This is a genomic window from Kribbella sp. NPDC055110 (assembly GCF_053607525.1).
Genome location: NZ_JBSGTS010000010.1, coordinates 168,767 through 279,978, shown reverse-complemented (window position 1 = coordinate 279,978; position 111,212 = coordinate 168,767). Strand labels below are relative to the sequence as shown.

Here is a 111,212-nt window from a genome sequence, read left to right as displayed (position 1 = left end):
GGTCGGTGTCGGCCTGGTCGAGAGCGTGCGCCAGTTCGGCGTCGCTCATCAACTCAGGCGGCCTGTCCATGCATAAGAGCCTAGACACCCCCACCGACAGTTTTCAAAGCCGGATCCCCTTATTTTCAAGGAGATTCGTTATCCACAACCCCAACGCTCTGTGGATATTGCCTAAGGCAACAAATCACAAACCGAGTAGGCGGGCGCCGTTCTCCCGGCAGACTGCGCGTAGCCAGGCGTCGCCCAGGTCGAGCGCATCCAGTGACGCGAGTTGGACGGCGTACTCGTAGGGGATGTTGGGGAAGTCGGAGCCCAGGACGATGCGGTCCTGGAGGTCGGCGAGGCGGGGGACGAGGTCGCGGGGGAAGGGCATCAGGGACTCGGTGAAGGGCGTCAGGGCCATCGTTGTGTCGAGGTGCACGTTCGGGTACGACGTGAGCGCGAGATGCTCGGCGTACTCCGGCATTCCGAGGTGGGCGATGACCGCAGTCAAACGGGGATGCCGTCGCAGGACCTCGCCCATCGGCCCGGGACCGGTGTGCCGGCCGGGGATCGGGCCGGAGCCGCAGTGGATGACGACCGGTACGGCGGCTTCGGCCAGTTGGCCCCACACGTCGTCGAGTTCGCCGGAGCGGGGGTCGTAGCCGCCGACCTGGAGGTGGACCTTGAAGATGCGGGTGCCCAACTCGAGCGCCGATCGCACGTAAGCAGCCGCGGCGGGCTCGGGAAAGAACGTCCCGCTGGAGACGCAGCCTGGTGTCACAGCCGCGAAGTCCCGCGCCCACGCGTTCAACGAGGCGGCCATGCCCGGCTTGTGTGGATAGACCAGCGCCGGAAACGCCCGCACCCCCAACGAATCCAGCGTTTTCAGCCGCTCCTCGACCGAGGTTCGGTAGGTGATCGGCCACTCGGTCCCGTAGTGGTCGGAGGCCTGGTCGAAGTACGCCCAGACCGCGTTCATCACCCGGTCCGGCAGGAAATGCACATGCACGTCCACCAGTCCGTCGAGCCCGAGTCGCCGCCACCAGGTCGGCACATCCGCATCACGCACGCCTCTAGCCTGCCTGATCGGCTACCCAGAGGTCGGTGAGGCCCTTGAAGTGGGCCATGAACTTGTCTTGTTCGTGCGGAGGGTACGTCGCGACTACGGTCTCCTGGAGTATGCGCGCGAAGTCGGGTCCGGCTACCCAGTCCCGAACTCGGAGGTCGAAATCGCCCAGGTGTGCGGCGCACCACTCGTGGTACTTCGTGGTTTCGAAGTGCTCGTCCGCGAGGGCCAGGTACGCGTTCAGCTTGGCGTCGTAGTCCAAGGACGGGTCGTCCGCGATCTCGAAGTACCGCTCCGTGTGCAGGTCCACGGACGATCGCCGGCCGGTGGCGAGGCAGAAGACCGACCACTTCACGAGCGCGCTCAGTGCCCACGGGAAGTAGTAGTGCAGTGAGGTGACCGCGACGTCCGGGCAGGCGTTGGCGTAGTCGATCGGGTGTACCGAGTCGCCCTTGACCAGCATCTCGCAGGAGTTGAACTCCCAGCCGAAGAACGCGTTCACGATCCGGCTGATCGCGACCGCCTCGTGGCCGGCGGCCGGGCTGAGGAAGTCGTGCGAGACGGCGTACCGGTTGTGCATCGGCTCGTCCGGACGGAAGTCCATCACCATGGTCTCCGCGCCGATCGACAGCGCCCGCGCGAACTTGTCGTACTCGATGGTGGCCTGCAGGTGCATCAGCATCTCGCCGGACTCGTCGTACGCGCGGTGCAGGTCGTCGGGGTTGTTGATCCGGGACACGCCCCGCCAGCCGCCACCGTCGAACGGCTTCATGTAGAGCGGGTACCCGAGGTCGTCGGCGATCGCGTCCAGATCGAACGGGCGGTTGTACGTCGCCGACGTGTACGCCCAGCGCACGTTGTCGACCGGGTTCTTGTACGGCACGAGCACGGTCCGGGGGATCTTCAGGCCGAGGCGGAGCATCGCGCAGTACGCCGAGTGCTTCTCCATGGACTGGAACGTGAACGGGGAGTTCAGCAGGTATGTGCCGTTCATCAGCGCGGCCTTCTTCAGCCACTCGCGCGGGTGGTAGTACCAGTACGCGAGCCGGTCGATCACGAGCCCGACGCGCACCGGGTCGTTCAGGTCGAACGGCTCGATGGTGAGCCGCCGGGACCCGAACTCGTGCTCGTGCCCGTCGATCGTCACCGGCCCGACCCGCTGCAGCAAGGCCTCGAACGCCTGCGGCCAGTCCTCCTCGGCACCCAGCAACAACCCGATCAGATGACGCGAACGATCAGCCACGAGTTCTCCTACAGATCGGTGGAAAGGGAAGGAAGGGAAGGAAGGAAAGAAGACGAGGTGGGTGTCCTCAGTAGAAGACGAGGTGGGTGTCCTCAGCGGAAGACGTGGTGGGTGTCATCAGCAGAAGCGGGGTAGGTGGTGGGCGATTTGTTGGCGCCACCAGGGCCAGTCGTGGGCTACGTCGTACCCCCAGAGGTCGAGTTCATGCGGGATCCCCTTCTTCTCCAGCAGGGCAGCGGTCGCGCGGGCCGAGGGCAGGGAGCCGGTCGGGTTCGTCTCCCAGTCACCCTGGCCGACCGTGAGCAGGATGAACAGCCTGCCGCGCAACCACTCGAGGTGGTCGCCGGACAGGTTCGGGAGATAGTCGGCAGGATTGTTGAAGTACGTCGCGTTACCGCGCTCGCCCCACGCGTGCCAGCTGGCCGCGTCGTAGTTGCCCGACTGGCAGATCGCGACCGGGAACAGGTCGGCCCGTTTGAATGCGAAGTTCAGCGCATGGAACGCGCCGAGGCTGCAGCCGGTCGTGATGATGTCGCTGACCCCCGGTGAGTCCGACCCGATCGTTGGCACCACCTGGTTCACGATCCAGGACTCATACAGCTCGTGCCGGCGCGCCCGGTCCTCCAACTGGATGCTCCGGTCCGACCAGCTGACGTGGTCGTAGGAGTCCACGCAGTACAACTTGACCCGGCCGGCCTCGATGAGCGAGGCGACCGCGTCGACCATGCCGTTGTTCTCGTAGTCCCAGGCGCGTCCCTGCTCGCTCGGAAAGACCAGCACCGGGCGGCCGAAATGACCGTACCGGATCAGCGTTCCGCGGCGGTCAAGCCCCGGCGCCTCCAACTCGACCTGCTCCCGTTCCATCAGCCCCACCCCAGGTCCGTCGCAGTAGCTCCGTCAGATCAGGATCCAGTACATCCCGCCAGGCTGTGAAGTTGTGCATGTCCGGAGTTTCGTCCAGAGCCACTTCCAGCCCGAGTTCGGTGAGCCGCGCGGCCATCACCCGGTTGTTGTGCACGTTTTCCTCGGTCGTCCCCGCGGTGATCCCGACCGGCGGCGTACTCGGTGCCGTGGTTGCCGCCAGCACCTGCGCCACGAACCCGGTCACCTCGGCGTAGAACTCGAACTTCGACTCCTGCGGGTCGGTCTCCGGCGTGAAGAACGACCCGGACTGCAGGAACAGCCCGGAAAACGTGTTCGGAAAGTTCCATTCCGCATGCAGCGCCGCGAGCGCGCCCAGGCTGGCCCCCATCATCACGGGCCGTCGGCTCCGGTACTGCGTCTGCACGGCCGGCACGACGTACTGCGTCAAGGACAGGGCGTACTGCGGGTTCGCGGCGTACCAGAGGTTCCGCGACGTCGGCCGGATCAGCGCCAACCGGAACGGGGGCAGCGAGCCGGAAGAGATCATCGCGCCGGCGTAGTGCGTCAGACCGGCGTACGAGGCGAACTCGGGACCGTCGTGGGACAGCAGCAACGGCAACTCGAAGCCCGGCGCGATCCCGTCCGGCGCCCACACCTGGACGTCGACCGGCCCGACGGGAGACTCGACGGCCACCGAGATGAGCGTCGACGGGATCGGCTGCACGGTGAGCCAGGCGGGCTCGACGTACCCCGGCAGCGGCAGCCAGGAATGGTGCCCGAATGCTCCGTCGACGGTCCGTGGGTTGGTCGGATCGGTCCGCGTGCCGAGGTCGGCAATGTCGAACAGGTACTCCATCCGGTGCACCGACGGTCGCGGAAGCCGCAGCTCCCAGCCGTAGTCGACCGGTTTGAACTCGAGCAGCTCCGCCGGGAGGCCCAGCTCCTGCCACAACCGGACGCCGTTGAACGCATGCGTGGCGTCACCGAGGCGGAACACCACCTCGGCTCCCTCGACCGCGCTCACGTTTTCAGGCATCCAACTACCGTAGCGACGTAAACACTGACAAAGGCTGTCAGTGATGGCGTTCTATCGTGGGAAGGTGGTCGATCTCACCGATATCCGCGAAATCACCGCGGACCTCCCGCGTAGCTACGAGGTACTGGTCCGGGACCGGATCAAGTTCCGCGTCGGCCAGATCGTCTATCTCGCGGTCGCGGCCGACGAGCAGACCATCGGCCTCGGCTTCCCGCGCGAGGAACGCGCCGCCGCGCTCGCCGCCGAGCCGGACAAGTTCCTCCCGCCGCGCCCGTCGGACGAACGCTTCCAGTGGATCGAGCTCAACCTGGCGGCCGTCGAGTACGACGAACTCCGCGAGCTGGTCCTCGACGCCTGGTCGATGTGCGTCCCGAAGAAGGTCCGCAGGGAGTACTTCGGCGACTGACGTAGGGGCCCGAGGCAACCGGGTCATCCTCAGGTAGTAGACCGGAACCATCCTGACGGCCGATGGGTGGCGACATTTCGCGAGCAACTCTTGAAACATGACTGGGGACTTCCTACCCCGGCGCCAGAAGGCGTCGGTGCTGAGCCAAGCCGTAACTGTCGTGATTCTGGTAGCCCTCGTGGCGGTCGGGATCGTGCTCTTTACCTAGGACTCCCAGCGCACATCGGCTTCGCCCGGTCGGACGACGCCGGCTTCGTAGGCGACCACGACGGCCTGGACGCGGCTGGACAGGCCGAGCTTCGACAGCACCGAGCTCACGTGGGTCTTGATCGTGGTCTCGCTGACGAACAGCTTGGTCGCGAGGTCCCGGTTCGACAGGCCGCGGGCCATCCAGACCAGGATCTCGCGCTCCCGTTCGCTCAGGTGCGACAGTAGCCCGGCCCACCGCGCATCCGGTTGCGCCGGCGCGCTGGTCGCCGTACCGCCGTCGACCTGACGCTCCAGCTCCATGCAGCGCTCGAGCAGTACGCGCGTCGAGACCGGGTCGACGAGCGAGTCGCCGCGGTGCACCGCGCGTACGGCGGAGACCAGGAGATCCGGATCGGTGTCCTTCAACAGGAACCCGGACGCTCCCGCGCGGACGGCGGCCAGCACGTACGCCTCGTCGTCGAACGTCGTCAGCACCAGTACGGCGGGACGTGCCCGGCCGGCCTCCCGGTTGGCGGTCGTGATCCGCTCGGTGGCGACCAGCCCGTCCATCACCGGCATCCGGATGTCCATCAGGACCACGTCCGGGTCGTGCAGCGCGATCAGCCGGAGCGCCTCCTCGCCGTTCTCGGCCTGGGCGACCGTGGTCAGGTCCGGCTCGTGGTCCAGGATCATCGCCAGCCCCATCCGGATCACCCCCTGGTCGTCGGCCACGAGGATCCGGATCGGGCCAGTGTCCACTCCGGTCAGTTCTGCGGGGGTAACCATGCTTGCACTCTCCATCCACCGAGGGGGCCGGCCGCGACGGCGAGGGTGCCGCCGACCGCTGTCGCCCGTTCCCGCATCCCGATCAGTCCGTTGCCGCGGCCGCTTTCCTTGCGGCGCGCGGTCTCCAGCACGTTCACCGGCGGCGGTCCGCCGTTCCCGTTGTCGTCGATGGTCAGCAGCTCGCCCTGCGGTCCACTCTGCCAGGTGACCCGCGCCGCGCTCGCCTTGGCGTGCACCATCACGTTTGTCAGCGCCTCCTGGATGATCCGCACCGCGGTGAGGTCGGTCGCCGAGGTGAGCTGGCGCTGCCGCGGCGGCAGTTCCATCGTCACGTCGATCCCGACCGCCTTCAGCCGCTCACCCATCCGCGCCACGTCGGCCAGGTCGGGCACCGGCGCGGTCCCGCCGCCGGATCCGGTGTCGCCGGCGATCTGCGGCGACGCGGTGTTCAATACGCGCACTGTCTCCCGCATCGCGGTCAGCGCTTCCTTGCCGCTGGCAATGATCCAGCGGATCGCCTCTCGCAGTACTTCGGGGCGCTGGTCGGCCACCCGGTCCGCCGCCTGCGCCCGGATCACGACCGCGCTCACGTGGTGCGAGATCACGTCGTGCAGGTCGCGGGCGATCCGGGTCCGCTCCGCCACCGCGGCCCGCTCCGCCTCGACCGCGCGGAGCCGGACCAGTTCGGCGTTGCGCTGCTCGAGCAGGGCCACCGACTTCCGGCGCCGGCGAGCGTCCGCGCCGAGCAGCACCATCCCGCAGATCAGTGCCTCCGCGAACACGAACAGCGACACGTCGATGTACGAGTACAGGCTCGGCACGTTCCGCGGCAGGCTCTGGTACCGATCGCCGCGCAGAATGTCGCGATTGACGTGGCTGAGGACGATCGCGACCACGGTCGGCAGCCCGATCATCAACCCGGCCAGGCTGCCCATCGTGAAGAACAGACACGTGAACCGTCGTACGCCGGCCGACGCCGCCAGGTACCCGACGACGAGCAGCGGGACCAGGTGGATCTCCGACTGCAGCGCCGCATCGCTGATCTCGGGCTGACCGAACATCGTGAGACCGAGTTGCGCCGCCAGGCCGGTGCCCGCCGCGGCGTACAGGAACGGGTACAGCACCGAGACGATCAGGAGCATCGTGCGCGGGATCCGGCGTACGAGGGCGACCGTGGCGACCAGGAAGACGCCCGTGACGACCGAGACGGCCGGGTTGTGCGGGCGCAGACCGGTGCCGTTGATGAGGTTCAGTACGACGAACCAGACCAGCCCGATGACCGCGGCGAGCAGCACGTCCTGCTGCCCCTGCGACAATCGGCGCCAGACACTCATCATGTCGCCCAGCGTAGTCAGGGTGTGTTTGCCAAAGCTTCATCTGCCCGGAGGGGCAGGCTCTCCAACTTTTGGAGGAGGCTCGGCGTCCGAACTGATACTCAGGGGCTACTGATGGGACGTGAGAACGGTCCCTGGGACCGATGCGCCGCCCACCCGGATCCGAGAGGCTGTACCCCATGAGTCACGAGCTGCCGCCGCGCCCCAGCAATACGGGGCGGACGCGGTTGCTGTCCGTGATCGGTGTGGTCGGGGTCGGTTCCGTCGTCGGAGCGCTGCTGCTGTGGCACGCGCAGGTCGGCGAGGTGCTCGGCCTCGGTGCGGACAAGGAGCCGGTGGTCTCGACCGTCGGCGCGCCTGCGATCGGCGCACCGCCCACCACGCTGCGGGTGACCCCGACGCCGTCCCGGCGTACGACGAAGACCCCGTCCACTCCTCCCGCGACCACGACGACTCCCTCCAAGAAGCCGACCCAGAAAGAGACCCAGCAGCCGGTGCCGGTCTCTCGTGAGGAGAGCATCGAGGGCCTGTCGCCGAAGCTGAAGTCACGGCTGGCGAAGGCGATCGCGGCCGCGAAGGCCGACGGTGTCACGATCAGCATCACGTCCGCCCGGCGCAGCGCGGCGAAGCAGCAGCGGCTGCTGAACGCGGCGATCAAGAAGTACGGGTCGTACAAGCTGGCGACGCGCTGGGTGCTGCCGCCGAAGTACTCCGCCCACGTGCAGGGCAAGGCCGTGGACATCGGTCCGGCGGCCGCCATGACGTGGCTGAACAAGAACGGCTGGCGGTACGGCGTGTGCCGCCGGTACGACAACGAACCCTGGCACTTCGAGGCGCTCACAACGCCCGGCACGAAGTGCCCGCCGCGGGAACCGCACGCGGTGGCCAAGGCAGATTGATACAAGGGGGAAACCGAGATGACCATGACCTACGCACAGCCCCTGACCCGGCGCTACACCCGCGCCCGGCTCGCCGTACCCGCCCTGTGGCGCCAGGTGATCCGGACCGGCGACAGGACCGAGCGCACCACCGCTGAGCCGGATCGGTCCGCACATACGCAGCTGGAGATCTACGACGGCGTACTGGCCGCGTTCGAGCGTCGCGACGAGGTAGCAGCGGTACTGCGGGCTTCCGCGGACCGTGCAACCGCCGTACGACGTCTGCGCGACGAGTTCGGCCTCAGCCACCTGCAGGCGACCGCGCTGATCGACCTGCCGCTCACCACCGAGTGCCGCGACCGCATCGCGCACCGCGCCGAAGAGCTCCGCACCGCCCTCGGGCGCTGACCCGGAAATCCCCGCGCGAGCCGCATCTCGGTGGTAGCGGCTCGCGTGGACCTGCGGAGTTTGCGTGCCGTGGGGAGGATGGAGGGGTGATCACGATGGAGCAGGCCGGACGACTGCGCAAGGCCGGGGTGCTGTGGGCACCGGCGGCCGGGGATCGTTTCGCCGTACCGGACCGGGACATGGACGACGACGTGTTCGTGGTGAGCGACATGACCGTCGAGGTGCACGACTACCAGGGCAGCAAGGTGATCGGCTTCAACGGCACCACCGAGTGGGCCCTGGACAGCATCGAGCAACGCGAAGTCATCTGGCTCCCGCGCGAGGAGCAGCTCCGCGCTCTCCTCGGCTCGCACTTCCAGTCCCTCGAAGCCACCCCGGACGGCTACCGGGTAACCCTCACCACCGGCACCCACACCTCCGCCGACGCCGAACAGGCGTACGCCGACGCCGTCATCCACCTACTGGGCGCCTAGCGCCACGAGCCCGGCCCCGCGGGACCCACCCCATCTCCTACCCGGTGGTGGGGCGCCAGTACTGCTTCTTTTCTTTGTCTTTTACCGTGTAGCCGAGGTTGATGACTTCGGAGCGGAGCTCGCGTAGGTCGGCCTTGCCCTTGTCGCCCTGGTCGAAGGCCTTGGAGCGGGCTCTGAGGAGCGCGTTGGCGGCCGGCGAGAGATCCGGGTCGCCCTCGACCCAGCGGCGGAACTCGGACTCGTGCGGGTCACCGGAATCCGACCACGGGTAGCCGTGGGCACGGAACGCCACCGGGATCTGCTTCGCCTCGGACTTCAGCTGGTCGTGCTTCTTCCGGGCCAGCTCGCGGGACGTCGCGTCCTGGAGGACGATCTCCTTCCCGTCCAGGAACGCCACCGCGACCTTCACCCGCGGCACGGTCACGGTCTTCTGGTTCTTACCGAACTCGACCGACTGGCTGGTGATCGTCACCTTCAACGTGTCGTCGAGCGCGATCCCGGCCAGCAGTACGCCGCCCACGAGCCCGACGGCCCCGCAGATCACCACGACCCACCAGCTGTCCCACGCGGCGATCAGCCTCAGCGGACCCTGGAACGGCACCCAGTCCCGCCCGGACGCCCAGTCGGCGATCCGCGGCAGGAAGAACCCGAGCACCAGCCCGGCCAGCGGCAACCCGCCGAACAGCACCGTCTTGTCGGCGGCCGAGTGGCCGATCACCGTGCGATCCGCAGTCGTAGACCCCATGCCCCAAAAGTAGGCGCGGACTGCTGTGACTTTGGTATCGACTGTGGGGACCTAAGAACAGGACGTACAGATCTACGTAGACGCCTCGTTCACGCTCACGAGGTCCACCCGATGGGCCCCGGAACGGGACACCTCCTGTCGGTAGGTACGGTCGTCACGTGATCTGGCTACGGTTTCTCAGCGGTCCGGACATCGACGGGTTGGGGCTGACCCGGCTGGAGATCGTGGATGCCGTGGAGGACGCGGTCCGCGAGCACGGCGAGGGCCGGACGAGCTTCGAGCCGCGGATGCACCTGATGCCGAACAACGGCGGGATCGGCCACTTCAACGTCCTCCGTGGGCACCTCGACGGCCTCGGTGAGCACGGGATCAGCGGCGTGAAGGTGGTCGGCGACTTCGTCCCGAACTACCAGAAGGGTCTGCCCAGCGAGCTCGCGATGGCGACCCTGTTCGACCCGACGACCGGCGTACCTCTCGCGGTCCTGGACGCGACGATGATCACCGCGGCACGTACCGGCGCGATGACGACGGTCGGCGCCCGCCACCTGGCCCGCCGTGACAGCAAGATCCTCGCGCACGCCGGCGCCCGCGGTACGGCGTGGTGGAACGTGACGATGCTCGACGATCTCCTCGACCTCGACGAGATCCGGGTGACGTCACGGCGGCCGGAGTCCCGGGAGAAGTTCGCCGCGGAGCTCTCCGCGGAACTGACCACGCCGGTCCGGGTGTGCGCGACCGCGGAGGAGGCGTTCGACGGCGCCGACGTACTCGTGGAGGCCACCCGTCTGACCGAGCCCGAGCCGCTGCTGCGGACGGCGGCGGTCCGGCCGGGCGCGTTCGTCGTACCGTACGGGACGGTCTCGGCGGTCGAGCTCGATCTGCTCGACGTGATCGACAAGGTGGTCGTGGACGACTGGCGCGAGGCGCAGTCCGGGCGGTTCGGGTCGCTGCGGCGGCACGTGGACAGCGGGCGGCTGTCGCCGGAGACGCTGTACGCCGAGATCGGCGAGATCGTCGCGGGCCGCCGACCCGGCCGCGAGAACGATGCCGAACGCAACCTCTTCTGGCACCGCGGCCTGTCTCTGCTGGACGTCGCGATCGCCCACCTGATCCTCCGCCGAGCCGAAGCCACCGACACCGGCACCATGCTCCGGTTCCATTGATGATCGTCAACGAACCCAGCGAGCTGGATCCGGCCAGCGCGGAGCCGATCGAGCTGGCACCTGCCCTCCTTGACCGCCTGGCCGCGACCCGCGCAGCTGCCCTCGACACCCTCCGCTCCGGCGCGCCTGTGTACGGCGTCAACACCGGCATGGGCAACCTGAGCAAGGTCCGCCTGACGGAGGACGAGCAGCGCGTCCACCAACGCAACCTCCTACTAGGCAGAGCCGTCGGCGGCCCGCCTTGGCTCCCACCTGCCGAAGTCCGCGCCGTCCTCATCGGCCGTCTGAAGACGTTCCTCACCGGCGACGCAGCCGTCTCGGTCGAACTGATCCACCAGTTGGTTGCCCTCATCAACAACGGCCCGCTCCCGAACATCCCCGCCGAAGGTGCCGGCTCCGCAGGCGAGATCATCCCGCTCGCACATGCCTTCGCCTCCCTGGATCCCGGCCCCAAGGAAGGCATCGCCTTGCTGGCCGGCATCCCCGGCGCCACCGGCCGAGCCGCCCTCCACGCAACCAGAGCGCACCGGCTAGCGGATCAGCTCAGCGTCATCGCAGCCGGGGTGATCGCAGTCGTCGGCGCCAACCGCGACCCGTACGAACCGCTCGCAGCACGTGGGGACGACGTACTAGGGGCTGAGTTCGCCAGGCTTCGCGAGTTGGCAGGTCCCGAGCCGGAGCCGCGGAGCTTGCAGGCCCCGGTCTCGTTCCGCGTCGCGGGGCACGTGAACGCGCACGTCCGGCGAACCTTGCAGCAGTTGGACGACGCGATCGACCGGGCGTTCACGGGCGTGACGGACTCCCCGGCGTACCTCGACGGCGAGTTCGTCGGCACCGCCGGCTTTCACGGGATCGACCTCGCCGCGTACTGCGATCACCTCACAACCGCGCTGGCGCATGCCGCCGAGGTGTCGGCGGCGCGGTTGCACCGCCTGCTGGACCCCAACGTCACAGGCCTCACCGCCCAACTCGCCCGCGAACCAGGCCCGCAGGCCGGTCTGGTCGCCGTCCACAAGCGGGCGGTCGCGACGACCCACCAGCTCCGCCGCCTGACGTTGCCCACAGCAATCAGTACGGCGGAGACGTCCAATGGTCAGGAGGATGTGCAGACGTTCTCCTGGGAAGCGGTCGGGAACCTCGGCGAAGCGATCCGCCTGACCCGCGAGACGAGCGCCTGCGAGCTGCTCGCCGTACGGCAGGCCTTCGCGCTCTCGACCCGCGAGATCCCACCAGGTCTTCACGACATCATGCAGGCGGTCGACGCCGTCGTACCTCCGATCGAGGCCGACCGCCCGTTCGGCGAGGACCTGACCAGACTCCTCACCCAGGTGGTTTAACCGGCTGTCCTGCTCGATGTGTGTGGGCGGGGTCGGGCCGCGGGTCTCGCGCGGGGGTTGATCGAAAAAGCGAGCCGACACGCAGGTCGTGGCGAAGCCGCAAGTAGCCTGCGTGGGGTCTGTGTCGTTGGCCTGGTGCGGGGGATCGGCGTCGGTGACTGGAGGAGTTCTCTTGAAGCGGTTCGTGGTGCCGCCGAGCTGGCCGTCTCCGCCGCGGCGCAGCTGGGTCCCGCCGAAGACCTGGCGCCCGGATCCGGCCTGGCCGCCGGCTCCGGAGGGCTGGCGGTTCTGGGTCGACGGCAGGGGCAAGCCGGTCCACGGCCCGATCGGTCAGTACGGCGCTCCGTCCCGCCGGGTCGTGTACGCCGCGGCCGCGGCGCTGATCGTGTTCGCCGGGGTCAACCTGTGGGCGTTGTCAACGATCGGCCTGTTCGGTGGCGGATCGGACGACTCGGTCGCGGTGAAGTTCGTCGAGGAGTCGCCGTCCCCGAGTCCCACGGCCGGCTCGACGAGTCCCGCCGTACCGCGGACGACGTCCACGCCGCCGCTCGTGCCGCAGACGATCGTGGCGCCGAGCAAAGGTCCGACACCCCGGCCGACCCAGCGACCGACCCGGAAGCCGACCGCGACCAGGACCACCGAGCGGACCACATCGACGCCCAAGCCGACGCGCACGACCACCAGCACGACCACGACGCCGTCGCGTCCGACCAGCCGGCCGTCGACGCGGGAAGAGATCCTCCGGCAGTACTGCATCGAGCGCGGCATCGACCCGGCCTGGTGTGATCCGTCCAGATGGCAGCAGACGCCTGGTTGACAGCGGAGTGATCCGCACCCATCCTTAACCATATGGTTCTGAAACCATTTGGTTATGAAGACAATTTGACCGGAGTCTTCGCGGCGCTCGCCGACCCGACCCGCCGGGCGATCCTCACCCAGCTCAAGCACGGGGACGCGACGGTCGCCGAGCTCGCGGCGCCGTACAGCATGTCGCAGCCGGCCGTCTCCAAACACCTCAAGGTGCTCGAGAACGCCGGGCTGATCAGCCGCTCGCAACGGGCGACGGCCCGGCTCAGCCATCTTGAGGCCGAACCGCTCCGGACCGCCGTCGGCTGGTTGATGGACTACCGCGCCTACTGGACGGAGAGCTTCGATCGTCTCGACGATCTGCTCGACGATCTGAAGGAGGAGTCGTGAAGATCATCGCGGAGCCGGGCGTGCCGCAGGTTGTGATCATCCGGGAGTTCCGGGCGCCGCGGGAGCTGCTGTTCCGCGCGTACACCGAGCCCGACCTGGTGAAGCGCTGGCTGGGACCGCCCGGGCTCGAGCTGGTGGTGAACCAGCTCGACCCTCAGCACGGCGGTCGCTGGCGGTGGACGCACTACGACGCCGACGGGAAGGGCTACGCGTTCCACGGGCTGTACCACGGGGAGCCGACGCCGGACCGGATCGTGCAGACGTACGAGTTCGACCATGCACCCGGGACCGTCTACCTGAATCTGATCACCTTCGACGAGGCCGACGGGATCACCACCCTGACGCAGAACACCGTGTTCTTCGCGGTCGAGGACCGCGACCAGTACGTCGACGGCGGCATGGAGCACGGTATCCGCGCCTCGATGCGACAACTCGACGCCCTCGTCACCGAACTGGCCAAGGAGGCCAACCCATGATGCTCAACGACAAGCAGGCGATCGTGTACGGCGCGGCCGGACCGATCGGCGCCGTGGTCGCGAAGGGGTTCGCCGCCGAGGGCGCGACCGTCCACCTGGCCGGCCGTACGGCGGAACGCCTCGAGCGGGTCGCGGACGACATCCGCGCCGCGGGCGGCAAGGCCGAGATCGCGGTCGTCGACGCACTCGACGAACGATCGGTCGACGACCACGCCGCCGCGGTCGGCCGGATCGACATCTCGTTCAACCTGATCGGCCACCCGCAGTACTTCGGTACGCCGCTGATCGACATGTCCCTCGCCGACGTCGAGGAGCCGGTGCACAACATGCTGCGCACCTTCTACCTCACGTCCCGCGCGGCCGCCCGGCGGATGGTCGAGCAGGGATCCGGCGTGATCCTGACCTTCGGCGGGTACGGCGACCCGGCGGCGAACCTCGGCGCGTTCCAGGTCGGGTTCGGTGCTGTCGAGGCGCTGCGGCGCAGCCTGGCGCGCGAGCTCGGCCCGCACGGCATCCGGGTGATCACGTTGCAGACCAACGGCGTACCGGAGTCGAACCCGGACACGTACCCGGAGGACTTCCGTCGCGAGATCGCCGAGCACACCGCCGCCCAGACGATGCTCAACCGCGCCGCGACCCTGGCCGACGTAGCCGCGATAGCCACCTTCGCCGCCTCCGACCGAGCCGCCTCCATCACCGGCACCGCCATCAACCTGACCGCCGGTGCCACCGTCAACTAGACGATGTTGAGCTCGGCCCGACGACTCGACGACTGGAACCGGCGTGCGTCCAACGGACTGACGTCGACGAACGGTTCCTGGCCGAGGTAGAGGTCGCGGATCACCTCGCCGACGGCTGGGCCTTGCAGGAATCCATGGCCCGAGAACCCTGTTGCATAAAGGAATCGCTCGATGCCGTCGGCCTCGCCGATCAGGGCGTTGTGGTCGGGGGTTACCTCGTACAGGCCGGCCCAGCCGCCGGTCAGCCCGACGTCAAGGAGCGAGGGTGCTCGTCGTGCCATCGCCTCGGTCAGGTGGGGGATCCACGTGTCCGTGCGGTTCAGGTGGAAGCCGGGCTCCTCGTCGGGATCGGACATGCCGACGAGAAGCCCGGGGCCTTCGCGGTGGAAGTAGAACGTCGTACCGAAGTCGATCGTCATCGGCAGGCCGTCGGGTAGTCCCGGGATCTCCTCGGTGACAACGATCTGCCGCCGCAACGGAACCACCGGAAGCTCGACCCCGGCCATCGCGCCGACCTGCGCGGACCAAGCACCTGCCGCACAAATCACCGTCCCGGTCCGAATCTCTCCGCGGTTCGTTCGCACCGTCGTCAGTTGGTTGCCCACCGCATCGATCCCGAGTACCTCGCAGCCGGTGATCAGTCGCGCCCCGAGTCGCCGGGCGGCCGATGCATACCCCAGTACGACGGACTCCGGCGTGCAATGTCCCGCGCTCGGCGAGAAGCACGCGCCGGCCAGCCCGTCCGCCGCAACGATCGGCGCCAGCGCGACCGCCTCGTCGACGGAGATCATCCGCGTCGGAAGGTCCGCGGTCTGCTGCAACCTGTTCTGCAGTGCGGTGCTCTCACGGAAATGCTCGACCTGCTCAGCATTTTCCAGCAGGAACAGATACCCGACCCGGTGCAGATCGATCTCCTGACCGGGCCGCTCCCCGAACCGCGCAAAAGCCTCCAGACTGCGCGCACCGAGTGCGATGTTCACCTCGTCCGAGAAGTTCGCCCGTACTCCACCCGCCGCCTTACAAGTCGAACCCGACCCGAGCGCATTCATCTCCAGCAACACCACATCCCGCACCCCGGCCTCAGCCAGATGAAAGGCGATGCTCACCCCCATCACCCCACCCCCGACAATCACCACACCCGCAACCTCAGCCACCATCAACCTCCTCCAGGTAGATCGTCCCCCGCCGGTTGGACCACTTTGAGCACCGGTCAACCAGAAACCAACCCCCAAACCGGTTGACCCGTGCCCAAAGTCGCGGGGGCCAGCCGGACGGGACCACTTTGTGCACGGGATCCGTCGCGGCGGACGGTCGACGTGCGGATCTGGTGCACAAAGTGCGCCAGATCGCGGCGCGGCCCCGCGCCTAGCCTGCGCCGCGGTCGCGGGCGTGTTGGTTAGGGGAGTTGGTAGGACAGATCGGCTTCGACTGGTTTGGTGTCCATTTGGGCCTTCTGGAGTTTGCCTGAGTAGTCCCAGTTCATGGATTGCCAGCGGGTGAACTGGTCGAGGACCCAGATGCCGCTCTGGCGGGAGCCGTTGCCGGACTTGCCGTTGCCGCCGAACGGCAGGTGCGCCTCCGCGCCGGAGGTCGAGTTGTTGACGCTCACCATCCCCGCCGAGATCCCCTGCGCGAAGCGGAACGCCTTGTTCGGGTCGGTCGTGTAGATCGAGCTGGACAGCCCGTATCCGGACTTGTTGCCCAGAGCAATCGCCTCGTCGAGCGTCGAGTACGGCGTGACGCCGACGACCGGCCCGAACGTCTCGTTCAGGAACAGTTCGTCGTCAGCGCGGACGTCGGCCACGATCGTCGGGTGGTAGAACAACCCGCCTGCCGGATCGCCGACGAACCCGGCCCGCGGGTTGTCCGCCGTGACCCGGCCGGTCCGGCCGATCACCCGGTGGTGCGTCGCGATCCACCCCAGCGACTTCTCGAACCCGGCCGCGAACTTCTCGTCCAGCAACGGCCCGAACAGCACGTCCTGCGTCGGATCACCCATCGCGGCCGCGCCGACAGCGGCCGCGAACCGGTCCAGGAACTCGTCGTACACGGACCGGTGCACGATCGCCGTACCCAAGGACGTGCACCGTTGTCCCGCCGTACCGAAGCCGGAGAACAACGCGCCCTCGACGGCCAGGTCCAGCTCCGCGTCCTCGGTGATCACCATCGGGTTCTTGCCGCCGAGTTCCAGGCACGGCGTCTGCAGGTGGCGACCGCACAACTCGCCGATCCGGGTGCCGACCGCGCTCGATCCGGTGAATCCGACCTTGTTGATCAGCCCGGCCTCCAACGCCTGCTCGAGACCGTCGAACGTGTCCGGCCCGTCGGCGTACACCACGTTGAAAACCCCGGCCGGTACGCCGGAATGCGCGAAGATCTCGTAGAACGCGTCCGAGACGACAGCGGAGTACTCCGCCGGCTTCCAGACGACCGTGTTGCCGCAGAGCAGCGCCGGGACGATGTACCAGGACGGGACCGCGACCGGGAAGTTCCCGGCGGTGATCACCGCGACGGTGCCGACCGGTCGGCGGAACGTGAACAGCTGCTTGTCCGGCATCTCCGACGGCACGGTCTGCCCGTACAGCCGGCGGCCCTCACCGAGGAAGAAGTCGCAGGTGTCGATGATCTCCTGCACCTCGCCGAGCGCCTCACCCAGAGGCTTCCCGATCTCCCGCGTGACGAGCGCAGCGAGCCGCTCCTTGTTGGCAGTCATCAGCCGGCCAACATTCGAGATCACCTGCCCGCGCTGCGGCGCCGGTGTCGCCGCCCACGCGGCCTGCGCCGACTGTGCACCTGAGGCGGCCCGGACGAACACCTCCGGCCCGGCGCTACCAACCGTCCCGACGACATCACTCAGCTGCGCCGGGTTGGTCGACGGAGTACGCCGTACCGCTTCCGCCACTCGTTCGCCACCGACAACGGACAGCACCTCACCGGCCATACGGCTACCTCCTCATAGTGAGCTTCCCTCATAGTGGGCCTCCCACACTATGAGGTCGGCGGCACCTTGTGGTCGGGGTAGAGGTCCGGGATCGGGATCGGCATGCGCCACAGGCGGGAGTCGGGGTGGATCATGCCGTGCCGGATCGCGACGTACCGGAGGAGGCGGAGTGGGCCGGCGATCAGGAGGACGGCCAGTGGCAGTTCGACCAGGAGCGCGCTGAGCAGGGCCTGGGTGAGGTCGCTGCCGCGGTGGCTGGTCATCACGTCGAACCAGGCGTCGCAGATCAGCAGGACGCCGGACGCGAACGCGGTCGGGAACACGAACTGCTTGCGCTTCCAGCCGGCCAGCGCGGTCAGGATCAGCATCGTGAGCAGCAGGATGTCGAACCCGACCCAGGTCGCGACCCAGTTCCGGGCGACGTAGTGGTTGGGCAGGGTGACGGCCAGGTACACGGTCCACGGGATCAGGGCGACCGCGCAGACCAGCATCAGGACCGTCCGCCACTTGCGGATCCGGTCGATCGTCCGCCGGGACGGCAGCCCGGCGGGACGCGGCGCGAGCCGCAGGATCAGCTCCCGCCGCTGCTGCGGGGTCATCGTCGCGATCTCTTCGTCGGTCAACTGCACCTCTTGAGGCTGCACCTCTCGAGTATGCCTTGTGATTCCATTCACAAGCCAGTATTCTGCTCGTACCGAACAGCTGTCGACGATGACAGGCGAGGTGTGGCCATGACCAAGCGCAGACCACCGGGTATGAGTAACCAGGAATGGGTCGAGTCGCAGATCAAGCTCGCGCAGAACCAGGGCGAGTTCGACGACCTGCCCGGAGCCGGCAAACCACTGAAGCTGGCGGAGCAGCACGACCCCGACTGGTGGGTGAAGGACTTCATCCGTCGCGAGGACGTCGAGACCGAGGCGTTGCTGCCACCGGCCGTCCTGCTGCGCAAGGAGAAGCAGCAGGTCCACGAGAAGGTTCGCGGGATGCGGCGCGAGTCCGAGGTCCGCGAGTACCTGGCCGACCTGAACAAGCGGATCCGGCTCAGCATCCGCGACACCACCGGACCGGTCGTGCCGACGGGACCGGTGGACGAGGACGTGGTGATCGCCCAGTGGCGGATGGAACGTCCGTCGCGCGGACCACGTCCAGTGCCCACCGAGGAGCACCGCCCGCGAAAGAAGTCCCTCTGGCAGCGCCTCTTCAGCTGAGCAGTTCGCGGGCCGCCTTCTCGATGGTCTGTTCGCTCAGCAGTACGTCGTGCGCGGCCGCGCCGAGCGGGACGTACGAGTCGTAGCTCGTCACCCGGGCCATTCGCCCGGCGTACCCGTGGTCGATCAGCGTGGCCAGGACGCCCTCGGACACCCCGCCGGACCGGCGGGTCTCGTCGGCGACCAGCACCCGTCCGGTGATGGTTGCCTCGCGCAACAGATCCTCGACGGGCAGCGGCGCCAGCCAGCGCAGGTCGAACACCCGGACCCCGGGGACGCGGGCCGCCACCCGCAGGCTCATCGGTACGCCGTTCCCGAACGTGACGATCGTCAGCTCGGTGCCGTCGCCGTACGTCCGGCCTCGCCCGATCGCCACCGGTTCGTCGGGGTACGGCGCCAGCCACTGCTCGTCGCCGTCCTCGTACAGGTCCCGCCGGTGGTAGAGCGCGATCGGCTCGAGGAACACGCTGACAGTGCCGGACGACCGAGCCGCCGCCGTACATGCGTGCAGCATCGCGGCCGCGTCGTCCGGACGCGACGGTGACGCGATCACGATCCCCGGAATATCCCGCAGTACGCCGATCGCGTCGTCGTTGTGGAAGTGGCCGCCGAAGCCCTTCTGGTACCCGTAGCCGGCGATCCGCAGCACCATCGGGTTCGCGTACTGCTCCTGCGAGAAGAACTTCAGCGACGCCGCCTCGCCGCGGAGCTGGTCCTCGGCGTTGTGCAGGTAGGCGAGGTACTGGATCTCGGGAATCGGCAACAGGCCCGAGACGCCGGCGCCGAGTGCGAGTCCGAGGATCGACTGCTCGTCGAGCAACGTGTCGAAGACCCGCGGCGGCCCGAACGCCTTCTGCAGTCCGCGCGTCACGCCGTACACGCCACCCTTCCGGCCGACGTCCTCACCGAAGACCATCGCCTCCGGGTAGGACGCCAGTACGTCGCTCAGCGCGCGGTTGATCGACTGGCTGAGCGTCAACGGCTCGATGGAGGGTGTGCGCTGCGGCAATGCCCCGGCGACGGCCTCCGGCGAAGGGAAACGCAAGGGCGCGGCGACGGCTTCGGGTGAGGTGAGTTGCGGGAGGCCCGCGACCTCGGCCGCGATCCGGAACGCCTCGGCGTGCTTCTCGTCGTACAGCTCGATGATCTCGTCGGCGGTGTAGCCGGCTCCGAGCAGGTAGCGCGCCGTACCGAGCAGCGGGTCGAGCTCCTCGTCCGCGGCCAGCTCCGCGGGCGACCGGTACGCCGCCTCGACGTCGGAGCCCGCGTGGCCGAGCAGGCGCACTGTGCGCAAGCGCAGGAACGCCGGGCGCCGGTTCCGGCGTACGAACGTGGCTGCCTCGGTCGCCATCGACAGCGCCGCGTCGAGGTCGGTGCCGTCCGCGTCGAAGTACCGCAGGCCGGGGCGCGAACCGTACGCCTGCCGGATCCAGCCGTCCGGCGTCCGCACGCTGATCCCGATCCCGTTGTCCTCGCAGACGAGCAGCAACGGCATCGGCAGGCCCTGGTACGACGCGTGCAGGGCGGCGTTGATCGCGCCGGTCGCGGTCGAGTGGTTCGCGGACGCGTCGCCGAAGCTGGTCACCACGATCGCGTCGGACGGCCACGGGGACGGTACGCCGAGCTTCGCCGACCGGTTCATCGAGAACGCCACGCCCATCGCCCGCGGCAGGTGCGAGGCGATCGTCGACGTCTGCGGGATCACCGACAGCTCGTGCCGGCCGAAGACCTTGTGCCGCCCGCCCGCGATCGGCTCGGTGGTCGCCGCCGCGACGCCGAGCAGGATGTCGCGCAGGCCCTCCTTCGAGCCGCACTGGGCGGCGCGGGTCAGGTAGAACGCACCGGACCGGTAGTGCAAGAGGGCCGGGTCGGTCGGCTGCAGGGCGGCGGCGACGGCCGCGTTGCCCTCGTGACCGGCCGAGCCGATCGTGTAGAAACCGGTGCCCTGGGACTGCATCCAGCGGGCCGCGAGGTCCGCGTGCCGGCTGCCGAGCTGAGCGTCGTACAGGCCGCGGAGCAGCTCTGCGTCGTGCTCCCACGGGGCCGGGGCGAGGCCGCGGACGCGTTCGGCGAAGGTCCTCATTTCATCCATGATCCGGGATCACCCCGCCGAGCACAGCTCCGCCCACGAGTTGAACAGGTCACTCCCCTGGTCAGGGGGAACCGCGCTTGGGGGTTGTTCGTTCTAGATAGGAAGGGGACTCTGTGGGGTGTGGTGACGGTGAGTGAGCCTTGGTGATGCAGCTTTCCTGGGTACGGCGGGTGGGGATCGCGGCCGGTCTCGGAGTCGGGACAGCGGGCGCGCTCGCCGGTGTCCTGCTGCTCGGTCCGCTCGCCGCGACGATCCTGCTGGTCGTGGTGTTCGTTCTGGTGTGGCCGCTGGCTACGGTGGTCCGGCACGTGACGGACGACGCGCCGTACGGGTCGGCGGCACTGGTCGCGGCTGCTGCGGCCGTCGCGGTGTTGTGCCTGCCGGGGCTGGTGCGGTTGCTCGCGTGGGGTGCACTGGGCGCGGTGACGGCCCTGATCCTGGCCGCATTGTTCGTGCTGATCGACCTCGTCGTACCCGATCGGGCCCCGCGTCTGCGGCCGTCGCGCAAGCAGCGCAGGCTGGTGCGCCTGAGCGAGACGCAGATCGCGGAGGACGAGCAGCTGATCGCGTCGCTGCAGTGCCCGCTGTCCATCGAGGAGCTCTGCGGGGTCTGGTCCGAGACCGCCACGCAGCTCACCCAGGGTGCCGACCTGCGCGACCGCCAGGCCGTCGCCGAGGTCCGCCGGATCTGCCTGGACGAATTCGAACGCCGCAATCCCGACGGCTTCCACCGCTGGCTCGACGCCGGCGCCCCCGCCAACCCCGGTCGCTACTTACTCCAGTAGCTACAGCCGGTTGTAGCGCTTCCGCGCCTCGCGGCTTTCCTTCTGGGCGTCGCGGGCGGCTCGGCGGGCCTCGTCGAGTTCGGCGCCGACGCTGTGCACCCGGGCCTGGGCCTCGGCGAGGGCTTCGCGGGCGTTGTCGAGCTGGGTGTCCAGGTCCTCGACCTTCGCCTCGGCTGCCTGGGCGGCCGCGACAGCCTCCTCGAACGCCTGCTTGGCCACGGCGCGCTCCGCCGCCTCGCGTTCGTCCTGCTCCGCCTGCTTGCGCTGGGCGGCGTCGCGCTCTTCCTCGGCGGTCGCAGTTTCGGCTCGCTGGGCGTTCCGGCGGTCGCGGGCCGCCTGGCGGCGCTCGTCGGTGAGCGGGGTGACGTTGGACGGCTCGCCGTTCTCGTCGACGACGCCGAAGCCGACGTGCCGCAGCGCGCTGCTCAACCGGCCCTCGCGTACGGCGTCGCCCGCAGCCGGATCCACCAGCGCTGCGTCCAGCGTCTCGCGCAGCTTCTGGCCGACGTCCGGGCTGACCTTCTGGCCTTCGTCGGCGGCCAGCCGTGCGGCTTCCTTGGACAGCTTGTCCAGGAGCCGGTGGCGCTTCGGCGTCAGGTCCCGCAGCCGCTCGCCGTCGAGGTCGGCGGTCGCCTCCCGGAACTCGTCGCCGAGCGCGAGCAGGTCGTCGAGCTCGTCGGGCAGCTTGCGGGCGACCAGGTTCGCGATCCAGGCCGCGACCGTCGGCTTGCGCAGCGCCTTCAGCCGGGTCGACCCCAGCGCGTCGCCACCCGCCTTCAGCTGCTTGGCCAGCTGGTTGCGAGTAGCAATGAAGTCGGCCGCCGGCGCCGCATAGACCGCATCGGCCGCCTCCTCGAAGTCCACGAAGGCGACGCTACCTGAATCAGCCGGTAGGGCCTCGTTGTTCGGCCAGGTCGGTGCGGAGGGTTTCGAGGATGCCGCGGAGCAGGCGGGAGACCTGCATCTGGCTGACGCCGAGCTCGGCGCCGATCTCCTCCTGCGTGAAGCCGTTGCCGAACCGGAGCTGGAGGATGCGCTTGTCCCGCTCGCCGAGGTTCGCGACCGCCGGCGTCAGGGTGTGCACGTTCTCGACCAGGTCGTAGCCGCCCTCGGCGTCGGCGACCGTTTCCATCAGGCTCGTCCCGCCGTCCGACGTACCGGGCGCGTCCAGCGACAGTGTGCTGAAACAGCCGCGCACCGATGTGGCCTCGGCGATCTCGGACGGATCGGTGCCGAGCGCCGCTGCGGTCTCCTCGTCGCTCGGCACGTGACCGAGCCGCTGGATCAGCTCGGGTTCCGCGGCGGCGATGCTGCCTTGCATCTCCTGGACCCGGCGCGGCGGCCGGATCGTCCAGGCGCAGTCCCGGAAGTACCGCTTCAGCTCACCGCGGATCGTCGGTACGGCGTACGACAGGAACGCCGTCGACGCCTCCAGGCGGTAGCCGTTGGCGGCCTTCACCAGGCCGAGGTACGCGACCTGCTCGAGGTCGTCGGCGTCGACGCCCTTGCTGCGGTACCGCGAGGCGATCGATCTCGCCACCGGTGCGTTCAGGAGTACGACTTCGTCGAGGCACGCCTGGTGCCGGGGGTCCGGGACGCCGTCCGCCTCGAGCAGCAGCTCGTGGGTGGCGTCCGCGATGGTCTGTTTGGTGCGTTCTGCAGTTGCGATCGTCACGGGAGATACCTCGTCGTGTCGTCGTACATGCTGGGTGGCAGGGGCTGAACCACTGGCTCCACCAGATCAAACTCGGACGGCGCTTGCAAGTACCCGACTGTTACGGGTGCTTGAAACGCATGTCGCCTGACAGTAACTGTCAGGTTTCGATGGTTTGCTCACACTCATGAACGAGTGTTGCGCCGTCGTCGACCTGCGCCAGTACACACTGCAGCCCGGACAACGAGACACCCTCATCTCGCTCTTCGACACGCATTTCGTCGAGGGGCAGGACGAGACCGGAATGCATGTCGCCGGTCAGTTCCGCGATCTGGACGATCCGGATCGGTTCGTCTGGATCCGCGGGTTCCGCGACCTGCCGTCGCGGGCGGACGCGCTGAACGCGTTCTACTACGGTCCGGTCTGGCGTGCGCACGCCGCGGCGGCGAACGCGACGATGATCGACTCGGACAACGCCTTGCTGCTGAAGCCGGTGCGCCTCGGGGCCGGCTACCCCGCCCTCGACGCGCCGCGGCCGGACGAAACGGCGAGTTCGGTGATCGGTGGTGCGGTCTACCACCGTGCGACCGAGGACGACGGGTTCGTCGAGTTCTTCACCGATCACGTCGTGCCCGTGCTCACCGCGACCGGTGCGGAGCCGGTCGCCGTACTCGAGAGCCTGGTTGCCGAGAACAACTTTCCGGGGTTGCCGTTGCGGGACGAAGTGGTGCTGGCCTGGTTCGCGCGGTTCGCCGACGACACGGCGTACGAGGACCATCTCCGGCGGCTCGCCGAGTCGCAGGTCTGGCTGCAGCGGGTGCTGCCCGAACTGGTCTGCCGCTCAGCGAAGCCGGCCCAGGATCTCCGCCTGCGGCCGACCGCGCGATCGCAGTTCCGGTAAATACGTTGCGAGGCCCGAATCGGGCGGGCATCCTGGGTTGACCGAGCGGCGGCGAACGCTGCCTGGACTAAGGAGGGCTGACGGATGGCCATCACTGTGCTGCGGCATGTCCGCGTCAGTTCACCTTCTTTGTTCAGGAGCACACCAGTTGTCTACCGAGTACGAATTCTCACCTGACTACTCAGATCTCGAACCGGATCCGGCCGATGCCTTCGTCTTCAAGTTCCACTCCGTCGACGAGCAACTGGGCCCGGATCAGCGATGGTCCACCTGGCTGGACGTCGAGCGCGGTTCTCGCGGCCCGGAACCACGCCCCTCGTGGGTTGTGACGGAACAGGCGGCGATCGACACCGAGCTCGGCGTCCTCAAAACCGGTAAGGAAGCCGACGTCTTCCTGGTCGAACGGGCCGTCGAAGCCATCGGCGACAACCCGGCGAAATCCTCCCTGCTGGCCGCGAAGCGGTACCGCACCGAGGAGCACCGGTCCTTCCACCGCAGTACGTCGTACGTCGAAGGTCGCCGTACCCGCAACAGCCGCGACAGCCGGGCGATGGCGAAGAAGACGGCGCACGGGCGCAGCGTCGCGGCCGGCGGCTGGGCCTACGCCGAGTGGGAGGCCCTCAACCGGCTGTGGAAAGCCGGCGTCCCGGTGCCGTATCCGGTGCAGATCGACGGCATCGAGTTGCTGATGGAGTTCATCGACGACGGTGCGGGCGGCGCCGCGCCGCGGCTGGCCCAGGTCCGGCCGTCGAAGGAGCTGCTCGGTCAGTACTTCGAGCAACTCCGCGACGGGATGCGTGAACTGGCCCGGGCCGGGCTGGCGCACGGCGACCTCTCGCCGTACAACGTCCTCGCCCAGGGGGAGCGGATCGTGATGATCGACCTGCCCCAGGTGGTCGACATCGTCGGCAACCCGAAGGGCATGGACTTCCTGCTGCGCGACTGCCACAACATGGCCGCGTGGTTCACGAACCGCGGGCTGGAGATCGACGAGCAGGAACTGTTCGCCGACCTCCTCACCATGGTGTTCTGATCGCCCGCTGCAACAGGGGGACGAGCGGGACCAGCTGGTCGGGGTAGGTGTCGACGAGGCCGTCGACATGATTACCTGCCTCGACCCGCTGGTACGTGTGCAGGCCGGTGTGCTTCGCCATCTCGGCGTACACATCTGAGTCCTGAGCGATCGGAAGCAGGCTGTCGTACGTGCCGTGGATCGTGATTAGTGGCTTACGGATGTTGCCGGTGAGGGCGATCCTTCTGATGGCCTTGCGGGCTTCCGGTCGTTGAGCGTAGTCGTAGTCGGCTTCGCTCCCGGTGTACGTCGGGTCCAGTTCGGCGGCGTAGATGCGCTGGGTCAGCTTCCAGTAGACCGTGTAGTGGTAGTCCCAGAGGAAGTCCGAGCGCGGGTCGAAACCCGCCGCGACGATCGCCGCCGGGTTGTGGTGCTCGTACCCTTTGATTGCCTGAGGCAAGTACGTGAAGAGGTTCGGCCCGTCGGCCGTCCACAGCGTGCCGTCCAGGTCCACGCCGCGGGTGAAGAGCTCCGGGTGGTTCTCGAGTTGCCAACGGACCAGGTAGCCGCCGTTGGAGATCCCCGCGGCGATCACCTCGCGCGTCGGGTGACCGTAGTACTGCGACACCGTGGCGCGAGCGGCTCGCGCGAGCTGCGTCGTACGCACTTGTCCGGGAAGTACCCGTCGATCTGGACCCCTGGTACGCCGGACTGCTGCGGCAGACCCGAGTGTGTGAGGCCTACGTAGTCGGCGGGATTGGTGTGACCCGACGCGACCGTGCCGGCCGTGGTCAGGTCGTCCAGATGGGCGACCTGTTGGTACTCGGCACCTGGTACGCGTACGGCACGGTGAGCTTCGGCCGGCACAGTTACACCTGCCCCTCAGGACACCGCCTTCGCGGCTGCGCGGCCCGCCGTACGGCCGGTGAAGAGGCAGCCGCCTACGAAGGTACCTTCCAGGGAGCGGTAGCCGTGGATGCCGCCGCCGCCGAATCCGGCGACCTCGCCGGCAGCGTAGACGCCGGGGAGTGGGGTGCCGTCGGTTCGCAGTACGCGGGACTCCAGGTCGGTCTGCAGGCCGCCCAGGGACTTGCGGGTCAGGATGTTCAGCCGTACGGCGATCAGCGGGCCGGCCTTCGGGTCGAGGATCCGGTGCGGGGACGCGACCCGGATCAACTTGTCGCCGCGATAGTTGCGGGCGCCGCGCAGTGCCGTGATCTGCAGGTCCTTGGTGAACGTGTTGGCCAGCTCGCGGTCCCGCGCGACGATCTGCCGCTCGAGGTCGTGGAGCTTGATCAGCTTGTCGCCGGTCAGGTCGTTCATCCCCCGGACCAGGTCCGGAAGGTTGCCGCGGACAACGAAGTCGGCGCCCTTGTCCATGAACGCCTGCACCGGCGCGGTCGCACCGCCGCGCGCCCGGCCGAGTACACCCTTGACGTCCTTGTTCGTCAGGTCCGGGTTCTGCTCCTGGCCCGACAGCGCGAACTCCTTCTCGATGATCTTCTGGGTCAGCACGAACCACGTGTAGTCGTACCCGGTCGTCATGATGTGCTCGAGCGTCCCGAGCGTGTCGAACCCGGGGAACAACGGCACCGGCAGCCGCTTCCCGGTCGCGTCGAACCACAGCGACGACGGCCCGGGCAGGATCCGGATGCCGTGCTGCGGCCAGATCGGGTCCCAGTTCTGGATGCCTTCGGTGTAGTGCCACATCCGGTCCCGGTTCACGTACCGGCCGCCGGCCTGTTCGGTGATCGCGAGCATCCGGCCGTCCACATGCGCCGGTACGCCGCTGATCATCCGCTTCGGCGGCTCGCCCATCCGCTGCGGCCACTGCGAGCGGACCAGGTCGTGGTTGCCGCCGATGCCACCCGAGGTGACGATCACGGCCTGCGCGTTGAGGCTGAAGTCGCCGACCTCCACGCGTGAACTCGAGACACCCCGCGGTGCGTCGCTGGGCTCGAGCACCTTGCCCGCGACGCCGTCGACCACACCGCCCGTCACCGTCAGCTCGTCCACCCGGTGCCGGAACCGGAACTCGACGAGCCCCTTCGCGACGGCCTCCCGCACACGACGCTCGAACGGGGCGACCAGGCCCGGCCCGGTGCCCCACGTGATGTGGAACCGAGGCACCGAGTTCCCGTGGCCGTCCGCGTTGTACCCGCCGCGCTCGGCCCATCCGACGACAGGGAAGAAGCGCACACCTTGCGCGTGGAGCCACGGACGCTTCTCGCCGGCCGCCCAGTCGACGTACGACTCCGCCCACTGCCGCGCCCACTTGTCCTCGTCGTCCAGCCGGTCGAACCCGGCCGAGCCGAGCCAGTCCTGCAGTGCGAGGTCGTGGGAGTCCTTGATCCCCATCCGGCGCTGCTCCGGGGAGTCCACGAACAGCAGTCCGCCGAACGACCAGAACGCCTGGCCGCCGAGCGACGCCTCGGGTTCCTGGTCGAGCAGCAGCACCTTCCGGCCCGCGTCGGCCAGTTCGGCGGTCGCGGCCAGCCCGGCCAGCCCCGCCCCGACGACGATCACGTCAGCGTCCATGGCGACATGTATAGCGCACTTGCGAAGATGTGGTCGTGACGATCCTTTCTGCGCAAAACCTCGTACTTCCCGCAGCTTCGCTCGGTCCGGAGAATCCGCTCGCGCCGCTCAGCACCCAGCGCGAGCCGCACCACGTCGAGAACATCGCCGAGCTCCCCGCCGACCTGCGGGAGAACATCGAGTACGGGCGCCTGCAGAGCCCGCTGCCGTGCCTGAACCAGGACGGCTACGACCGCACCCTGGTGGAGACGGCGCTGCCTGCGTTGGTGCTGGAGAACGACCACGTCCGTGCGACCGTGCTGCCAAGCCTCGGTGGGCGGTTGTACTCGCTCGTCCACAAGGGGACCGAGTTGCTCTACCGCAACCCGGTCTTCCAGCCCGCGAACCTCGCACTGCGCAACGCCTGGTTCGCCGGCGGCGTCGAGTGGAACGTCGGCAGCACCGGCCACTGGACCGGTACCTGCGCGCCGATGCACGCCGCCCGCGTCGCAGGCCCGGACGGTACGCCGGTCCTGCGGCTGTGGGAGCTCGAACGCACCCGCAACCTCGTCACCCAACTCGACTTCTGGCTCCCGGAGGACTCGGAGTTCCTGTACGTCGGCGTACGGCTGCAGAACCCTTCCGACGTCAAGGTCCCGGCGTACTGGTGGTCGAACATCGCCGTCCCGCAGTCGCCCGATCGTCGCGTTCTCGTGCCCGCGGACCAGGCCTGGCAGTTCGGGTACGGCAGCCGGTTGGACCTGGTCGACGTGGAAACCGATCTGACCTATCCGATGCGGCACCCGCAAGCGATCGACTACTTCTTCGAACCGCTGGCGGGTGAGCGCTCGTGGATCGCGTCGGTCGCCGGGGACGGCAACGGACTGGTGCAGGCGTCGACCTCGCGGCTGCAAGGGCGGAAGCTCTTCGTGTGGGGTCAGGGTGACGGCGGGCACCGGTGGCAGGAGTGGTTGTCCCCCGGGCTGGAGGACGATGGGTACGCCGAGATTCAGGCAGGCCTCGCTCGGACTCAGATGGAGCATCTGAAGCTTCCTGCTGCGACATCCTGGCACTGGTTGGAGGCGTACGGACCTGTCTCGATGGACGCCGGCGCTGCTCACTCCCAGGACTGGAAGACAGCGCGGGAAGCGGGGGCTGCGGCGTCGAGGGTCCTGCTTGACGGGTTGGCTGGGCGTGAGGCCGAGTGGTTGGGCGTTGTGGATGCGGCTCCGGCGGAACGGCTCGCGGTCGGGTCCGGATGGGGTGCGCTGGAGCTCAAGCGCACCGGCTGGAGCGTGTCGGACGGTACGCCGTTCAGCGACGACACGATGACGTCGCGGGAGCAGGCGTGGCTGCCGCTGCTCGACGGACAGTTGCCTGCGGTTGCCGACGTACCGGACGGGACTCTGGTGGCGTGGCGGGACCTGCTGGAGGCGGCTGAGGACAACTGGCTCGTCTGGTACCACCGGGGCGTCGCGCGGCACTACGACGGTGATGTCGACGGTGCGATCGAGGCGTGGCGGCAGTCCGGGGACAACGCCTGGGCGCTACGCAACCTCGGTGTAGTCACGGGAGAGCTGGAGTACTACGAGCGCGCTGTCGAGCTCCGGCCCGATCTGGTGCCGTTGGTCGCGGAGGCGGCCGCGGCCGCACTCGATGTCGACATCACACGGGCGGAACGGATGCTCGAGCATGCGCCCGACGACCCGCGGATCCAGTTGTTGCGCGTCCGGCTCCAGTTGGAGATCGGTGACCCGGGCACGGCGCACGACCTGCTGGCCGCCGGGATCGAGCTGGCCACGGTCCGGGAGGGTGCGAATCCGCTCGCCGACTACTGGCTGGCCGCCGAGGAGGCGCTGGGTACACAACGGCCGGTTCCGCCGCAATACCAGTTCGGGATGGGCGGAAACTGACAACTTCAGGTCAACTCTACCTCTAGAAACACCGCTCCACCGGACTCTACTATGTTCATGTAGAGAAGTTTTTGTACTTCATGGAACCAAGTGGAGTCCGGTGGCGTCTTACCGGATGAGCGGCAAACGCCGCGCAGGGCAGTTTCGACAAACGACCGCGTCGCTCGCGGGCGACGCGTCGGGGGTGAGTGCCATGTTGACGATCGTTGTACTCGGTGGGTTCGGCCTGGTGCTGGTGGTCGCAGCCTTCATCGTGACCGAGGTTCTGGCCGGTCTCCGGCCCAACGAACTCCCCAGCCGCACGGAGGAAAAGACCGCGGGACGAGTGATCCGGGTGCGTGGCCCGGTCCGCGGCCAACTGCAGAGCGGTGCCCCGGCGATCTACACCGAGGTCATCGTCGAGTACTACACCCGCCGGGGTGAGGGACCGTACGAGGTCGCTCGCAAGTTCCCGGTCGGGAGCCGTATTACTTACGCCAAGGGTGACCGGGTGATCGTCGCTTACGACGTCCGGACGCCCCGCCGGGCCCGCCTGGCCGGCCGGGTCAGCCACTGGCCGACCCTGGGCCCGTACTCCGCTACGGCAGCCTGACGGTTCACCTGCTTGAGCCTCCTCTCCGGCTCAAGCAGGAAGATGCGGGGCGAGCAGGTCGTACAGCACCGGCCGGCCCTGATCCAGAACGTACTCCGCCTCGTCCGCGGACAGCCGGTCCGCGAGATGCGCCAGCGCCTCGCCCATCGTGATGCCGATCGTCACGGCCAGGCGGAAGTCCCGTGAGTCCCGGGCGCCGAACCGCGCCGCCAGCAGTTCGGCGAACTCGCCGGCGTGCTGATCGTCGAACTCGCCCGGCTTCGCCTCGAGCTCCGGATCGCCGAGCCCGCTCAGTACGACGGCTTTGAAGCCCGGGTCGGTCCGGTGCATCTCCCGGAACGTCTCCAGCGTGACGTCGACCGCCCCGCGCCAGCTCGTCACATCGGCCAGCCGCTCGCGCACCGCGTCGGTGTAGCGCGCCTGGTTCCGGCGCTCGATCGCCTGGATCAGGCTGCGCTTGTCCGGGAAGTACCGGTACACGCTGCCGACCGCAATCTCGGCCCGCTTCGCGATCCCGCTCGTCGACGCCGCGTCGTACCCGCGCTCGACCACCTCGGCACAGGCCGCGTCCAGGATCCGCTCAACCTGCCGGCTCGCCCGATCCTGCGTCGGCGTCCGGCGCAGCGGATAGGCCCCCGATGTCACCATTCACTCATTGTCCACACTTCGGGGGACAGCGTTGCCACCTCTTTGTGACAGATTGCCGACAGTTGGTCATGAGGAGGGGAATCTCGTATGCGCATCAACAAAACCATGGTTGCCGGTGCCGCGTCGGTCGCGTTGGCCGCGTCAGGAGTGGCACTCACCCAGGACAATTCCGCGTCCGCGGAGAACGGTTCGGGGCTGCGGTTCAATCAGGTGCAGATGATCGGGTCGCACAACTCGTACCACCGCGAGCTCAGCCCGGCCGAGCAGAAGGTCCAGCAGGCGCAGAACCCGGGCTCGGTCGACCTCTGGTACTCGCACGCGCCGATCACGCAGCAGCTCGAGGACCAGAACGTCCGCACGCTCGAGCTCGACCTGCTTCCGGACCCGGCCGGCGGCCTGTACACGTACCCGCTGATCCGGAAGCTGACCGGGCAGGGGCCGCTGACCGATCCGGCGATGGCTCGTCCGGGGATCAAGGTGATGCACATCCCGGACTTCGACTACAACACCACCTGCGACACGTTCGTCCTGTGCCTGCAGCAGGTGAAGTCGTGGTCCGACCAGCACCCGAACCACGTGCCGATCACCATCAACCTGGAGCTCAAGCAGTCCGACCCGAACGTGGTCGCGGCCGGCGGTGTCCAGTCGCCGCCGTGGGACGCGGCGAATCTGGAGGGTGTCGACCAGGAGATCCGGTCGGTGTTCTCCGAGAAGGAACTGCTGACGCCGGACGACGTCCGCAAGCCCGGTCTGACGCTGGAGCAGTCGGTCCTGACGAAGGGCTGGCCGAAGCTGGACGACGCCCGCGGCCAGGTGCTGTTCTACTTCGACAACGGCGGCCCGGGCGCGATTCGCGACCTCTACCGGACCGGTCACCAGAACCTCGAGGGCCGGGCCGTCTTCACCCGTGGTCCCGAGGGTGAGCCGGACGCGGCGATCACCCAGGTGAACGACCCGCGGGGCGCGAACCAGGCGGAGATCCAGCGGCTGGTGGCGAAGGGGTACCTGATCCGGACCCGGTCCGACGAGCCGATGGCGACCATCCGCGACAAGGACTACAGCCGGCTCGGGATCGCCCTGGCCAGTGGTGCTCAGGTGGTGACGACGGACTGGCCGGTCGCGGGCATGGCCGCGCGGTACGACAGCGACTTCGTCGCCAAGCTGCCCGGGCACACCGCCGTACGATGCAACCCTGTGACGGCGCCGACCTGGTGCCGTGGAGATGTCGTCGGAAGGTGATCTGAGTATGTCGGAGCACGTGGTTGACGTGAGCTGGAGCCGTGGTGAGCACGAGTTCACCTACGACGCGTACGACCGCGACCACGAGTGGCGCTTCGACGGCGGCATCACGGTGCCGGGCTCGGCGAACCCGAAGTACCTGGGCAACCCGGGCCCGGTCGACCCGGAGGAAGCGTTCGTGGCGGCGCTGTCGTCCTGCCACATGCTCACGTTCCTGGCGATCGCGGCCCGGAAGCGGCTGGTGGTCGACGCGTACGACGACCATGCGGTCGGCGTGATGGCGAAGAACGCCGCCGGCCGGCTGGCGATCACCGAGGTGACGCTGAACCCGAAGATCGTCTGGAACGGCGCGGAGCCGGATGCCGAGACGATCGAGCGGATCCACCACCTCGCCCACCAGGAATGCTTCATCGCGAACTCGGTGACCACCGAGATCACCATCTCCGCCTGACCCGACTTTCCTCTTCTTTCCCTTTCTTTCCTTCCTTCAGGCAAAGAAAAACCACCCACCGACCGGCCTGAACCTCGCGCAAACGGTGTCAGGACGGTCGGCGGGTGGTCTGGTGCACCTCTGTGGCGGTGCACCGGTAACGGATCCGGGGGCGCCTCGCACTGGGGCGCCTCTGCGTTTGATGTGCGACTTCCGTGCGGTCTGGCTCGGTGGGCCAGACCGTCCGGGTGCGCCGCCCGGGTCCGTTCGTCCGGCTCGCGCCTTACTGCTCGGCGGCGGCGTCGGTCCGGTCGTCTGTGGTCTGGGTGCTGTCGACGGCCAACAGGTCCTCGAGCTGGCGGACCTGCTCGGCGGCCATCGTGGTCATCAGTCGGTGGATCGTCATGCCAGTGAGACGCCGGAGTCCGGAAGGTATGACGGGAATCCGCGCTGTGACCTGAGTCACTCAGTGTCCTGACGCTGGGGGCGGTCTACTTCTCGTCGAGCCCGTCCGGACGCAGCGGAACGAGTTTCCGGGCGTCGTCGTACGACGTGCCGGTCAGCTCGAGGAGGTCGATGATCGTGGAGCGGAGCTGACCGAGGACGACGACCGCGGACAGCCCGCTCGGCAGCGGCATCTCCGCCGTACGGCGGCCCAGCTCGCCGAGCACGCGGTGCGCGGCGACATCGGCGGCCGGTTCGAACAGGGATTCGCCGATCAGGCGGGTGCCGTCGGCGAGGCGTTCGAGCAGCATCGGGTACTCGTCGGGCATCCGCTCGTCGCGCCACACGGACACCGCGCACCGGCGTACCAGGACGCGGGTGTTCCGGATCGCCCGGTCCAGCGGTACGACGAGATCGGCGATCTCCTGCACCCGCCCGCGGTGCCGGCGGCGGAACGGGGACAGCCGGACGACCGCGACCCCTTCGTCGGCGGCGCTGCGCAGGTCGTCGAGCCGGGACTCGCTCGCGCGGGCGCGGCGGAGCGCGTCGGTGACAGCCTCCTCGTCGCGTTCGCGCAGGCCGTCGGCGGTCTCGACCAGGATCTCGGCCAGCTCGTTCAGGACGCCGGACGCTTGTTGCCTCGGGCGCCTGATCGCCGCGGCCGGTGCGATCGTGGCGGCGGCCAGCGCGACGAGCCCGCCGAGCGCGGCATCCTGCCAGCGGCTGAAGCCGGCACCGGGGTTGGGCAGCAGCGTGGTGACGATCGCGGCCTGGACACCCGCCTGGGTGGTCATCAGGTTGCCGGCGCCGAGCAGTACGGCGACGCTCATCGCGAGCGCGATCACGAAGACCAGCTGGACGATGCCGGTTCCGAAAGCCTTGACGAACAGGTCGCCGACGCCGACACCGACCGCGACGCCGACCATCACCTCGGCGACCCGGCGCAGACGCTGGCCGAAGCTGAAGCCGAGACAGACCATCGCGGCGACCGGCGCGAAGAACGGCTGCTTGTGACCGATGACGTAGTGCGCGACCGCCCACGCGACGCCGGCGGCGAGCGCGCACTGGGCGATGAAGAAGGCCCGGCTACGCCAGCGTTCGATCCGCCGGCGGATCGACGCACGGGACCGCCGCGCGGCCTGCGGCGCGATGTCGTCGCGCAGCTCCCGCAACTGGTCCAACGTCAGCCTGACCGGATCCACCCGCCCCATTCTGCGGGATAGGTGCGCCAGCTTGATTCATCGGCGCTCTGCGGTTCACTGTTGCCTCATGACCGAGAACAACCGTGAGGACTACGGCAGCTACTCCGTGGACGACGAGGATCAGCTGCAGCCGGGGGACACCCTCGACGACCGTGGCGTGGACGACCTGCTCGACGAGGGGGTCTCGCCGCCGGAGAAGTGGTCCGCGGGCGAAGGCTTCGGTACGACGGCCGACGAGGCGCTGCAGGGCGAGACGCTGGACCAGCGGATCGCGCAGGAGGTCCCGGACGTCGACCCGTACGCCGAGGACGGTGAGGACGTCGGCGGCCCGCAGGTCGGCACCGAACGCTCCGGTCGCCTGGTCGCCTCCGACGAGGGCGCGCGCGGCGACGACGACCGCGAGCTGTACGCCGAGGACGTCGGCATCGACGGCGCCGCGGCCGGCGCGGAGGAGGCCGCCGTACACGTCGTGGACGAGGAGTTCGAACTCGAGGACGACGACGAGCAGGACCTGGAGAACTACCGCGACGTCGACCTGGGAGACGTCGGCGACCTGGAGGACTGACCTACCGGCGGGGCGACGGTGATCTCGGCTCCGCTAGGCCCCACACCTCGCGCAGAAGAAGGGCTCTCCCGTCCGATGTATGGGTGAACTGCAGGACCGCATGACGCCTTCTGGTGGGCTCGCACACGACATTCCCTGTCCGCAGTACCCAGAGGGTGTCTCTTCTCCCGACAACCGGCCGACCGCCCTCACGGGTAGCCGCAGTCCGGCGGAAATGTGCATCTCGACAGGACGTATACGTCTACTACCTGCCACCCCGCACCGGTGCGGCAGTCCGGATCGCCGGACAGCCGACGTATACGTCCTGTCGACCTTGCACAAAGTCCGGACTGGGGACTCTGGCTGGTCACTTCAGGTGGGTAGCAGTCCCCAGTCCCCAGACCTGGCCGCCCTCGGCCCCACCGCGAGGGGATATTCGGCTGACCCACTGCGGGACCCCGCAGGCATCGCTTCCGTCGGCGGTTGAGCCAGCCGTCCCGGCTCCGGCTGCCCCGCCGGGTGGCCGAGGGGGGTGTGATGTGCAGGCTCGACAGGTAGTGCACCGGCGAGACGGTGTACGCACGCACACGTTCACGCTCAGGTGCACTACCCCGCCACCCGACACATCCTGTCGAGCTTGCACATCACACCAAGCCCGGCACCGCCCTGGAAGGCGTGGCTGGCCGGGCGTGCGGCTACCTGCGGGTGACGGTGATTTCGGCGCCGTGCCGGGGGACCAGGGTGACGTTCTTGGCCTGGGCCGGTTCGGGTTTGGGATGCGGGGCCTGGAAGTTGTAGGCGCTGAGCGCGGCGCGGAGGATCTCGGTGCCTTCCATCAGGGAGAAGCCCGCGCCGATGCACCGCCGGGCCCCGCCCCCGAACGGCATCCAGGTGCCCGGCGCGGGCGGATCGTCGGACAGGAAGCGTTGCGGGCGGAAGTCCTGTGGTTGGGGGAAGTGTTCCGCGTCCCGGTGCACCAGGCCGATCGCGGCCATGATCGTCGTACCGCGGGGAAGCCGGTAGCCGGCGATGTCGGTGGTCTCCGTGAGGCGCCGGCCGACCTGGTACACGACCGGATGCAGCCGCAGCGCTTCCTTGACGATCGCCTCGAGTTCGTCGTCGGATCCGGCGTCGGCAGCGTGCTGACCGAACTCCAGGTCAGACGGCCGCCGCGCCAGTTCGTGGAACGCCCATGCCAGGGCGGTCGCCGTCGTCTCGTGGCCGGCCAGCAGCAACGTCACCAGCTGATCCCGCAGCTCCACGTCCGTCCAGTTGCCCGCAGCAAGCAACCGCGACAGTACGTCGGTGCGCCCGGCGAACGTCTCACGTCGGGCGGCGATCTCGTCGTACAGGATCTCGTCGACCTGCTTCTGCGTGTCCAGGTACGTCTTCCACGGCCGCACCCGGAGCAGCGGCGGATAGAACCCACCGAGCATGATCACCGGCGACACCGACACGATCTTGTCCATCAACGGGCGCAGGGTGTTCAACCGGTCGACGTCGGTGACGCCGAAGATCACCTGCAGGATGATCTCGAGCGTCAGGTTCCGCATCCGCTCGTGCACCTTGAACGGCTGCCCGACGGGCCATTTCGCGACCTCGGCCTGGGCGAGTTCGAGCACCATCCCGGCGTACCCGCGCAGCGCCGCACCGGAGAACGCGGGCATCAGCTGCTTCCGCATCCGCACGTGGTCCTCGTCGTCGAGCAGCAGCAACGAGTGCGAACCCATGATCGGCTCCAGCACCGTGTTCCCCTCGCCGGCGTGCATCACTGCCGGCGGGCTGCCGAACACTTCCCGGATGTGGTCGGGGCGGCTCAGTACGACGCACACGCGGCTCGACGGCACCAGGCGGATCGTGAACACGTCGCCGTACTGCTCCAGCATCCGCGGGAAGAACGTCCTGCGGTGACTCGCGAACAGCACGGTCTGCGCGAGGGTCGGCAGCTTCGGTCCGGGCGGCAGCGTGCGGGCCGTCTGCCGGTCGAGCGTCCGGGAACCGAGCAAGGGTGTCGGAGCCATACCTTTCACGCTACGTCAGCCGGGTAAACGCCGGGCATCGAATGCGACAAGCGCCGCGACGATCCGCGGCAGCTGATCGTCGCGGACCGGATCGAGCCCGGTCAGACGGCCGACCTGACGCAGGCGGTAGTCCACCGTGTTCGCGTGAACGTGCAGGTCGGCCGCGGTCCGGCGCCGGTTGCGCGCGTTCCCGAGGTAGCACCGCAGCGTCGCCATCAGATCGTCGCGATCCGCCACCGGCGTCAGCATGCTCGCCAGCCGATCACGTGCTGGGCCAGGGCGGCTCAGTTGGTACTCGAGCAGCAGGTCGTCGAGTTCGTAGACACCTGGGGGACGACGGTGGATGCGTACGACGTCCAGGAGGTCTCGCACCAACGCAACGCCGGCGGGCACTTCCAGCGGTACGGTGTTCGCGACGGCGAGCGTGATGTCCACCCCGGCGACCCGGCTGAGCCTGTCCCGGAGCACTGAGAGCTCGACCGCGCTGGATCCAGGGAGTAACGCGATCTCGCCGTCCGGGGCGAGGCCGGACATGCTGCCGGGGACACGGTCCAACTCGACGCGGATCCTGCGGAGCTTGCGGCGGGCAACGATCTGCGCGTCGACACCGGGCCGGCTCTCGTCCGGATGCGGCGCGATCGTCAGGCCGAGTACGACGTACTCCATCGGCAACCGCACCCCGGCGCGCGCCGCCGACTCGTCGACCGGGCGGCCGTCGACGAGCGCCGCGAACACCGACTGTCGCGTGGCCTGGTCCTCGCCCGCGATCGACTGGCGCTCCTCGAAGTAGCTGGCCGACACGACGGCCGTCACGCGCTGGAGGAAGTCCAGGATCAGCCGGTTGAGTGCGATCGCGTCCTGCAGCTCGTCCGGCCGGAACGTCGCCGCGACATGATCCGCGCAGACCTTTCCACCCAGGTGGTACGCCGCCAGCAACGCCTCCAACGGCACCCCCTCCTCGGCGCGTCGGATCGCGGACTCCCGAAGCGGATCGAGCGCCTCGCCGGTCGGTACGACACCGGTCCGAAAGGTCTCGCTGAACGCGCGCAGCGTCCGCTCGGTGATCCGCCGGATGTCGCCCTGCAGCTCTTCCTCGGGCAGTTGCGCGTAGAGCGGGATGTCCGCGACCAGCCGCCGCAGTACGTCGTCCACCAGCGGAGCGAGGTCGGCGCGCAGGATCTCGTGCACGGGCACGCCGCCGGACCGCAGCTCCGTGTTGTGATCCGTCACAACGATCACCCCTCGAAGTCTGGGCGTGGCCCTAGCGACGGGCGGATGCTTTGGGGTCGAACATTACTACTCGAAGGTAGTGACCGGTCGGCGGCGAAGGGTGATGGTGATGAGACGAGGCGTTCTTCTCGCGGTAGGTGCGTTGGTGGCGGGGCTGGTGAGCAGTCCTGGGGTCGCGCAGGCGGACGGGGTGCTGGAGTACGTCGCGCTCGGGGACTCGTCGGCGGCCGGGCCGCTGATCCCGCCGCAGATCGACGTACCGTGCTTGCGGTCCGCGCTGAACTACCCGCACGTCGCGGCCGAGGAACTCGGTGCGCGACTGACCGACGTCACCTGTTCCGGGGCGGTGATCCCGGACTTCAGCGGCAAACAGTTCGGGTTCGAGCCCCCGCAGTACGACGCTCTGAAGCCGACGACCGACCTGGTGTCGGTCGCCATCGGTGGGAACGACACCGGGCTCGTGTCTGCGGCACTGAGCTGTATCAACCTGCTACCGCCACCCGCCGGCGCGTCGTGCAAGGAGCGGTTCACAGCGGGCGGCACCGACCAACTCGCAGCCCGGATCGACGCGACCGCCGCACCGTTCGGGCAGGCGCTCGACCGGATCCGGCAGCTCGCGCCGAACGCGCGCATTCTGGTGACCGGATACGGCACCTACATCCGCCCGAACGGCTGCTACCCGCAGATCCCGGTGTGGCCGGTCGACGCCAACTACCTGCAGGCCACGATCGACGGCCTGAATGCCATGCTCGCGGCACAGTCGGCCGCGCACGGAGCGCAGTACGTCGACCTCCGCACCCCGAGCATCGGCCACGACGCCTGCGCCCCGATCAGCCAGCGCTGGCTCGAAGGCCTCATCCCTACCTCAGCAGCCGCCCCGCTCCACCCGAGCGCCCGAGGCATGCACGCCTTCGGCGAGCTGGTCGCCGCAGCAGCCCACTAGCCCAAACACCCGCGCTCGGCTCCGCTTCGCGGCGCCGGGCGCGGGTGGGAGGCGGGAAGCCTCCGGGGTGGGGTGGGCCAAGCCTCCGGAGTGGGGGGAGGGTGGAGGCTAGGAACCCCGGTAGTGGGTCAGGAACGCTTGAAGCGCAGGGTCAGGATCTGGAACGGGCGGAGCTCGATCGAGACCCCGTTGCCGAACAGGAGCTGGTCGTCCAGGTGTCGCTCGAGCAGGTCGACCTCGGTCACCGAGGCCACCTCGCACAGCGGGGTGACGGTGGCGCGAGCGCGGCCGCCGCTGGATTCGTACAGCCGGACGATCACGTCACCGGACTGGTCGTCGGCCAGCTTGACGGCCTCGACGATCACATTGTCGTTGTCCACGGCAATGACTGGGCCGACGCCCTCGGCGCCGGTGACGACACGTTCGGGGAGGTTGATCCGGTAGCCCTCCTTGATTGCCTCCGGGATCCCCGCGCCGACCACCAGCGCGTGGTTCACGGTGTGCACGCCCTGGTCGGTCAACGGGTCGGGGAACCGCGGCGCGCGGATCAGCGAGGTGCGAATGGTGGTCGTCGTACCACCGTCCTCCCGCGCGGTCCGGTTGATGTCGTGGCCGTACGTCGAGTCGTTGACCACGGCAACGCCGTACCCCGGCTCGCCGACGTGCACCCAGCGGTGCGCCGCGATCTCGAACTTCGCCGCGTCCCACGAGGTGTTCTGGTGGGTCGGCCGGAAGATGTGCCCGAACTGCGTCTCGGACGCCGACCGGTCCGCGTGCACGTCGACCGGGTACGCCGCCTTGAGGAACTTCTCCGCCTCGTGCCAGTCCATCTCGGTCTCGATGTCGACCCGCTTGGCGCCCGGGCGGACCCGCAGCGTCTGGGTGACCGTGGACCGGTTGAAGGATCGCTTCACGACGACGGTCGCGACACCGTCGACAACCGAGAAGTCCACGTTGTCGACCTCGGTGACGTCCCGGACGTTGTTCTTGTAGAACGAGTCGACGTCCCACGCGTCCCAGTGGTTCGGGGTGTCCACGTGCAGTTGGAGAAGGTTGCCCACGGCACCCGGTGCGATGACCTCGCGCCGCGCCTCGACGTCGTACAGCGAGGTGATCAGGCCGCGCTCGTCGACGGTGACCTGGATCAGGCCGTTGTCCAGTACGCCGTTCTCGACCGTGACGGCCTGGCCCTCGACGGCCGCGACACCCGCGCCGAGACCGGCGACACCGTTGCGGCCGTGCGGGGCGCCGTTGAAGACGATCTGCTCTGAACCCTCACCGGCCAGCGCCTGCTGTGCGGTGGCGATGATCGCCTCGAGCTCCTCGGCCACCTTGGCGTACGTCGCCTCCGCCTCGCGGTGCACCCACGAGATCGAGGAGCCCGGCAGGATGTCGTGGAACTGGTGCAGCAGCGCGACCTTCCAGAGCCGGTCGAGGTCCTCGTACGGGTACGTGTCGAGCTTGCCGGCGATGACGGCCGCGGTGCTCCACAGCTCGGCCTCGCGGAGCAGGTGCTCACTGCGCCGGTTGCCCTGCTTCGTCTTGGCCTGCGAGGTGTACGTCGCCCGGTGGATCTCCAGGTAGAGCTCGCCGGACCAGACCGGCGCGTGCTCGCGGTACTCCTCCTCCGCGGCCGCGAAGAACTCGGTCGGCGACTCGATGGTCACGCGAGGCGAGGACTCCAGGTTGGCCACCCGGCGCGCGGTCGCGACGAACTCACGGGTCGGGCCGCCACCGCCGTCGCCGTACCCGAACGGAACCAGCGACCGGGTCGCGGCGCCGTTCTCCTGGAAGTTCCGCTGCGCGTGCGCGAGCTCGCGACCGGACAGGTCCGAGTTGTACGTGTCGATCGGCGGGAAGTGGGTGAACACCCGGGTCCCGTCGAGGCCCTCCCACCAGAAGGTGTGGTGCGGGAACTTGTTCTCCTTGTTCCAGGAGATCTTCTGGGTCAGGAACCACTTCGAGCCCGACAGCTTCACCAGCTGCGGCAGGGCGGCGGTGTAGCCGAACGAGTCCGGCAGCCAGACCTCCTGGGTGTCGATCCCGTACTCGTCCAGGAAGAACCGCTTGCCGTGTACGAACTGCCGCGCCAGCGCCTCGCTGCCGGGCAGGTTGGTGTCGGACTCGACCCACATGCCGCCGACCGGAACGATGGTGCCCTCGGCAACGGCCTTCTTCAGCCGCTCCCAGACCTCCGGGTAGTTGTCCTTCACCCAGGCGTGCTGCTGGGCCTGCGAGAACGCGAAGACCAGCTCCGGGTACTCCTCGGCCAGGGTGGCGACGTTGGACACGGTCCGGGCGACCTTGCGGCGGGTCTCCCGGAGCGGCCAGAGCCAGGCGGAGTCGATGTGCGCGTGCCCGACCGCGGACAGCTGGTGCGCGCTCGCGTGCGCCGGCCGGCTCAGTACGTCGGTCAGCTGGGCGCGGGCGTCGGCGGCGGTAGCGGCCACGTTCTCGTAGTCGAGCACGTCCAGCGAACGGCTGAGCGCCCGCAGGATCTCCTTGCGGCGCGGGTCCTGGAGGGACAGCTCGCGCTGCAGGCCGTCGAGCGCCTCGAGGTCCAGGATCAGGTCCCACACCTCGGCGTTGAACACGGCCAGGTCGGCGCGGGTGAGCTGGTAGATCGGGGTCTCACCGAGCTTGGCGCCGATGTCGACCTTCGCGGTGGCGTTGTCGAGCGGGATCTCCGGGTTCGCGGCGCCCTCGACGTAGAACTCGATCCGGTCGCCCGGCGAGGCCGCCGTACCGTCCGGGCCGAGGATCGACAGCGGCGCGTAGGTCTGCCGCGGGTGCAGACCCTTCAGCGGCCGGCCGGACGTGGTGTGCACCAGGCCCTCCGCGGAGAAGCCGGGGCCGCCGCTGAAGCCGAGGTCGATGACCGCCTCGATCTCGCTGCCGGCCCACTCGGCCGGCACCTGACCGCTGAACTTGAACCACGCGGTGCCCCAGGCGGGACCCCACGGCAGCCCGATCTCGGCCGGCTCGTAGGTCTGGGCGAGCGCCTCGGCGGGCGGCACCGGCTCACCGGGTGCGTGCCACACCTCGATGTCCAGCGGGACCGCCGCGCCGTAGATCGCGGGGCGGAGCCGCTCCCGCAGGGCGCGCTGCAGCCGCTCCTCGATGAGTTGACGGTCGTCGTGCACGAAATCAGCCTCCGGGAAAGGGTCCTCACGCGGCCGAAAGGGCCGCACGGCTGACAACGCTGTCACACCGACCCCGGATGCGTCCAGACGCAGTTTCACTCTCGCTGTGTGGATATCGGTGGGTAGCGGTTCGATTGCGGGCCGAGGACGCCGCTACCCCGAGGGCCCCATTGTTGTCTAGGTTGTGTGCATGGATCGCCCCCGCCTGCTGCCCCCTGCCCGGCCGACTGGGATGACACGGACTGAGATGACACGGACCGGGATGACGCGGCGCAGCGTGCTCGGCCTCGGCGCCGCCGCCGCGTCCGGACTGCTCTTGCCCGGCTGCTCACGCGGCCGCGCGGACGAGCCGGCGCCGTCGGAGGCCGGGGTGTTCGCGACCGGGAACCTGAACGGTGTCTACAACACGTTCGGTACGGCGCTCAGCGCACTGGTCAGCGAGGTCACCGGCATGGAGCTGAAGCCGATTGTCAGCGACGGGTCGGTGGACAACCTGATCAAGGTCGCCAGCAGCAAGGCCGACCTAGGATTCTGTACGTCGGACTCCGCGCTCGCGGCGTACGAGGGCACCGGCGCGTTCAGCACAGGCCCGATCCGGTTCTCGGCGCTCGCCCGCGTGTACGACAACTATGTGCACGTCGTCGTACCGATGGCCTCCAAGGCGACCAGCCTCGACGAGCTGAACCCGAACAAGGACGACCCGTCGGCACGGAAGATGGTCGTCGGGGTCGGCCCGAAGGGCTCCGGCACCGAGATCGTCGCGGACATGATCCTGGACGCGGCCAGGGTCGACGTGATCCGGCGGAACATGACGCTCGACCAGATGGTCGCCGCCGTCCAGCCGCAGGGCACCGCCACGCGGGGCGCACTCGACGCCTTCATCTGGAGCGGCGGCGTCCCGACCGACCCGATCGCCAACCTGCAGAAGACGATCGGGTTCCGGCTGCTGAACATCGGGAAGGTCGCGGAGGCGATCGCGCTGAGGGAGTTCGGCGGCTTCCTGGTGTCCGCGATCCCGCCGTCGCAGTACGGGCTGGCCAGCTCGGTGCCGACGCTGGCGGTCCCGAACCTCCTGATCGCGAAGCCGAACCTGTCGGACTCCTGGGCCTGGTGGACGGTGAACACCCTGTTCCGCCGGCAGAACGACCTGATCCCGAAGCACCCCGAAGCCGGTGCCCTGGACCCCCGCTCGGCGATCGCCACCATGCCGGTCCCGCTGCACCCGGCTGCGGAACGCTGGTACCGCCAGAATCACATCTGAGCGGTACTGCTCAGATGTCGTAGTCGTCGATCAGCGGGACGCGGACCTCGATGACGAGGCCGCCGCCGATCGGCGGCCGGGCGACCACGCGGCCGCCGACCCGGGCCGCCTCGGAGCGCACGATCGCCAGGCCGAGACCGGTACCCGGCATCTCCCGGTGGTGCGCGCTGCGCCAGAACCGCTCGCCGACCTTCTTCAGATCCCGGGAGCCGAGCCCCAGACCGTGGTCGCGCACCGACATCACGACCTCGGTGCCGTCCCGGGTGACCGAGACCTCCACCGGCGGCGCGCCGTACTTCGACGCGTTGTCGAGCAGTACGTCGAGGATGTCGTCGACCTCGAGCTCCGGCGCGACCCCGCCCGGAATCATCTCGCCGATGATCAGCTCCAGGTCGTCGGCGGAGTACACGGCCTTCCAGCCGACCAGCCGCTCCTTCACCGCCTGGGCCAGGTCCAGCGGCTCTTCGTTGCCCTCGGCATCGGCCGACGGACGGTCCGAGCCGGCCAGCCGGGACAGCCGCTGGACGATCCGGCCGAGCCGGTCGATGTCGCTGAGCGCGAACCGCGCGGTCGGCGACAGCCGGGACAGGCCCTCGATGTGGATCCGGGCCGACGTCAGCGGGGTCCGCAGCTGGTGCGACGCGTCCGCGACGAACTCGCGCTCACGCTGCCGTGCCTGGTGCAGGCTCAGCGCCATCGAGTTGAAGCTGTCACCCAGCCGACGGAGCTCGGGTGCACGACCGTCGGTTGAGACCCTGGTGTCGAGCGCGCCGCGGGTGATCTGGTGAGTGGCGTTGTCGAGGTCCTGCAGCGGGCGCAGCACCCAGCGGGTGATGGGCCGGACGATACCGATGATGATCGCGCCGATGCTGATCAGCAGGCCGCCCAGGAGCAGCAGGAGGCCGCGCTGCACCTGGTCGCGGGCCTTGTCCGTCGGCACCCGCAGTACGGCGGCACCGAGCACGCTGCCGTTGTTGACGACCGGGCGGGACACGATCATCTCGCCGGAGGCCCACGGCCACAGCGCCGGCGGCTCGGGTGGCAGGCGGCCGGCCAGCGTGCTGTGCAGGGCGGTCGAGATGTCCTCCTGCTTCACGTCCACACCGGACACCGACGTGGCGATGACCCGCGAGTCGACGTCGACGACGAAGACCGGGGTGTCGTAGAGCTCCTGGTACCGGACCGCGAGCTCACGCAGGTTCGCGATGTCGCCGGTCTGCAACGGGGACTCGGCCATCGCGGCGAACCAGTCCGCGTCGTTGCTGCGGGACAGGAAGAGCGTGCGCGACGTACTCGTGGCGATGAAGTTCGCCAGCGGGATGACGGCGACGATCGCCAGCGCGACGACCATCGGAACGAGGGACTGCAGCAGTCGACGGCGCAACGGTCAGTCCGAACCCAGGCGGTAGCCGACGCCGCGGATGGTCTGCACCAGTTCGGGCCGGCCGAGCTTGGCGCGCAGGCTGGCGACGTGCACGTCCATGGTGCGCGACGACGCCTCGAAGACGGACTGCCAGGCGTACAGCGCGACCTGTTCACGGGGGACCACCCGGCCGTGGTGAGCGGCCAGCACTGCGAGCACGTCGAACTCCTTGCGGGTCAGACTGATGGGCTTGTCCGCCACCTGAACCGTCCGGGCCTCGATGTCCACGGTCAGGTCGCCGACAGTCACCCTGGGGCGGGGCTGCAAGAGGCCGGTACGCCGTAGTACAGCATCGATGCGGGCCAGCAGCTCGGAAATCGCGAACGGTTTCACCACATAGTCGTCCGCGCCGCTGCGCAGGCCACGCACCCGGTCGGCCGCCTCGCCGCGCGCGGTGACCGCGATCACCGGCACGTCGGACACCGTGCGGATCTGCCGGCACACGTTGATGCCGTCCCCGTCCGGCAGCCCGAGGTCCAGCAGAACCAGGTCGCCAGGATCGGCCGCCAGGGCGTCCGCAGCCGTGCGGACGTGCGTCACCATCAGGCCGTACCGCCGCAACGCAGGTATCAGGGCATTGGCGATATCGAGATCGTCCTCGACCAGCAGAATCCGCACCGCGCCACTCATGCGGTGATCGTAGGCCAGGTCACGGCCGGATGTGTCAGATCTTGGTAAAGACGTAATCACGCGACTCCACGCAGTGTTCGGCAACATTAGCCTTCCGGACACAGGAGGGAACCAGTCGATGACTGTCGGTGCTGGCGGGGGTGGCGTAACCGTGCCCTCTGAGGAAGAACTGGCCGAGTACGAGCAGGAGCGCCCCGCTCGGCGGCTTCGGCCTGCCCTGGATCGGGCGATTTCGGTCTGGTGCGCAATCATCAGCGTCGGCGTCCTTGCACAGGTCTTCGTTCCACTACCACAGGGCACGCAGTTCTACTTGGTGATCTTTCTCGCAGCGGTTCTACCGATCACGTTGCTGTGTTACCGCGGTTTTCGCCTGCCCGGCCGGATTCGCGCGCATGACGATCCGACCGTCGTGGACTGGATTCTCGCGGTCGTCGCGTTGGCGGTCTGCCTGTACCCGCTCCTCGACTTCGACGCATTCCTGGAACGGCGGCAGGCCCCGTCCACGCTGGACGTGATCGCAGGCGCCCTGTTGCTGATCCTGTTGCTCGAAGCGTGTCGTCGTACCACCGGCTGGGTCTTGCCGGTGTTCAGCCTCGTCTTCATCGCCTACGCGTACTACGGCGGCTACCTGCCCTACACGTGGTCGCTCGCACACCAGGGCTTCAACTTCGACGCGATCATCGCCCAGTTCACGATGGGTACGGCGGGGTTCTACGGGACCCCGTTGAACGTCGCGGCGTCGTACATCGTGCTCTTCACCATCTACGGCGCGGTCCTCGACTACTCTGGTGCGGGCAAGTTCTTCATCGACCTGTCGTTCGCGGCCTTCAAACGCAGCCGGACAGCGCCCGGCCGCACGGTCACGCTGGCGGGCTTCCTGCTCGGCAGCGTGTCGGGTTCGGGTACGGCGACCGCGGTGTCGCTCGGCACCGTGTCGTGGCCGATCCTGCGCCGCGCCGGGTATCCGGCCGAACCGGCGGGCGGAATGCTCGCCGCGTCAGGCATCGGCGCGATCCTGTCCCCGCCCACCCTCGGCGCGGCCGCCTTCATCATCGCGGAGTTCCTGCAGGTCTCGTACCTGAAGGTGCTCGGGTTCGCGGTGATCCCGACGATCCTGTACTACCTGGGCATCCTGCTCGCGATCGAGATCGACGCCCGCAAGCACGGGACGACGTCGGCTTTCGTGTCCGAAGACTCCGCGTGGCGGTTGCTGCTGCGGTTCGGGTATCACTTTCTCTCGTTGTTCGTGATCATCGGGTTCATGGCGGTCGACGTACCGCCGTTCAAGGCCGTGGTCTACGCGGTGATCATCCAGTTCGGGTTGTCGTTCCTGGACCGCTCGCATCGGTTGACCGGCCGGCCGCTGTTCAAAGCGCTTGCCCAGGGCACCCGTTCGGTGCTGCCGGTGGCGGCCACCTGCGCGACTGCGGGCGTGATCGTCGCGGTCACCACCCAGACCGGTCTCGGGCTGAACCTTGCCGAGATCATCGTCAACGCCGCGCATGGCCTGACCTCGAACCCCACCGCCGTCCTGATCCTGACCGTGGTGCTGTCCGGATTCGCCGTGCTGATCCTCGGGCTCGCGGTGCCGGTGACCGCGTCGTTCATCATCGCGGCGGTGATCATCGCGCCGGCGCTGGTGAACCTCGGCGTGACACAGCCCGAGGCGTACATGTTCATCTTCTACTACGCCGTCCTGTCCGAGGTGTCGCCGCCGACCGCGCTGGCCGCGGTCGCGACCGCCGCGATCACCGGCGGCAAGGTGATGCCGACGATGTGGCAGGCGTGGAAGTACACGCTGCCGGCGTTCCTGGTGCCGTTCGCGTTCGTGCTCACCGACAACGGCGCGCACCTGCTCGGTCAGGGATCGTTCGTCGGGATGGTGTGGACCACGCTGGTGTCGATGCTGGCCGTGGCCGCGCTCGCCGTGGTCACCGGCGGCTGGGTGTTCGTCCGGGCGACCTGGCTCGAGCGGGCGGTCTGCGTACCGGCCGCCGCGCTGCTGCTCTACCTCGCGCCCGTAACCATCACCGTCGGAATCTGTTTGCTACTTGTTGCCGTCGTCATCAATCTGGTCCGGCGGCAACGCCTGGCCTCTTCCGCGGAAGGAACCGTATGAGACTTCGTCGCCTCCCCACCGCTGCGGTAGCCCTCGTTGCCCTCGTCTCGCTCGCTGCCTGTGGCGGCCAGCGGGAACCGTCCGGCTCCGGAACGCAGTCCGGCGGCCGGCTGACGATTGCCACCGGCAACACGACGGGCGTGTACTACCAGCTCGGCGGTGCTTTGGCCTCGGTGATCTCCTCCAAGATGTCTGGGTACCGCGCGACCGCCAGCGAGACCGGCGCCTCGGTGCAGAACATCCAGGGCCTGGTCGGTGGGAACTACGACATCGCGTTCTCACTCGGTGACTCCGCCGCGGACGCGGTGAACGGCGTGAACAGCTTCAAGACCAAGCAGGACGTCGTCGCGCTCACCCGGCTGTACAACAACTACACACAGGTCGCCGTACGGACGTCGGCAGGAATCAACTCGATCGCCGACCTGAAGGGCAAGCGGGTCTCCACCGGTTCGCCGAACTCCGGTACCGAGGTGATCGCCCGCCGGCTGATCGAGGCGGCAGGGCTCGACCCGGCCACCGACGTGACCGCGCAGCGGCTCGGCCTGCCGGAGTCGGTGGACGCGATGAAGTCCGGGTCGATCGACGCTCTGGTCTGGTCCGGTGGGTTGCCGACCGGCGGCATCACCGACCTGGTCACCAGCATGGGCAAGGGCGTCAAGCTCTTGCCGATCGCGGATCTGCTGCCCAAGATGCAGGAGAAGTACGGCTCGGTCTACTCGCAGGCACCGATCCCGGCAGCGATCTACAAGCAGCCGGCCGACGTCGCGACGATCGTCGTACCGAACGTGCTGCTGGTCCGCAAGGACATGAAGGACGAACTCGCGGAGCAGCTGACGAAGGTCGTCTACGACAACATGGATGCGCTGGTCGCGGTGAACGCGGCCGCCAAGGGCATCAAGCTGGAGAACGCCGACAAGACCGACCCGGTGCCGCTGCACCCCGGCGCGAGGAAGGCGATCGACGGTCTGAGATGACTACATGCTGGGTACCGGTAGCTGTTGCGGCGACCCAGCTCACAGACCGTCCTCCCCCGCACACCAGGCGCAGCGGGGGAGGACGCAGGGCCCCGGATCCGCACACCAGGCGCAGCGGCGACGGGACCCGCACGCCGGCTCCCACAACCAAGGCGCTGTGAGAGCCGGCAGACCGGGCCCGGTCTCGGCGGAGGCATCCGCCGGGGCCGGGTCTACTTGTTCTCCTCCTCATGCGGCATCGGTGTGCCGTACAGGTAGTGCGAGAGCGCGGAGTCACGCTTCGGGTGCGCGTGATACTTGGTCGGTACGACACGTCCCTCGGCGCTGTCCCAGGCGATGTCGGCCATCCGCCACATCCGGTGCGCCAGCCGCCCCGCCGTACCGGTGTGCGGGGAGAACGGGTGCGCCCTGGTCGGCGCAACCTCCTCCGCCTCCAGCAGGTCCTCGGTCAGTGTGTTCACGTCCGGGTCGTCGAGCTGCTCGGAGATCTGCCGGCTGTACGTCGCCTCGATCGTCTCGTGCTCGTCCAGCAGCCGGTCGATCTGCCGCCACAGGTCGTGATGGTCGAGATGCACGAACCGGCTGTCGCCGTACTGCCGTCCTTTCAGGAAGCGCAGCGAGCGCTCCAGTTCCTTCGCGTTGCCGACGTACCTGACGACCAGGTCCTCGCCGTCGGGGAGTCGGCGGACGTGCGGGAGGAGCACGTCCTCGGCCGCGGCCAGATGCTGGGACGCGATCGCGTAGAACCAATCCGTCTGATGCCGGTGCTCAGGGTGCGCAGCGTCCGGATGGTGAGCCGGCTCGGCCAGCTCCCGAATCCGTGCATGTTCGTAGGTCAGGGCCAATTCGAGCGTCGAAGCGGTCACGACAACCACCTCCAGGAGGTCTCCTCCCAGCGTGTGCCCATCCCCCCCAAACCGCAACCACCCCACCCCGCTCCGTAACCTCCCCATCCACAAAGCCCTCGCCCCGGTGTCGGGTGGCGGGTGGGGAACGGAACGTCTGCTGCGGGTGAGAACGGGAACGCCCGCCGCAGGTAGCTGCGGCGGGCGTTTGAGTGCGGGGTGCTGTTAGGCGTCCGAGCTCTTCTTCCAGAGGTTGATGCCGGCTTCGACGGCGTCGGCGTCGATCGCCTTTAGTTCTTCGGAGGTGAATCCGAGGTTGCGCACCGTGGCGAGGTTGTCCTCGAGCTGCGCAACGCTGGAGGCGCCGATCAGCGCGCTGGTGACGCGATCGTCGCGGAGCGTCCAGGCGAGCGCGAGCTGGGCGACCGACTGACCGCGCTCCTTCGCGATCTCGCTCAGTGCGCGAACGTGCTTGAGCGTGTCATCGGTCAGCGAGTCCGGGTTCAGCGACTTGCCCTGCGCCGCGCGCGAGTCGGACGGGATGCCGCCGAGGTACCGGTCCGTGAGCACACCCTGCGCCAGCGGCGAGAACGCGATCACACCGACCCCGAGCTCACCCACCGCATCCAGCAGGTCCTCCTCGATCCACCGGTTCAGCATCGAGTACGACGGCTGGTGGATGAGTAGCGGCGTACCGAGCTCCTGCAGGATCCGCGCCGCCTCCCGGGTCCGGTCCGCCGAGTACGACGAGATACCGGCATACAGCGCCTTGCCCGAGCGGACCGCCGCGTCGAGCGCACCCATCGTCTCCTCGAGCGGCGTGTCCGGGTCGAACCGGTGCGAGTAGAAGATGTCGACGTAGTCCAGACCCATCCGGCTCAGCGACTGGTCGAGCGAGGCGAGCAGGTACTTCCGCGAGCCGCCGCCCTGACCGTACGGCCCCGGCCACATGTCGTACCCGGCCTTGGTCGAGATGATCAGCTCGTCGCGGTACCGCTTGAAGTCCCGCGCGAAGTGCGTCCCGAAGTTCGTCTCGGCCGACCCGTACGGCGGACCGTAGTTGTTCGCCAGGTCGAAGTGCGTGACGCCGAGGTCGAACGCCCGCCGCAGGATGTCCCGCTGCGTCGCGAACGGCTTGTCGTCGCCGAAGTTGTGCCACAGCCCGAGCGAGATCGCCGGGAGTTGCAGTCCACTCCGGCCCGTCCGCCGGTAGGTCATCTGGTCGTCGTACCGGCCCGCAGCCGCCTCGTAGTCAGTCACGGAACCCCAGTCTGCCTCATGTCACAACAAGTGCAAACCCCCTTGTTTTCAAGCAGAAACCACATCACTGACATCAAGAACCTCGCTTTCTTGATGGCTGGGGTCTTCAGGTGAGTCCGGACCAGGGCGCCGGGGGAGTGGTGGTGAAGAAGTGCAGGATGTTGAGCAAGCGGCTGGTGGTGGGAGCGGTCCAGTGCCGTTGGCCCGGCCAAGGGGCTGCGGGCAGTTTGGCCAGCCCCCAGGACAGGTGGAACCAGAGGACGGCCGCGGCCAGCTCCTCCTCGGACTCCGGTGACTGTGAGTGCCGGAGATAGTCCGGAAGCAGTTCGGCGACCTGGGTCAGCGGGAGCTTGGCGAAGTCCATGGCCCGTGGCGCCCAGGCCGCGTCACCCCAGTCGATGAGCGCGCGGAGCTCCCCGTCCGGTCCGGCGAGAAGGTTGTGAGCGGCAACGTCTCCGTGGATCAGCACCCTCGGCCCGCTCCCGTCGATACGCTCCGCAAGCCGCGTGAACCACCCGGTCAACCAACTCGCCGTCCCCGGATCGACATACCCCCGATCGGCCAGCTCCTCGATCGTCCGCCACGGATCACCCCACCCATCCTCAGGCACCTCAACGAGCTTCAGCTCGAGTTGGTGGAGGCGGGCGAGTTGCTCGGCGAGCTCGGTGGGGAGTTCGGTGGGCTCGGTGCCGTGGACGCGCTCCATCACCGCGTACGGCGCTGCGATCAGTTGGCCGCTGGCGTCGTACTCCACGATCGCCGGTGTCAGCACCCCGACGGACCGTGCGGCCGGCACGACGTACGTCTCCTTCAGCAGGTCGGCCTCGTACCCAGGCCAGCTGACCCGCAAGAACAGTTCGTCCCCGAGCACGAAGCCCCGGTTGGCCACCCCGCCGGCGACCTCCTTCACCTCGCCGGGGTCGACGCCGTGCCGCCGCGCCACAGCGACCACCTGGTCCAGGAAGTCGAGCTCAGCAGTCAATCCACATCTCCGTCCTCCGCGCGAACCGCCGCCCGGACTCGCGAGGCGGATTACGGCGGCATCCACCGAGTTTGATGTACTGCGGACGTGCGTGTCGATGTGAATCCGGAGACCGTCGGTCGACGGGAGTTCTATGCGCTGCTGAACTCCGTGGTCGTGCCGCGCCCGATCGCGTGGGTGTCGAGCCGATCGGCCGACGGCGTGCTGAACCTGGCGCCGCACTCGTTCTTCACCGTCTCGTCCGTGCAGCCGCCGATGGTGCAGTTCACCTCGGTGGGGCGCAAGGACAGCCTGAACAACGTCGAGGCGACCGGCGAGTTCGTGGTGAACTTCGCCGCCGAGCAGCTCTACGAACAGGTCAACGCGTCCGGCACGAACTTCCCGCCCGAGGTCTCCGAGTTCGAGGCAATCGGCGTGACGACGGAGCCCTCCCTTACGGTCGCCGTACCGCGTGTCGCGGAATCGCCGGTGGCGATCGAGTGCACGCTGCACACCACCCTCGAACTCGGCGACTGCACCCTCGTCATCGGTCAGGTCCGGCACCTCGCGATCGACGCCGCAGTACTGGACGGCGATCACCCCGACATCCGACGCCTCCGCCCGCTCGCCCGGCTCGGCAAGGACGAGTGGTCCACGATCGGCGAAGTCCGCTCGATCAGGCGGATCCGCTACTCCGACTGGCCTGGGCATTTCACACCTCCTGGTGACTAGGTCCTGTCTGGCCGGTCCTGCTTGCTGATAGCTGACGGTTGTTGCCGCACCGGCGACGGCACGGCGCGTTTCGACCGGGGTGGTGCGTTCGTGGCGGTGGTTGCTCCGGGCATCTTTCATCGACGGGGCTCAGCTGTCGCCCTCCCGGGTCGCGAGGAGCTTGGTGAGGGTTTCGAGCTCGGGGGACAACCGCAGCGGTGTGTGGTCGGGTAGGGCAGTCGTGGCGGCGTGCCAGGTGAAGTCGGGCGTCACCAGGTAGACCTCCGGCGACAGCGGGCCGGGATCGCGGGCGTGGCAGCGGGCGGCGACGTTCAGCAGGACGCCGAGCGCCGGGATGACGGTCAGGTTCTCGATCACGTGGAGCAGCAACGTGTCCCGAGCCGGCACCGCGGCGAGCACCCCATACGGTGCGTGCTCGATGTGTAAGGACTCACGAAGCACGGTGTCGAGGACGAGCGCGCGGGAGGCCGCGAACGCGGTCCCGGACACGAAGGCGATCCGGAGGTCGTCGTGATCGACGTACTCGACGTCGTCCTTGAGCCGGCGGAGGTTGGCGAGGCCGAAGCGTTCGGCGTCCGACCAGGTGAGGCCCAGGTCGGCCGGCTCCAAGTACATGTTCACGATGCCGTCGGCCTCCGTGGACGGTACGGAGATCAGGCCGGGAAGGAAATCGGGGCGGTCCGCGGTCCAGTCCGGCGGCAGCGCGTCGCGAGGGACGATCCGCTGGATGAGCTCACGCTCGGGGTCGTCCGGTGGTTGCGGTGGTCCTTGGCGGAGCTGCTCCAGGAGTTGGCGGAAGTGTTCCTCGATGAGCAGCGGCCAGCGATCCTCGTCGAAGTGGGCGAGGATCCGCGCGAGATTGCTGAGCCCGAGCACCGGGCTCTCGGCGGACCGGTCGGTGGGCACGAGCGCCGCACCGCCCTGGTAGCCGACGGCGAGACCGAGATCGGCCGCCGTGCGTAACGCGAGATGCACGAGCCGATCGGCCTGCCGCCGGGACAGCGGCGGCAGCACCTGGTCGGGACGGCTGGAGTGAGGGGAGTTGTTGCCGTGGGCATGTTCGGTGGTGTCGATGGGCATCGTCGGTCCTCCTTGTCGGCAGAGAAAGTACGAGGATCGGGCCGTGTCCGAACACGCCAATCCAGACCTGTGGACAAGGGGGAGTCTCGGCCCACACCGCCGGCAAGAAGACGGGTTATCCGGGTCTCCTGTCCGATGTGCGGGTCAACTGCACGCCCGTGAGACAGGTTCTGGTGGGCTGGAACCTGGTATTCCCTGTCCGCAGCCCCCAGAAGGTGTCTGTTCCCCTCGGCAACCGACCACCCGTGCTCGCCGGCCGCCGGTGCTCACCGTGCAGGCGTAGTCCGCCTGAAAGCGTTGTCACAACCACTACAAGAGGGGTTATCCCCTCGCGTTGGGGGTTCTCCCCTGGTGTACGAGCAGAGAACCCACAACACGAGGGGATGACCCTTCTTGTTGGTCGGGATGTGGCTGGGTGCCCGCGTTGGGCTCGCTGCGCCTTGTCGGCCTGACCATCGCCAAGCGAAGCAACACCTAGCCGAGCGGCACCAGCCCGAGTAGCACCAACTCGCGCAGCACCAACTCGCGCAGCAGCTAGATTCGGGGCCACCCGGTCAGGAGATCGGCGGCTGCTCGTGCCGCGACTTCCGGTGCCGAGGTCATTGCCGCGACGCGGTAGCTGACCAGCGCACCCTCATGGAGCAGCAGCAGCCGATCGGCCAGCTCACCCGCGTCCGCGAGTCCCGCCGCCTTCGCCTGGGCCTCGAACTCGGATCGCATCCATCGCTTCTGGCCGACGATCACCGGCATCGCGGGATGGTCCGGCGCGGCCAGTTCCACGCTCGCGTTGATGAATCCACACCCGTTGCGCGATCCGGCCAGCCAATCCGTCAACGCAGCGAACAGCGTCAGGATCACCTCCTCGGGCGTCACCGGATTCCGCGCGGCCAGCTGTTCGTCGAGGAACAGATGCCAGGTCCGGTCCCGCTCCTCCAGGTATGCCGCGATCAGCCGATCCTTCGACCCGAACCGGTCGTACAGCGTCTTCTTCGTCACGTCCGCCGCCGCGGCGATCGCATCGACGCCGACGGTCCGGATCCCCTGCTCGTAGAACAGCGTCGACGCGGCGGCCAGGATGCGTTCGCCGGCGGGCGTCAGCCGGGGCGCCGTACGGACCTCGCGGTCCACGATCAGTCTCACCTGGTGGTCGAGCATACTGACAGTATACCGACCGGTATGGTTACCGTCCTTCCATGATCACGCACAGGGCGCTCACGCTGGCTGCCGGGACCGGGTTCGTCGTGTTCTGGAGCTGCGGCTTCATCGGTGCGCGCTGGGGAACGCAGTACACGAACGCGTTCGACCTGCTCGCCTGGCGGTTCCTCGTCGCGGGCGCGATCGCCGCCGTCGTGCTGGCGATCCGCCGGCCGCGAATCTTCCGCCGGGACCTCGTGAGCCAGGTGTGGATGGCGGTGCTCACCCAGTTCGTGTACCTGGGCCTGATCTTCACCGGTATCGACCACGGCATCACGGCCGGCGTCACCGCCCTCATCGGATCCCTCCAGCCGATCCTCATCGCGACAGTCGCCGGGCCGCTGCTCGGCGAACGGGTCAGCCGCCGCCAGTGGCTCGGACTACTCCTCGGGATGGTCGGCGTCGGTCTGGTCGTGGCTGATGACCTCGGGGCCGGTCACGGTTCGCCGCTCCTCTTCCTGCTCCCGATCGGTGGTCTCCTCGGCCTCGTGGTGGGGACGTGTCTTGATCGCCATCGAAAGCCGACGACGGCCTCTCTGGACGCGCTTGCACTACAGAGCCTCGTGTCGGCAGTCCTCTTCACCGCGTTGGCCGCGACGACGCATCGACTGACCGTGCCCGAGCAGCCGGGCTTCTACGGTGCAGTGCTCTGGCTGGTGCTGCTGGCAACAGGCGGCGGGTGGGGCTTGTACCTGGTCAACCTCAGGCTCTCCGGCGCAACGCGCATCAGTTCGCTGCTCTATCTGGTGCCGCCGACCACGATGGTGTTCGCGTTCCTGATGTTCGACGAGACGGTCGGCGCGCTCGCCGTCGTCGGCATGCTGGTGTGTGCTGCCGCCGTACTGCTGATCCGGATCGGTGAACAAGTACGCTGCGGGGATGGGCGAACCCAGGTGGCTGAACCAGACAGAGGCGCAGGCCTGGCGTGCGTACATCGCGGCGCAGCGCGTAGTGAGCACCCGGATCGAGCAGCAGCTGCAACGCGACGCCGGAATTCCGCACACGTACTACGAGATTCTCGTCCGGCTGTCCGAGGCGCAAGCCAACCGGCTGCGGATGAGTGAACTCGCTGTCGCCACGCAGGGCTCCCGCAGCCGGCTGTCGCACGCGGTCAATCGCCTCGAGCAGAACGGCTGGGTACGGCGCGAGGGCATCGAGTCGGACCGTCGCGGCCAGGTCGCGATCCTGACCGAACTCGGCCGGCAGAAGCTGGTCGACACCGCACCCGGTCATGTCGAGGAGGTCCGCAAGTCGATCTTCGACGCACTCAGCCCTGAGCAGGTCGAGCACCTGTACGACGTCTGCGCGACATTGGCCCGGCATTCCGGAGACACCGTCGACCGTGCGGCGTGGGAGCGAAGCTGAGATGAGGCGTCCGGTCGCGCTGATCGCGCTGACTGCCCTCGCCGTGACCGGTTGTGGTGACAGCGGCTCCCCGACCGCGGGACCGAACACCGTGCCGTCCTCGTCGATCCCGACCACTGAAAACCCGAGTGCCCCGGCCACGACGCCCACTGACACACCAACCGAAACACCCACAAGCACGCCGAGCGCGACTCCCACCTCGACGCCGCCGACCAGCGCGTCGGGCTGCGTCGACCAGAAGCTGCAGGCCCTGACCCTGCGGGAGCGGGCCGCGCAGCTCATCATGACCGGGATCAGTTCGAGCGGTATGACGTCCGCCCAGCGTGCCGTCGTACAGCAGCAGAAGTCCGGCAGCGTGTTCCTGATCGGCAACGGCGGCAGCCTCGCGCACACCCGTACGGCGATGGCCGCGGTGAACACGGCCGCGACGGTGAAGGGCATTCGTCCGTTGATCGCGGCGGATCAGGAGGGTGGCCAGATCCAGCGCCTCAAGGGCTCCGGGTTCGACCGCATCCCCGCGGCCACGGTGCAGGGGACCTGGTCGAGTTCCAAGCTCACGGCACAGGCCGAGCAGTGGGGCAGCCAGCTCAAACAGGCCGGCGTCAACGTCGACCTCGCGCCGGTCGCGGACGTCGTACCCAGTTCGCTCAAGTCGCAGAACGCACCGATCGGCCAGTTGAATCGTGAGTACGGCGACACGCCCGAGGAAGCCGGTCAGGGCGTAAGTGCTTTTGTCCAAGGCATGCGCAACGCCGGAGTCGCGACGTCGGTGAAGCACTTCCCGGGACTCGGGCGCGTGCGCGGCAACACCGACTTCTCCTCCGGGGTCGTCGACACCGTCACGGCCCGCAGCGACGCCGACCTGCAGCCGTTCGCGGACGGGATCAAGGCCGGTACGTCGATGGTGATGATCTCGACCGTGACGTACACGAGGATCGATCCGAAGAACCGCGCGGTGTTCTCGCCGACCGTGATCCAGGGCATGGTGCGCGGCGACCTCGGCTGGCGTGGCGTCGTGATCACCGACGACGTCGGCGCCGCGGCGGAGGTCGCCGCGGTCCCGGCCGGCGACCGCGCGACCCGGTTCGTCGCGGCCGGCGGCGACATCGTCATCAACGCCAAGGCCGGGCTGACCGCGCAGATGGTGGCGGCGCTGGTCGCCAAGGCCGAGCAGGACAAGTTCTTCGACGCGCAGCTGACGAGTAGCGTGCGCCGTGTGCTGACACTCAAACAGGACCACGGCCTGGTGAGCTGCGGATGACGGAGGAGGAGCCCGACTACCGCTTCACCCTGGCGAACGAACGCACCTACTTGGCCTACCTGCGGACCTCCCTCGCCTGTTACGCCGGCGGGCTGTCCGCGGTCCAGTTCCTCGATCTCGGGCCGGACCGCTGGCCCGCCCGGGTGATCGGCATCATCCTGGTCGTTGCCGGGATCGCCACGACGGCCGGCGCGTTCCGGCGCTGGCAGCTCAACCTGACCGCGATCCGCCGCGGCGGCGCGCTGCCGGTGACCAGGCTGCCGCTGATGCTCGGAGCAACCATCGCCGTGGTCGGGTTGATCGGTCTGCTGTTCTCACTGTGGCAATGAGCACACCGGATCCAGGCCGTCAGCCGGAGCGGACCCTGCTGGCGTGGCGGCGTACGGCGCTCGGGCTGGTTGCGAACGGCGTCCTGTTGCTTGTCTCCGGCCACGGATCGTCAGAGGTCCGGACCGGTCTCGGAATCGTCGTTCTCGTGCTGTCACTGGGCTGCTGGGCGGCGGTGAGCGCCGTGTACCGCCGTACCAGGGGTGGTGCGATCCATGCCCTCGGCCACGAGAGCGTCCTCCGGGTCGCGGCCGGTCTGGTGCTCGTGGTGGGGCTCTTCGACCTGTACGCCGCGGTAACACGCTGAAACCGATCGGTTACCAACTGTATATCGCTCCTCGGGCGAGTTCATCGCGACGCGATACCTTGACCAGGCGGATGTCACGTCAGCGGTCCGTTCCACCTAGCATGTTCACGGTTTGTCCCTCGTTCATCCGGAGCTTGAAGTGCCGTTACGTCTGCGTCCGAACGACCCGACGTTCTACGACCTTTTCACCGAGTCCGCCAACCACCTCGTGGACGGAGCGCGGATCCTGGCCGAGCTGCTCGGCAGTACGGCGGGAACCGGGCTGTCCGCGAGCCATTCGATCGCCGCCCAGATGAAGGACGCGGAACACGCGGCCGACGAGACCACCCACTCGATCATCCGCCGGGTGAACTCGACCTTCGTCACCCCGTTCGACCGCGAGGACATCTACCGGCTGGCCTCCGATCTCGATGACGTCATGGACTTCATGGAGGAGGCGGTGGACACCATCCACCTCTTCAACCTGGAGAAGCTGCCGGAGGAGATCGCCGAGCAGATCGAGGTACTCCAGCGAGCCGCGCAGCTGACCGCCGAGACGATGCCGCGGCTGCGGACCATGAAGGACCTGGCCGAGTACTGGATCGAGATCAACCGGCTGGAGAACACCGGTGACGCGGTGCACCGGCGGCTGGTCGCGAAGCTGTTCAGCGGTGAGTACGAGGCGCTGACGGTGATGAAGCTGAAGACCGTGGTCGACCTGCTGGAGGCCGCGATCGACGCGTTCGAGCACGTCGCCAACACGGTCGAACAGATCGCCGTCAAGGAGAGCTGAGCGTGGAGTTCACGCTCGTCATCGCCGTCGTCGTGATCGCGCTGGCCTTCGACTACACCAACGGCTTCCACGACGCCGCCAACGCGATCGCGACCTCGGTGTCGACCCGCGCGCTGACGCCGCGGGTGGCGCTGGCGATGGCGGCGGTGTTCAACTTCCTCGGCGCACTGGCCGGCACCGAGGTGGCCGAGACCGTCGGCAAGGGCATCATCAGTACGCCGGCCGGGCAGCACGGTCTGGTGGTCGTGATCGCGGCTCTCGTCGGCGCCATCACCTGGAACCTGATCACCTGGTACTTCGGCCTGCCCAGTTCCTCGTCGCACGCGCTGATCGGCGGCCTGGTCGGCGCCGGCCTCGCCTCCAGCAGCACCGTGCTGTGGTCCGGCATCGTCGACAAGGTCGTCATCCCGATGGTGCTGTCGCCGGCGGTCGGCTTCGTCGGCGCGTTCCTGCTGATGACCGCGATCCTGTGGCTGTTCCGCAACAGCAACCCCGGGAAGACCACCCGTGGTTTCCGGATGGCGCAGTCGGTGTCGGCGGCCGGGATGGCGCTCGGCCACGGCCTCCAGGACGCGCAGAAGACGATGGGCGTGATCTTCCTCGCTCTGCTCACCACCGGCCACGCCAACGCCCACGACGGCATCCCGATCTGGGTGAAGCTGTCCGCCGCGACCGCGATCTCCCTCGGCACGTACTCGGGCGGCTGGCGGATCATGCGGACGCTCGGCCGCCGGATCATCCACCTGGACCCGGCCCGCGGGTTCGCCTCCGAGGCAGTCGCCGCCACCGTGCTGTACGTGATGGCGATCGGCCTGCACGCCCCGGTCTCCACCACCCACACGATCACCTCCGCGGTGATGGGCGCAGGCGCCACCAAGCGCCTGTCCGCCGTCCGCTGGGGTGTCGCCAAGGGCATCGTCACCGCGTGGATCCTGACCATCCCGGCGGCCGGCATCGTCGCGGCCGGCGTCTACGGCCTCGCGCACCTGATCCTCGAGTAGGAGCCCGAACCGGTTCATTTCAAGTTCACTCACCCGGCCTACGGTCGATCGACGCAGCCGATCGTCCGCCTAAGGGGTAGTGGTCGCTATGGACCTTTCGTTCCTCGTCGTCGTGGTGATCATCACCGCGCTGGTGTTCGACTTCACCAACGGGTTCCACGACACCGCCAACGCGATGGCGACCTCGATCGCCACCGGCGCCCTGAAGCCGAAGGTCGCGGTTGCATTGTCCGCGGTCCTGAACCTGGTCGGTGCGTTCATCTCGACCGAGGTGGCGAAGACGATCTCCAGCGGCATCGTGGACGACGCCAAGGTGACCGTGCCAGTGATCTTCGGCGGGCTCGTCGGAGCGATCCTCTGGAACCTGATGACCTGGTACGTCGGTCTGCCGAGCTCCTCGTCGCACGCGCTGTTCGGCGGCCTGATCGGAGCCACCTGGATCGCGTCCGGGAGCAGCGCCGTACATTTCGCCACCGTCGTCCAGAAGATCATCATCCCGGCGATCGCGGCGCCGATCGTGGCCGGTGTGGTCGCGCTGCTCGGGACGTTCCTGGCGTACAAGATCACCGCGCGGGCGCGGAAGAAGTCGGTCGACGACGGGTTCCGGGCCGGGCAGATCGCGTCCGCGTCGCTGGTCTCACTCGCGCACGGCACCGGTGACGCGCAGAAGACGATGGGCGTCATCACGCTGGTGCTGATCACCTCCGGAAGCCTCGCCTCCGGCTCCCGGCCGCCGCTGTGGGTGATCCTGGCGGCCGGCCTGGCGATCGCGGCCGGCACCTACCTGGGCGGCTGGCGGATCATCCGCACGATGGGCAAGGGCCTGGCCGAGATCGAGTCGCCGCAGGGCTTCTCCGCGGAGACGAGCTCGACCGCCGTACTGCTGGCCTCGTCGCACCTGGGCTTCCCACTGTCCACCACTCAGGTCTGCTCCGGCAGCATCCTCGGTGCCGGCCTCGGCAAGCGGCTGGCGGAGGTGCGCTGGACGGTCGCCGGACGGATGGCCGTGGCCTGGCTGCTCACGCTGCCGGCCGCTGCGATCGTCGGTGCGCTGGCCGGCCGGGTCGCCGACTCCGGCAACCTCGGTGTCGTCGTCATCGCGATCCTCGCGGTCGCAGCCGGCGGTGGGATCTACGCCGCGTCCCGGCGCCGCCCGGTGACGTCGGAGAACGTCAACGAGTACCCGAGCACCACCCCGTCCCCCACCGCCGCGGCGGCCTGAGAGGAGTACGGCGATGCACATCAACTGGAGTGCCCTCGGTGAGGTCGCACTGGTCAGCCTGATCTTCGGCGTCGGCCTGGCGGTGCTGTTCGCGTTCGGTGTGACCGCTATGTCGCGGCGGGCCGTAGCGATCGACGAGAAGCGGCAGCCGTCCTTCGTGGACACAGGTGTGGCTGCACTCAGTTTCGCGGCGTGCCTCGCGGCAGTGCTCTACGGGCTGTACCTGATCATCCCGCAGTTCCACTGAGCCGTACGACGGGCGGTCTGGCGGCTGCCCGTCGTACAGCGGTCTCCAGTGGGTCCTAGCGGTTCCAGCGGCGTACGGACTTGGCTACGTCCTTGGCGCGGATGGAGCCGAGGTTGTACTCCCACGCGGCCAGGAGGCGGTCGCCGAGGACCTCTGCGTCCAGGTACGTGCGTGGGCGGACAGCGACGGCCCAGGTGGCTGCTGCCGCGTGGCCCTGCTGGTGGAGCAGGTGGTCGACGGTCGCCTCGATGCGGGTCGCCTGCTCGCCGCCCAGGCCGTCAGTGGCCCACTCCTGCAGGATCCGCGCGTCGTCGGCCGTCATCCGGGCCAGGTAGGTCAGCGGGCCACGCCAGAAGCCCTTGCGGCCGATGCTGTCCAGCGACTCGAGCGGGAACCAGCCGTTCTGGTTGCGCCGGCCGTTCACCGCGGACTCGATCTCCCGGGCGCGGTCGGCGGACAGGCCCTGGATCGCCCAGTCGACGAAGAACGCCCCGGCGTCCGGAATGTGCTCGGCCACGTGCGGGGCAGGCGTCAGCGCCCCCGGGTCGAACAGATGCAGTTCTTCCGGTGAATCGAACAAAACCATCCCCGCCCGCTCTTGTACGCGAGCCACCGCAGCCGCTCGCCGCACAGGGACCCCCCAGGTTCCTGTTCTGTCAACGAAAGACTTCGTACCCTCGGACCGGGCCGAGGGTCAAGGTCTGGTCCGGCTACTGACGCTTGGCAGCCCGCCGCGCGAGCTCCTCGAGGTCCAGCCGCTGGGCCTCTTCGGGAGTCGGCGCGCTACCGCCGTACGCGGCCGGCAACCACCAGGCACCGGCCGGTTGCTCGGGGTAGGCGCGGATCGTCTCGTCCAGCATCCCGGCCATCGTGGACCGCAGGTGCGCGGTCGCCTCGGTCGGATCGTCGTCGCGAGTCACCGTGATCGGTGCGCCGATGCTGATCGAGATCGGCCGGTGCCGGGTGAAGTCCCGCGGGCGGTCCTTCGTGAACATCCGCTGCGTGCCCCACAGGATCATCGGCAGCACCGGTACGCCGGCCTCCGCCGCCATCCGCACCGTGCCGGACTTGCACTCCTTGAGCTCGAACGACCGGCTGATCGTCGCCTCCGGGAACACCCCGACCAGCTCGCCGCCGGCCAGGTACTCCAGGGCCTGCTGGTACGACGCGGCGCCCGCGTCCCGGTCCACCGGGATGTGGTGCATCCCGCGCATCAACGGGCCCGAGTACCGGTTGCGGAACAGCACCTCCTTCGCCATGAACCGGACGAGCCGCTTGGCCGGCAGAGCGCCGTACCCGCCGAGGATGAAGTCGACGTAGCTGATGTGGTTGATCGCGATCAGCGCCCCGCCGGTGCGCGGCACGTGCTCGATCCCGGTACGCCGGATCTTCAGGTCCAGCACCGTGAACGCGGTCTTCGCGAAAGCGACGACAGGCGGATAGACGAGGTCTCGCATCTCTAGAACGTACAACGTTCGTCTAGGGTGGCCGTCACAACTGGAAATCGCGGGAGCTCGCACCGTAGTGGGCTGAGAGGGCGGCTGGACCAGGTATCGAACACTGGGCCCGGCGCCGCCGACCGCCGAACCTGTCCGGGTAATTCCGGCGTAGGGAGCAGCAACATGGTGAATGTCAGCATGATCCGCCCCGCCGTCACCACCGGTCCGATCTCGGGCTCGGAGAAGATCTATCGCGGAGAGCTCGGGGTACCGGCGCGCCGCGTGAATCTCACCAACGGCGAACACTTCGACCTGTACGACACGTCCGGTTCGTACACCGACGCGTCGGCGCAGATCGACGTCCAGACCGGTCTGCCCGCGCTGCGGCGCGAGTGGATCGCCGGGCGCGAGCCGCGGACCCAGCTCGGGCACGCGCGGGCCGGGGAGATCACCGAGGAGATGCGGTACGTCGCCGTACGGGAAGGACTCGATCCGGAGTTCGTCCGGGCCGAGGTGGCGCGCGGGCGTGCCGTGATCCCGGCGAACCGGCGGCACCCGGAGAGCGAGCCGATGATCATCGGGAAGAAGTTCCTGGTGAAGGTGAATGCGAACATCGGCAACTCCGCCGTCAGCAGCTCGGTCGAGGAAGAGGTGGAGAAACTCGTCTGGGCGACCCGCTGGGGCGCGGACACCGTGATGGACCTGTCCACCGGGAAGAACATCCACGAGACGCGGGAGTGGATCCTGCGGAACTCGCCGGTGCCGATCGGGACGGTGCCGTTGTACCAGGCGCTGGAGAAGGTGAAGGGTGATCCGGCGGCGCTGTCGTGGGAGGTGTACCGCGACACCGTGATCGAGCAGTGCGAGCAGGGTGTGGACTACATGACCGTGCACGCCGGCGTACTGCTGCGGTACGTGCCGCTGACCGCGCGGCGGATCACCGGCATCGTGTCGCGCGGCGGGTCGATCATGGCCGCCTGGTGCCTGGCGCACCACCAGGAGTCCTTCCTCTACACGCATTTCGCCGAGCTGTGCGAGATTCTGCGTGCCTACGACGTGACGTTCTCGTTGGGCGACGGGCTGCGGCCGGGCTGTATCGCGGACGCGAACGACGAGGCGCAGTTCGCCGAGCTCCGGACCCTCGGAGAGCTGACGCGGATCGCCTGGGAGCACGACGTACAGGTGATGATCGAAGGCCCCGGACACGTGCCGATGCACAAGATCGCGGAGAACGTCCGGCTCGAGGAGGAGCTCTGCGGGGAGGCGCCGTTCTACACCTTGGGGCCGTTGGCAACCGATGTGGCGCCGGCCTACGACCACATCACATCGGCGATCGGCGCGGCCCAGATCGGCTGGCTGGGTACGGCGATGCTCTGCTACGTCACGCCCAAGGAGCACCTCGGCCTGCCCGATCGTGACGACGTGAAGACCGGCGTGATCACGTACAAGATCGCCGCCCACGCGGCCGATCTGGCCAAGGGACATCCGGGCGCGCAGGACTGGGACGACACGTTGTCCAAGGCAAGGTTCGAGTTCCGCTGGGAGGACCAGTTCAACCTCTCGCTGGATCCGGACACCGCCCGGTCCTTCCACGACGAGACGCTGCCGGCCGAGCCCGCGAAGACCGCGCACTTCTGCTCGATGTGCGGGCCGAAGTTCTGCTCGATGCGGATCACCGCCGACATCCGCGCGTACGCCGAGGAACACGGCCTGACCTCCGCGGACGCCATCGAGGCCGGCTTCGCCGAGATGTCGGAGACATTCAAGGCCGCCGACCAGAAGCTCTACCTGCCGATCACGGACTGAATCGGTACCCGTCCGGCCCGGCGTGCGACGTACTCCGGGCCGGACACGGGGAGTAACTGGCTGAACCGATTCAGGTTTTGGCCTTCACTCTACGTGAATAAGACTGTAGCCTTAACCTCGTTCGGAAGGAGGTGCAGGGCAATGGTCTTCGTTCTCACGGTAGATCAGCGCGGCAGCCGAAGCACGAGCGATCTCGTACCTGAGCTACTCAACTCCCTGAACCGCCGGCCGCGGCGGGCCGGACTGCTGCGAAGGTTCGAGCGGACCGCCGGCGACGAGGTGCAGGGCGTGCTGTCCGAGGCCCGGCCGACCGTCGACGTGATCGTCGAACTGCTTCGGTCGGACAACTGGTACGTCGGACTCGGCGTCGGTGAGGTCACCGAGCCGCTGCCACGCAGTACCCGGGCCGGAAGCGGTGACGCGTACGTGTTCGCGCGGGAGGCGGTGACGCGGGCGAAGTCCAGTCCGCACCACGTGAACGTGGTCGGGGCGGACCCGCGCAGAGCAGAGCAGGTGGAGACGGTGCTGTGGCTGATGGCGTCCGTGCTGCGGCGGCGCAGTGACCGTGGCTGGGCAGTGGCGGACCTGTTGGGCGAAGGACTCACGAGGCGGGAGATCGGCGTGAAACTCGGCATCAGCCAGTCGGCGGTGACGCAACGCGCGCAGGCCGCGGGCTTCGCCGAGGAGCAGCGCGGACGGGTGCTGGCCGCAGACCTCCTCGAGGCCGGGGCGGCTGCGTGACGGCACTGGTCCTGTCGCTGACCGGTGCCGCGCTGGTCCTCGCCGTACTGGCGTGGGTGCCCAAGTCGTCCGGTTCCACCCTCGAGATCGTCATCAGTGCAGTCATGCTGGCCTGTCTGACCGCTGTCGGCGTGCTGCTGCTCGCGGGCCATGGAGTGTCCGGCTGGGCCGAGCGCTGGTGGAACGTACTGCTCCTGCTGGCCGGAGCGTTGGCAGTGACAGGTGGCGGGCCGCTGACGACCTCTGTGATGGCCCTGGCCGACCGGAGGAGTACGCGCGCCCAGTCGACGCAGAAGGCCGGTGAGGTACTGCGTGGCGGCGCTCTGATCGGTGCGCTCGAGCGAATGGCCATCTACGCGTCACTGGTCGCCGGCTGGCCGGAAGGCATCGCTGTGGTGCTGGCGATCAAGGGACTGGCCAGGTACCCCGAGCTCCGCAGCCCCGACCAGCCCGCCTCGGTCACACCACAAGCCGTTGCCGAACGCTTCATCATCGGCACCTTCAGCAGTGTGCTGTGGGCAGTAGCCTGCGCCGGCCTCCTACGCTCCCACTGAGGTCAGGTGCGCACCACGTAGGTGTTCACGACCTTGTCGTGCCACGTCTGCTTCTGCTCGTCCCACAAGGGCCACAGGAGGTTCAGGAAGCAGGCGTTGTTGAAGAGGCCGCTGAGGAAGTCGCGGAGGAAGGACCGGCCGGCGCCGATCGGCTCTCCGGTCACGGCGTCGATCAGCTTGATGTGCAAGGCGCTCTTGCCAACGCTCTGGCCGGTCCGCCCCTGCCGGAAGACCCGGTTCCACAGGCCGAGCACGATGCTGGCGATGATGCCCACGAAGAAGAGGATGATCGACCACCACTGCGGATTGTCGTCCGGGGGAGGGTTGCCGTCGCGTGCGGCGACGTTCGCGAACAGAGCGCCGATCCCGATCGCGAGCGGCACCAGCGAGATCAGACTGTCGATCAGCGACGCCGCGACCCGAGGCCCCCAGTCGGCCAGGGGAAGCACCGGAGCGCCGTACCCGTAGCCATAGGCACCGTACGGTTGCTGGCCGTAGCCCCCGCCGTACGGCTGCCCGTAGCCCTGCCCGTACGGCGCCTGCTGCGGGTGCTGGTGCTCTGGGCCGTATCCGTACCCCGGCTGCCCGTACCCGTACGGCTGGTCCTGCGGACGGTTGTCGTCCTGTGGCCGGTTGTCGTCGGGTGGCGTCGGTGTGCTCATCGGAATCCGTCTCCCAGTCGATCGATCCCAACAGTATGGGGGTTACCGTTGGTGGGTGACCTTCGCGGTGATGCCTCGTCCACAGGGACCGGTGAAGCCTGTCGATCGGCGCGTCTGGGGGCTGGCCGGAGTGGGGATCGGCGGCTTCGCGCTGGCCGGGGTCTACCGGCTGTCCGGTCTCGGCATCCCGTGTCCGCTGCACACGCTGACGGGTCTCGACTGCCCGTTCTGCGGCGCGACCCGAATGGCCGCTGCACTTCTCGACGGCGACCTGAACGCCGCTTGGCACTTCAACGCGGCGGTACTGATCCTCGGCCCACTCATTGGTGTTGCCATCGGCTACGAGGTGATCGCTTGGGCGCTGTCCCGCGCCGGCTGGATCAGCCTGCCGCGACCGCGCCTCAGCGCACGCGCGGTGGCAATCCTCACGAAGGTTGCTCTGGGCGCCTTGCTGCTGTTCGGCGTACTACGGAACTTCTGAACGCCGGTCAGATAATGCCGGTCACCTGATGAGGCCGGCGCGCTGCCACGCAGCCTGCACGAACGGCGGCACGACGAGATCGATCCGCCGGTTGAACGCGACGTGATTCAACATGACGTCGAACCACACCGGCCGCGGCACCCGCAGCTTGTACTGAGTGTCCCCGTAAGCGAGAACAGTCCCGTCATGCTCGGTCCACATACGGGTCACGGCAGCCAGGCCGAAATCCTGCTGGCCGTAGCGGTTGAGCAGCAGCACGCGGTGCCGCGTGAGGACCGCCGTACCGTTGTCGATGGTGCGCCACTGCGCTGCCGCCGCGTAGCCGTCGGAGTTCCCGATGGCGAGCCGGACACCGTCGAACCGTTGCACCTCGCAAGGTTCGACCGCGTGGGCGGTCTCGCCGGGCGCCAGCGGCACCGGCGGCGGGAGAGGCTGCAGCTGAACACCCTGGCCCAATGCGCTCCACAGATTCCACGCATCCCACCAGTCCTGCTCAAATGGATTCAGCACAGCCCCTCCCAATCCCCAGCCGACTAGCGAAGCCCGATCACCAGCGTGTTCGCAGCCTTGTCATGCCAGCCCTGCAGACGCCCTGAGCTGTCGAACAGCGGCGACAGGTACACCAGAAGCGCGCCGATACCGCAGAGAGCCGCACCGATGAGCGGAAGCAGCCAGCGCATGAAGGCCGGACCGATGCCTGGCACTTGTCCGTCGGCGGACTTGACGACCTTGATGCCCATGATCATCTTTCCGACTGTTTGCCCCTTGAAGGCGGTCATGAGGAGCTCGTAGCCGATCGTGAGCAGGCCTGTGAGCCACCACACGGTGAACAGCGCTCCGATGAATCCGCCGAGTGCGGCCCCAGACTCCTCGGGTGAGCTGTCAGCGAGTCCCTTGCTCGCGCCCCCGACGATCAAGGTAGCGAGGATGAAGACGACGATGCCGAGAATCACCGAGTCGATGATGCGGGCGAGCGCCCGGGATCCGAGGGTCGCGACCTTGACCGTCCCGAGGCCGGGGATCTGCACGAGGCCGCTCTGGGCCTGTGCCACCTGGCCGTAGTCAGGTCCCTGCGGGTAGCCGCCGGGCTGACCGTAGCCGGGCTGGCCTGGCTGCTGGCCGTACTGGGGCTGGCCGTAACCGGGCTGGCCCGGCTGCTGACCGTACTGCGGCTGGCCGTAGCCAGGCTGTCCGCCCGGACCGGGCTGCTGGCCATAACCCGGCTGGCCAGGCTGTCCGCCCGGCTGGCCCGGCTGCTGGCCGTACTGCCCCGGAGCGCCGTAGCCCGGCTGACCCGGCTGGCCGGGCTGACCCGGGGGTGTCGCACCGGGGTTGCCGTACGGGTTCTGTCCGGGGCCTTGGGCGCCCTGTCCATAGGACGGCTGCCCACCGGGCGCGCCCGGTCCCTGGTTCCGGCCGTCCTCCGGTCCGGTGCCCGGGGGTACGTTCTGGTCGCTCACGATGGTCCTTTCGTCACAGTTCACCCGCGTTTACTGGGCAAAGGCTAGCGGTCGGAGGGCCAACGTGGTGGTCAGAGCAGACGCGAAACGCCCGATCTGTGGACAGTTGCACCAATTGACATCAAACACAGCTGCGGACCGGCGAATCGCCGGCCCGCAGCTGTGGATAACTCGTACGACGGACTACCCGAAGCGACCCGTGATGTAGTCCTCGGTGGCCTTCTCGGCCGGGTTGGAGAAGATCTGCTTGGTCGGAGCCATCTCGATCAGCCGGCCGGGCTTGCCGGTGGCGGCCAGGTTGAAGAAGGCCGTCTGGTCCGAGACCCGCGCCGCCTGCTGCATGTTGTGGGTGACGATGACGACGGTGAACTGGTCCTTCAGCTTCTCGATCAGGTCCTCGATCGCCAGCGTGGAGATCGGGTCCAGGGCCGAGCAGGGCTCGTCCATCAGGATCACCTCGGGCTCGACCGCGATCGCCCGGGCGATGCACAGTCGTTGCTGCTGGCCACCGGACAGACCGGCGCCCGGCTTGTCCAGGCGGTCTTTGACCTCGTTCCACAGGTTGGCCCCGTGCAACGACTTTTCGACCACCTCGGTGAGCCTCTTCTTGTCCTTGACGCCGTTCAGCTTCAGCCCGGACGCGACGTTGTCGAAGATCGACATCGTCGGGAACGGGTTCGGCCGCTGGAACACCATGCCGACGACGCGTCGTACCGCGACCGGGTCGACGCCGGTGCCGTACAGGTCCTGCTGGTCCAGCAGGACCTTGCCCTCGACGCGGGCGCCGGGGATCACCTCGTGCATCCGGTTCAACGTGCGCAGAAAGGTGGACTTGCCGCAGCCGGACGGGCCGATGAACGCGGTGACCGAGCGGGGCTCGACCGTCATCGACACGTCCTCCACCGCCTTGAAGTCGCCGTAGTAGACGTTGAGGCCGCTGACCTCGATGCGCTTAGCCATATCGACTCAGAACCTCTCGTGACTATTTCGACTTGATGGTGCTGAACCGGGCGATCAGCCGGGCCAACAGGTTGAGGACAAGAACCAGCAGGATCAGCGTGAGTGCCGCCGCCCAGACCCGGTCCGCGGCATTCGGCAACGCCAGCTCGGTACGGTCCTGGTTGATCATCGTCGGCAGCGCGCCCATGAAGCCGTTGAACGGGTTCAGGTTGATGTTCTTCGAGTAGCCGACCAGGATCAGCAGCGGCGCGGTCTCACCCATCACCCGGGCCAGACCGAGCATCACGCCGGTGATGATGCCGCCGAACGCCGTCGGTACGACGACCTTCAGGATCGTCTTCCACTTCGGTACGCCGAGCGCGTACGACGCCTCGCGCAGCTCGTCCGGGACGAGTTTCAGCATCTCCTCGGTGGACCGCAGTACGACGGGGAGCATCAGCAGCACCAGCGACAGCGACACCGCGAAACCGACGCGGTTGAAGCCGAACACGGTGATCCAGACCGCGTAGATGAACAGTGCGGCGACGATCGACGGGACACCGGTGAGGATGTCGATCATGAAGCTGACGACCTTGGCGGCCCGGGTGCCCTTGCCGTACTCGACCAGGTAGACCGCGCCGAGGATCGCGATCGGGACCGCGATCACCGCGGTGATCAGGGCCATGATCAACGTGCCCATGATCGCGTGGTACGCGCCGCCGCCGGCCCGCCGGACCGTGATGCCACGCTGCGACTGGCTCCACCAGTCCGCACTCAGCAGCAGGTGGTAGCCCTTGCTGATCACGGTCCACAGGATCCACAGCAGCGGGATCAGGGCGATGGCGAAGGCCAGCACGATCAGCACGGTGGCCAGCGTGTTCCGGAACGCCCGGGCGCCCGACTTCCCGGTCAGGTCGAGAACCTTCCCGTCGTACGCCGGCTTGTTCTCAGCCACTGCGGTCATGCGGATGCTCCTTCGGCTGCCTTCGCGCGGCGGTTCCGGCGGGGACGCTTGTTGCCGGGGCCGCTGCGGTCGACGATGATCCGGGCCGCGGAGTTGACCAGGAACGTGACCACGAACAGCACCAGGCCGGCCGCGATGTACGCGCCGGTCTTCTCCGGCGAGTCGAACTCGGCGGCGTTGTTGGCGATCTTCGACGCGAACGTCTCGCCGCCGGCGAAGATCGAGGAGTTCCAGGGGTCGTTGCCGTTCGGTACGGTCAGGATGATCATCACGGCGACCGTCTCACCGAGCGCGCGGCCGAGGCCGAGCATCGACGCGCTCACCACACCGGAGCGCCCGTACGGCAGGACGGCCATCCGGACCATCTCCCACTTGGTCGCGCCGAGCGCCAGCGCGCCCTCCCGGTGCGCGATCGGCGTCTGGGCGAAGATCTCCCGGCTGATCGCGGTGACCACCGGCAGGATCATGATCGCCAGCACCACCGACACCGTGAAGACCACACCGACGTTGTCGCCGATCGGCTTCTTGAACAGCGGGATCCAGCCCAGTGCGTCGGACAGGCCGTTGATCACCGGCAGCAGGATCGGCGCGAAGAACAGCGCGCCCCACAGGCCGTAGACGATCGACGGTACGGCGGCCAGCAGGTCGACCGCGTGCGCGACCGGCGCGGCCAGCCGCTTCGGGGCGTAGTACGTGACGAACAGCGCGACTCCGATCGCGATCGGGACCGCGATGAGCATCGCGATGATCGAGCTGATCACGGTGGTGTAGAAGAGCGCCGCGATACCGAACCGCGGCTGGTCGCCGCCCGGTTCCCAGATCCGCGAGAACAAGAAGTTGCTCTTGTCATCGATCAGCGCCGGGATCGCCAGCGCCAGCAGGAAGATACCGACGAACGCGACGATCAGCACCACCAGGCCGCCGGAGCCGCGGGCCAGCCCGCCGAACAGCCGGTCGCCGAGGTGCCCGACCGGGCCGAGCTCGAGCTTGCCGTCCGTGGTGCTCTTCGGGCCCTCGGCCTCGACGCCGGACTCGGTCATCACCTCGGCGGCCGGGTGCGCCGCCTCGTAGTCGGCATGTTCGGCGTGTTCGGAGGCCAGGCTGCCGAACTTCGGGGCCGGGCCGGTGTCCTCGTGAACCAGATCCTCGATCGTCGGTTCTGCTTCTTCGGCGGCTGTGCCGTCCGGCCGGTCGGGCGGTGCCGTGCCGTCTGGACTACTCATTTCGATGCTGCTCCAAGCGCCTGAGTCGTGATGTCACGTCTGGGTCTGACGAGGCGAGCCCCGGCCGCCTCCGATGACTCGGACCGGCCGGGGCTCGCATCAGTGCTGCTTCGCGATCAGCTGATGGCCTGGATCGCGGCCTCGACCTTGGTCTGGGTCTCGGCCGGGAGCGGCGCGTAGTTCAGATCGGTCAGCGACGCCTGGCCGTCCTTGCTGACGAAGTAGCTCAGGAAGCTCTTCACCAGCGCGGTCTTCTCGGCCGGAAGGCCCTTGGTGCAGGCGATCTCGTAGGTGACCAGGATGATCGGGTACGCACCCGGGGCCTTGGTCGCGTAGTCCAGCTTCAGGGCCAGGTCCTTGCCGGTCGCGTCGGCGGGCTTGGCCGCGGCCAGCGCCTTGCCGGCGGAGTCGGCGGACAGCTCGACCGGGGTGCCCGAGCCGGTCTCGATCTGCGCGACGCCGAGCTTGTTGTCGACGGCGTACGACCACTCGACGTACGTGATCGCGTTCTTGGTGCTCTTCACGCCCTCGGCGACACCGGCCGACTTCTCCTTGCCGGCACCGGTGCCGGTCCACTTCTTGGCCGGCTCACCGGTCCAGGCGCCGCCACCGGCCGCCTTCAGGTACTTGGTGAAGTTCTCGGTGGTGCCGGACTCGTCGGAGCGGAAGAACACCGAGATCGGTGCCGACGGCAACGTGACGCCCGCGTTCAGCTTGGCGATCGCCGGGTCGTTCCAGGTCTTGATGGAGCCCTGGAAGATCTTCGCGGCGGTCGGGCCGTCGAGGACCAGCTTGGTGACGCCGTCGAGGTTGTAGGCGATCGCGACCGGGCCGATGACCATCGGCAGGTTGACGGCCGGGTTGCCCCCGCAGCGCGTGGTGGCCGCGGTCTGCTCGGCAGGCTTGAGCGCCGAGTCGGAGCCGGCGAAGTCGACCTGGTTCGCGTTGAACTGCTTGATACCCGCGCCGGAACCGGTCGGGTTGTAGTTCACCGTGACGTCGGCGCACTTCTCGTTGTACTTGCTGATGACTTCCTCGATGGCGTTCTTCTGCGCCGAGGAACCCTCGGCGTTCAGCGTGCCCTTCGGGCACTCGGCGCCGGCGGACGACTCCGAGGAACTGGGGCTCGAGGAGCCGGAGGGCTCGGGGTCACTGCCACAGGCGCTCAGGGCGAGGACGCCGAGGGAGGCCACGGCGACGGAGCCGACGCGGAGCAGGCGATTGACGGACACGAGAGTGTTGCCCTTCTGCGGGAATCAGACTTCTGAACTTCCACAGACGGTAGGGAGATCAGGTGACCGACCGGTCCGTCGCCGGTGAACGAGCGGTGAACGGTTCCGGTAGCGTGCGCTACGTCCGGCATGCCGACAGGCAGCCATTAGGTGAACTGAGTTAGGAGCCGTCACTCTCCGTTGATGTAAACGGCTGTTTGCTCACGTTTCGGTAACGGCCTGCGCACCTGTGATGTGAACGGTAGTACGTCGTCGTGCCATCCGGGACGTCAGCTGGAGAAGTCCTCCGGCGCGACGCCGTCGAGGAACTGCCGGAAGCGTTCCAGTTCGGCCTGTTCCTCCTCGGGGGTCGCGACGCCGGCCTCCCGGAGTACGTCTTCGGTGCAGCGGATCGGCGTACCGAGACGGACGGCGAGCGCCACCGAGTCGCTCGGGCGCGCGGAGACCCGGGCGCCGTTGGCCAGCACGAGTTCGGCGTAGAAGACGGCGTCGCGCAGCTCGACGATCTCGACAGCTTCGATGTGCACGCCGAACGCCTCGATCAGGTCGCGCATCAGGTCATGGGTGAGCGGCCGCGACGGACGCAGGCCCTGTTCCTCGTAGGCGATCGCGGTCGCCTCGACCGAGCCGATCGAGATCGGCAGGTAGCGGTAGCCCTCGGTCTCGCGCAGCATCATCACCGGGGCCCGGTTGGGCGATTCCATCCGGATCCCGATCAGTGTCAGTTCTCGCATCATCGTCATGGTGCGCCCGAACCTCTCCTCAGACCCGCACCCGGTGGGGCGCCGGTTCCTCGGGTAGGAACATACCCGTCACCTCCAGTGTCACCCGGCCACACCATCGGCTGTGCCTGGATCGTCACCGAGCCGTGTCGCGGCGGCTACGGTGCAGTGAATCGCTCCTGCATCAGGCGGCCGTCGGCCAGCCGATGTGCGACCAGAAACGCGCCTGTGGAGAACTTGCCGACCTTCAGTCCCAGCTCCCGCGCCAGCGCCGGCAGGACCGGCCGGTGCGAGCAGACGACCGTCACCTTGCCCGGTCTCCACACCCGCTCGGCCAGACCGCGCAGTCCGTCCGGGTCGGCGTCGTACCCACGTTCGGAGATCTCCGGCCACAGGTGGACGTGCCGGTCGAGAGAGGCGGCGTACGGCGTGACTGTCGCAACACACCGCTCCGCGTCGCTGCTGATGATCCGGTTGGCGCCTAGGGCGGCCAGTACGTCGGCAAGTCGCTGCGCAACCGCCGTACCGTTGCTGGTGAGTGGACGGACCATGTCCTTGCCGTCCCAGTCCTTCCGCTTCACAGCCTCCGCATGGCGCACTACGACCACGGTGGCGACGACCGGCACCTCACGCTCCAGTGCGTCCAGGATGTCCACGTCACGCGGGTAACTGAGCTTGCCGCGGGCCTTGTCGACGGGGAGCCAGCTGACCTGGTCCACCTCGTCGTTCGGCTCGAAGTCGCTGCCGTTGACCGGTACGGCGGACCAGTAGTGCACCAGCTTCTCGGTGGTCCCGCCGTTCTTGCGGATCGGGTACCGCTGTACGCCGAGTGAGGGGCCGAGGACGACCTGCAGTCCGGTCTCCTCCTCGATCTCCCGTCGCGCACCGAGCAGCACGTGCTCATGCGCGTTGAGCTTGCCCTTCGGGAGGGACCAGTCGTCGTACCGGGGACGGTGCACCAGCAGCACCTGCCGGGTGCCGCGGCGCTCTCGCCACACGACACCACCCGCGGCGATGACCGTCGCCGGGTTGCTCATGGATTCACCCTAAGACGTGACTAACTGATCGGTTCGGACGCCCGCCGTCGGCCGCGGGTTGCGATCAGCCGTTCCTGCATGTCCCGCAGCGGCTCACCGTCCGGCCCAGTGAGCCTGGCCTGCCACGTGTCGTCCGCCTGCAACCACCAGGAGCCGGTGGCCGGGTCCATCGCCAGGTCGAACATCTCACCGAGCTCGACGACGTGGTCCGGCTGCTTCAGCTGCACCAGCACCTCCACCCGGCGATCCAGGTTGCGGTGCATCAGGTCGGCCGAGCCGATCCACACCTCCGGCTCACCGCCGTTCTCGAACAGGAACACCCGGCTGTGCTCGAGGAACCGGCCCAGGATGCTGCGGACCTGGATGTTGTCCGACAGACCGGGTACGCCGGGCCGGATCGTGCAGATGCCACGGATCCACAGGTCAACGGGTACGCCGACCTGTGACGCCCGGTAGAGCGCGTCGCTCAAAGCCTCGTCGACCAGGCTGTTCACCTTGATCCGGATCCGTGCCGGGCGGCCGGCGAGATGGTGCTGCACCTCGCGGTCGATCCGCTCGACGAGCCCCCGCCGTACCGACTGGGGAGCGACCAGGATCCGCCGGTAGCCCCCGCTGCGACCGAAGCCGGACAGGTGGTTGAAGAGCAGCGCGACGTCCTCGGTGACCACCTTGTCGCTGGTCAGCAGGCCCAGGTCCTCGTAGAGGCGGGCGGTCTTCGGGTGGTAGTTACCGGTGCCGATGTGCGCGTAGCGGCGCAGGCCGTCCGGCTCGTCACGGACAACCAGCGACAGCTTGCAGTGCGTCTTGAGGCCGATCACGCCGTACACGACGTGGCAGCCGGCATGCTCGAGCTGACGGGCCCACTTGATGTTCGCCTGCTCGTCGAAGCGCGCCTGGATCTCCACCAGGACCAGCACCTGCTTGCCGGCCTCGGCTGCGTCGATGAGCGCGTCGACGATGGGGGAGTCACCACTGGTCCGGTACAGCGTTTGCTTGATCGCCAGCACGTGCGGATCCGCGGCAGCCTGCTCGATGAAGCGCTGGACGCTGGTGGAGAACGAGTCGTACGGGTGGTGGACGAGCACGTCGCGCTGCTTGAGCGCGTGGAACATGTCGGCCGGGTTGGAGGTCTCCACCTCGGCCAGGTGCGGGTGCGTCGACGGCACGAACGCGGGGTACTTCAGCTCGGCCCGGTCTAGGCTCGCGATGGTGAACAGACCACGCAGGTCCAACGGGCCCGGGAGCTCGAACACCTCCGCCTCGGTGACGCCCAGCTCCGACAGCAGCAGCGCCTTCACCTGCGGGTCGATCGACTCCTCCACCTCGAGCCGGACCGGCGGACCGAACCGGCGGCGCAGCAGCTCCTTCTCGAGCGCGGCCAGCAGGTTCTCGGCGTCGTCCTCCTCGACCTCGAGGTCCTCGTTGCGGGTCACCCGGAACGTGTGGTGCTGGGTGACCTCCATCCCCGGGAACAGCTGGCCCAGGTGGGTAGCGATCACGTCCTCGAGCGGCACGAACCGGCCCTCGGCGACCCTCACGAACCGCGGCAGCAGCGGCGGCACCTTTACCCGGGCGAAGTGCTCACCGCCGGTGTCCGGGTTGCGGACGACGACCGCGAGATTCAGGCTCAGACCGGAGATGTACGGGAACGGGTGCGACGGGTCGACCGCCAGCGGCGTCAGGACCGGGAACACACGGTCCCGGAAGAACCGGGTCATGTCCTCGCGCTCGCTGTGCTCCAGCTCGTCCCAGCGCAGGATGTCGATGCCCTGCTCGGTCAGCGCCGGCTGCACCGACTTCCGCCAGGTCTCCGCCTGCCGGTCCATCAATTCCCGGCTCCGCGCCAGGCTGCGGTCGAGAACCTCGCGGGGGAGCAGGCCGCTGGCCGCCTTCACCGCGACCCCGGCCGCGATCCGGCGCTTCAGACCCGCGATCCGGACCATATAGAACTCGTCCAGGTTGCTGGCGAAGATGGCGAGGAACTTGGCCCGCTCGAGCAGCGGGATCCGGTCGCTCTCGGCGAGCTCCAGGACCCGCTGGTTGAACGCGAGCCAGCTCAGTTCCCGGTCGGAGAACCGGTCCGCGGGGAGGTCACCGGCCGCACTGATGTCGTACGGCGGCTCAACGTCGTACTCCCTGTTGTGCGATGCCAGCAAGTCTCCAGCCACACCGCTCAGCATCCCATCCTTTGGTGAACATCGGGTAGCGGTCCGCGCGTTGCCCGATGTGACGTTTTCGTTCCCTGTCGACGCATTCCCTCGACCGTCGTTGCCTGCTGCTTGCTAGCGTCACCTCTTGTGAACCTACGACTGGACTCGGTACTGCGTGACGCGGTGACCGCCGTACAAGCGAACGCCCTCAACCCGCTGTACGCACTGCCCGCCGCAGTCCGCCGCCGGCTGGCCGGGGCCCCGATCCAGATCGACGGCAACACTCTCGACCCCGACCTGCAACTGCTCTTGCGGGTCGAGAACCTGTTGCCACACACAACCAAAACCGACGCCGCGACCGCTCGGACGCACTTCCGCAACCTCTGCAAACTGATCAACGGCACCCCCGCGGACCTACTCCGAGTAACCGACCTGACCGTCCGTGGCGCCGTCGGCCAACTGGGCGCCCGCCTGTACATCCCCCGCGCGGACTCGACTACCCCCGAGCCCTCCGCGTCGGCTTCCGGCGGCCTGCTGGTGTTCTTCCACGGTGGCGGCTGGGTGGTCGGCGACCTCGGCACCCACGACGCGCTCTGCCGCGCGATCGCCGCCGACGCCGGCATCCGGGTCCTGTCCGTCGACTACCGCCTCGCCCCCGAAGCCCCCGCCCCGACCGCCGCCGAGGACGCCATCGCCGCCTTCACCTGGGCCGTCGAGCACGCCGAGGACCTGGGCGCGGACCCCGCCCTGGTAGCCGTCGGCGGCGACAGCGCAGGCGGAAATCTCGCCGCCGTCGTCGCCCAGCAAACGGTCCGCCGCGGCCTCCCGCAACCAGCCCTCCAGGTACTCCTCTACCCAGCCGTGGACCTGGTCGCCCGCCGCCCCAGCCGAGACCTGTTCTCCGAAGGCTTCATCCTCACCGAGGCCGACATCATCTGGTACCGCGACCTCTACACCCCCGACCCCACCCTCCGCCCCGACCCGATCGTCTCCCCCCTCCGCGCCGAAGACCTCACCGGCCTCCCACCCACCTACCTCACCACCGCCGGCTTCGACCCCCTCCGAGACGAAGGCCTCGAATACGCCGCAGCCCTGACCAAGGCCGGCAACCACCTGACCCACACCCACCACAAGTCCCTACCCCACGGCCACGCCAACCTCCTAACAATCCCCGGCACCACCCGAGCAGCCCTCACCCACCTAACCAACCACCTACGAACAACCCTCCACTAACCAACCCCCCGCCGAGCTCCAGCGCCACCTTGGGGAGGCCCACCTACCCAAACCAGCCAAAAACCCTCCCCAACCGCCTGTCCTGGTGAGACCGAGATCAGCGGCCGGGATCCACAAGAACAGGAACGGCTTCGCGCACCTGCAGCGCGGTGGTTGGGCCGGTCACCGGAATCGTGCCGGCGACGTACTGCCAACCGGTGCCGGCGACGTTGAAACGCGCGGCGTAGCTGGTCGTCAAGGTGAGCCCTACGGCGCCCCGTTTCATGTACTTGTGGGTGATCTCCTTCGACGGGTACGGCTTGCCGGGAGTGCTGGTCGTGAGCCCAGGACTGCCATCCCCGAAGTCCCACGTGTAACTGATCGGCGTCGCCTGGACGACCACGGGGAATCCGAGCAGGGTGACAGTCGCCGTCGAGACCTTGTTCTCGTCTGTGTAAACGATGGTGTCCAGGTTCACTAGCGTCCGCCCCTCGGGCTGCACCTTCACAGACAGGCCGGGGAAGACCACCTCCTTCGTCTCCGACTGAACCTCCTCCCATCTGACATCCTCTGGCCGCGGCCGTACTACCTGGCGCGGCAACGTCCGTCTCGTCGTTTTCGTGTTGTCCGGTGGCTTGTCCGGAGTGCAGACGTTAGGCCCCTCGACTCTTCCTTGCATTTCCAAGGGTTTGCACATGCCGAGGTTCATTCGGAGGTCGCGTCGCGCCTCCGGGCGGATTCGGCCTTCCCTTGGGGGCTTATGACTAGTTGACGTCGTCTTTTGCTTCGGGCGTGAAGGCACTCCGGGAAAACCTTCGTTCATCCGAGATCGTTGGGTTTTGGTCTTTCCAGTGATGCGCAGTCTGTCCCGCGCAGTTGACGTGCTGGTTTTCGGTGCCGGCCTCGGCTTGGGGGCGTTCGGGCCAGCGAGCTTCGGAACCGACACACCAATCCCGAACCCAGCGAGCTGACTGGGTGCAGCCTCGGCTGTGCCCCCGAAGATGAGCAGGAGTGGGCCAGCCAAGGCGCCGATGAGGGTTAGTCCTTTGGCGTTCATCATCAGCGCTCGGCTAGCTCGATCTCGAACATGACCCAGTTGCCCTTGCTCGGAGATAGCACGACCTGCTCCGTGTACTTCGCAGCCTTGCTGGTGGTCGGCTTGGTCGACGGCGAGTCCTTCGTCGTATATACCCCGACAGTGACGGCCGCAGAACCGCGCAGACGACCGCTGCTTCCGCGGATCAGTTCGCTCACTTCGGCCACGCGTTCCAGATAATCCCCGCTGAGGCCACCATTCGAGGCGTTGATCTTTGCGGTGAAGTCGGCGTACTGCTTGCAGCCCTCGCAGCCGCCGTCGCTTGCGGCCAGCAAAGGCCTGCCGTCACCGGTTTGAGAGGCGTAATTCATCAGGTCGACATAGTGACGAACAAATGCTTCCGCAGCCGCCAGTGAGAGTCCGTTGGCGGTCGCGGGCCGGAGAGGCGGACCTGACGGTGTCCCGTTCGGCTGGGTGCTCGTGGTCGGCGAGGGTACGGCCGTCGAAGAATCCACGGTCACTGGCAGTCGAGCCGTGTTCGGTCGGCCGGCGTCCGGGCTTCCCTTGCTGCAGGAAGCGAGTATTCCGGTGGCGCATAGGCAGGCTAGCAGCGCGAGTGTTGGCCTGTTGCGGTGAGTCACGTGTGTCAGCCCTCCGTAGTTGACACGATCGTAACGGCGGGGTGGGGCGGGGTTCGATGTCAAAAGGTGCAGTTGTGGATAACGGGGTTGGGGGCCAGGAGCCGCCCGGCTGGGGGGTTAGAGGCTCGGGCGGCTCCTGGTTGATGGTGGGACGGGGCGGGGCGGGGTTTATGACGTGGAGTGAGCGGGTGGCTTCGTTGTGATGTCGTTCACAGCGGTGCGGTGGCTGGCTGAGGTGCCAGGCGTGGTGGCTGGAGGGCGGCGGGGCGCCGGGTGGTGCGGTTCTGGGGGCGTGGGGCGGGTTGTGGTGGGTGGGGACCTGGTATTTCAGGTGTCGCCGCACCAGTTCCTGTCTCACGGCCCCGGCTGTCCCGCGCCTGCCGGCTGTCCCGCGCCTGCCGCTGTCCCGCGCCTGCCCCCTTTCCCGCGCCTGCCCTTTCCCGCGTCTGCCCGAAGAGCGGTCGACCGGATGTGGGTCAGGCGGGGGTGTATTGGACGTCTAGGGCGGCGGTGGTGAAGTTCAGGGAGGTGTAGAGGGCTCGGGCTGGGGTGTTGGTGCCGTCTACGTAGAGGACTACTTCGTCGAGGTTTCGGGTGGTTTGTAGGTGGTGGAGGCCTTGGAGGGTTAGGGCCTTGCCTAGGCCTAGGCCCTGGTGGGTGGGGGAGACGGCTACCACGTACACCTCGCCTACGCCGTCTTCGACCTTGGTCCAGTGGAAGCCGGCGATGGCTCCGGTGGTGTCGACGGCGAGGAAGAAGCCGTTGGGGTCGAACCACGGTTGCTGGAGGCGTTCGGCCAGGTCGGCGGCGGTCCAGCTGCCTTGTTCGGGGTGGTCGGCGAAGGCGGCTGCGTTGACCTTCAGCCAGGCGGCGTTGTCTTGTCCGGGGACGAAGGTGCGTACGGCGATGCCGTCGGGCCACACCGGGTCAGGCAACGGGGCCCTGGTACGGCGGAGGAAGTAGAGCTCCCGCGTTACTTCGAGGTTGAGGCGGTGGGCCAGTTCGTCGGAGCCGGGCAGGCGGCCGTGGGCCCAGACGTGGGTACGGGTGCCGCCGTGGTCGAGGATGATGCGGAGGAGCGCCGTACCGAAGCCTTGGCGGCGAAAAGGTGGGGCAACGAACAGTTCGGCGGAGCCGTCGGGGGACAGGGCGCCGTACCCGACCAGGTTGCGGGCGCTCTGTAGGCCGCTGACCTCGATCGTGCCCGGATCGCCTTCGTAGGCGAGGACGTGGACGTCGCCGGGGTGTTCGCCGTCGAGGTGCAGGAGGGTGCGTTCGGAGAGCGGGTTGACGCCGTCGCTGTGTGCTGCGGCGCGGGCGAGTTCCGTGACGGCGGCGGCAGTGGCCGAGGGCAACGGTGAGGGAACGGCTTCGAGGGTCACGTGAATACCGTAAAAGGTCCGGTTCAGTTCACGCTCAGGTCCTGGCGAGGGCGCGTCGTCACCGGTAGCTTTCCCGGAACCGCGGAGGATTTCGCGGCACCGCAACAGCGGTGACCGAGACGACGGAGAAGAGATGGCCATCACAGGACGGGGCAAGGCGCGGTTGGGGGGACGGCGGGCAGTGGGGCTGCTCGCCGCCGGGACGGCCGTGGCGCTCGCGTTGGCCGCGGGGGGAGCCGTGAGCCAGGCCGGAGCTGCGACCCAGGACGCAGCGCAGGACGCAGCGACTCAGGCGACTGCGACAGAGGCGAAGAAGCCGAAGCCGACGCACAGCCAGATCCAGGTGCTTGCGATCAACGACTTCCACGGCAACCTGGAGCCCGCGACCGGGTCCGGCGGCAACATCAACGGCATCCCGGCGGGCGGCGCGGCGTACCTCGCCACTCATCTGAAGGAGATGCGGGCCGCTGCGAAGGCCAAGGGGCAGGACTCGGTCACCGTTGCCGCGGGTGACCTGATCGGCGCCTCGCCGCTGCTGTCGGCCGCGTTCCACGACGAGCCGACGATCGAAGCGCTGAACGGGATGGGACTCGAGGCTGCGTCGGTGGGCAACCACGAGTTCGACGAGGGCTGGCACGAGCTGCTCCGGATGCAGACCGGCGGCTGCCTGCCGGACGGCGACGGGGCGAACAACCAGAACTCCTGCCCGGACGCGGCGCACCCGTTCGAGGGCGCGAGGTTCAAGTACCTGTCCGCGAACGTGTTCTTCGAGAACACCCGCAAGACCCTGTTCGCGCCGTACACGATCAAGACCTTCAAGGACGGCAAGAAGGTCGGCTTCATCGGTATGACGCTGGAGAACACGCCGAACATCGTGACCAAGTCCGGTGTCGAGGGGCTGACCTTCAAGGACGAGGTCGACACCGCGAACGCGCTGGTCCCGGTGCTGAAGAAGAAGGGCGTGGAGTCGATCGTCGTGCTGCTGCACGAGGGCGGTTTCCCGGCCGACCCGAAGGCGTACAACAGCTGCCCGGGAATCTCCGGCCCGATCGTCGACATCAACGCCGGTCTGGACCCGGAGATCGACGCGATCATCTCCGGCCACACCCACCAGGGGTACAACTGCTCCCTGCTGGACAGCGCCAAGCAGCCGCGGCTCGTCACCAGCGCCTCGTCGTTCGGCCGCCTGGTCACCGAGGTCCGGCTGAGCATCGACAACGCGACCGGCGACGTCGACCGGGTGAACACGCTGGCGAACAACCAGATCATCACCCAGGACGTCGTCCAGGACCCGAAGACGGCGGCCCTGATCGCGAAGTACAAGCAGCTCGTCGCCCCGATCGAGAACAAGGTGATCGGTCACATCACCACGCCGTCGGTGGTGCGGACGAACGACGATTCGCTCGAGTCGCCGCTGGGCAACCTGATCGCGGACGCGCAACTCGCCGACGCGAGTGTCGTGACCGCTGGGAAGACGCCGGTCGCAGCCTTCATGAACCCGGGCGGCATCCGCGCGGACCTGGCGTCGAACGCCGGTGAGGTGACCTTCGGGAAGGCGTTCACCGTGCAGCCGTTCAACAACTTCCTGGTCTCGATGGACATGACCGGGACGCAGATCAAGGCCCTGCTGGAGCAGCAGTTCTCCGGGCTGAACGGTCCGGACGCGCCGAAGTTCAAGGTGCTCCAGGTCGCGGGCATCACCTACACCTGGAACCCGGCCGCCGCGGCGGGCTCGAAGGTGGTGGCCGGCTCGATCAAGATCGGCGGGCAGCCGCTGGTCGACGGTACGTCGTACCGCATCGTCACGAACAACTTCCTGTCCGACGGCGGTGACGGCTTCCCGGCCTTCACCACCGCGACGAACAAGTTCTTCGGCGGGCTGGACATCGATGCGTTCGCCACCTACCTGACCGCGCACGACCCGTACACGCCGGTCGCGACCGACCGCATCTCCATCGGTTCCTGATCCAGGACTGTGATCCAAGGCTGTGCCCCGGCGTACGTCGGTACACCGGGGCACAGCCGCTTCAGAACGCCAGCCGATCGCGTCGGCGGCGGACGACGTGGGTCACGCCGACGCCGGCCGCGCTCGCGGCCAGGCCGCCGAGGACGCCGATTCCGATCGACGTCGCGTCGGGACCGTCCCAGGGCGTAACCGTCGGCTCCGTCGGCGCCGTGGACGGCTCCGGGTACGTCGGGTACACGGGCGGTCCCGGGAAAATCGACTCCGGCACCCTCTCGGCCGGCGGCTCGTAGGCGAGCGCCGGGCCGGCCAGCGCCGTCATCGACATGCACACCCCCGCGGCGGCCGCCGCGAGGAACGCCAACTTCTTGGCGGGGTCTGCAGGCATCGCTGCCACCTCCTCGTTCCACTCGCCGGCGGGGCCACCACAGCCGATGGTCCAGGTGCGCCTCACGGGTGGTGATCCTGTTCTCGCAGTCGGCGGTATCGCCGCGGCGAAGCCCGGTATCAGCGCGGTATCGGGGCTGTTGACGGTCCCGGGTCCGCGCGTGACCCTCGATGTGTGGGTATCGCCGTACTCGGCCCGCTCACGATCGAGGGGGATCACAAGGTTCTCGCGCGTCGCGACCGGGTCGTGCTCGCCGCTCTCGCCGTACGTCCTGGAGAGGTCGTCGGTGCCGAGCAGCTGGCCGATGCGATGTGGCCGGGAACGCCGCCCGCCTCCTGGCCGAAGGTCGTCCAGGGCTGCGTCATGCGGCTCCGGAAGGTTCTCGGGATGCACGCGATCGAGACGCTGCCCACCGGGTACCGGCTCGCGGTGCCGCTCGACGAGATCGACGCGCAGCGGTTCGAGCATGCACTGGTCCGGGCCCGGCGGCTGCTGGCGGCCGACGACCCGGAGCGGTCCGGTGTCGTCCTGGCGGATGTGCTGACCTTGTGGCGCGGCCCGCCGTTCGTCGAACTGGAGACCTGGGATCCGGCCCGGATCGAGGCCGCGCGACTGACCGAGCTGCGGTACACCGCCGACGAGTTGTACGTCGAGTCCGCGCTGCGCTCCGGTCAGCACGACCTGATCCTGGCCAAGGCGAAGGCCCTGGTGATCGAGTCGCCGCTCCGCGAGCGCCGCTGGCTGCTGCTGGCCACTGCGCAGTACAAGGCCGGTCAGCAAGGTGACGCACTCCGGACGATCCGCCGGCTGCGGGCCACCCTGGATCGGGAGCTCGGCCTGGACCCCAGCCCGGACGTGGACGCCTTGGAACAGGCGATCCTCCGCCAGGACGGCTCCCTGGTGGCCGAGAGTGCCTTGCCCGAGCCGAGTCCGGACTGCCCGTACCAGGGCCTCAAGGTGTACGACGTCGACGACGCCGAGGCCTTCTTCGGTCGGGACGCCGACGTCGCGGCCGGCTTGCGCAAACTCGCCGAGACGTCCGTGCTGTCCGTGGTCGGACCCTCGGGGTCCGGGAAGTCCTCGTTGATCCGCGCCGGCGTGGGTGCAGCGCTCGCCCGCGCCGGGGCCCATGTCGTCGTGATGACCCCCGGCGCGCACCCGATGGCGGCGCTCGCGGCCGCGTTGCCCGCCGCCGGGCCGTCCGCCGTACTGCTGGTGGATCAGTGCGAGGAAGCGTTCTCCCTGTGTCGCGATCCGGCCGAGCGCAGCAAGTTCCTCACCGCTGTCTGTACTCTTCCGGCCGGCACGCGCCTGATCCTGTCGTTCCGCGCCGACCGGATCGCCGACATCTCCGCGCACCCGGCGTTCGCACGCACCGTCGAACGCGGCCTGTACCTGCTCTCCAGCATGAGCGACGCCGATCTACGGCTGGCGATCGAGCAGCCCGCGCGCCTGGCGCTCCTCCAGGTCGAGCCCGGTCTGGTCGACCTGCTCGTCGCCGAGGTGGCCGATCAGCCGGGCGCGCTGCCGTTGCTGTCCCATGCGCTGGCCGAGACCTGGAAACGTCGCGAGGGTCGCACGTTGACGGTGGCCGGGTACCACGATTCCGGTGGCATCCGTGGCGCAGTGGGACAGTCGGCCGAACGCGCGTACGAGCGGATCCCGGCCGGCGAGCGATCCGTCCTCCGCGACCTGCTCCTGCGTCTCGTCACGCCGGGCCCGGACGGCGAACCCGTGCGTAGCCGGCTCCCTCGCCGGCTGGTGGTGACCGGTGCCGCCGACGACGCGATGATCGATCTCCTGGTCGAGGCACGTCTGGTGACCAGCGACACCGAGGTGGTCGAGCTCGCCCACGAGGCGCTCGCGCGCGCCTGGCCCCGGCTGCAGCAGTGGCTGGACGACGACCGTGAGGGCCAGCTCGTCCTGCACCATCTGGCCCTGGCGGCCGACTCCTGGAACGGCTTGGGCCGCCCGGACAGCGAGCTCTATCGCGGGGTGCGGCTGGCCAAAGCGTTGGACTGGCAGTCCCGGACGGCTCCCGCCCTGACCGAGACCGAGCAGGACTTCATTGCCGCGAGCAAGCGATTGTCCGAGTCCGAGCTACGCGCCGCCGAGGCGCGGGCCCATCAGCAGGTTCGCATCAACCGGCGGCTGCGCGCAGCCTTCGTCACCGCGGCGCTGCTGCTGGTCGGAGCGCTGGTGGCCGGCGTGGCCGCGGTCCGTCAGGGCGACCGAGCCGAGCAGGCGGCGACGAGTGAACTGGCGCGGCGCGTCGGTGCCCGTTCGTCCCTGACCGAGGACATCAGCCAGTCGGTTCTGCTGGCGGCACAGGGCGTCCGGCTCGACGACACCGCGGAAACCCGGGCGAATCTCGTCTCCGCGATCAACCGGCATCCGCTCTTGATCCGATCCTTCACGGCCCCACGCGGGCGGACGGAGAATCTCGCGGTCTCGCCGGACGGACGGCGGATCGTGTCCGGCGACCGCAACGCGACGTTCCATGTGTACGACGCGGCGAGTGGCAAGATCCTCGCCTCGGCGGACCTCGGGCCGGCGCCAGCGGGTAAGCAGATCTTCACCAGGCCGCAGTTCAGCCCGGACGGCCGGCTGATCGCGGTCATCGCGGGTGACGAGTTGGGCGCGCCGGTCGATCCTGGCCGGCCACTGCGCCTGCTCCGTTCCGGCACGCTGGCACCGGTCGATCCGCAGCCGGCGATTCCGCAGCCGAACCTGCGGTTCAACAGCCTGGCGTTCAGCGCGAACGGCCGGTACCTGGCGGCCGGCGTCCAACTCTCGCAGACGATCTCCGGGGCGTTCTGGAACGACGGCATGGCCCTGGTCTGGGATCTGCGGCACGTCGATCGGCCGCCGCGCACGGTGACCCTGCCGCCCGGGCCGCAGCGCGTCGCGCTCAGCCCCGACGGCCGGATCCTCTACTGCCATGCACCGATGACCGCGTACGACGTGGACACCGGCAAGCGGATCTGGCTGCGCAACGACATCTGGGGCTTCAGCGACCTCGCGATCACCCCGGCCGGTGATCGGCTGGGCGTTCAGTACTGGCCGGACGAGGACGGGTTCGACAGCGCGACGGCAGCCGTCGTGGACGCCCGTACCGGCAAGATCCTGAAGGTCCTGCGTTCGCCGTCCGACCCGCCGCGCGCCGGTGCGTTCGCGGCCGGAGGCACGCTGTTCGCGACCGGTGAGTCCGGAGGCGAAGTCATCATCTGGGACGTCGCGACGGGCAAGGCGGTCCGGCGGATCGCGTCAGCCGAGGTGTCCTGGGCCGTCGGGTTCAGCCCGGACGGCCGGACGCTCTACACCGGTGGCAGCGGCGGACTGATCCGGGTCTACGACCTGTCCGGGCAGCGGCAGTACCTGCACAGCACGCGGGTCGCGCCGGCGCGCAAGTACCTGATGGTTCTCGCCTCGGACGACGGGACGAAGACCGCCTACCTGTGGCGGGAGCGCGGCGATGCGTGGGTGAGCATCGCGGACGCGGCCACCGGGGTGATGACGGCACCGGTCGCGCTCGGCCTCAACGTCCAGTCGCAGCCGCTCTCGTCGGCCACCTGGCATCCCGACGGCACCCAGTTGGCCGTCCACGACCTGTCCGGGGTCGCGATCGTCGACGCGCGCAGCGGCAAGATCGTCAAGCGGCGCTGGGGCCTCGACATCCGGGCGATCACGTACGTCGAGAACGGCCGGCGGATCCTGGTGGGCGGGGACAACGGCGTCGTCTACCTCGACTCCGGTCTGTGGCCTGGGAGCTCCGACGTGGGCTGGCCGGCGAACTGCTGCCCGTCGGGATCGCCGACCGAGCAGACTGCGGTGATCTTCGGCGCCTCGCCGGACTACTCGTGGCAGCACTGGCGCGTGATCAGCACGGTGACGGGGAAGCTGTTCGCCGAGGGTGACCTTCCGCTGAGCATCGACTACGCGACCTACTCGCCCGACGGTCGCCTGATCGCCGGCACCGGAGCGAACGGCGAGGTGCTGACCCTCGACCCGCGGTCGGGTCAGGTCGAACGGACGCCGGCGACGGGACACCGGCAGCACGGCCTGCTGGTCCGCTTCGCATCGGACGGCCGGCGGCTCGTGTCCGGTGCCGCGGACGGGACCGTCAGTCTCTGGGACGCCCAGACGCTCGAGCTCCTCGGCACTGTCACGGTCCCCAGCGCCCCGACCCCGGTGTCGCCGGTGTTCTCGGACGACGGGATCGTGACGATTGCGGCGTACGACGGTACGACGTACCGCTGGGACACCCGGCTCGACCAGACGATCGCGTTCGCCTGCGGGATGGCGGGGCGCGATCTGACCGCGGCCGAATGGGCGCAGGCCTTCGGTGCCCGCCGCTACCAGCGGACCTGCCAGTGACGGTTTTTCTCTGCCGTGAGGGTCCTGGTACCTTGCGTACTCAGGCACTTACGGAAGGTGAGCGATGTCGCACGTTGCTCCGACCTCGAACCGGCGGGCTCCCAGAGCTTCGCATCGCGGGCATCGCAGCGCGGACGGTCCGGTGCAGATCACTACCTGGCTCGGGCTGACGTTCGCGTTCGTCGTGGGGCTGATACTCACGGCGCAGTCGCACGTCGGCGTTCACGCGGCCGGGGTCACCCTGCTGGTGATGCTGGTGCCGGTCACCGTCGGGGTGTTCGTGGCGGCGTTCCGGCAGGGCGTCGGGTCCTGGAAGGCGGCCCTCGTGACGGCGGCCGCGCTGGCCTTCACCCTGCTGAAGTTCTTCTTCTAGGACGTGGCCTCGACAGGCTCGCGAGTGCTGGGCGTCGGCGGGACCACGAAGCGGTAGCCGACGTTCCGGACGGTGCCGATCAGGGCCTCGTGCTCGGGGCCGAGCTTCGCGCGCAGGCGCCGTACGTGCACGTCGACCGTCCGCGTACCGCCGAAGTAGTCGTAGCCCCAGACCTCCTGGAGCAGCTGTTCGCGCGTGAATACCCGGCCCGGGTGCTGCGCGAGGAACTTGAAGAGCTCGAACTCCTTGTAGGTCAGGTCGAGCGCCCGGCCGTTGAGCTTCGCCGTGTACGACGCCTCGTCGATCACGACGTCGCCGCTGCGGATCAGCGTGGACTCGGGCTCGTCGTTGCGGGTCGCGGCGAGGCGGCCGATGACGAGTCGCAGCCGGGCCTCGATCTCGGCCGGGCCGGCGGTGTCGAGCAGTACGTCGTCCGCGCCCCAGTCGGCGTTGATCGCGGTCAGGCCGCCCTCGGTGACGACCAGGATCAGCGGTACGTCGATACCGGTCGTGCGGATCAGCCGGGAGGCGCTCCGGACGGCGACCAGGTCGCGGCGGGCGTCCAGCAGCACGGCGTCGGAGTCCGGCGCGTCGACGAGCGCGGAGACCTCCGCCGGCAGGATGCGGATCTGGTGCGGGAGCAGGGCGAGCGACGGCAGGACCTCGGTGGAGGCCTGCAAGGCGTTCGTCAGCAGAAGCAACGTACTCACGCCGTCTCCTTGTGCTGATCATCGAATCCGGTGGCCGCGATCCGGTCCTCGTGCACGTCAGGCCCCGACGGCGTCGTTGCCGGGGGCCTGGGACACACTGGGTCTAACAGCAAGCTGACATAATAGCCGAGACTTAACCGATTAGTGAGGCGCGGACCAGATGCCGGAAGTGACCATCAGGTACTTCGCCGCCGCACGCTCGGCTGCCGGGGAGTCGTCGGCGACCGCGGAGGCGGGCTCGATCCGCGACCTGGTCACCACGGTTTCGACCGATCGGCCGGAGCTGGCGCGGGTCCTGTCGATCTGCACGTTCCTCCTGGACGGCGAGCGCGCCGAGCCGGGCACACCGCTCACCCAGGGCGCCCTCGTCGACGCTCTCCCGCCTTTCGCGGGTGGCTGACTAGGCCTCCTCGGCAGGTACATTCGTCGCCGTGGCGATGGAGTCGGGGACGCTGCTCACTACGGTGGGTCGCGCGGGGGTCCTGTTCGGGAAGGCGTGGCCGCGCCTTCTGGCGGTGTTTCTGGTCGCCCAACTGGCGCACCGGGGCCTGCAGTGGGTAGCGGTCCAGGCAGGCGCCAAGGCTGAGGCTGCCGGCATCGCCGTACTGGCGTTGCTCGTGGTGGTCTCGCTGGCGATGTACGTGACCATGTTCCTGGTCCTCCGCGGCGAGCTGCCGTTCCACCGCAGGGCTGTCGCCGAGGGCACGCTTGCCCCGGACGGTGTGGAGCCCGGCCGCGAACACCCGCCGCTGGACGCGCTCGCTGCGGCGCTCCTCCCGTTCCTGGCGTTCTACGCCGCCTACAAGTTCCTGCAGAACGAGGCGCTCGACTACGAGTACCAACTGGCCGTCCACAAGGTCAACGAGACGGCCGCGACGGTCCTGACCGGAGGCACAGTCGCGCCGCAGTCCACGGGATTGCAGTCGCTGTCCACCTGGTTGTTCATCGGGCTCGGCGTCACGGCGTACCTGCTGCGGTTCGTGTTCAAGAAGTGGAAGAAGGAAAGCGAAGGCGCGGTCCGCAAGCTGTTCGTCACTTACCTGGAGGCGCTGTGGATCTTCGTGGTCATCTATCAGGCGTCTTCGTACATCCCGTCGCCGAAGACGTGGCTGAAGGAGCGCCAGGTCTGGCAGTGGCTGCACGACGGGTACACCTGGGTGCTCGACCACGTGCTGGGCGTCGACCAGGTCCGTGAGGTGTGGGACGCGGTCACCGGGTTCCTCGCCGCGGGTATCGGGGACCTCTGGAACGCTGCGGTGCTCCCGCTGATGTGGATCACCATGACCGCGATCATCTACGGCCGCGTCGTGCAGAAGCTCGACAAGCCGCGCTGGCGGTTCGACCGCCTCACGCACCGCTGGCAGCAGACGCCGCGGATCGTCCGCGTCGCCGGGAACTCGGTTGTCGCCGACTGGAAGGACCGCTGGACCCCTGTCCTGGAAGCGTTCCGCCTGGTGGTCCGCTCCGGTCTGCGGCCGATGCTCGGGTACTTCCTGGCCTGGGCGGTCGTCACGTTCGCCGCGAGCGCAGTGTGGATCGCCCTGAAGCTGTGGGTTCTCGGACCGCACACGCTGCAGTTCTGGCAGGTCATCGACGAGCCGCTGAACCTGATCACAGACGGCCTGAAGATCATGCTGCAGGTCAGCCTGCTCGCCGCCGCGTACGACCGGATGATCGGCGGCCTGGCCGGCTACCTGACCCCGCGCACCCGTGCGGTGCACGAGCAGTCGGCCGGCGACCATGGTGTCACCGACCTGAGCGCCGCTACCTCGGGAATGCCAGGTACTGAGGGAGCTTCGTAGCCCACGTGATCGTCGGCTGCACGCTGCCGGCGACGGATGACGGTACGACGAACACGGCGACTGTCTCGAACGGCTTCCCGGCCACCGGCTTCAGGTAGTACGGCGCCGCGGCCCCACGCCAGCTCGACGGCTTGTCGTCGGAGCCGCCGCTGCAACCGGTCGGACGGTCCTGGTAGTCGTCCGCGATGACGGTCTCGTCCCAGATCCGGCCGTCCGGCGCCCGGAGATGCACCTGGCACCCGCCGAGCCCGTCGAGCGCGGAGAGGTTGTCCACCTGCAGCCGGAAGTACACCCGGATCCGCGTGGTCCCCTCGGGTAGCGCGTCCTGGTCGAGACCCTTCTCGAACGGCTGCGGGTTCTCCTCGACGCTGGCGGCGTACCAGGTGGCGCCGTTGTACGACGTACCGCCCGCCGACACCGTGACGGGATCGCGAGGCTCAGTGTCGTACCAGGACTTGTAGTCGCTGCGCGTGGTCCACCACCCGGCGAGGGGGATCGCCACCACGAGCGTCGCGAGCGCGACCGTGTTCTTCCGGAACCAGCCGCGGCGGGCCCGGCGCGCGCCGCTCACGTGTCGCTCGCAGCGGTCAGCGTCACGACGTCTTCCAGCTTCGGAGTGTCTGAGCCGAGCGGCACGGTGACCTGTGGCTCGAGGTCGTTCAGGATCGACTTCTCCATCACCAGCAACGTTGCCCCGGGCACCTTGTCGGCCGGCATCTCGACCACGAACGAGCCGCGGACCGGGATGTCCGGCGCGAACTCGGCCCCGGTCAGGTCGACCTGGTCGAGACCGCTGCGGTTCGAGCCGAGGTACGTGATGCCGTCGCCGGAGCGGATCCGGACGTCGAAGATGTGCATCGGCTCGCGTTTGGCGGTGACGCTCGCGTCGACGACCACGAAGGCGGTCAGCGAGTCGCGGTCCGGCGTGGAGTGCGGGATCCGGAGCTTCTTCCCGACCCGTACGTTGTCGACGGTCAGGTCGAACCGCGGCGTCTGCACCGCGCGCCCGACGATGCCCTTCGCCGCGGTCGGTTCCTGGATGTCCTTCTGCGTCGGCGTGAGCCGGTACAGGCCGACGATTGCGACCAGTACAGCGAGCGTGAGGCCGACGTTCAGCAGCTTTCGGCGCGTCATTTGGCCTTCACTGGGACCGTGCTCTCTGCGGCGATCTTGTCCGGCATCCACTTGTCGTGGTGGTCCAGGACAGATTCTTGGAAGTCATACGCCTGCACGGTTAGCTTGACCTCGGTGGGGAACTGACTCGCCTTCGGGAGCTTCCAGACGTACGCGACGTCCTCGGCGGCGTCCGGGGTGAGCACCGGGTTCATCGTCGCGTCGCGGAGGTTCGTGGTGCCGAGCGGCGGGTCGGTGTCCTTCAAGCCGGGTACGCCGATCAGCCGGATCAGGTCCGAGGGCGGTGTCGTGCCGGTGTCGTCGGTGACCTTCAGCTTGGTCACGACCGCGATCAGCACCCCGCCGTCGTCCGGGGTGAACAGCGGCTTCAGGTCCTTCACGGTGACGACCCGCTGGACGGTCACCTCGAACTGGCCGGCGTCGATCGCGGTGCCGGCGTCCACCTGCGGAGTCTCGTCGCCGGCCTTCTTCAGCCCGCCGAAGGCCGCCGAGACCACCAGCAGTACGGCGCCGGCGCTGATCGCCCACGTCCGGACCGAGCGGCCCCGCACCTTGAGATCCTGGAACTCCGGGAGTTCCTCCGGCTCCGTCCCCCCGCTCCCCGTTTCCTGCACGCAGGCAAGCGTATCCAGCTAGAGGGCCGCCTCAGTCGTCCGGCCGGCCGCGGAGTCGCTTGGTCTGGCCGCGGCGCTTCTTGTCGTCCAGCCGGCGCCGTACGGACCCCTTGCTCGGCTTGGTCGGCCGCCGCTTCCGGGGCGGCGGAGCGATCGCCTCCCGGATCAGCACGGCCAGCCGTTCCCGCGCGGCCTCCCGGTTGCGCCACTGCGACTTGTACTCCGAGGCGGCGATCGTCACCACCCCGTCGACCAGCCGCGACTCGAGCCGCTCCAGCGCGCGCGTCTTCAGTACGTCGCTCAACGCCGACGTACCCGCGACGTCGAAGCTCAGCTCGACCCGGCTGTCCGTGGTGTTCACGGACTGCCCGCCCGGTCCGCTCGACCGCGAGAACCGCCACATCAGCTCCGCCTCGGGAATCACCACCCCTGACCGCACGGTCACTCCACTCTCCACAGGTCTATTAGACCGGAGCACAATCACCAGATGGATGCCTGTGTCTTCTGCGGCCTGATCTCCGCCGACTCGGCCCGCTGGATCGCGAAGGAGGACGCGGCGGTCGCGTTCCTCCCGCTGCCCAGTGAGGAGATCGCTCCGGGGCACACGCTGGTGATACCGCGACATCACAACACCGCAGGTCTCCTGGACGCTCGGCCGGACGACCTGACCCAGGTGATGGACCTGGCGCAGCGCATCGCGCAGAAGATGGTGGCGAGGCTCGGGGCGACCGGTGTCTGCCTGCTGAACGCCAGTGGGCCTGGCTCCGGCCGCAGTGTCGACCACCTCCACCTGCACGTGGTCCCGCGGTACCCCGGGGACGGCGACGACAGCCTGCCCTGGCCGACCGGGCGCTCGCGCCACCGCCTCGCTGTGGATCCGCAGGTCCTTCTCAGCACGTGAAACGGCCGGTTGAATTGTGAACGGGGCGTCGTACCGTGGGTAACTGTGAGCCTTGGGCTGTGGGTACTCGTCGCGGCGGTAGTAGCCGGCGTGGGTCTCAGCGTGCTCAAGGCGTGGGTCGACGGGCGGTTTCGCGGGAAGAGCGAGGACGACGTGGAGCGGGTGACGGCCGCCGAGTTGGGTGGGGAGCTGGGCGAGCGGGCGACGCTCCTGCAGTTCTCGTCGGCGTTCTGTGCGCCGTGCCGGGTCACGCGGCGGACGCTGGCCGAGGTCGAGGGCATGGTCGACGGCGTGCGCCACGTGGAGCTGGACGCCGAGTCGCACCTCGAGCTGGTACGCCGGCTCGACATCCTGCGTACGCCGACCACACTGGTGCTCGACAGCACCGGAGCCGTGGTGAAGCGCGCCAGTGGAGCGCCGCGGAAGCCGGACGTGATCGCCGCGCTGGCCGTCGCGATCGACCGCCAACCGAGCTGAGAGCGTCCGGTACGCGCTACCGGATGGCCAATGAACCGGGCCGTAGGCAAGACTCTCCCGGTGAGCTCCCAAGTAGCAGGTTGGTACGACGACCCCGAGGACCCGACCCAGCAGCGGTACTGGGACGGCAGCGCCTGGACGGATCAGCGCCGCCCGCAGGAGGGCCCACCCCCGTTCCAGGGGCAGTTCGGCCAGTCGAGGACGCCCGACGTCCCGACGTACGGGCAGACCGCGGAGCACGGACAGGTGTACGGCGGTGGCGGGCCGGCTCAGCCGACGACACAGTTCGGCCAGCAGGCCCCGCAACAGGGCGGCTACCCGGCGTACCCGTCGTACCCGCAGAGCGGCCAGGGCTTCGCCTACCAGGGGCAGAGTTCCGGCACCACCCCGGACGGCCAGCTGCTCTCCGGCTGGTGGCGGCGCTGCTTCGCGCGCATCATCGACGGGATCATCGGCTGGTTCCTCGCGTTGCCGCTGACCGGGTACTTCTACTACCAGTCCAGCAAGGTGATGAACTCCTGGGTGCAGGACGTCATGGACGCCGCCCGGGCCGGCAGTTCGACCCCGGTCTCGATCCCGCCAGAGGTGTTCAAGTGGGCCATCCCGGCGTCCCTGCTGGGGGCGCTGGTCATGTTCGTGTACGAGTACCTGTTCCTGGTCACGAAGGGCCGCACCCCCGGCAAGATGGCGACCGGGATCGCGGTCCGGCTGCGGGAGGCGCCGGGCAACCCGCCTCGCGGCGCCGCGGCGAAGCGAGCCGGCCTCATCCTGGTCCTGAACCTGGGAGGCTCGATCCCGGTCATCGGCTTCGTCGCCTCGCTCGCGGTGCTGCTCGACTACCTCTGGCCGCTCTGGGACACCAAGAAGCAGGCACTGCACGACAAGGTCGCCGCGACCAACGTGGTGCGCGTCTGAATCACCACTGGCTGTCCACAATTTGATCAGTTGTCTCACGTCATGGGACCACGGGTGGCGTGCCCGCCCAGGTTCCGTAGTCTCATGACGTGGTTTACACGACATGGCTGACGAAGCGACGGGCAGTGGACAACTGCCGCGTCCGCTCTTCGCTGTGTCGACGCCGCTGACCAGGCGGCGTCCAGAGCGCTGCGGAACCGGTCGCTGAGCACGGTTCCGCGCACGTCGTCTCCCGCAGACCCGGGCGGGTTCCGGCTCGACATCCTCCTTCACCGGGAGTCGTCATGTCCGAACCACAGGCGGCACAACAGGCGGTACAGCGGGTCGATCCGCGCGGTCTCCGGTTCGCGGCCGGCGTGACCACGGTCGTCCTGGCGCTGACGCTCGTACTGAACAACCCGTGGCCGCTCGCGGTGCAAGCCGTGGTGTTCGCGATCTCGGTCGCGTTCGGCGTCGGCGCGTCGCCGTACGGGCTGCTGTTCAAGCGGCTGGTCCGGCCCCGGCTGGGCCCGCCGAAGGAGCTGGAGGACGCGGCCCCGCCGCGGTTCGCCCAGCTGGTCGGCCTCGTCTTCGCGGTCATCGGTCTGGTCGGGTACCTGACCGGCGCGACCGTCCTGGGAGTGGTCGCCACCGGATTCGCCCTGGTCGCCGCGTTCGTGAACGCGGCCGTCGGGCTCTGCCTCGGCTGCGAGGCCTATCTGCTGATCCAACGCATTCGTACGCCATCCACCGCTACCAACTGAGAGGCAGCACCACATGAGCAGGGAATCCGCGCTCGTCTCGGCCGACTGGGTCGAGGAGCACAAGAACGACGCCGGTGTCGTCCTGATCGAGGTCGACGAGGACGTCTCGGCGTACGACGCCGGTCACATCGCCGGCGCGATCAAGCTGGACTGGAAGGACGACCTGCAGGACCCGGTCCGGCGGGACTTCGTCAACAAGGACCAGTTCCAGGCGCTGCTGTCCGACCGCGGCGTCAAGAACGACGACACGGTCGTGCTGTACGGCGGCAACAACAACTGGTTCGCGGCGTACGCGTACTGGTACTTCAAGCTCTACGGCCACGGTGACGTGAAGCTGCTCGACGGCGGCCGCAAGCGCTGGGAGCTGGACAGCCGCGAGCTGACCGACGAGGTCGTGAAGCGCGACGCGACCGAGTACGCCGCCAAGGACCCGGACCTGAACATCCGCGCCTTCCGCGACGAGGTCGGCGAGGCCATCGGCGTGAAGAACCTGGTCGACGTGCGGAGCCCCGACGAGTACGCCGGCCGGCTGCTCGCGCCGGCGCACCTCCCGCAGGAGCAGGCGCAGCGCGCGGGCCACATCCCGACCGCGGCGAACATCCCGTGGAGCAAGGCGGCCAACGACGACGGCACGTTCCGCGCCGACGACGAGCTGACGCAGCTGTACGCCGACGCCGGCGTGGACTTCGGCAAGGACACCATCGCGTACTGCCGGATCGGCGAGCGCTCGGCGCACACCTGGTTCGTGCTGCACGAGATCCTCGGCCAGCAGAACGTGAAGAACTACGACGGTTCCTGGACCGAGTGGGGTTCGCTGGTCGGCGTACCTGTTGCCCTCGGCGACGAGCCCGGGAAGGCCTGACATGTGCGGAGCCAAGCAGGGCGGCCTCGACCTCAAGGGCGTGGACGTCGACAAGGAGGCCGTGATCCAGGGCCAGGTGCTGCGCGGCGAGGAGCCGGTCGGCGGCGCGTACGTGCGGCTGCTGGACTCCACCGGTGAGTTCACGGCCGAGGTCCCGACCTCGGCGACCGGGCACTTCCGGTTCTTCGCGGCGCCGGGCAACTGGACGCTGCGCACGCTGGCCCCGAAGGCCGAGCCGGTCGACCGTCAGGTGGTCGCGCAGTACGGCGCGGTCGCGGAAGTGGCCGTCACCGTCTGAGCAGTCGTTCGTTACTGAAGGTGCCACCTCCACCCGACGGTGGCCCACCCTGAAGTGAGCACCGAGGGGCCCGGACCTTGCGCGTCCGGGCCCTTCGGCATGCCCGGGACCGCTTACCGGGCAGGGTTTTCGGGTCATCGCAGCCGGGTTACGGGTGGGCCGGGGAAATCTCGTGGACCGAGCGGCAATGTAACGGTTCGGTCTCGGAGCGCGGTCGGCTCGTTACCTACCGCAATCGGCTGAGTTGTGTCTGTGTCCTGACCCGCACTTCGGGTCACGTCATCACTCAGGGAGGAGGGGTCAATGCGACCCCGCATCGGATACAAGAAGCTCGCCGCCGTCGGAGTTGCGGCGGTAGTCGGCGTGGCTTCTACGATTGCGCTGACGTCGGGTTCCGCGTCCGCCTCGCCGGTTTTCGGCTACAGCGGATACTCGTACGGGACCGATGTCGAATCCGGGCTGGCGAACAGTGGCCCGCAGGTGATCAGCAAGTTCGGTTGCACCACGGACGCCAACAAGGCTGACAAGAACGACATCGCCGCGGCGAACGTGAACGGGCAGGCGATCGCGCGCTCGGTGAAGACCGACACGCACGGCTTCAACAACGCCAGTGGTACCGGCGTCACGAGCACTGCGGTGGCCGCCGACGTCCGCGTCGGCACGCTGCTCACGCTGACCGGCGTGAAGACCACCACCACGTCGAAGTACTCGAAGGGTCAGCTGTCCTACACCGGCAGCACCACCTTCGCGGGCGTGCGGATCGGCGCGATCACGGTGCCGTCGCTGCTGAACCCGAAGCCGAACACCAAGGTCGCCGTACCGGGCCTGGGCTACATCGTGCTGAACCGTGTCGGCGGCGTGAAGACCGCGTCCGGCATCTACTCGTACGCGCAGGCGGTCGTGCTGCACGCGACGGTGAAGAACCAGTACATCCCGCAGGGCGTCGACGTCGCGGTGCTGAAGACCCGCGCGGAGATCTCCAAGCCGGCGACCGCGCTGGTCATCGGTGACGCCTACGGCACCAAGGCCACGGCCGACAAGCTGGTCGTCTCCGACGCCACGTCGCTTCAGACCACCTGCCAGGGCACTGAGGGCAAGACGGTCCGGGTCGCGGTCGGCGAGCTGAACATCCCGAAGGTCGCCTACGTCGGCGGTGTCTACACCACCAAGAACGGCGCCATCGGCGAGGGCAAGTCCTACATCAACTTCACCTCGCACGTCGCGGGTGTGAAGGTCGGCACGCTGTCCGTCGGCGCCATCGAGTCCTCGGCCTCCGCGTGGAAGACCAAGGACGGCAAGGGCGGCGTCAGCTCGTCCTCGACGATCGCCTCCATCAAGGTCGGCGGCAAGTCCTACGCCGTCCCGACCGGCGAGAACAAGACCCTGGACATCCCGGGTGTTGCTCGCCTGACCTTCAACCAGGTCCTGCGGCAGAAGCGCTACATCTCGGTGAACGCGCTGGTCGTCGACGTCTACAGCCTGAACACCAAGGTTGTCGTCGGCCACTCGGCCGCCGGCGTCGTCAGCTGATCGCAGCAGACACCCTCTGAGTCGAACCTCACCGACCCAGAACCCCCGGCCCCCGGATCCCGCACGGATCCGGGGGCCGGTCTGTTCCCCCAACTTTGAGAAGCCACCGACCATTTCCGCAGCGGATTTTTGGTTGGTGGCTTCTCAAAGTTGAGCTCAGGCGTCGAGGATGAGGGTTACGGGGCCGTCGTTGGTGAGGGTGACGTCCATGTGGGCTCCGAACGTGCCTCGTTCTACTTTGGCGCCTAGGGATTCCAGGGCGGTGCAGAAGGAGTTGTAGAGGGGTTCGGAGATGGGGCCCGGGGCGGCGGCGTTCCAGGACGGGCGGCGGCCCTTGCGAGTGTCGGCGTACAGGGTGAACTGGCTGATGGCGAGGATCGGGGCCTGTAGGTCGGCGGCGGAGCGTTCGTCGTGGAGGATGCGCAGCGTCCAGATCTTCGCGGCCAGTGCGGCGGCTTTCTCGGGGGTGTCGTCGTGGGTGACGCCGAGCAGGACCAGCAGGCCCGGCCCGTCGATCGCCCCCACCACCTCGCCGTCCACGGTGACCGACGCCTGACTGACTCGCTGTACTACGGCTCTCATGAGAAACATCTTCTCGCGCGGGAGATCGTCCGGTGATCGGATCCTCCGGCAGGCAAATATCCGTTTCGAAGCGCGATCTGGCAGGATTCGTCCATGGCGTCGACACTGATCACTGTTGCTCCCACCGGTGCCGAGACCGCGAAGGCGGACTGTCCGGCGTTGCCGACCACGCTCGACGAGCTGGTCGAGACGGCGAAGCGCTGCGAGGCCGCGGGAGCGGCGATGATCCACATCCACATCCGCGACGGCGAGCACAAGCCGACGCTGGACCTCGGCCGGCTGACCGAGACCGTCGCCGCGGTCCGGGAGAACACCGCGCTGATCGTGCAGCTCTCGACGGGCGGTGCCGTCACCGATCCGTACGAGGATCGCCTCCGCGTGCTCGACGCCGTACCCGACTCCTGCTCGCTGACCATGGGCACGGTCAACTTCGGCGACGACGTGTTCATGAACCCGTGGCCGTTCGTCACGCAGCTCTTCCAGCTCACCCAGGAGCGCGAGATCGTTCCGGAGTTCGAGCTGTTCGACCTGGGTCATGTCGCCGCGCTGCACCGGTTGCTCGACAAGTACGGCCTGCCGTACGGCGGACGCGTGCACTGCGACCTGGTGATGGGCGTCCCCGGAGGCATGCCCGGTACGGCGGATGCGCTCGTCGCCGCCGTCAACGCGCTCCCCGACGCCGTCACGTCCTGGTCCGCCACGGGCATCGGCCGTACGTCGTTGACGGTCGCGCTGGCCGCACTGTCGAAGGGCGGCAACCTCCGCGTCGGCATGGAGGACACGCTGACGCTGGCGAAGGGCCACCCGGTCACGCACAACGCCGAGCTCGTCGAACGCGCCGCCGCGCTGGCGACCCTCGCTCAGCGGCCGCCGATGTCTCCTGACGAGGCCCGCGACCTTCTCCAGGTGAAGAAGTAGCCGGCGACCCCGACCAGGATGATCGTTGCCTCCAGCAATAACCAGTCGCGGAGGTAGTCACGGGGCAGGACGGTCGGGTTCACGCCCTTGCCCTGGCGCAGTAGTAGCGGCACCGCGATCAGGCTGGTGATCCCGACGTACAGCAAGGTCGTCCGCACGACAGCGACCGTGCGGTGACGGCCGGGGCCGATCGACCAGCGAGCGACGAGCCAACCGACGCCGACGGTCAGCGGCACCAGGAAGAAGTCGTCCACCACCACGGCCCCACCCAGCCAAATCGGCAGCCGCACCAGGGCTGGGATGTCGACGGTCCGCACCAACTCCCAAACACCCCACAGGGCCATCATCACGCCGGCGACCAGTAACCCGATTCGCAACCTCATGTGATGACCTCCAACCGGTGGACCCACTTGGTCTGCAACACCCCGGGACGGTTGGGCGCGATGATCCGCGCCGGAAACCCATGGTCCAAAGCCAACTCACCACCGTTCAAGCGGAGCGCCAGCAACGTCAGCGGATCCGCGGCGAAGTCCGGTGGCAGCTCGCTCGTCGCGTAGAAGCCGCCCTTCTCCATCGAGACGACCCGAACCCGTGAGTGCGTCGGCGCGCCGGACAGCGCGAGCAGATCGCGGATCCGGATGCCTTCCCACCGGGCGCCTTGACTCCAGCCCTCGACGCAGGCGATCGGCAGCTCGGAGCGGCTCTGCGGCAGCGCCCGGAGTTCGTCGAGGGTGTAGGCGAGTTGCTGCGGTCCCACGATCATGAAGCGCCAGTTCGCGTCGATCCCGGTGACGCCGGCGGCTTCCGCCGTACGGTTCACCGGCAGGCCTTGCGGTCCGATGTTCGGCTTCCGTGGCGCAAGTACAGCGACGGGACCGAACGCGGGTGCCGACTGCCCGACGGACGTGATGCCGACGAGCGTCGCGGCGCCCGCCACGGTCCGGAACAGGCCGCGCCGGGTGAGCCCGGTGATTGCCGGCGGCAATGAGTCCGGCACCTGCTCGGCTGTACGCCGCCAGTGCGCGCGGATCAACGGGAGCTTGACGGCGAGATGGACCAGGAGGGCACCGATGATGATCCACGCCAGCGCGTAGTGCGTCTGCCGGAACGGGAACGGCCAGGGGTACCACTGCAGCGTGTTGAGGAACCCGGTGAACAGTTCGAGCGCCATCGCGGAGACCAGCACCAGGATCGACGCCCGCTCGAGCATCGTCGCGAGCGCCTGCCGGCTCGGAGGCCACGGCGGCTTCGCGAACAGCTTCGGGTAGACCGTCCACAACTTCGCCAGCAGCAACGGGACCGCGACGGTCCCGCTCAGCACGTGCAGCCCCTGAGTCACGCGGTACAGCGAGGCCGGACGGCTGGGGATCGGCAACCAGCTCGGGGTGTCCTGGATGAAGTGGCTGTAGAGGCCGGTCAGGAAGCAGATCGTCACGGCGGCCGCGAGCCAGCGGCCGATCACCGTCGCCACCCGCGGGTGATGCAACGGCGACGGGAACGACTTCTCCGTCGGAGGGGCCGGGAGCTTCATGTTTCTACTAGAACGCAACCGGAGACCTGTGTACGGCGTACGTCGGTTACTGCTCGCGAACGGCGTACCCGGAACCAGTTATCCACAGGTCTGCGTCTGTACCCGAGTTGGTGGCACCGGTCGGGGCATACTCTGGGCAAACTTGACGGAAGGAGTGTGGCGGAGTGAAGACGCAGGAGCGGTCGTTCGACGATGACGAGCGGGCGATGGCCGATCTGGCCGAGGTCGTCGACTGGCGGCCGATCTGGGGGCCGCCGGCCACCGGCATGGACGCGATCCGTGCCCTGGTCAACCGCGTCACCGACGCCACCGGCTGGCTTCCCTGGGCCCCGGGCACCATCGATCCCGATCGGTATACCTGGGGTCTGGTCACCCAGCGCGAGACGGTGATGCTCGTGCTGCCCGACGCCGTGCTGCCGGAGTCGCCCCGCAGCGGCTGGTCGGCGTACGAGATCGGTGCGTCGGACCTGCCACAGGCCGAGGAAGGCCTCGACGCGCACTGGCCGAGCCACCTCGAGCTCGCACGCCACTACTGGGGTCCGCCGATCTACGTCGGGCCGGGCGACGACCTGCGCATCCCGCCGGAATGGCGCGGCCGCCGGCGGCACTTGGCGGTCTGGCTCCGGCCGGGCGGCGAGTTCCACCTGTACGCGTCCCAGCCAGGGCCGGACGACACCGCGGCCGGCTTCGGATACTCCGTCTATGCCAGCGAGGTGGCCTGATGGCAGAAGATCAACTGGAAGCCGAAGACCTCCTCAAGATCATCGTCCGCGAGTTCAGGCGCTTCAAGGCTTACGGGCAGGATCTGTGGAGACTCCTGACCTCGCAGCAGAAGCGCCGCGTCGGGATCGAGCGGGGAGTCATCGAGGACCGCTGGGGCCCTGACCCCGACCGGAACGAGGACGTGCGCGATCGCACCGCCCGGTACGAGCGCGAAGCCGCGCAGGCTCAGCAGCAGGTTGATGCTCTCGAGTCGCAGAACCAGGACCTGCGCACCGAGCTCGACAGGGAGCGGCAGGATCAGGACCGGGACCTGAACAACGACCGCGACCGGGACGGCATCGACGATCGGGTCGAGAACCGGACCGATCTCGATCGGGACCACCGCGACGACGCGACCGAGCGCCGGGACGATGTCGACCAGCAGAACGACAACGCCAACGACCGCGACGGCGACGGCGTGGACGACGCGGTCGAGCGGCGCGAGGACGACCGGGCCCGGGAGGACGAGGAGAAGCGTAAGCAGGAGCAGGACCGCCAGCAGGATCGCGAGGACGGCATCGACCCGGTCACCGCCGGGGCGGCGGCCGGCGCCGCGGCCGAGGCGGCGGAGCTCGCCGACGAACAGGACGAACCGAACGCCGACGACCGGCAGGAGGACCTCGAGGCGGAGAACGAGTCGAAGGTCGACGCGGACAACGCGCTCGACGACCCGTCGGCCGAGGCGGACAACGAGCGCCAGACGGAGCCTGCCGCGGAGCAGGAGGGCGTCAACCCGTACGTGGCCGAGGAGGGCGCGCTCGACGCGAACGACCGGCTGAACGAGAACAACCTCGACCAGGACGGTCAGCAGACAGACTCCACCCTCGACGCTGACAACGCGCTGGACGACCGGTCTGTCGACGCGGATAACGCTCTGGCTGATCCGTCGGTCGACGCGGATAACGCGTTGGACGAGCCGTCGGCGGAGGCGGACAACGTGCGGCAGACCGAGGCTGGTGCGGAGCAGGAGGGGGTCAGCCCGTACGTCTCGGACGGTGACAACCTGCAGCAGGACGGGACGGACCTCGGCCAGGACGGCGCGCAGCAGGAACCGTCGCTCGACGGCAACGACCCGCAGCAGACCGACGTCGATCAGTCAGCCGAGCAGAGCTCGCCCGGAGCGGCCAACGAGCGTGTGGTCGAGTGGGACACCGAGCGGGACGGTTCACACATCGAGCTGAACTCCAGCGAGGAGTCGGACGGGACCTCCTACCGGATCGGCGAGAACGGCGCGAGTCTGACCGTCCACGGCGGGGAGCAGGGGCAGGAGCAGTCCGCCCCGGATGCGGAAGGCCAGGAGCAGGGCGGGACCCAGTCGGCGGAGGCGGTCAACCTCGACCGGATCGACGGGCGGGCCTTCACCGTCGGACAGAACGGGGTCCAGTTCGCGGACCAGAACGAAGCGTCGGCCGGCGCCGAGAGCCCTTCGACCAGCCAAGCGCAGGGCACGCAGAGGCGTCCGCCGGAGAAGGCGGCCGAGGACCCGGCGATCGCCGAGGCACGAGCGACCCAGGGGAACAAGCAGCGCAGCGGTCCGGCCCAGGAGCTCCCGCCCGACGAGAAGGCGCAGTTCGAGCACACTCGGGGAGACCAGGAGCCGCTCAGCAAGGTCAAGGTCGACAGCGCGAGCGTCGCAACCAATGACCGCCCCGGCACCCCGGCCGCTCAGCGCGACCAGGACCGCGACCGCGGCGGTCGCGGCAACGACGGCCGAGGCGGCGACGGCGGCCGCGGCCGCGACGGACGCTGACCCCACGCACCACCGTCGACCAGCGCCCGCCACCCGCGGGCGCCGGTTCGCGTTCAACACCCCGCAGCCGTCTACTACTGGCAACACGGTTTGCTAGTAGACGATTGCTTGGGTGTCGTCGGTGAGGATTTCTTCGGTGAAGGCGGGGGCGCCGGCTATGCGGGTGCCGGGGCGGAGGTCGGATTCGGTGAGGTCGCGGCGCTTGGCGCACTGGGTGCAGACGGTGAGCCGGCCGCCTTCGAGGACCGCGGTGAGCAGGTCGGCAAGCGGCGCCGCGTGCGGGAGTTCGAAGGTTTCGGCGCGCCCGGGTACGGCGAACCAGACGGCCTCACCGGTCAGCCACAGGGAGACCGTGGCGCCGACCGCGACGGCGGTGGCGGCGACGGTGAAGGCCTGGTTGGCGCGCTCGGGTTCCTCGGCGCCTGCGGTCAGTTTGATCACCAGCGTGCGGGACATCACGCCACGGTAGCCGAAACCGCCGTACCCATCCTCTAGACTGACCAGCGTGCTGCACGTCGCCTTCACCACGCTGCTGGTCCTGGTCTGTCTTTTCATGGGCTGGTTCTCGGCGTTCGTCGTCTACCGGCTGTATCGCGGCCGTAGTGCGAACTGAGTGACCTGATGGCGTTCGAGATCCCGCAGGACCTGCACCCGGACCTGATGCCGCTCGCGTGGCTGATCGGTCGCTGGGAGGGCCGCGGGCACGGCGACTACCCGACCATCGAGAAGTTCGAGTTCGGGCAGCAGATCGACTTCACCCACAACGGCAAGCCGTACCTGCACTACGTCAGCCAGACGTTCGTGGTCGGCGAGGACGGCACCCGGCAGCGTCCGCTCGCCGTCGAGACCGGGTTCTGGCGCCCGCAGCCGGACAAGAAGGTCGAGGTCATCCTCGCGCACCCGACCGGCATCGCCGAGATCTGGTACGGCGACATCGACGGCGCGAAGATCGAGCTGCAGACGGATGTGGTGGCGCGCACCGTCACGGCCAAGGAAGTCACCGCCGGCCACCGCCTCTACGGCCTCGTCAACGGCGAGCTGCTGTGGGCCTTTGACATGGCCGCCGAGGGCCAGACCCTGCAGCCGCACCTCTGGGCGACCCTCGTCCGCGCCTGATCCGTCAGCTCTCGGACACCCAGGAATACTCGACTTTCGGGCGGCCGCTGCGCCCGTCGTAGCGCTGGGTCCGCAACGCCTGCCCCTGGTCGGCGAGGTGTTCCAAGTACCGGCGGGCCGTGATCCGCGAGGTGCCGAGCGACGTCGCGATCTCCTCCGCGGTCCAGCCCTCGCGGTCCGCGAGCAGCTGTACGACGCGGTCGAGCACACCCCCGGCGAGACCCTTCGGCACCGACGAGACCGTTGCCGGATGCAACAGCCGGTCAACCTCGTCCTGATCCGCGACGACCTGCCCGGCTTCGGCGGCGCGGCGCTGGCGGGCGTACGCCGACAACCGGTCGCGCAAGGTCTCGAACGCGAAGGGCTTCAGCACGTACTGAACGACCCCGATCCGCGCGGCCGCCTGCACCGCGACGACCTCGCGCGCCGACGTCACCGCGACCACATCCGTTTGGTTGCCGATGGCCCGCATTCGGCGGACGACGTCCAGCCCGTGACCGTCCGGCAGGTGCATGTCGAGCAGTACGACGTCGATGTTGCCGCGCGCAAGCAACTGCAGCGCGCGCCCCGCCGTACCGGCGATTCCGACGCAGGTGAAGCCGGCCAGGCGTTCGACGTACGTGCGATGTGCTTCCGCCGCGACGGGATCGTCCTCGACGACGAGGACGCGTAGGTCAGGCACTCGCGCCCACCGCCCGCGGCAACCGCACTCGCACGGTCAGCGCCGGTACTTCGTCCAGCTCGGAATCGGGATCGACCATCAGCGAACCCTGCCACCGCTCGACCGTGCTCCGCACCAGTACAAGGCCCAGCCCGTGCCCCGGCTCGGCCTTCGTCGTCCACCCGCGCTCGAACATGTGCGCCAACTCCACCGATCCCAACTCGGCACCCGTGTTCGTCACGATCAGATCCACCGCATCGGCCGTCGTCGCCGCCCGGAACTCGACCTTCCGCGGTGCCGGACCGCCGCGCGCGGCCTCGATCGCGTTGTCCAGCAGGTTCCCGACCACGGTCACCACGTCCTGCGCCGACAGGCGCGTGTTCAGCGCCTCGTGCCCGAGATCGAGGGTCAGTACGACGCCACGCTCCTGGGCCTGCGACAACTTCGCCAGCAGCAGCGACGCCAGCACCGGATCGCCGACCGTGCCGACGACCCGATCCGTCATCGCCTGTGCGAACTGCAGCTCCGACACCGCGAACTCCCGCGCCCGTTCCGGCTTCCCGATCTCGATCAGGCTGACCACGGTGTGCAGCCGATTCGACGCCTCATGATTCTGTGCCTGCAGCGATTCCGCCAGACTTCGTACGGCGTCCAGCTCGCCGAGCAGCCGTTGCAGCTGGGTGTGGTCCCGCAGCGTGACGATCCGCCCGCGTCCGGACGGCTGCTGGTTCACGACCAGGACTCCGCGCGCGCCGAGGTGCAGCTCGTCGTACGCCGTACGCCCGGTCGCGAGCAACTCGGCCAGGGGCGCGCCGAGGTGGAGCTCCTCAAGCGGCGTACCGGGAACAACGGAACGCACCCCGAGCAGGGTCAGCGCCTCGTCGTTCGCGAGCTGCACCCGGCCGTCGAGGTCGAGCAGGATCAGCCCTTCGCGCGCCGCGTGCAGGACGCCTTCGTAGAAGTCGAGCATCCGGGCCAGCGACTGCGTTCCGACGCCGCGCGTGGCCCGACGTACCCGCCAGGTGACGAGAGCGTTGCCGGCGATCGCGACCCCGAGCATCAGACTGGCGATACCGAGCATCGAGCGCAGGTCCAGCCGGACCAGCTCCCACCAGCCGGGCGCGGCGATCCCGCTCGCCGCCTCGTCCCGCACCGCCTGCGCGCGGGAGCGGCTGACCATCACGATCCACACCATCGCGATGAGTACTGTGACCGTGACGGTCTGCAGCCAGAGAACCTGGCGGCGCAACTCCCACGGTCGGCGCAACATGTCGAACAGTTTGCACTGCGAACGATATGAACGAAATGCGCGCTTCTCCTGTGCGTCACGTCACAGTTACTCACCAAGCACCAACCACCCCTCCGCCAGGCCGATAGGGAGTCCCGCCAATGTCGAGCCCGACTGATCCCCGACCCACGCCGGTCCGCAACGACCGGACCCATTTCCTCTACATCGCCGTCATCGTCGCCGTCGCACTCGGCATCGGTGTCGGTCTGCTGTTCCCGGACTTCGCCATCGAGCTGAAATGGCTCGGCACCGGATTCATCAACCTGATCAAGATGATGATCAGCCCGATCATCTTCTGCACGCTGGTGCTCGGCATCGGCTCGGTCCGGCAGGCCGCCAGCGTCGGCAGGGTCGGCGGTCTCGCGCTCGTCTACTTCCTGGTGATGTCGACGGTCGCGCTCGCTATCGGCCTGCTGGTCGGCAACCTGGTGCAGCCGGGCTCCGGCCTGAACCTGACCGACAAGCTCCGCGAGGCCGGCCAGAAGCAGGCCGCGGGGGCGTCGCACCAAGGGGCGACGGACTTCATCGTCGGCATCATCCCGAAGACGCTGGTGTCGTCGCTGACCGAGGGCCAGGTCCTGCAGACCGTGCTGGTCGCGCTGCTCGTCGGCTTCGCGCTGCAGGCGATGGGTTCCAAGGGCCAGCCGATCCTGGTCGGCATCGGTCACATCCAGCGCCTGGTGTTCAAGGTCCTCGCGATGATCATGTGGGTCGCCCCGATCGGTGCGTTCGGTGCGATGGCGGCGGTCGTCGGTGCGGCCGGCTCCACCGCGCTGGTCAGCCTGCTGAAGATCATGGTCGCCTTCTACATCACGTGCCTGCTGTTCGTGCTCGTCGTCCTCGGGACACTGCTCCGGGCGGTCACCGGTGTCTCGATCTTCCAGCTGCTGCGCTATCTGGGCCGCGAATTCCTGCTGATCGTGTCGACCTCGTCCTCGGAGACCGCCCTGCCCCGGCTGATCGGCAAGATGGAACACCTCGGCGTCGACAAGTCCGTGGTCGGTATCACCGTCCCGACCGGCTACTCGTTCAACCTCGACGGTACGGCGATCTACCTGACGATGGCGTCGTTGTTCATCGCGGAGGCGATGAATCAGCCGTTCTCGCTGGGACAGCAGGTTTCGCTGCTGCTGTTCATGATCCTCGCCTCGAAGGGTGCCGCCGGCGTCACCGGTGCGGGCCTGGCGACCTTGGCCGGCGGTCTGCAGTCGCACCGGCCGGAGTTGGTCGACGGCGTCGGTCTGATCGTCGGCATCGACCGGTTCATGTCCGAGGCGCGAGCGCTGACGAACTTCGCCGGCAACGCGGTCGCGACCGTCCTGGTCGGCCACTGGGTCGGCGAGTTCGACAAGAACCAGGCCGAGCAGGTGTTCGCGGGTAACGACCCGTTCGACGAGGTCGCCTTCGCCGCCGGTGACACCCACGCCGGCGACGCCCCGGCCGCGGTGGAGTCCCGCCCCGCCGGCGACGCACCGGCCGCCGTCGAAGCTCGCCGGTCCGACAGCTAGATCATCCTCACCCCTCCCACACGCTGCCCGGCCGGGCCACAGACCGGCGGGCAGCGCTGTGCTTACGGATCCCCAGGCCATCACAATCGCCCCGGCCACAGGCGTTCCCCGCGGTGCTCTCCGAGCGGGCGTCAATTGTGATGGCCTGGGGATCCGCCTAACTACTTCCCGTCGAGTAGTTCGATGACGGGGGCGAAGTCCTCGAGGTAGCCGGAGTTGACGCTGATGTAGCTGGCGCCGATCTGGTCGCGGCGGCGCAGCAGTTCGTCGGCCATCTCCTGCGGCGTACCGCGGAGCAGCATCAGCGAGTCCATCGCCTCGAGCTCGTCGGGGTCGACGCCCGAGGCGCGCTTGGTCCAGGGCGGCAGCGGGCGGGTGCCGGCGGCGAGCAGGTTCATCGCGAGCTCGATGTCGTCGGCGCGGGCTCCGGCCAGGTCCCGCAGCTCACGAGCCACCGCCGCGACCTCCTCGCGCGGAGTGGTCGCGTCCTTGGCCAGCGAGACGATGTCGGCCCGCTCGGCCGCGAGCGCCAGTGCCTTCGGTCCGCCGGCGGCCAGCATGATCGGCGTACGGCGTTCGCCGTCGAGCTCACGCAGCAGGTCGAGGGTCTCGATGACCTGCTCGCGCCGCTCCCGGGCCGTTCCCCACCGCAGGCCGACCTCGGCCGTCTGCTGTTCCGCGACCGGACGCCCGGTGCCGATGCCGAACTCGAACCGCCCATCGGTGAGCACGGTCAGCGTGTGCGCCTCCCAGGCAGCCTGACGCGGCGTCCGCAGCGGCGCGGCCGCGACGAAGGTGCCGACCCGGATGTCGGCGACCGCAGCCGCCATCGCCAGCGAGGAGAACGGCGCGGGGAGCTGCAGCCCGTCCGGCATCAGCACGGTCTGGAACCCGAGATCCGCAGCCTGCCGGACCGTCTTCACCCACTCCTCACCGGTGGTCGGACTTCCCGCCACACCGAACCGGAACTGCCTCGCGTTCATCGCCCTGCTCCGTCCGTCGTTTGATGACTCCAGACTCGCGGTAGAGCGGGTCTGTCCACATCCCACGACGGGAGGCGTTCGCCGTACGCCGCCCGACGTACTCTGGTGACATGTCACGCAAGCGCAGCCCCCTGCTGGACCGGCCCGGCGCAGTCGAGGCCGACGGACTCGACGCCGGTGTCGCCGCGCATTACGGCTCTGATCTGCGCGAGCAGCGGGCCATGATCGCGGGTGAGGCGTTCGTCGATCTGTCGCACCGCGACGTGGTCACGATCACCGGCCCGGACCGGCTGACCTGGCTGCACGCGCTGACCACGCAGTACTTCGAAGGCCTCAAACCCGGTACGTCGACGACTGCGCTGCTGCTGTCTCCGACCGGGCATGTCGAGCACGCGATGTACGGCGTCGACGACGGCGAGACGTTCTGGCTGCACACCGAGCCGGGCGCGGCCGCCGCGTTGGTGGAGTGGCTGCAGAAGATGGTGTTCATGTCCCGCGTCGAGATCGCGGACGTGACCGACGACTACGCGATCATCTGGCGTCCCGGTCGTGCGGCGGGCGAGCACCTGACCCGCACCGGTGAGGACTCGTTGGGCGGGCACGAGGTCTTCCTGCCGCGGGCCGAGCTGGCGGGGCTGGAGGGTGCCGTGGCCGGGATCTGGGCGTACGAGGCGCTCCGGATCGAGGCGGGTGCGCCGCGGTTCGGGCTCGACACCGACGAGCGGGCGATCCCGAACGAGCTCGGTTGGCTCGGTGTCGGCGTACATCTCGACAAGGGTTGCTACCGCGGCCAGGAGACAGTCGCCCGGGTACACAACCTCGGCCGTCCGCCGCGCCGCCTGGTCCGCCTCCTGCTCGACGGTTCCGTCGATCACCTGCCGGCGCATGGGTACGTCGTTCGCGCGGGGGAGAAGCAGGTCGGCGTGATCGGCTCGGCTGCCCGTCACCACGAGCTCGGCCCGATCGCGCTCGCCCTGATCAAGCGCAACGTCGACCCCGACGCCGTACTGGAGATCGTGGCCGAGGATCAGCCTACCGTGACCGCGACCCAGGACCTCCTGGTCGACCCCGAGGTCGGCCTGCACGTGCGCTCCCGGTTGTGAGCGGAATCATTGGCAACACGGCGTTTTGCATCTGTACAGTTCAGCCGTGACCGAACCTGTGATCCTGGCCGACGTGGTCCGTAGCGGCTTCGTCGAAGGCCATCACCGCGGCTCCGTCGTGGTGACGAACCCCGACGGCACTGTCGAGTGGTCCGTCGGCATCGTGGACCAGCCGATGTTCCCGCGCTCGTCGAACAAGCCCATGCAGGCCCTCGGCATGGTCCGCAGCGGACTCCCGCTGACCGACAACCTCCTCGCACTCGCGGGCGCGTCGCACTCGGGCGAGCAGTTCCACGTGGACGGCGTACGCGAGATCCTCGCGGGCGTCGGGCTCGACGAGACGGCCTTGCGTACGCCGACGTCGTACCCGCTGGACGACCAGAGCCGTGACGAGTGGGTGCGCGCAGGTCACGTGCCGGAACGCATCACGATGAACTGCTCCGGCAAGCACGCCGCGATGATCGCGACCTGCGTACAGAACGGCTGGCCGATCCACGATCCGGCGCGCGAGCAGAGCCCGGACGCCGTATGGGGGCGTGACGACTACCGCTCGCCGGACCACCCGTTGCAGCAGGCGATTCGCGTCGCGATCGAGGACGCCGCCGGCGAGAAGGTCGCGTACGTCGCGGTCGACGGCTGTGGTGCGCCGCTGCTCGCGATCAGCCTCGCCGGGCTCGCGCGTTCGTTCGGTCTGTTCGCGTCGGCGGCCGCTGACACGTTCGAGGGACGGATCGCGGCGGCGTTTCGGGAGTACCCCGAGTACGCCAGCGGGAGTAGGCGCGACGAGGCTGCCCTGATACGCGCGGTGCCGGGGTTGTTCGGCAAGGCCGGTGCCGAGAGCGTGTACGCGGTCGGACTGGCGGATGGTCGCGGCGTCGCGGTGAAGATCGAGGACGGCGGCGTACGCGCCCGCCCGGTGGTGATGGCGGCCGTACTGCGGAAGCTCGGTCTCGATCATGAGGTGATCGAGCAGCAGTCCAGCGCCCCGCTCTACGGCGGCGGCATCCAGGTTGGGGAAGTTCGCCCCAGCCCGGCGGTCTTCGCCTAGCTTTCCGGAACATTTTCGCCACCTGGCGCCAGTTTCTTTCCGGAAAGGTCTCGTGCGCCGCCCGGGTCACTTGGCGCGCAGGCGGTCGACCGTGGGTGACACGATCGGGAGCGGCGTCGTCGGCGCCGGCAGGTTGTAGCCGGCGTACAGGCGGGTGCGGATCGCTTCCAGGGGGAAGGTCTCGCGGTAGATCGCGAGTTTGACGGTCACGCCCTCCAAGGTTGCTCGGAGCAACATCTCCTCGACGGCCGGATCGGCGGCGCCGCGGGCCGCGAACACCTCGCGGATCGCGTCCTCGACCAGTGACAGGCGGTCGGACTTGGCCTGCTCGACGCGGGCGAACACGTCGTGGGTCGTGGGCTGCATCATCAGCGTGATCGCCAGCCGCTGGATCGGGAGCGTGGTCGCGGCCGCCATCAGAGCGCCGTCGA

Annotated in this window: 114 protein-coding genes (1 of these 114 cut by a window edge); 57 read left to right on the top strand and 57 right to left on the bottom strand. The window is 68.4% G+C overall.

Features of this window, described 5'->3' with window-relative positions:
- Positions 1-184 precede the first annotated feature (184 nt).
- From ACWF0M_RS18900 to ACWF0M_RS18885, 4 genes are all read right to left on the bottom strand, one after another.
- Positions 185-1,051, bottom strand: coding sequence for an amidohydrolase family protein (locus tag ACWF0M_RS18900; protein ID WP_452236958.1), 867 nt, complete (start codon positions 1,049-1,051; stop codon positions 185-187).
- Positions 1,052-1,055: 4 nt separating this feature from the next.
- Positions 1,056-2,291: an ATP-grasp domain-containing protein gene (locus ACWF0M_RS18895; protein ID WP_452236957.1), complete on the bottom strand. Its 1,236-nt coding sequence runs from the start codon at positions 2,289-2,291 to the stop codon at positions 1,056-1,058.
- Positions 2,292-2,408: 117 nt separating this feature from the next.
- Positions 2,409-3,155, bottom strand: a complete 747-nt coding sequence (locus ACWF0M_RS18890; protein ID WP_452236956.1) for an esterase family protein — start codon at positions 3,153-3,155, stop codon at positions 2,409-2,411.
- Positions 3,115-4,191, bottom strand: a complete 1,077-nt coding sequence (locus tag ACWF0M_RS18885; RefSeq protein WP_452236955.1) for an alpha/beta hydrolase — start codon at positions 4,189-4,191, stop codon at positions 3,115-3,117. Before ACWF0M_RS18885 ends, ACWF0M_RS18890 begins: the two co-directional genes overlap by 41 nt.
- Before the next feature lie 43 nt (positions 4,192-4,234).
- On the opposite strand from ACWF0M_RS18885, the gene ACWF0M_RS18880 reads away from it, so the two are divergent.
- Positions 4,235-4,597 carry an MmcQ/YjbR family DNA-binding protein gene (locus tag ACWF0M_RS18880; protein WP_452236954.1) on the top strand — a complete coding sequence of 121 codons (363 nt, stop codon included), beginning with the start codon at positions 4,235-4,237 and terminating at the stop codon, positions 4,595-4,597.
- 204 nt (positions 4,598-4,801) lie between these two features.
- Here the strand turns inward: ACWF0M_RS18880 and ACWF0M_RS18875 are convergent, their stop codons facing one another.
- Both ACWF0M_RS18875 and ACWF0M_RS18870 read right to left on the bottom strand, forming a co-directional pair.
- Complete coding sequence (locus ACWF0M_RS18875; RefSeq protein ID WP_452236953.1) at positions 4,802-5,572, bottom strand: response regulator; 771 nt, start codon at positions 5,570-5,572, stop codon at positions 4,802-4,804.
- Positions 5,551-6,909, bottom strand: coding sequence for a sensor histidine kinase (locus ACWF0M_RS18870; protein WP_452236952.1), 1,359 nt, complete (start codon positions 6,907-6,909; stop codon positions 5,551-5,553). Before ACWF0M_RS18870 ends, ACWF0M_RS18875 begins: the two co-directional genes overlap by 22 nt.
- Positions 6,910-7,085: 176 nt before the next feature.
- On the opposite strand from ACWF0M_RS18870, the gene ACWF0M_RS18865 reads away from it, so the two are divergent.
- The 3 genes from ACWF0M_RS18865 to ACWF0M_RS18855 all read left to right on the top strand — a co-directional run bounded on the left by ACWF0M_RS18865 (position 7,086) and on the right by ACWF0M_RS18855 (position 8,665).
- Entirely contained in the window at positions 7,086-7,805 is a 720-nt protein-coding gene (locus ACWF0M_RS18865; RefSeq protein WP_452236951.1) for a M15 family metallopeptidase, read from the top strand.
- Between the two features lie 18 nt (positions 7,806-7,823).
- Positions 7,824-8,192, top strand: coding sequence for a hypothetical protein (locus tag ACWF0M_RS18860; RefSeq protein WP_452236950.1), 369 nt, complete (start codon positions 7,824-7,826; stop codon positions 8,190-8,192).
- A 95-nt stretch (positions 8,193-8,287) separates the two neighbouring features.
- Positions 8,288-8,665 carry a pilus assembly protein CpaE gene (locus ACWF0M_RS18855; protein WP_452236967.1) on the top strand — a complete coding sequence of 126 codons (378 nt, stop codon included), beginning with the start codon at positions 8,288-8,290 and terminating at the stop codon, positions 8,663-8,665.
- 37 nt (positions 8,666-8,702) lie between these two features.
- On the opposite strand, the gene ACWF0M_RS18850 is transcribed toward ACWF0M_RS18855, so the two are convergent.
- Complete coding sequence (locus ACWF0M_RS18850) at positions 8,703-9,410, bottom strand: YqeB family protein (protein WP_452236949.1); 708 nt, start codon at positions 9,408-9,410, stop codon at positions 8,703-8,705.
- 158 nt (positions 9,411-9,568) lie between these two features.
- Here ACWF0M_RS18850 and ACWF0M_RS18845 point away from each other — a divergent pair, with 158 nt between their 5' ends.
- The 6 genes from ACWF0M_RS18845 to ACWF0M_RS18820 all read left to right on the top strand — a co-directional run bounded on the left by ACWF0M_RS18845 (position 9,569) and on the right by ACWF0M_RS18820 (position 14,323).
- Entirely contained in the window at positions 9,569-10,573 is a 1,005-nt protein-coding gene (locus ACWF0M_RS18845) for an ornithine cyclodeaminase family protein (RefSeq protein ID WP_452236948.1), read from the top strand.
- Positions 10,573-11,910 carry an aromatic amino acid lyase gene (locus ACWF0M_RS18840; RefSeq protein ID WP_452236947.1) on the top strand — a complete coding sequence of 446 codons (1,338 nt, stop codon included), beginning with the start codon at positions 10,573-10,575 and terminating at the stop codon, positions 11,908-11,910. The genes ACWF0M_RS18845 and ACWF0M_RS18840 overlap by 1 nt, the downstream gene beginning before the upstream one ends.
- Before the next feature lie 172 nt (positions 11,911-12,082).
- Positions 12,083-12,727: a hypothetical protein gene (locus ACWF0M_RS18835; RefSeq protein ID WP_452236946.1), complete on the top strand. Its 645-nt coding sequence runs from the start codon at positions 12,083-12,085 to the stop codon at positions 12,725-12,727.
- Between the two features lie 65 nt (positions 12,728-12,792).
- A complete protein-coding gene (locus ACWF0M_RS18830) occupies positions 12,793-13,107 on the top strand; it encodes an ArsR/SmtB family transcription factor (protein WP_452236945.1) in 315 nt (104 codons plus the stop codon).
- Positions 13,104-13,583, top strand: coding sequence for an SRPBCC family protein (locus ACWF0M_RS18825; protein WP_452236944.1), 480 nt, complete (start codon positions 13,104-13,106; stop codon positions 13,581-13,583). The genes ACWF0M_RS18830 and ACWF0M_RS18825 overlap by 4 nt, the downstream gene beginning before the upstream one ends.
- The gene (locus ACWF0M_RS18820) at positions 13,580-14,323 is read left to right on the top strand and encodes an SDR family NAD(P)-dependent oxidoreductase (RefSeq protein WP_452236943.1); all 744 of its coding nucleotides are present in this window, start codon (positions 13,580-13,582) and stop codon (positions 14,321-14,323) included. Before ACWF0M_RS18825 ends, ACWF0M_RS18820 begins: the two co-directional genes overlap by 4 nt.
- Here the strand turns inward: ACWF0M_RS18820 and ACWF0M_RS18815 are convergent.
- The 3 genes from ACWF0M_RS18815 to ACWF0M_RS18805 form a co-directional block, all read right to left on the bottom strand.
- Positions 14,320-15,480 (bottom strand): NAD(P)/FAD-dependent oxidoreductase, encoded by a 1,161-nt coding sequence (locus tag ACWF0M_RS18815; protein ID WP_452236942.1) that lies wholly within the window; start codon positions 15,478-15,480, stop codon positions 14,320-14,322. The two genes, ACWF0M_RS18820 and ACWF0M_RS18815, sit on opposite strands and share 4 nt — an antisense overlap.
- Before the next feature lie 239 nt (positions 15,481-15,719).
- Positions 15,720-17,264 carry an aldehyde dehydrogenase family protein gene (locus tag ACWF0M_RS18810; RefSeq protein ID WP_452236941.1) on the bottom strand — a complete coding sequence of 515 codons (1,545 nt, stop codon included), beginning with the start codon at positions 17,262-17,264 and terminating at the stop codon, positions 15,720-15,722.
- 47 nt (positions 17,265-17,311) lie between these two features.
- The gene (locus tag ACWF0M_RS18805) at positions 17,312-17,908 is read right to left on the bottom strand and encodes a hypothetical protein (RefSeq protein ID WP_452236940.1); all 597 of its coding nucleotides are present in this window, start codon (positions 17,906-17,908) and stop codon (positions 17,312-17,314) included.
- 87 nt (positions 17,909-17,995) lie between these two features.
- Between ACWF0M_RS18805 and ACWF0M_RS18800 the strand changes: the two genes are divergently transcribed.
- A complete protein-coding gene (locus ACWF0M_RS18800) occupies positions 17,996-18,472 on the top strand; it encodes a DnaJ family domain-containing protein (RefSeq protein ID WP_452236939.1) in 477 nt (158 codons plus the stop codon).
- Here the strand turns inward: ACWF0M_RS18800 and ACWF0M_RS18795 are convergent.
- On the bottom strand, positions 18,465-20,555 hold the full coding sequence (locus ACWF0M_RS18795) for a thiamine pyrophosphate-dependent enzyme (RefSeq protein WP_452236938.1): 2,091 nt from the start codon (positions 20,553-20,555) through the stop codon (positions 18,465-18,467). The two genes, ACWF0M_RS18800 and ACWF0M_RS18795, sit on opposite strands and share 8 nt — an antisense overlap.
- Positions 20,556-20,710: 155 nt before the next feature.
- Between ACWF0M_RS18795 and ACWF0M_RS18790 the strand changes: the two genes are divergently transcribed.
- Positions 20,711-21,349, top strand: coding sequence for a hypothetical protein (locus ACWF0M_RS18790; RefSeq protein WP_452236937.1), 639 nt, complete (start codon positions 20,711-20,713; stop codon positions 21,347-21,349).
- Here ACWF0M_RS18790 and ACWF0M_RS18785 read toward each other — a convergent pair whose 3' ends face one another.
- Together ACWF0M_RS18785 and ACWF0M_RS18780 are read right to left on the bottom strand one after the other, a co-directional pair.
- Complete coding sequence (locus ACWF0M_RS18785; protein WP_452236936.1) at positions 21,350-22,213, bottom strand: hypothetical protein; 864 nt, start codon at positions 22,211-22,213, stop codon at positions 21,350-21,352.
- 19 nt (positions 22,214-22,232) lie between these two features.
- On the bottom strand, positions 22,233-23,024 hold the full coding sequence (locus ACWF0M_RS18780; RefSeq protein WP_452236935.1) for a sigma-70 family RNA polymerase sigma factor: 792 nt from the start codon (positions 23,022-23,024) through the stop codon (positions 22,233-22,235).
- 166 nt (positions 23,025-23,190) lie between these two features.
- Here ACWF0M_RS18780 and ACWF0M_RS18775 point away from each other — a divergent pair, with 166 nt between their 5' ends.
- Both ACWF0M_RS18775 and ACWF0M_RS18770 read left to right on the top strand, forming a co-directional pair.
- Positions 23,191-23,904, top strand: a complete 714-nt coding sequence (locus tag ACWF0M_RS18775) for a putative quinol monooxygenase (protein WP_452236934.1) — start codon at positions 23,191-23,193, stop codon at positions 23,902-23,904.
- Between the two features lie 148 nt (positions 23,905-24,052).
- Positions 24,053-24,937 (top strand): serine protein kinase RIO, encoded by an 885-nt coding sequence (locus ACWF0M_RS18770; protein WP_452236933.1) that lies wholly within the window; start codon positions 24,053-24,055, stop codon positions 24,935-24,937.
- Here the strand turns inward: ACWF0M_RS18770 and ACWF0M_RS18765 are convergent.
- Both ACWF0M_RS18765 and ACWF0M_RS18760 read right to left on the bottom strand, forming a co-directional pair.
- Positions 24,921-25,583 (bottom strand): prolyl oligopeptidase family serine peptidase, encoded by a 663-nt coding sequence (locus ACWF0M_RS18765; protein ID WP_452236932.1) that lies wholly within the window; start codon positions 25,581-25,583, stop codon positions 24,921-24,923. The two genes, ACWF0M_RS18770 and ACWF0M_RS18765, sit on opposite strands and share 17 nt — an antisense overlap.
- A gap of 215 nt (positions 25,584-25,798) precedes the next feature.
- On the bottom strand, positions 25,799-27,454 hold the full coding sequence (locus tag ACWF0M_RS18760; protein WP_452236931.1) for an FAD-binding dehydrogenase: 1,656 nt from the start codon (positions 27,452-27,454) through the stop codon (positions 25,799-25,801).
- Positions 27,455-27,489: 35 nt separating this feature from the next.
- Between ACWF0M_RS18760 and ACWF0M_RS18755 the strand changes: the two genes are divergently transcribed.
- Positions 27,490-29,346 (top strand): DUF5107 domain-containing protein, encoded by a 1,857-nt coding sequence (locus ACWF0M_RS18755; protein WP_452236930.1) that lies wholly within the window; start codon positions 27,490-27,492, stop codon positions 29,344-29,346.
- A 193-nt stretch (positions 29,347-29,539) separates the two neighbouring features.
- Positions 29,540-29,938: a hypothetical protein gene (locus tag ACWF0M_RS18750; protein WP_452236929.1), complete on the top strand. Its 399-nt coding sequence runs from the start codon at positions 29,540-29,542 to the stop codon at positions 29,936-29,938.
- 30 nt (positions 29,939-29,968) lie between these two features.
- Here the strand turns inward: ACWF0M_RS18750 and ACWF0M_RS18745 are convergent, their stop codons facing one another.
- Positions 29,969-30,586 (bottom strand): TetR/AcrR family transcriptional regulator, encoded by a 618-nt coding sequence (locus ACWF0M_RS18745; protein WP_452236928.1) that lies wholly within the window; start codon positions 30,584-30,586, stop codon positions 29,969-29,971.
- Between the two features lie 87 nt (positions 30,587-30,673).
- On the opposite strand from ACWF0M_RS18745, the gene ACWF0M_RS18740 reads away from it, so the two are divergent.
- Together ACWF0M_RS18740 and ACWF0M_RS18735 are read left to right on the top strand one after the other, a co-directional pair.
- Positions 30,674-31,825, top strand: a complete 1,152-nt coding sequence (locus ACWF0M_RS18740; RefSeq protein WP_452236927.1) for a phosphatidylinositol-specific phospholipase C1-like protein — start codon at positions 30,674-30,676, stop codon at positions 31,823-31,825.
- 7 nt (positions 31,826-31,832) lie between these two features.
- A complete protein-coding gene (locus tag ACWF0M_RS18735) occupies positions 31,833-32,276 on the top strand; it encodes an OsmC family protein (RefSeq protein ID WP_452236926.1) in 444 nt (147 codons plus the stop codon).
- Positions 32,277-32,538: 262 nt separating this feature from the next.
- Here ACWF0M_RS18735 and ACWF0M_RS18730 read toward each other — a convergent pair whose 3' ends face one another.
- Together ACWF0M_RS18730 and ACWF0M_RS18725 are read right to left on the bottom strand one after the other, a co-directional pair.
- Positions 32,539-32,661, bottom strand: coding sequence for a hypothetical protein (locus ACWF0M_RS18730; RefSeq protein WP_452236925.1), 123 nt, complete (start codon positions 32,659-32,661; stop codon positions 32,539-32,541).
- 85 nt (positions 32,662-32,746) lie between these two features.
- Complete coding sequence (locus ACWF0M_RS18725) at positions 32,747-33,910, bottom strand: FUSC family protein (RefSeq protein ID WP_452236924.1); 1,164 nt, start codon at positions 33,908-33,910, stop codon at positions 32,747-32,749.
- 58 nt (positions 33,911-33,968) lie between these two features.
- Between ACWF0M_RS18725 and ACWF0M_RS18720 the strand changes: the two genes are divergently transcribed.
- Positions 33,969-34,466: a DUF5709 domain-containing protein gene (locus tag ACWF0M_RS18720; RefSeq protein WP_452236923.1), complete on the top strand. Its 498-nt coding sequence runs from the start codon at positions 33,969-33,971 to the stop codon at positions 34,464-34,466.
- A gap of 674 nt (positions 34,467-35,140) precedes the next feature.
- Here the strand turns inward: ACWF0M_RS18720 and ACWF0M_RS18715 are convergent.
- Together ACWF0M_RS18715 and ACWF0M_RS18710 are read right to left on the bottom strand one after the other, a co-directional pair.
- On the bottom strand, positions 35,141-36,466 hold the full coding sequence (locus ACWF0M_RS18715) for a cytochrome P450 (RefSeq protein WP_452236922.1): 1,326 nt from the start codon (positions 36,464-36,466) through the stop codon (positions 35,141-35,143).
- A 15-nt stretch (positions 36,467-36,481) separates the two neighbouring features.
- Positions 36,482-37,705 carry a PucR family transcriptional regulator gene (locus tag ACWF0M_RS18710; protein ID WP_452236921.1) on the bottom strand — a complete coding sequence of 408 codons (1,224 nt, stop codon included), beginning with the start codon at positions 37,703-37,705 and terminating at the stop codon, positions 36,482-36,484.
- 100 nt (positions 37,706-37,805) lie between these two features.
- Here ACWF0M_RS18710 and ACWF0M_RS18705 point away from each other — a divergent pair, with 100 nt between their 5' ends.
- On the top strand, positions 37,806-38,639 hold the full coding sequence (locus tag ACWF0M_RS18705) for an SGNH/GDSL hydrolase family protein (protein WP_452236920.1): 834 nt from the start codon (positions 37,806-37,808) through the stop codon (positions 38,637-38,639).
- A gap of 128 nt (positions 38,640-38,767) precedes the next feature.
- On the opposite strand, the gene ACWF0M_RS18700 is transcribed toward ACWF0M_RS18705, so the two are convergent.
- On the bottom strand, positions 38,768-41,782 hold the full coding sequence (locus ACWF0M_RS18700) for an alpha-mannosidase (protein WP_452236919.1): 3,015 nt from the start codon (positions 41,780-41,782) through the stop codon (positions 38,768-38,770).
- A 247-nt stretch (positions 41,783-42,029) separates the two neighbouring features.
- On the opposite strand from ACWF0M_RS18700, the gene ACWF0M_RS18695 reads away from it, so the two are divergent.
- Complete coding sequence (locus tag ACWF0M_RS18695) at positions 42,030-43,043, top strand: TAXI family TRAP transporter solute-binding subunit (RefSeq protein ID WP_452236918.1); 1,014 nt, start codon at positions 42,030-42,032, stop codon at positions 43,041-43,043.
- A 10-nt stretch (positions 43,044-43,053) separates the two neighbouring features.
- Here ACWF0M_RS18695 and ACWF0M_RS18690 read toward each other — a convergent pair whose 3' ends face one another.
- On the bottom strand, positions 43,054-44,427 hold the full coding sequence (locus ACWF0M_RS18690) for a sensor histidine kinase (protein ID WP_452236917.1): 1,374 nt from the start codon (positions 44,425-44,427) through the stop codon (positions 43,054-43,056).
- 3 nt (positions 44,428-44,430) lie between these two features.
- Positions 44,431-45,096: a response regulator transcription factor gene (locus ACWF0M_RS18685; protein WP_012918592.1), complete on the bottom strand. Its 666-nt coding sequence runs from the start codon at positions 45,094-45,096 to the stop codon at positions 44,431-44,433.
- Positions 45,097-45,247: 151 nt separating this feature from the next.
- Between ACWF0M_RS18685 and ACWF0M_RS18680 the strand changes: the two genes are divergently transcribed.
- Both ACWF0M_RS18680 and ACWF0M_RS18675 read left to right on the top strand, forming a co-directional pair.
- Entirely contained in the window at positions 45,248-47,215 is a 1,968-nt protein-coding gene (locus ACWF0M_RS18680; RefSeq protein ID WP_452236916.1) for a TRAP transporter permease, read from the top strand.
- Positions 47,212-48,189, top strand: coding sequence for a TAXI family TRAP transporter solute-binding subunit (locus tag ACWF0M_RS18675; protein ID WP_452236915.1), 978 nt, complete (start codon positions 47,212-47,214; stop codon positions 48,187-48,189). Before ACWF0M_RS18680 ends, ACWF0M_RS18675 begins: the two co-directional genes overlap by 4 nt.
- A gap of 212 nt (positions 48,190-48,401) precedes the next feature.
- Here the strand turns inward: ACWF0M_RS18675 and ACWF0M_RS18670 are convergent, their stop codons facing one another.
- From ACWF0M_RS18670 to ACWF0M_RS18660, 3 genes are all read right to left on the bottom strand, one after another.
- Positions 48,402-49,055: a hypothetical protein gene (locus ACWF0M_RS18670; protein ID WP_452236914.1), complete on the bottom strand. Its 654-nt coding sequence runs from the start codon at positions 49,053-49,055 to the stop codon at positions 48,402-48,404.
- A 204-nt stretch (positions 49,056-49,259) separates the two neighbouring features.
- Positions 49,260-50,294, bottom strand: a complete 1,035-nt coding sequence (mgrA, locus tag ACWF0M_RS18665; RefSeq protein ID WP_452236913.1) for an L-glyceraldehyde 3-phosphate reductase — start codon at positions 50,292-50,294, stop codon at positions 49,260-49,262.
- Positions 50,295-50,400: 106 nt separating this feature from the next.
- Positions 50,401-51,276, bottom strand: coding sequence for an aminoglycoside phosphotransferase family protein (locus ACWF0M_RS18660; protein ID WP_452236912.1), 876 nt, complete (start codon positions 51,274-51,276; stop codon positions 50,401-50,403).
- Between the two features lie 87 nt (positions 51,277-51,363).
- On the opposite strand from ACWF0M_RS18660, the gene ACWF0M_RS18655 reads away from it, so the two are divergent.
- On the top strand, positions 51,364-51,987 hold the full coding sequence (locus ACWF0M_RS18655) for a flavin reductase family protein (protein WP_452236911.1): 624 nt from the start codon (positions 51,364-51,366) through the stop codon (positions 51,985-51,987).
- 129 nt (positions 51,988-52,116) lie between these two features.
- Here ACWF0M_RS18655 and ACWF0M_RS18650 read toward each other — a convergent pair whose 3' ends face one another.
- Both ACWF0M_RS18650 and ACWF0M_RS18645 read right to left on the bottom strand, forming a co-directional pair.
- A complete protein-coding gene (locus ACWF0M_RS18650) occupies positions 52,117-53,067 on the bottom strand; it encodes a hypothetical protein (RefSeq protein ID WP_452236910.1) in 951 nt (316 codons plus the stop codon).
- A 534-nt stretch (positions 53,068-53,601) separates the two neighbouring features.
- Entirely contained in the window at positions 53,602-54,222 is a 621-nt protein-coding gene (locus ACWF0M_RS18645) for a TetR/AcrR family transcriptional regulator (RefSeq protein WP_452236909.1), read from the bottom strand.
- 38 nt (positions 54,223-54,260) lie between these two features.
- Between ACWF0M_RS18645 and ACWF0M_RS18640 the strand changes: the two genes are divergently transcribed.
- The 9 genes from ACWF0M_RS18640 (at position 54,261) to ACWF0M_RS18600 (ending at position 60,763) form a co-directional block, all read left to right on the top strand.
- A complete protein-coding gene (locus ACWF0M_RS18640) occupies positions 54,261-55,325 on the top strand; it encodes a DMT family transporter (RefSeq protein ID WP_452236908.1) in 1,065 nt (354 codons plus the stop codon).
- Positions 55,213-55,626, top strand: a complete 414-nt coding sequence (locus ACWF0M_RS18635) for a MarR family winged helix-turn-helix transcriptional regulator (protein WP_452236907.1) — start codon at positions 55,213-55,215, stop codon at positions 55,624-55,626. The genes ACWF0M_RS18640 and ACWF0M_RS18635 overlap by 113 nt, the downstream gene beginning before the upstream one ends.
- A gap of 1 nt (position 55,627) precedes the next feature.
- Entirely contained in the window at positions 55,628-56,887 is a 1,260-nt protein-coding gene (locus ACWF0M_RS18630) for a glycoside hydrolase family 3 N-terminal domain-containing protein (protein WP_452236906.1), read from the top strand.
- On the top strand, positions 56,884-57,216 hold the full coding sequence (locus ACWF0M_RS18625; protein ID WP_452236905.1) for a YidH family protein: 333 nt from the start codon (positions 56,884-56,886) through the stop codon (positions 57,214-57,216). Before ACWF0M_RS18630 ends, ACWF0M_RS18625 begins: the two co-directional genes overlap by 4 nt.
- Positions 57,213-57,521, top strand: a complete 309-nt coding sequence (locus ACWF0M_RS18620; RefSeq protein WP_452236904.1) for a DUF202 domain-containing protein — start codon at positions 57,213-57,215, stop codon at positions 57,519-57,521. Before ACWF0M_RS18625 ends, ACWF0M_RS18620 begins: the two co-directional genes overlap by 4 nt.
- A 139-nt stretch (positions 57,522-57,660) precedes the next feature.
- A complete protein-coding gene (locus ACWF0M_RS18615) occupies positions 57,661-58,293 on the top strand; it encodes a DUF47 domain-containing protein (protein WP_452236903.1) in 633 nt (210 codons plus the stop codon).
- 2 nt (positions 58,294-58,295) lie between these two features.
- On the top strand, positions 58,296-59,294 hold the full coding sequence (locus tag ACWF0M_RS18610) for an anion permease (RefSeq protein ID WP_452236902.1): 999 nt from the start codon (positions 58,296-58,298) through the stop codon (positions 59,292-59,294).
- 88 nt (positions 59,295-59,382) lie between these two features.
- Positions 59,383-60,516 (top strand): anion permease, encoded by a 1,134-nt coding sequence (locus ACWF0M_RS18605; protein ID WP_452236901.1) that lies wholly within the window; start codon positions 59,383-59,385, stop codon positions 60,514-60,516.
- 13 nt (positions 60,517-60,529) lie between these two features.
- Positions 60,530-60,763: a hypothetical protein gene (locus ACWF0M_RS18600; RefSeq protein ID WP_452236900.1), complete on the top strand. Its 234-nt coding sequence runs from the start codon at positions 60,530-60,532 to the stop codon at positions 60,761-60,763.
- Between the two features lie 55 nt (positions 60,764-60,818).
- On the opposite strand, the gene ACWF0M_RS18595 is transcribed toward ACWF0M_RS18600, so the two are convergent.
- Entirely contained in the window at positions 60,819-61,349 is a 531-nt protein-coding gene (locus ACWF0M_RS18595) for a hypothetical protein (protein WP_452236899.1), read from the bottom strand.
- 124 nt (positions 61,350-61,473) lie between these two features.
- Positions 61,474-62,220 carry a lysophospholipid acyltransferase family protein gene (locus ACWF0M_RS18590; protein WP_452236898.1) on the bottom strand — a complete coding sequence of 249 codons (747 nt, stop codon included), beginning with the start codon at positions 62,218-62,220 and terminating at the stop codon, positions 61,474-61,476.
- A gap of 165 nt (positions 62,221-62,385) precedes the next feature.
- Between ACWF0M_RS18590 and thiC the strand changes: the two genes are divergently transcribed.
- The 3 genes from thiC to ACWF0M_RS18575 all read left to right on the top strand — a co-directional run bounded on the left by thiC (position 62,386) and on the right by ACWF0M_RS18575 (position 65,303).
- Positions 62,386-64,008, top strand: coding sequence for a phosphomethylpyrimidine synthase ThiC (gene thiC / locus ACWF0M_RS18585; protein WP_452236897.1), 1,623 nt, complete (start codon positions 62,386-62,388; stop codon positions 64,006-64,008).
- Between the two features lie 141 nt (positions 64,009-64,149).
- Positions 64,150-64,749 carry a transposase gene (locus ACWF0M_RS18580; RefSeq protein WP_452236896.1) on the top strand — a complete coding sequence of 200 codons (600 nt, stop codon included), beginning with the start codon at positions 64,150-64,152 and terminating at the stop codon, positions 64,747-64,749.
- Positions 64,746-65,303, top strand: coding sequence for a hypothetical protein (locus ACWF0M_RS18575; RefSeq protein ID WP_452236895.1), 558 nt, complete (start codon positions 64,746-64,748; stop codon positions 65,301-65,303). The genes ACWF0M_RS18580 and ACWF0M_RS18575 overlap by 4 nt, the downstream gene beginning before the upstream one ends.
- Positions 65,304-65,305: 2 nt before the next feature.
- On the opposite strand, the gene ACWF0M_RS18570 is transcribed toward ACWF0M_RS18575, so the two are convergent.
- Positions 65,306-65,965 (bottom strand): RDD family protein, encoded by a 660-nt coding sequence (locus ACWF0M_RS18570; RefSeq protein WP_452236894.1) that lies wholly within the window; start codon positions 65,963-65,965, stop codon positions 65,306-65,308.
- 91 nt (positions 65,966-66,056) lie between these two features.
- Between ACWF0M_RS18570 and ACWF0M_RS18565 the strand changes: the two genes are divergently transcribed.
- Positions 66,057-66,446 (top strand): DUF2752 domain-containing protein, encoded by a 390-nt coding sequence (locus ACWF0M_RS18565; RefSeq protein ID WP_452236893.1) that lies wholly within the window; start codon positions 66,057-66,059, stop codon positions 66,444-66,446.
- 21 nt (positions 66,447-66,467) lie between these two features.
- On the opposite strand, the gene ACWF0M_RS18560 is transcribed toward ACWF0M_RS18565, so the two are convergent.
- From ACWF0M_RS18560 to ACWF0M_RS18520, 9 genes are all read right to left on the bottom strand, one after another.
- Entirely contained in the window at positions 66,468-66,956 is a 489-nt protein-coding gene (locus ACWF0M_RS18560; protein ID WP_452236892.1) for a hypothetical protein, read from the bottom strand.
- A 23-nt stretch (positions 66,957-66,979) separates the two neighbouring features.
- Positions 66,980-67,906 (bottom strand): RDD family protein, encoded by a 927-nt coding sequence (locus ACWF0M_RS18555; protein ID WP_452236891.1) that lies wholly within the window; start codon positions 67,904-67,906, stop codon positions 66,980-66,982.
- Between the two features lie 183 nt (positions 67,907-68,089).
- Positions 68,090-68,866 carry a phosphate ABC transporter ATP-binding protein PstB gene (pstB, locus tag ACWF0M_RS18550; RefSeq protein WP_452236890.1) on the bottom strand — a complete coding sequence of 259 codons (777 nt, stop codon included), beginning with the start codon at positions 68,864-68,866 and terminating at the stop codon, positions 68,090-68,092.
- A 22-nt stretch (positions 68,867-68,888) separates the two neighbouring features.
- Positions 68,889-69,809: a phosphate ABC transporter permease PstA gene (pstA, locus tag ACWF0M_RS18545; RefSeq protein ID WP_452236889.1), complete on the bottom strand. Its 921-nt coding sequence runs from the start codon at positions 69,807-69,809 to the stop codon at positions 68,889-68,891.
- A complete protein-coding gene (gene pstC / locus ACWF0M_RS18540; protein ID WP_452236966.1) occupies positions 69,806-70,849 on the bottom strand; it encodes a phosphate ABC transporter permease subunit PstC in 1,044 nt (347 codons plus the stop codon). The genes pstA and pstC overlap by 4 nt, the downstream gene beginning before the upstream one ends.
- A 299-nt stretch (positions 70,850-71,148) precedes the next feature.
- Positions 71,149-72,264 (bottom strand): phosphate ABC transporter substrate-binding protein PstS, encoded by a 1,116-nt coding sequence (gene pstS, locus ACWF0M_RS18535; protein WP_452236888.1) that lies wholly within the window; start codon positions 72,262-72,264, stop codon positions 71,149-71,151.
- A gap of 269 nt (positions 72,265-72,533) precedes the next feature.
- The gene (locus tag ACWF0M_RS18530) at positions 72,534-73,007 is read right to left on the bottom strand and encodes a bifunctional nuclease family protein (protein ID WP_442913973.1); all 474 of its coding nucleotides are present in this window, start codon (positions 73,005-73,007) and stop codon (positions 72,534-72,536) included.
- Positions 73,008-73,144: 137 nt separating this feature from the next.
- A complete protein-coding gene (locus ACWF0M_RS18525) occupies positions 73,145-74,023 on the bottom strand; it encodes an NUDIX hydrolase (protein WP_452236887.1) in 879 nt (292 codons plus the stop codon).
- Positions 74,024-74,043: 20 nt separating this feature from the next.
- Positions 74,044-76,203: an RNA degradosome polyphosphate kinase gene (locus ACWF0M_RS18520; RefSeq protein ID WP_452236886.1), complete on the bottom strand. Its 2,160-nt coding sequence runs from the start codon at positions 76,201-76,203 to the stop codon at positions 74,044-74,046.
- 117 nt (positions 76,204-76,320) lie between these two features.
- Here ACWF0M_RS18520 and ACWF0M_RS18515 point away from each other — a divergent pair, with 117 nt between their 5' ends.
- A complete protein-coding gene (locus ACWF0M_RS18515; protein WP_452236885.1) occupies positions 76,321-77,406 on the top strand; it encodes an alpha/beta hydrolase in 1,086 nt (361 codons plus the stop codon).
- A gap of 97 nt (positions 77,407-77,503) precedes the next feature.
- On the opposite strand, the gene ACWF0M_RS18510 is transcribed toward ACWF0M_RS18515, so the two are convergent.
- From ACWF0M_RS18510 to mshD, 3 genes are all read right to left on the bottom strand, one after another.
- A complete protein-coding gene (locus tag ACWF0M_RS18510) occupies positions 77,504-77,914 on the bottom strand; it encodes a PKD domain-containing protein (RefSeq protein WP_452236884.1) in 411 nt (136 codons plus the stop codon).
- A gap of 530 nt (positions 77,915-78,444) precedes the next feature.
- Positions 78,445-78,936: a DUF6318 family protein gene (locus tag ACWF0M_RS18505; RefSeq protein WP_452236883.1), complete on the bottom strand. Its 492-nt coding sequence runs from the start codon at positions 78,934-78,936 to the stop codon at positions 78,445-78,447.
- 602 nt (positions 78,937-79,538) lie between these two features.
- Positions 79,539-80,444: a mycothiol synthase gene (mshD, locus tag ACWF0M_RS18500; RefSeq protein WP_452236882.1), complete on the bottom strand. Its 906-nt coding sequence runs from the start codon at positions 80,442-80,444 to the stop codon at positions 79,539-79,541.
- Positions 80,445-80,577: 133 nt separating this feature from the next.
- On the opposite strand from mshD, the gene ACWF0M_RS18495 reads away from it, so the two are divergent.
- Positions 80,578-82,410, top strand: a complete 1,833-nt coding sequence (locus ACWF0M_RS18495) for a bifunctional metallophosphatase/5'-nucleotidase (RefSeq protein ID WP_452236881.1) — start codon at positions 80,578-80,580, stop codon at positions 82,408-82,410.
- A 61-nt stretch (positions 82,411-82,471) separates the two neighbouring features.
- Here ACWF0M_RS18495 and ACWF0M_RS18490 read toward each other — a convergent pair whose 3' ends face one another.
- On the bottom strand, positions 82,472-82,795 hold the full coding sequence (locus ACWF0M_RS18490; protein WP_452236880.1) for a hypothetical protein: 324 nt from the start codon (positions 82,793-82,795) through the stop codon (positions 82,472-82,474).
- Between the two features lie 174 nt (positions 82,796-82,969).
- Here ACWF0M_RS18490 and ACWF0M_RS18485 point away from each other — a divergent pair, with 174 nt between their 5' ends.
- The gene (locus ACWF0M_RS18485; protein ID WP_452236879.1) at positions 82,970-87,172 is read left to right on the top strand and encodes an nSTAND1 domain-containing NTPase; all 4,203 of its coding nucleotides are present in this window, start codon (positions 82,970-82,972) and stop codon (positions 87,170-87,172) included.
- A gap of 142 nt (positions 87,173-87,314) precedes the next feature.
- Positions 87,315-87,545, top strand: coding sequence for a hypothetical protein (locus tag ACWF0M_RS18480; RefSeq protein WP_452236878.1), 231 nt, complete (start codon positions 87,315-87,317; stop codon positions 87,543-87,545).
- On the opposite strand, the gene ACWF0M_RS18475 is transcribed toward ACWF0M_RS18480, so the two are convergent.
- Positions 87,542-88,255: a winged helix-turn-helix domain-containing protein gene (locus ACWF0M_RS18475; protein WP_452236877.1), complete on the bottom strand. Its 714-nt coding sequence runs from the start codon at positions 88,253-88,255 to the stop codon at positions 87,542-87,544. The two genes, ACWF0M_RS18480 and ACWF0M_RS18475, sit on opposite strands and share 4 nt — an antisense overlap.
- A 160-nt stretch (positions 88,256-88,415) precedes the next feature.
- Between ACWF0M_RS18475 and ACWF0M_RS18470 the strand changes: the two genes are divergently transcribed.
- Both ACWF0M_RS18470 and ACWF0M_RS18465 read left to right on the top strand, forming a co-directional pair.
- Positions 88,416-88,655, top strand: a complete 240-nt coding sequence (locus ACWF0M_RS18470; RefSeq protein ID WP_131345109.1) for a MoaD/ThiS family protein — start codon at positions 88,416-88,418, stop codon at positions 88,653-88,655.
- A 37-nt stretch (positions 88,656-88,692) separates the two neighbouring features.
- Positions 88,693-90,057 (top strand): hypothetical protein, encoded by a 1,365-nt coding sequence (locus ACWF0M_RS18465; protein ID WP_452236965.1) that lies wholly within the window; start codon positions 88,693-88,695, stop codon positions 90,055-90,057.
- Here the strand turns inward: ACWF0M_RS18465 and ACWF0M_RS18460 are convergent.
- The 4 genes from ACWF0M_RS18460 to arfB are packed head-to-tail and all read right to left on the bottom strand — an operon-like array spanning position 90,020 to position 92,262.
- Positions 90,020-90,628, bottom strand: a complete 609-nt coding sequence (locus ACWF0M_RS18460) for a hypothetical protein (RefSeq protein WP_452236876.1) — start codon at positions 90,626-90,628, stop codon at positions 90,020-90,022. The genes ACWF0M_RS18465 and ACWF0M_RS18460 overlap by 38 nt on opposite strands.
- A complete protein-coding gene (locus tag ACWF0M_RS18455; RefSeq protein WP_452236875.1) occupies positions 90,625-91,191 on the bottom strand; it encodes a hypothetical protein in 567 nt (188 codons plus the stop codon). Before ACWF0M_RS18455 ends, ACWF0M_RS18460 begins: the two co-directional genes overlap by 4 nt.
- On the bottom strand, positions 91,188-91,805 hold the full coding sequence (locus ACWF0M_RS18450) for a hypothetical protein (RefSeq protein ID WP_452236874.1): 618 nt from the start codon (positions 91,803-91,805) through the stop codon (positions 91,188-91,190). The genes ACWF0M_RS18455 and ACWF0M_RS18450 overlap by 4 nt, the downstream gene beginning before the upstream one ends.
- A gap of 31 nt (positions 91,806-91,836) precedes the next feature.
- Entirely contained in the window at positions 91,837-92,262 is a 426-nt protein-coding gene (gene arfB, locus ACWF0M_RS18445) for an alternative ribosome rescue aminoacyl-tRNA hydrolase ArfB (RefSeq protein WP_452236873.1), read from the bottom strand.
- Positions 92,263-92,292: 30 nt separating this feature from the next.
- On the opposite strand from arfB, the gene ACWF0M_RS18440 reads away from it, so the two are divergent.
- From ACWF0M_RS18440 to ACWF0M_RS18410, 7 genes are all read left to right on the top strand, one after another.
- Positions 92,293-92,706: an HIT family protein gene (locus ACWF0M_RS18440; protein ID WP_452236872.1), complete on the top strand. Its 414-nt coding sequence runs from the start codon at positions 92,293-92,295 to the stop codon at positions 92,704-92,706.
- A 45-nt stretch (positions 92,707-92,751) separates the two neighbouring features.
- A complete protein-coding gene (locus tag ACWF0M_RS18435; protein ID WP_131345096.1) occupies positions 92,752-93,183 on the top strand; it encodes a TlpA family protein disulfide reductase in 432 nt (143 codons plus the stop codon).
- Positions 93,184-93,243: 60 nt separating this feature from the next.
- Positions 93,244-94,098 carry an RDD family protein gene (locus ACWF0M_RS18430; RefSeq protein WP_452236871.1) on the top strand — a complete coding sequence of 285 codons (855 nt, stop codon included), beginning with the start codon at positions 93,244-93,246 and terminating at the stop codon, positions 94,096-94,098.
- A gap of 284 nt (positions 94,099-94,382) precedes the next feature.
- Positions 94,383-94,841, top strand: a complete 459-nt coding sequence (locus ACWF0M_RS18425; protein WP_452236870.1) for a DUF4395 domain-containing protein — start codon at positions 94,383-94,385, stop codon at positions 94,839-94,841.
- A gap of 13 nt (positions 94,842-94,854) precedes the next feature.
- Entirely contained in the window at positions 94,855-95,703 is an 849-nt protein-coding gene (locus tag ACWF0M_RS18420; protein WP_452236869.1) for a sulfurtransferase, read from the top strand.
- A gap of 1 nt (position 95,704) precedes the next feature.
- Positions 95,705-96,001, top strand: coding sequence for a DUF1416 domain-containing protein (locus tag ACWF0M_RS18415; protein ID WP_452236868.1), 297 nt, complete (start codon positions 95,705-95,707; stop codon positions 95,999-96,001).
- A 303-nt stretch (positions 96,002-96,304) separates the two neighbouring features.
- The gene (locus ACWF0M_RS18410) at positions 96,305-97,531 is read left to right on the top strand and encodes a choice-of-anchor P family protein (protein ID WP_452236867.1); all 1,227 of its coding nucleotides are present in this window, start codon (positions 96,305-96,307) and stop codon (positions 97,529-97,531) included.
- 156 nt (positions 97,532-97,687) lie between these two features.
- Here the strand turns inward: ACWF0M_RS18410 and dtd are convergent, their stop codons facing one another.
- Positions 97,688-98,113 carry a D-aminoacyl-tRNA deacylase gene (gene dtd, locus ACWF0M_RS18405; RefSeq protein WP_452236866.1) on the bottom strand — a complete coding sequence of 142 codons (426 nt, stop codon included), beginning with the start codon at positions 98,111-98,113 and terminating at the stop codon, positions 97,688-97,690.
- A 93-nt stretch (positions 98,114-98,206) separates the two neighbouring features.
- Here dtd and ACWF0M_RS18400 point away from each other — a divergent pair, with 93 nt between their 5' ends.
- A complete protein-coding gene (locus ACWF0M_RS18400) occupies positions 98,207-99,031 on the top strand; it encodes a 3-keto-5-aminohexanoate cleavage protein (protein ID WP_452236865.1) in 825 nt (274 codons plus the stop codon).
- Here ACWF0M_RS18400 and ACWF0M_RS18395 read toward each other — a convergent pair.
- Together ACWF0M_RS18395 and ACWF0M_RS18390 are read right to left on the bottom strand one after the other, a co-directional pair.
- On the bottom strand, positions 98,974-99,414 hold the full coding sequence (locus tag ACWF0M_RS18395) for a hypothetical protein (protein ID WP_452236864.1): 441 nt from the start codon (positions 99,412-99,414) through the stop codon (positions 98,974-98,976). The two genes, ACWF0M_RS18400 and ACWF0M_RS18395, sit on opposite strands and share 58 nt — an antisense overlap.
- On the bottom strand, positions 99,411-100,562 hold the full coding sequence (locus ACWF0M_RS18390; RefSeq protein ID WP_452236863.1) for a molybdopterin-dependent oxidoreductase: 1,152 nt from the start codon (positions 100,560-100,562) through the stop codon (positions 99,411-99,413). Before ACWF0M_RS18390 ends, ACWF0M_RS18395 begins: the two co-directional genes overlap by 4 nt.
- Before the next feature lie 164 nt (positions 100,563-100,726).
- Between ACWF0M_RS18390 and ACWF0M_RS18385 the strand changes: the two genes are divergently transcribed.
- Together ACWF0M_RS18385 and ACWF0M_RS18380 are read left to right on the top strand one after the other, a co-directional pair.
- Complete coding sequence (locus tag ACWF0M_RS18385) at positions 100,727-101,284, top strand: hypothetical protein (protein WP_452236862.1); 558 nt, start codon at positions 100,727-100,729, stop codon at positions 101,282-101,284.
- On the top strand, positions 101,284-103,074 hold the full coding sequence (locus ACWF0M_RS18380; protein WP_452236861.1) for a hypothetical protein: 1,791 nt from the start codon (positions 101,284-101,286) through the stop codon (positions 103,072-103,074). Before ACWF0M_RS18385 ends, ACWF0M_RS18380 begins: the two co-directional genes overlap by 1 nt.
- A 93-nt stretch (positions 103,075-103,167) precedes the next feature.
- On the opposite strand, the gene ACWF0M_RS18375 is transcribed toward ACWF0M_RS18380, so the two are convergent.
- Positions 103,168-103,530 (bottom strand): DsrE family protein, encoded by a 363-nt coding sequence (locus tag ACWF0M_RS18375; RefSeq protein ID WP_452236860.1) that lies wholly within the window; start codon positions 103,528-103,530, stop codon positions 103,168-103,170.
- Positions 103,531-103,695: 165 nt separating this feature from the next.
- On the opposite strand from ACWF0M_RS18375, the gene ACWF0M_RS18370 reads away from it, so the two are divergent.
- On the top strand, positions 103,696-104,190 hold the full coding sequence (locus ACWF0M_RS18370; RefSeq protein ID WP_452236859.1) for an FABP family protein: 495 nt from the start codon (positions 103,696-103,698) through the stop codon (positions 104,188-104,190).
- A 4-nt stretch (positions 104,191-104,194) separates the two neighbouring features.
- On the opposite strand, the gene ACWF0M_RS18365 is transcribed toward ACWF0M_RS18370, so the two are convergent.
- Both ACWF0M_RS18365 and ACWF0M_RS18360 read right to left on the bottom strand, forming a co-directional pair.
- Entirely contained in the window at positions 104,195-104,872 is a 678-nt protein-coding gene (locus ACWF0M_RS18365) for a response regulator (RefSeq protein ID WP_452236858.1), read from the bottom strand.
- Complete coding sequence (locus tag ACWF0M_RS18360) at positions 104,865-106,121, bottom strand: sensor histidine kinase (RefSeq protein ID WP_452236857.1); 1,257 nt, start codon at positions 106,119-106,121, stop codon at positions 104,865-104,867. The genes ACWF0M_RS18365 and ACWF0M_RS18360 overlap by 8 nt, the downstream gene beginning before the upstream one ends.
- Positions 106,122-106,240: 119 nt before the next feature.
- Here ACWF0M_RS18360 and ACWF0M_RS18355 point away from each other — a divergent pair, with 119 nt between their 5' ends.
- Positions 106,241-107,647, top strand: coding sequence for a cation:dicarboxylate symporter family transporter (locus ACWF0M_RS18355; protein ID WP_452236856.1), 1,407 nt, complete (start codon positions 106,241-106,243; stop codon positions 107,645-107,647).
- Between the two features lie 161 nt (positions 107,648-107,808).
- Here ACWF0M_RS18355 and ACWF0M_RS18350 read toward each other — a convergent pair whose 3' ends face one another.
- Complete coding sequence (locus ACWF0M_RS18350) at positions 107,809-108,630, bottom strand: LLM class flavin-dependent oxidoreductase (protein WP_452236855.1); 822 nt, start codon at positions 108,628-108,630, stop codon at positions 107,809-107,811.
- A 110-nt stretch (positions 108,631-108,740) separates the two neighbouring features.
- Between ACWF0M_RS18350 and ygfZ the strand changes: the two genes are divergently transcribed.
- Positions 108,741-109,733 (top strand): CAF17-like 4Fe-4S cluster assembly/insertion protein YgfZ, encoded by a 993-nt coding sequence (gene ygfZ, locus ACWF0M_RS18345; RefSeq protein WP_452236854.1) that lies wholly within the window; start codon positions 108,741-108,743, stop codon positions 109,731-109,733.
- Between the two features lie 46 nt (positions 109,734-109,779).
- The gene (locus tag ACWF0M_RS18340; protein ID WP_452236853.1) at positions 109,780-110,781 is read left to right on the top strand and encodes an asparaginase; all 1,002 of its coding nucleotides are present in this window, start codon (positions 109,780-109,782) and stop codon (positions 110,779-110,781) included.
- 66 nt (positions 110,782-110,847) lie between these two features.
- Here ACWF0M_RS18340 and ACWF0M_RS18335 read toward each other — a convergent pair whose 3' ends face one another.
- A protein-coding gene (locus ACWF0M_RS18335; protein ID WP_452236852.1) for a TetR/AcrR family transcriptional regulator crosses the window boundary here: on the bottom strand, positions 110,848-111,212 show its 3' portion. Its footprint extends 271 nt past the window's final position; 365 of the gene's 636 nt are visible here — the last part of the coding sequence; the start codon falls outside the window, past its right edge; it ends in the stop codon at positions 110,848-110,850.

Bases quoted from the DNA above. Each gene is read 5' to 3' on its own strand.
- ACWF0M_RS18890 (WP_452236956.1), bottom strand. From the start codon at position 3,155: ATGGAACGGGAGCAGGTCGAGTTGGAGGCGCCGGGGCTTGACCGCCGC.
- ACWF0M_RS18885 (WP_452236955.1), bottom strand. From the start codon at position 4,191: ATGCCTGAAAACGTGAGCGCGGTCGAGGGAGCCGAGGTGGTGTTCCGC.
- ACWF0M_RS18880 (WP_452236954.1), top strand. From the start codon at position 4,235: ATGGCGTTCTATCGTGGGAAGGTGGTCGATCTCACCGATATCCGCGAA.
- ACWF0M_RS18875 (WP_452236953.1), bottom strand. From the start codon at position 5,572: ATGGTTACCCCCGCAGAACTGACCGGAGTGGACACTGGCCCGATCCGG.
- ACWF0M_RS18870 (WP_452236952.1), bottom strand. From the start codon at position 6,909: ATGATGAGTGTCTGGCGCCGATTGTCGCAGGGGCAGCAGGACGTGCTG.
- ACWF0M_RS18865 (WP_452236951.1), top strand. From the start codon at position 7,086: ATGAGTCACGAGCTGCCGCCGCGCCCCAGCAATACGGGGCGGACGCGG.
- ACWF0M_RS18860 (WP_452236950.1), top strand. From the start codon at position 7,824: ATGACCATGACCTACGCACAGCCCCTGACCCGGCGCTACACCCGCGCC.
- ACWF0M_RS18855 (WP_452236967.1), top strand. From the start codon at position 8,288: ATGGAGCAGGCCGGACGACTGCGCAAGGCCGGGGTGCTGTGGGCACCG.
- ACWF0M_RS18850 (WP_452236949.1), bottom strand. From the start codon at position 9,410: ATGGGGTCTACGACTGCGGATCGCACGGTGATCGGCCACTCGGCCGCC.
- ACWF0M_RS18840 (WP_452236947.1), top strand. From the start codon at position 10,573: ATGATCGTCAACGAACCCAGCGAGCTGGATCCGGCCAGCGCGGAGCCG.
- ACWF0M_RS18820 (WP_452236943.1), top strand. From the start codon at position 13,580: ATGATGCTCAACGACAAGCAGGCGATCGTGTACGGCGCGGCCGGACCG.
- ACWF0M_RS18815 (WP_452236942.1), bottom strand. From the start codon at position 15,480: ATGGTGGCTGAGGTTGCGGGTGTGGTGATTGTCGGGGGTGGGGTGATG.
- ACWF0M_RS18810 (WP_452236941.1), bottom strand. From the start codon at position 17,264: ATGGCCGGTGAGGTGCTGTCCGTTGTCGGTGGCGAACGAGTGGCGGAA.
- ACWF0M_RS18800 (WP_452236939.1), top strand. From the start codon at position 17,996: ATGACCAAGCGCAGACCACCGGGTATGAGTAACCAGGAATGGGTCGAG.
- ACWF0M_RS18795 (WP_452236938.1), bottom strand. From the start codon at position 20,555: ATGAGGACCTTCGCCGAACGCGTCCGCGGCCTCGCCCCGGCCCCGTGG.
- ACWF0M_RS18790 (WP_452236937.1), top strand. From the start codon at position 20,711: ATGCAGCTTTCCTGGGTACGGCGGGTGGGGATCGCGGCCGGTCTCGGA.
- ACWF0M_RS18775 (WP_452236934.1), top strand. From the start codon at position 23,191: ATGAACGAGTGTTGCGCCGTCGTCGACCTGCGCCAGTACACACTGCAG.
- ACWF0M_RS18760 (WP_452236931.1), bottom strand. From the start codon at position 27,454: ATGGACGCTGACGTGATCGTCGTCGGGGCGGGGCTGGCCGGGCTGGCC.
- ACWF0M_RS18750 (WP_452236929.1), top strand. From the start codon at position 29,540: ATGTTGACGATCGTTGTACTCGGTGGGTTCGGCCTGGTGCTGGTGGTC.
- ACWF0M_RS18745 (WP_452236928.1), bottom strand. From the start codon at position 30,586: ATGGTGACATCGGGGGCCTATCCGCTGCGCCGGACGCCGACGCAGGAT.
- ACWF0M_RS18740 (WP_452236927.1), top strand. From the start codon at position 30,674: ATGCGCATCAACAAAACCATGGTTGCCGGTGCCGCGTCGGTCGCGTTG.
- ACWF0M_RS18735 (WP_452236926.1), top strand. From the start codon at position 31,833: ATGTCGGAGCACGTGGTTGACGTGAGCTGGAGCCGTGGTGAGCACGAG.
- ACWF0M_RS18730 (WP_452236925.1), bottom strand. From the start codon at position 32,661: ATGACGATCCACCGACTGATGACCACGATGGCCGCCGAGCAGGTCCGC.
- ACWF0M_RS18725 (WP_452236924.1), bottom strand. From the start codon at position 33,910: ATGGGGCGGGTGGATCCGGTCAGGCTGACGTTGGACCAGTTGCGGGAG.
- ACWF0M_RS18720 (WP_452236923.1), top strand. From the start codon at position 33,969: ATGACCGAGAACAACCGTGAGGACTACGGCAGCTACTCCGTGGACGAC.
- ACWF0M_RS18715 (WP_452236922.1), bottom strand. From the start codon at position 36,466: ATGGCTCCGACACCCTTGCTCGGTTCCCGGACGCTCGACCGGCAGACG.
- ACWF0M_RS18705 (WP_452236920.1), top strand. From the start codon at position 37,806: ATGAGACGAGGCGTTCTTCTCGCGGTAGGTGCGTTGGTGGCGGGGCTG.
- ACWF0M_RS18695 (WP_452236918.1), top strand. From the start codon at position 42,030: ATGACACGGACCGGGATGACGCGGCGCAGCGTGCTCGGCCTCGGCGCC.
- ACWF0M_RS18685 (WP_012918592.1), bottom strand. From the start codon at position 45,096: ATGAGTGGCGCGGTGCGGATTCTGCTGGTCGAGGACGATCTCGATATC.
- ACWF0M_RS18675 (WP_452236915.1), top strand. From the start codon at position 47,212: ATGAGACTTCGTCGCCTCCCCACCGCTGCGGTAGCCCTCGTTGCCCTC.
- ACWF0M_RS18650 (WP_452236910.1), bottom strand. From the start codon at position 53,067: ATGCCCATCGACACCACCGAACATGCCCACGGCAACAACTCCCCTCAC.
- ACWF0M_RS18645 (WP_452236909.1), bottom strand. From the start codon at position 54,222: ATGCTCGACCACCAGGTGAGACTGATCGTGGACCGCGAGGTCCGTACG.
- ACWF0M_RS18640 (WP_452236908.1), top strand. From the start codon at position 54,261: ATGATCACGCACAGGGCGCTCACGCTGGCTGCCGGGACCGGGTTCGTC.
- ACWF0M_RS18630 (WP_452236906.1), top strand. From the start codon at position 55,628: ATGAGGCGTCCGGTCGCGCTGATCGCGCTGACTGCCCTCGCCGTGACC.
- ACWF0M_RS18625 (WP_452236905.1), top strand. From the start codon at position 56,884: ATGACGGAGGAGGAGCCCGACTACCGCTTCACCCTGGCGAACGAACGC.
- ACWF0M_RS18620 (WP_452236904.1), top strand. From the start codon at position 57,213: ATGAGCACACCGGATCCAGGCCGTCAGCCGGAGCGGACCCTGCTGGCG.
- ACWF0M_RS18605 (WP_452236901.1), top strand. From the start codon at position 59,383: ATGGACCTTTCGTTCCTCGTCGTCGTGGTGATCATCACCGCGCTGGTG.
- ACWF0M_RS18600 (WP_452236900.1), top strand. From the start codon at position 60,530: ATGCACATCAACTGGAGTGCCCTCGGTGAGGTCGCACTGGTCAGCCTG.
- ACWF0M_RS18595 (WP_452236899.1), bottom strand. From the start codon at position 61,349: ATGGTTTTGTTCGATTCACCGGAAGAACTGCATCTGTTCGACCCGGGG.
- ACWF0M_RS18590 (WP_452236898.1), bottom strand. From the start codon at position 62,220: ATGCGAGACCTCGTCTATCCGCCTGTCGTCGCTTTCGCGAAGACCGCG.
- thiC (WP_452236897.1), top strand. From the start codon at position 62,386: ATGGTGAATGTCAGCATGATCCGCCCCGCCGTCACCACCGGTCCGATC.
- ACWF0M_RS18580 (WP_452236896.1), top strand. From the start codon at position 64,150: ATGGTCTTCGTTCTCACGGTAGATCAGCGCGGCAGCCGAAGCACGAGC.
- ACWF0M_RS18570 (WP_452236894.1), bottom strand. From the start codon at position 65,965: ATGAGCACACCGACGCCACCCGACGACAACCGGCCACAGGACGACAAC.
- pstB (WP_452236890.1), bottom strand. From the start codon at position 68,866: ATGGCTAAGCGCATCGAGGTCAGCGGCCTCAACGTCTACTACGGCGAC.
- pstA (WP_452236889.1), bottom strand. From the start codon at position 69,809: ATGACCGCAGTGGCTGAGAACAAGCCGGCGTACGACGGGAAGGTTCTC.
- pstC (WP_452236966.1), bottom strand. From the start codon at position 70,849: ATGACCGAGTCCGGCGTCGAGGCCGAGGGCCCGAAGAGCACCACGGAC.
- ACWF0M_RS18530 (WP_442913973.1), bottom strand. From the start codon at position 73,007: ATGACGATGATGCGAGAACTGACACTGATCGGGATCCGGATGGAATCG.
- ACWF0M_RS18525 (WP_452236887.1), bottom strand. From the start codon at position 74,023: ATGAGCAACCCGGCGACGGTCATCGCCGCGGGTGGTGTCGTGTGGCGA.
- ACWF0M_RS18520 (WP_452236886.1), bottom strand. From the start codon at position 76,203: ATGCTGAGCGGTGTGGCTGGAGACTTGCTGGCATCGCACAACAGGGAG.
- ACWF0M_RS18495 (WP_452236881.1), top strand. From the start codon at position 80,578: ATGGCCATCACAGGACGGGGCAAGGCGCGGTTGGGGGGACGGCGGGCA.
- ACWF0M_RS18490 (WP_452236880.1), bottom strand. From the start codon at position 82,795: ATGCCTGCAGACCCCGCCAAGAAGTTGGCGTTCCTCGCGGCGGCCGCC.
- ACWF0M_RS18470 (WP_131345109.1), top strand. From the start codon at position 88,416: ATGCCGGAAGTGACCATCAGGTACTTCGCCGCCGCACGCTCGGCTGCC.
- ACWF0M_RS18465 (WP_452236965.1), top strand. From the start codon at position 88,693: ATGGAGTCGGGGACGCTGCTCACTACGGTGGGTCGCGCGGGGGTCCTG.
- ACWF0M_RS18455 (WP_452236875.1), bottom strand. From the start codon at position 91,191: ATGACGCGCCGAAAGCTGCTGAACGTCGGCCTCACGCTCGCTGTACTG.
- ACWF0M_RS18440 (WP_452236872.1), top strand. From the start codon at position 92,293: ATGGATGCCTGTGTCTTCTGCGGCCTGATCTCCGCCGACTCGGCCCGC.
- ACWF0M_RS18425 (WP_452236870.1), top strand. From the start codon at position 94,383: ATGTCCGAACCACAGGCGGCACAACAGGCGGTACAGCGGGTCGATCCG.
- ACWF0M_RS18420 (WP_452236869.1), top strand. From the start codon at position 94,855: ATGAGCAGGGAATCCGCGCTCGTCTCGGCCGACTGGGTCGAGGAGCAC.
- ACWF0M_RS18415 (WP_452236868.1), top strand. From the start codon at position 95,705: ATGTGCGGAGCCAAGCAGGGCGGCCTCGACCTCAAGGGCGTGGACGTC.
- ACWF0M_RS18410 (WP_452236867.1), top strand. From the start codon at position 96,305: ATGCGACCCCGCATCGGATACAAGAAGCTCGCCGCCGTCGGAGTTGCG.
- dtd (WP_452236866.1), bottom strand. From the start codon at position 98,113: ATGAGAGCCGTAGTACAGCGAGTCAGTCAGGCGTCGGTCACCGTGGAC.
- ACWF0M_RS18400 (WP_452236865.1), top strand. From the start codon at position 98,207: ATGGCGTCGACACTGATCACTGTTGCTCCCACCGGTGCCGAGACCGCG.
- ACWF0M_RS18395 (WP_452236864.1), bottom strand. From the start codon at position 99,414: ATGAGGTTGCGAATCGGGTTACTGGTCGCCGGCGTGATGATGGCCCTG.
- ACWF0M_RS18390 (WP_452236863.1), bottom strand. From the start codon at position 100,562: ATGAAGCTCCCGGCCCCTCCGACGGAGAAGTCGTTCCCGTCGCCGTTG.
- ACWF0M_RS18380 (WP_452236861.1), top strand. From the start codon at position 101,284: ATGGCAGAAGATCAACTGGAAGCCGAAGACCTCCTCAAGATCATCGTC.
- ACWF0M_RS18375 (WP_452236860.1), bottom strand. From the start codon at position 103,530: ATGTCCCGCACGCTGGTGATCAAACTGACCGCAGGCGCCGAGGAACCC.
- ACWF0M_RS18370 (WP_452236859.1), top strand. From the start codon at position 103,696: ATGGCGTTCGAGATCCCGCAGGACCTGCACCCGGACCTGATGCCGCTC.
- ACWF0M_RS18360 (WP_452236857.1), bottom strand. From the start codon at position 106,121: ATGTTGCGCCGACCGTGGGAGTTGCGCCGCCAGGTTCTCTGGCTGCAG.
- ACWF0M_RS18355 (WP_452236856.1), top strand. From the start codon at position 106,241: ATGTCGAGCCCGACTGATCCCCGACCCACGCCGGTCCGCAACGACCGG.
- ACWF0M_RS18350 (WP_452236855.1), bottom strand. From the start codon at position 108,630: ATGAACGCGAGGCAGTTCCGGTTCGGTGTGGCGGGAAGTCCGACCACC.
- ygfZ (WP_452236854.1), top strand. From the start codon at position 108,741: ATGTCACGCAAGCGCAGCCCCCTGCTGGACCGGCCCGGCGCAGTCGAG.